Origin of the sequence: Agrobacterium sp. CMT1, assembly GCF_037203725.1 — a bacterium.
Taxonomy (GTDB): Bacteria; Pseudomonadota; Alphaproteobacteria; order Rhizobiales; family Rhizobiaceae; genus Agrobacterium; species Agrobacterium pusense.
The window spans coordinates 400,193-514,279 of the sequence record NZ_JBBCAR010000007.1 but is presented as its reverse complement, the minus strand read 5'-3'; the positions used below and the strand labels follow the sequence as shown (position 1 = coordinate 514,279).

Here is a 114,087-nt window from a genome sequence, read left to right as displayed (position 1 = left end):
GCGACGACAGAACGTTGAAAACCTCGGCAACCTTGTAAGGGCTGTAGTGCTGCAGCATGACACCGCCTGAGCCGACGCGGATGTGGGAGGTCTTCGCCAATATCCACGCAACCAGCGCTTCCGGCGCGGACCCGGCTAGTTCCGGCGAATTGTGATGCTCGGCCACCCAGAAACGGCGGTAGCCCAGCTCTTCGGCACGTCTGGCGAGATTGATCGTGTCGCGGAATGCACTCGCCGCGTCCTCACCCGTTGGAACAGGGCTCTTGTCCAGCAAACTGAGCGTATACATCATCACCTCGCGTGTCTTTGATGCATACTTTGTCTACGGATTTTATATACTAATAAAGGATGATCGTTCCACGTTGCGGCGCGATGAGAGAAAATATTGTTTTCAGTGGTGTCTCGGAAAGCCGGCGCAGGCGGGAGGCATCCGCAACGCGGAGGTCACCTCAAAATAACGTGGCAATTGGCCGCTTTCAGCACCAAACGAAGGCGAAACGGGCTTGCGCCGAAATTCGGTAAAAACTACTTAGTAACTCAGGAATAATATGGCGAGGCGCTGTAAAATGTGCCGTCTCTCTTTCGGATCATGTGATGTTGACCAAAAAAGGCAAATACGGACTAAAGGCACTTGTCGATCTGGCGCGGTTGCCCCAGGGCGAAACCGCCTTCGTGACAGAGATTGCGAGCCGTAACAACATCCCGAAAAAATTTCTCGACACCATTCTTCTGGAACTGCGCAATAGCGGAATCCTGCGCTCCAAGAAGGGGCCCAATGGCGGTTATTCACTGTCGAAAATGCCGTCGGAAATCATGATCGGCCAGGTTATCCGCACGCTGGACGGTCCTCTGGCGCCCATCCGCTGCGCAAGTCGCACAGCCTTTGAAGCCTGTGACGACTGCGATGATCCGGAGACCTGTCAGGTCAGACTTTCGATGACGGACGTGCGTGACGCCATCGCAACGATTCTGGACAATATGACGCTTGCGCAATTCGTGGAGAAGGACGGGCAGCACGCCCACGCCATTCCGGCCGGTCAATAGATTTCGAACGGTCGGTCATTCGCGATCTACTCATTGCCTGCGCAGATCGTCCTCCAGCGAAGCGATCAATCCGTCTTCGCTGACGCCTTCGACAAGACCGAGGCGCGCCATCAGGATTTCAAGCGTGATGGCATTGTTGCGAACCGAGCGAAAGGTGACGTTTTCTGCACCAACCTGTGCCGCATCGATATTGGCCGCAAGGCTTGCTATCTGCGCCCTCAGGAGTTCGATGGCGAGAAATACTTCCCCTATGACGGGTCGCGCCGCACTCTTATCCGCCAGCCTGTCGATCAGCAGGGACGAAAGCTCACCCTGCTTTTGTCCCAACGCCACTGCGGCCCTCAAAAGTGTTGAAACGGAAGTGGCCAGATTTCCGGCGCCCTGAGCCAGGAACACAACCTGATCGGCACGCAACAGACCCTCCCACGACGTATTGGGGCGATTGCGCAAGACGATAAGCAAGGGCTGCCCGGACGTATTGACCGCTGGCACGACGATCCAGTCCGCGTCGCCCCTCACCGACCCAACAACGTCGTCGGGAAGCCGCAGGGCATAGTCGTCTTCCGTCACCGTAACCGCTTGGTCCAGATTCGCGGCAGACGTTGCCAGTCCGAATGTCTCGCCAAGATCGAGACGGGCGAAAAGCGCCCTGCGCTGCTCTTCGCTGCCCGCATTCCTGATGAACTCAAGGGCAGTGAAATGTTCAACGAGGCCCTGCGCCGCCTCGGCATCGGCTGCTGATATAATGGCAAGCGCCTGTGACAGAATGTCATTGGTGATATCCGCTCCACCGAGCTCCGTTGGAACGGAAAGAGCGAGAAGGCCGGAACGGGCAATGCGAGCGTGGATGTGTCCTGGACTTTCAACCCCGCAGTTCGCGGCGATTGCCCGTGCGACGGTCAGCACATCGATATCCGCGCCAAGGCGTGGAGGAACGAAACGAAGTCTTTCGCCGAGAGGCGTGACGGATCCCATGCTCAACTCCCTCAAACAATGACAAAGTAACGCGCCGGCGGCCGACGCTTAACCCAGCGAATGATAACGCCCGTTCTGATAGACCAGCGAGTAGCCGGAGCCGACGCGGATCGCCTCCACCTTGCCGATCACGATGACATGGCTATGCCGTTCGATCGCTTCCTCAATGGTGCAGTCGATCGCCGCGACAGCATCCTCGAGGATGGGCGCGCCGCTCGCCAGCCGGGTCCATTCAGCACCGCGATAACGATCCGCACCCTTCAGGCCGCCGATGCCGGCGAACTGGTTGGCGATGAACTGATGGTTGGGGCCGATGATGTTCACGGCGAGATGACCGAAACGCTGCACGACCGGCCATGTGGACGAGGAGCGATTGAGCGCGACAAGAATTCTGGGGGGATCGACCGACAGCGCCGTGGCCGAGGTTACGGTCGCACCCGTTCGGGCCTCCCCTTCCCCCGCCGTGATCACGCTGACGCCGCCGCCCAGTGTTCTCAGCGCCGCCTTGAGGCTGTCGGCATCCGGAGCCTTGCCGGCAACGGGGTCACGGAGATTGATGAATTGTTGATCCTTGGCCGCATATTGCAATGTCATCGGTGGCTCCTGAAAAAGCTGATTTGTTCAATAGCTAACAGCGGCGATGGGGTGGGAAACAGGCACCTTTTTCCATAATGACAAAATTCTATAGAAATAATGTTTTATATGCTTCTGCGCCGTTGCAGCCTGCCGCAGGATACGAGGCGGAAGAAGAATGGCCTGCCTTTCGCAGGCCATTCAGGACCCGGATACAAGCTTGACGTTGCCGCCATGGCCACCGCCGCCAAAGACCTGCTTTGTTCCGAATGACGAGCGGATCTGATCGCGCGGTCCGCCGAGCCCGATTTCCGGGAACAACAGTTCGGAAACGCGATAGGCTTCCTCGAGATGAGGATAACCGGACGCAATGACGGTATCGATGCCGAGCGCCTGATATTCCCGCAGTCTCGCCGCAACCGTCTTCGGCGAACCGACCAGCGCCGTGCCGGCGCCCGAACGGACGAGCCCGATGCCCGCCCACAGGTTCGGGGAAACCTCGAGCCGGTCGCGTCGGCCGTTGTGCAACGCCTGCATCCGCGCTTGCCCGACGGAATCCGACGCTTTGGAGAATACTTCCTGAGCAGACGCAATGGTCTCGTCGGAGAGCTTCGAAATCAGCCTGTCGGCATCGGCCCAGGCCTCCTCGTCGGTTTCACGCACGATGAAATGCAGGCGAATGCCGAAGGTTACCTCGCGGCCCTTTTTGGCGGCGGCCGCACGTACCTTGGCGATTTTTTCAGCGACCTGTGCCGGCGGCTCGCCCCAGGTGAGATATTTGTCGGTGATACCAGCCGAAAACTCGATGCCGGCATCGGAAGAGCCGCCGAAATAAAGCGGCGGGCGCGGCTCCTGAACCGGCGGCAGGCCGAGCCTTGCGTCCACCGCCTTGATATATTTGCCGTCCAGGCTCCCCTTGCCGGTTTCGATCAGTGAATTGAAAACCTGGAAGAACTCGTCGGCATGGTCGTAACGTTCGTCATGCGGCAGGAAAATGCCGTCGCCGCCCAGTTCCTGCGCGCTGCCGCCAACCACAATGTTGAGAAGCAGCCGTCCATGGGAAACACGATCAAGCGTGGAGGCCAGCCGGGCATAATAGGCGGGTGACGCAACGCCCGGACGGATGGCAACGAGGAATTTCAGCTTCTCGGTATAAGCCGCAAGATTGGCCGCGAGAATAAAGGATTCCTCGCAGGCGACGCCGGTTGGAATGAGCACGCCGGAATAACCCAGCCGATCGGCAGCCTGCGCGATTTCGCGAAAATAGCCGGGATCGGCAGGACGCGCGAGATCGTCGGAGCCCAGATAACTACCGTCGCCCGACGAGGGAATGAACCAAAGAAAATCGAGGGGTTTGTCGGCTGTGCTCATCGGCTGGTCCTTTGCAATCCGCCCTTCGGGCAATGCGTTTGATCATAAAGGGTAGCCAATTCCCCGGCGCGTTTAAGAAATTTTGTTCCAATTTCCATTCGGCATGGAGAGTTTCTCTCCCGGATAACCCGCCTTGCGAAGCGAAACGAAGCCTTCGCCAATAGCCGTCAGAAGACCGGGTAAAGGCCAAGCATTGCAAAATTCATTTCGCAGATTTCTTCCCGCTCGAGTTCGAGATCGCTTTTTTCTCGCCTGATACGTCCGGAATGGTCCAAGGGATGAAGGCTGACCTGTTCCTCGTCACGCGGCTGACGCCGGGTCAAACCGAACAGATCGAAAGTAAACGCATGAAGTCCCTGTGGCATGTGCGCCTCCTTTGCTCTACTCACTCCATCCTCAGGCGATCATCCAAAATCGTCAATATTTTCGATAAAATTACTATTCTATAATTAGAGGATCATCGGCAAATGTCGACCAAGCTTGCAGCGTGACGGAAAAAATCCGTTTCCGACGGCCAATGGCAGGACATGAACCGCAAACGACCACTCTTCTCTTCAAAAATACGCATCACTGAGCGCAGTCAGTGTGTTCGACCTCGATCGGGTCCTCGCCTTTGCGGGTGCGTTACCCATCTTCAGCCGTTCGAGCAGAGCATAACCCTCGGGCCATCGTCCGTAGCCGCTGGCAATATTGATATGCCCGACGGCGCCGAGATTGATGAGATCGCTCCCCCACAGGCTGGCACTGCGCGAGAGCTCTTCGGCATCCATGTAGGGATCGTTCATACTGCCCACGACGAGGCTCGGAAAAGCAAGCGGCTGCTGCGGAAATGCGCCGAACCGCACAATACAGGGATGCATCGCCTCCACGCGGTCGAGATGAGCGGGTGCAACCAGAAGCGCGCCCCTGATCTTTGCGGCGGAGGGTCGAGACGCCATATTCGCCACCAACAGGCAACCGAGGCTGTGGGCGACGACATAAGCACTTTCGACGGTCGCCAGCGCTGCCTCCAGACGGTCAAGCCAGTCGTCGAGAACCGGGCATTGCCAATTGTCCTGATCAACCAGTTGGGCATCGGGATCATCCAGCAACCAATGTCGCTGCCAGTGCCCTTCATCCGAACCATTCAGGCCAGGAACAATCAAGGTGGTACACATGCCTGCTCCGTAGGTTGTGTGCGAGTGCACCAAGCATGGTGAATTTTATGATTCCAGTCGACTATCGCCTTGCTCACCTTTTGGATGCACGAGGAAAAACGATCCAGACAAATCCGATAGTTCAGAAAATACGTTCTCGGTCCCCAAGATAATGTCCGTAAGAGGAAATCATTTGCTCAGATTTTTTATATAGAAAATATGTGCAATTTAGGCTTTCCAGACGGAAAGCTTTTCCTCTGCCGGACAACAAAAGAAACGTCGCTGCTTCGCCGGGCCGTCGCCGCTTTGCCATTCTCGCACGTGGGTAGGCTTGCGCTTCCCGTAGCCCAAGTGGCAGAGGCCGGGCTTTGGCAGAGCCGCTCCGCCGCACCACGAACGAAAATTCAGGCGGATAATGTGAGCAGCACGAGCGAATTTCTCTGGTACATCCCCAATGACGTCAAACCCGGTCACCGTGGCGATGCCGTCAGCGATAATCACAACAGTCTCGACACGTTGACGGGCCATGCCAGGGCGCTTGAAACCCATGGCTGGAAAGGCGCGCTGGTCGGCACGGGTTGGGGAAGACCCGACACTTTCACGGTGGCGGCGGCGCTTACTGCGCGCACCACCACATTCGAACCGCTGATCGCCATCCGCCCCGGCTACTGGAAACCGGCCAACCTCGCATCGGCAGCCGCCACCCTCGACCAGCTTTCGGGTGGCAGGGTCAGGATCAATATCGTCTCCGGCAGGGATGAGCTTGCGGCCTATGGCGACGAAGAAGGCGATCAGGCGCAGCGTTATGCCCGCACGAAAGAATTCATGCGGCTGGTGCGGCGGCTCTGGACGGAGGAAAACGTCTCATTCGAAGGTGAGCATTTCCGGGTGAAGAACTCCACTGTCCTGCCGCGCATCGCGCCGCGCGAAGGCAGGCCGCATCCCAAACTCTATTTCGGCGGCGCTTCCGAAGCAGCCGAGCAGGTTGCCGCAACCGAGGCCGACGTGCAGCTTTTCTGGGGAGAGCCGCTCGCCGGTGTGCGTGAGCGGATAGAACGGCTCAGGTACCTCAGTGAAACGCTCGGCCGCGATCTGCCGCCGCTGCAATTCGGCCTGCGGATCACCACGCTGGTGCGCGAAACGACCGCCGAGGCGTGGCGCGATGCGGAAGCAAAGGTTGCCGAGATGGCCGCAAACAATGGCGTGCGCTGGAACGACCATCTTCAGGCAGTCGCAGTCGGCCAGCGCCGCCTTCTGGACTTGCACCGGCAGAGCGACGTGCTGGACGACAATCTTTACACCGCTCCGGGCAAATTTGGTGGCGGCGGCGCCGGTACGACGTGGCTTGTAGGATCAGCGGAAGATGTCGCAACGTCGCTCAAGAAGTATCGTGCGTTGGGGATCACCCATTTCGTGCTGTCCGATACGCCCTATCTGAAAGAAATTGAGCGGCAGGGCGACAGGCTGCTGCCGCTGCTGCGGGATTGATGCGGTGACGCTGCCGGGCGACCCTGCTGAAACAGGACCGCCCAATGCCTTCTCCGGTCAGCCACCGGCTGCCTTGATGCTCTGGCGGCCAAGGATCGTACGGATCATATGGCTCTGCGGCGCATGCGCCCGTGCCGTGATGGCATCGCGGTGATGGCGCTCAAGATGGTAGTCCCGGCGCAGGCCGCGATTGCCGCCCAGTTCCAGAGCCAGATCCGTCACCGCCACCGCATTGTCAATCACGACATGGCGAACGGCCAGTGCATCGGTTCCCACTCTCTCCCCCACATCGATATCCCGGGCGACGGAGGCAAGCAGGCGTCTGTTCGCCGCCAGCAATACTTCGATCTGACCGAGACCTTCCTGAATGCGGGGGATGGAGGACAGCGGTGCCCCGAGACTCGCCGGAACATGGCCATTAAGATGGCGCAGCAGATCGTCCCGCGCCGAGAGCGCGACGCCGTGATAGACGGAAGCCAGCAGCACGAAGAAATTGTAACCGTCCACTTCATCGCGCCGCAGCGGCTCATCCGCCGGTTGCTCGGCCACGATATCGGCAAGTGGCACCCTGACGTCCTCCAACACCAGATCATGACTGGCGGTGGCATACATGCCGGTCGCTTCCCATGCCTTTTCCTGGGTGATTCCAGTCGCGTCGAGAGGAACCAGAAGCTGGATGAGGCGCGGCGTCTCTTCCGTCGTCACGGCAAGCACGATCGCCCATTTCAGGCCCGGCAGGCCAGTCACGAAGCTCTTGCGGCCATTGACCACCCAGACATCGCCCTCAATTCGCGCCGTTGTTTCCGGCAGGCCGCCATGGGCCGGCGAACCGACACCCGGCTCTGCCTGCGCGTTGTTGAGGAGTGCCAATTCCCGGCCATTGGCGGCCAGCACCCTTGCGGCCAGTGCCGCCGGCCACTTGCCGCGCCGGATCGCGGCATGGACGCTATAATGCATGGCGAGGATGAGAGCGGTCGATGGATCGCCCTTGGCGATGGTTGTGATGACGGCATGGGTCGTTTCCATGCCCTCGCCCCAGCCGCCATCCTTCTCAGCCGTGACAAGACCGAGCAGGCCTGATTTGAAAAGCGCCTCGAAATTACCCGCAGCGAATTCACCGCTTTTGTCATGGTCCGCAGCCGTCAGGCTGAAATCTTCGGCAAGCGCGGTTGCCAGTGCCACGGGATCGCCTCGCTGCGCCGGCGCCTTCGGAACGGCGGAAAGTGCGGCGCTCATGCCACCGCCCTTTCATTCGCCGTAACGAAACGATCATCGATCCAGTCCTCAAGATTGAAGTCGTTTTCGAGAAAGCCCCACTGGTGCAGGAAGTCCTTGTAATGGCCCACGGCACCGACAAGCTCGGCATCGAGGCCAAGGCCAAGATGGCGGTGAACCTCCGCGCCGTTGGCGGCCAGAACCTGTTCTTCCGTCGCGCCAGCCTCACGCGCGATGAAACGACGCGTCTCCTCGGGGTGCTGCTCCGCCCAGAGCGAGGCTTTGCCGATGGCGGCAACCAGCCGCTCGACCAGATCGGGACGCTCATCGGCAAGCCGCCCATCCACCGTCAACACCCGGGGTGAACCGGAATTGATGCGTATCTTCGGATCGGAGTGAAAACCGAACTCCGCAACCTGCACCGCACCGATCAGGTTCGCGGCGGCGATGCCAGCCGTTCCCTTGACAAAAATCGCATCGACCTCGCCCCGCAGGAGCGCGATGATCTCTTCGCCGAAAGATTGCCGGCGCTTCAGGCCGAACAGCGACGGCCCCTCCTGCGAGGCGAGCACCGAATCCTTGATGACAATATCTGTGAGTTCGATATCCCCGACCTTCAGCCCTTCCAGCGAGAGCGCCGAAACGATGCCCTTCAGCGCCGTCGCCCGCATGAAATCGACGATGCCCTCCGGCCGGCGCGGCACGCCGAAACGGCGACCGACGAGATCGGCAAGCGAACGGATACCGGTTTCCGGCAGGGTAATGATCGCCTGAAACTCATCCGTCCACGTCACCCCGATGAGACGCGTATTGCGCCCTTCCGAGCGGGCACGGATGGGCGGCACATTGCCGCCATGGCGGAACGACCATTCCAGCGTGTGGTTGAAATGGCTCTGGCGAACGGAGCGGTCAGGTGAGTCGATGATGGATTTCAGCGCTATGCCGGCCTCTTTGAAGGTCTGCTCGAGATAACCCAGCTGCGCCGCGAGCCCCACTGGCGTGGGCACCGGGCAGCGTGTGTACCAGATTTCAGAAAGTGACGTGCTCATGGAATGGCCTCAATGAAACGATGGCACCGGAAAGCGAAGCTGCGGCGCCCGTCGGCTGAAGGGAGACATCCCGGCCCGCCGCAAGGGCGAGCCGGGTCTGGTGAGACGATCAGGATGCGGCGATATGCGCGAAGGCGAGGCTTCCCGCCACACCTTCGGCACCGATGGTGTGATCGGCGATACGTTTGTTGTAGATGGTGATTTCAGGTGCTGCGACGATGTCGATGGCCGGCACGTCCTCGACGAGGATCTGCTGGATCTCCTTCCATTGCGCAACGCGCTTGTCGGGATCGATCTCGATGGCGGCCGCTTCAAGAAGTGCATCCACCTTGGGATTGCTGTAAGCCGCGCCATTGGAGAAAGGCACGCCCTTCTTGAAGTTCTTCGACCAATAAAGCCGCTGCACACCCACGGTCGGATCAAAGAGATTGCTCATGCCCTCATAGGCAAAATCGAAGTCGCGATCCGTGTAGATACGCTTGGTGTAGGTGGCGAAGTCCTGCGTGCGCACCGTCACATCAACGCCGACTTTCGCCAGCGCTTGGCGAATATAATCTGCGCCGCGGGGATAGGCCTCGGTGCTCGGCACGTAATCCAGATTGAGCTTGAAACGGATGCCATCGGCACCGCGCTTGTATCCGGCCTCATCGAGCAGCGCTTCGGCGGCCTTCAGATCGATCGGATAGGTCTTCAGATCATCCACGAACCATTTCGTGAGCTTCGGATTGATTGGCCCGGTGATCGTCGCGCCGTAACCATAGTTGACGGTGTTGAAGATGACGTTGCGGTCGATGACATGCGCGAAGGCGCGGCGGACACGGACATCCTTAAAGACATCCTTTTCAAGGTTGAACTCCACGCGGCTGATCGAGTTGGTATATTGATAGCCATTGGTCTCGAAGCCGAGGCTCGGAAGCTCCTTCAAACGATCGAGATCGCTATAGGCAACCGGCGTGCTGGGCGCGAGATCGATTTCGCCGGTTTCAATGGCAATCGCGCGGGCGGAAGCATCAGGAATGAAGCGAACGATGAGCTTGTCGAGATAGGGGCGCGGCGCATCCCAATAATCGGCATTGCGCTCGAAAACGATATGGCTGCCGCGTACCCATTCCTTGAACTTGAACGGGCCGGTGCCAACGGGTGCGAGATTGACCGGGTTTTCGGTCACTTTCGTCCCTTCATAGAGGTGTTTCGGCACGATCGGCGTTTCAGCGGCGGCGAGCGCCGTAATGAGGTAGGGCGCGGGCTTGGAAAGCACCAGCACCGCCGTCAGCTCGTCCGGCGTCTCGACGGCAGTCAGATTGAGGAATGTGTTGCGGCCGCGCGGATGCACTTCCTTGATGGCGTTGATGGAGAACGCCACATCGGCGGATGTGAAGGGCTTGCCGTCATGCCATTTAACGCCGGGTCTCAGCTTGAAGGTGTAACGCAGGCCATCCGCGCTCACATCCCATGATTTTGCCAGCAGCGGCTTGGGATTGAGATCGAAATCATAGGTCAGCAGACCCTCGGTGACCTTCGGTGATATATAGACGGAATTATAGGCCGTGTGCGCAATCGTCGTCAGCACCGGCGGTTCCGACGAGATAAGCAACGTGGCTGTTCCGCCACTGGCAGGCTCTGCCGCGCGAAGCTTCAGCCCAGGCAAAGACACCACGCCAAGGGCGACCGACGCCAGCAGAAATCCCCGCCGCGTCGTCTGGTTGAAAACAGTCATGCGATACCCTCTCCTTGATTGAACCGGCAAAAAACCGGCGAAACTGAACTCTTGCGCTTGGGAAGAAGTTTGTTCCTCGGACGAGAACGAGATTGGGATAGTGAACCAACCATTCTCAATAATGGGAATTATCTTTTCTTTATGGCGCTATTTTCCGTAAATTTCAGAAAATAATTCTATTACTCTTTGACAAATTCCATAAAATTAGTCAACTAATGTCTGTGCCTTCACCGGCGGATTTATGTTTTAACGATTGCGGACTGGAGCCGATGTCAAATTCGAAAAGGATTTTATCGCAGGCGAAACGGGTGGCCATTCAGGCCGTCCCGACGGTTCTCGGTATCGTCATTCTGAACTTCTTCCTGCTGCAGTTAGCGCCGGGCGATGCCGCAGATGTGCTGGCTGCGGAAGCGGGTTCGGCGACCGTCGAAACCATGGCGGAAATCCGCAATCGTTTCGGGCTGGACCTGCCGGTCCTGCACCAGCTGATGAATTATCTCGGCAATCTCGCCCAGTTCAGCCTCGGATTTTCGCCGCGCTACGGCATGCCGGTGGCTGATCTCATCGGTCAGCGCCTGCCGGGCACGCTTGCCTTGATGGGCGCGGCGCTCGGCATTGCGATTTTCGTCGGCGTGTTTCTCGGCTCCATCATGGCGCTTTTTTCCGGCAAGCTGCCGGATCGGATCATTTCCATCGGCTCGCTGATCTTTTATTCCGTACCCGGTTTCTGGATCGGGTTGATGCTGATCCTTACCTTTTCGGTGAAGCTCGGCTGGCTTCCCTCGGGCGGCGACAGCACCATTGGCAGCAGCCTCACCGGGTTTTCCGCCCTGCTGGACCGGCTCCGCTATATTGTCCTCCCCGCCCTGTCGCTGGCACTTTATTTTCTGGCGATCTATGCCCGCCTCACCCGCGCGGCGATGCTCGAGGTGAAGTCGCAGGACTATGTGCGCACCGCTCGTGCCAAGGGCGTTTCACCGATCAGGCTGACCACACGCCACATTCTGCGCAATGCGCTGATCCCCATCACAACCATGGCCGGCATGCATATTGGCGGCCTGCTTGGTGGTGCTGTCGTGGTCGAAACCGTATTCAGCTGGCCCGGCCTTGGCCGCCTTGCTTTCGAAGCCGTCATGGCGCGGGATTTCAGCGTTCTGCTCGGCATTCTGCTTCTCTCCTCCCTCGTCGTTATCATCGTCAATGCAGCCGTGGACCTGTTGCAGGCATGGCTTGACCCCCGCATTGGAGAAAGCCGATGAATTCCTCCCATACATCAGCGGTTCTCGACACGGCCGAACTCGGCGCTGAAGAAACCAGCCCCAAACCGAAGAAGCCCGAAGAAAAGACCTGGCCCTATATCCATGCGCCGGATGCGCTCTCGGCCCGTTCCGTTTCCGTGCCCCGGCGCGGCCTGCGGCGGGAACTGAAAATCTTCCTCACCAATCCCAACGCCATCGTGGGGCTGCTGTTTCTCGCGACCGTCATCGTTACCGCGCTGATCGCCCCCTTGATCTATCCCGGCGATCCCCTGGAAATGGTGGCCCGCCCGTTCCTGTGGCCCGGCCAGAACGCGGCCTATCCGCTTGGCACAGATTCCATGGGCCGGGATGTTCTGGCGGGCATCGTGCATGGTGCGCGCATCTCACTCACCGTCGGTGTCGTGGCGACACTGATCGGGCTCACCATCGGCATCGCCGTTGGCGCTTTCGCCGGTTATTTCGGCGGCATCATTGACGATATCCTCGTCAAGCTGATCGAAATCTTCCAGACCTTGCCCAACTTTGTGCTGCTGGTCGTGCTCGTCGCCATCGCCCAGCCTTCAGTCACTACGGTCACCTCGGCGATCGGCATCATCACCTGGCCACTGGTGGCACGCCTCACCCGCGCCGAATTCCGCGCCATCCGCGAGAAGGACTACGTGCTTGCCGCGCGCAGCCTCGGTTACGGCCATGCGCGCATCGTGTTTCAGGAAATCCTGCCCAACGCGCTGCCGCCGATCATCGTCACCTCCTCGGTCATGGTGGCGGGCGCAATCCTCATGGAAGCAGCACTTTCCTTCATGGGCCTTGGCGACCCCAACCGCGTTTCCTGGGGTTCGATGATCGGATCCGGCCGCGATGTCATCCGCACCGCCTGGTATCTGACCGCCCTTCCCGGCCTCGCCATCGTCTTCACCGTCATTTCGCTGAACCTCATCAGCGATGGCCTCAACGATGCGCTCAACCCCCGTTTTTCGGAGGAACGCCGATGAGCAAACTGATTGAAGTCCATGACCTCTCCGTCAGCTTCGGCTCTGCCCAGCCCGTCAAAGGCGTCAGTTTCGATGTCAGCCCCGGTGAAATGCTCGCGATCGTCGGCGAGAGCGGCTCGGGCAAATCCCTGACGGCGCTCGGCCTGATCGGCCTCCTGCCCTCCCACGCCAAGACGGGCGGGCGGGTTCTGCTCGAAGGGCGCGATCTGCTGCCGCTTTCGGAAAAACAATGGCGCGGCATTCGCGGTCGCGATATCGGCATGATCTTTCAGGAGCCTATGACCTCGCTGAACCCGGTTCTGACCGTTGGCGAACAGATCATCGAGGTGCTGCGCATCCATGAGAAGATCGATCGACATCAGGCCCGCAAACGGGCCATTGAGCTCCTAGACCTCGTCAATATTCCCGATGCCAGCCGTAGAGTGGATGATTATCCGCACCAGCTGTCCGGCGGTATGCGTCAGCGCGTGATGATCGCCATCGGCGTTGCCTGTAATCCGAAACTGCTGATCGCCGACGAGGCAACGACGGCGCTCGACGTGACGATACAGGCGCAGATACTCCAGCTGCTCGACAATCTGCGCCGTGATCTCAACATGGCCGTCATCCTCATCACCCACGATCTCGGCATCGTGGCGCAATGGGCGGACCGGGTGATGGTGATGTATGCCGGACGCAAGGTGGAGGAAGGGCTGCCGGAACCGGTTTTCTCCACTCCCTACCACCCCTATACGCGCGGCCTGCTTGCCGCCTCGCCGCGCGCCGAAGACGGCCAGCATTATCGCGACGGACCGCTCATCGAGATTCCCGGCTCCATCGTTTCCGCCACGGGGGAACGCGGTTGCGCCTTCCGGCCGCGCTGTCCGAGCGCCCGCGGCTTCTGCGGGCAGTATGTACCACCGCTGAGGCAGATTTCAGACGGCCGTTACGCCGCCTGCCCCTTCGTTGCTCCAACATCTCAGGAGATACCCAATGGCGCTCTTGTCGGTGCATAGTCTTTCCACCCATTATACGGGCGGACGCGGCACGGTGCGCGCCGTCGATGACGTGTCGCTCGATATCGAGGCGGGTGAAACCGTTGCCCTGGTGGGCGAATCCGGTTGCGGCAAGTCTTCGCTCGGCAAGTCCCTGATGCGACTGGTCGAACCGTCTTCCGGCAGGATCACCTTCAAGGGTGCGGATGTGACCGCAATGACATCGTCCGAACTGCGCGGCATTCGCCGCCGCATCCAGATGATCTTTCAGGATCCTTTTGCCTCGCTCAATCCCCGCCAGACGGTGCGCACCATCCTTACCGGGCCGTTGAAGGTCCATGGCATAGGAGACCGGGCGCGCCAGCGGGAGATCGTTGAAGCCATCGTCGCGCAGGTGGGCCTGCCGGCGGATTCACTCGACCGTTATCCGCATGAATTCTCGGGCGGCCAGCGCCAGCGTATCGGCATTGCCCGCGCACTTGTTCTGGAACCGGAACTGGTCGTCTGCGACGAGCCGGTCTCGGCGCTCGATCTTTCGATACAGGCGCAGATTCTCAATCTCCTGGTGGAGATGAAGAGGCGACTTTCGCTGTCCTATCTCTTCGTCTCGCACGACCTTTCCGTGGTGCGTTATTTCTCCGATCGTGTGCTGGTCATGTATCTTGGCAAGATCGTTGAAAGCGCGCCCACATCGGAACTCTGGGCATCCCCGAAACACCCCTATACCCGCGCGCTTCTCGCCGCCGTTCCGGATCCCGCCCGCCGCAAGCAGGCGGCCCCCATTTCGGGCGATCTGCCGAGCCCGCACAATCCGCCATCCGGCTGCCGGTTCCATACACGCTGCCCGCTCGCCACAGATCTCTGTCGCGAAAAAGCACCTGACTATACCCTTTTCGGCAAGAACCACGCCGTGGCCTGCCACCATGCCCAATAAACTGAAGGAGCAACCATAATGGTCGACTATCGCTATCTCGGACGCAGCGCGCTGAAAGTTTCACCGCTGAGCCTCGGCACGATGATGTTCGGAGGCCCAACGCCGGATGACGTGGCCTTCCGCATCATCGACAAGGCTCGCGAACAGGGCATCAATTTCATCGACACCGCCGATGTCTATCACGACGGCAAGTCGGAAGAAGTCGTCGGTCGCGGTATCAAGTCCAGTCGCGATCACTGGGTGCTGGCGACGAAATTCGTCAACTCCCATACCAAGGGCCCGAACCTTGGCGGCCATTCGCGCAAATGGGTGATCGAAACGGTCGAAAATTCGCTGCGCCGCCTCAACACCGATTATATTGACATCCTCTATTTCCACCGCGCCGTTTTCGATGCGCCGCTGGAAGAGCCGGTGCGCGCCATTGCCGACCTCATCCGCGCCGGCAAGCTGCGTTATTTCGGCGTGTCGAATTTCCGCGGCTGGCGCATCGCCGAAATTTCGCATCTGGCCGACCAGCTCGGCATCGACCGACCGGTTGCTAGCCAGCCGCTCTACAACATCGTCAACCGTACGGCCGAAGCCGAGCAGTTGCCGGCGGCCAATCATTACGGCCTTGGCGTAGTCTCCTATTCGCCCCTCGCCCGCGGCGTGCTGACCGGCAAATACCAGCCTGGCGAACAGCCCGGCGCCGATACCCGCGTTGGCCGTGGCGACAAGCGCGTTTTGGAAACGGAATGGCGTCCGGAATCGGTCGAGATCGCCCAGAAGGTCGCAGCCCATGCCGCTTCGAAGGGTGTTTCGGCGGCGGATTTTGCACTCGCCTGGGTGCTGAACAATAAGTTCGTCACCGCCGCCATCACTGGCCCGCGCACCGAAGAGCATTGGGACGGATATATTCGCGCACTCGATGTGAAGATCGATGCGGAAGATGAAGCGTTGGTCGACAGCCTCGTCACGACAGGCCATCCCTCCACACCCGGTTTCAACGATCCGAGCCACCCCGTCGAAGGCCGTGTGCCGCGCAATCTTGAAGCCGCGCACCGCCCGGCGCTCAAGCCGCGCGCGGTCGCCTGATCGTCCAGAAGAACATGCCTGCGGCGCGCTGTGCCGCAGGCCCCGACATCCGCTCAGGGAAAACCGCAATGTCCACTCCGAAACTGCAGACAACCACCACCGACAATTCCGGCGTACCGAGCCGTGACGAGATTCTGGCCCGGGCAAAGGACATTGCGGCTATCGCAGCAAAGGATGCCGCCCGCCGCGAACGCCAGCGGGAACTTCCTTACGATATCTTCGCCCTCATCAAGGAGGCGAAGATCGGTACATTGCGTATTCCCGAAGCCAAGGGCGGACCGGGCGGCTCGATTGCGGACTATATCGAGGTGCTGATGATCCTCGGCGAAGCCGACAGTAATATTCCGCACGCGCTTCGCAGCCATTTCAATTTTACCGAAAACCTCGCTCTCGCACCCATCGAGCTGGAAGACCGGCGCCATCTCGAACATGTGCTCGCCGGCAAGCTTTTCGCCGGTGCCAGCACCGAACAGGGCACCAAGCGCCCCGGCGAAATCACCACACGGCTCAGCGCCGATGGCGACCGCTACCGGCTGAACGGTCGCAAATGGTATGCAACCGGCACCGCCTTTGCCGATTTTGGCACTTTCAGCGCTATCGGCGATGACGAGCAACCGATCGGCGTGCTCATTCCGCTTGATCGCCAGGGCATCACCATCCTCGATGACTGGGACAGCATGGGCCAGCGTATGACGGCGAGCGGCGGCGTGCTGCTGGAGAATGTCGAGGTGCTGCCGCATGAATTGACGACCCGTAAGCTCGGCAGCCAGATTGGCCGGCACAGTTCGGCCATGCGGCAGCTGCACCTCGCCGCCTCGGCCGCTGGCGCCGTTCAGGGCGCGCTGAATGACGGTGTCGAGTATGTTCTACGCCAGGCGCGCACCACGCTCCACAGCACCGCCGAAACCGCCAATCAAGACCCCTTCGTGCAGAAGATGCTGGGCGAAATCAGTGCAGGCGCCTTCGCGGTGAAAACCCTTATCCGCGAAGCAGCCCGAACACTCGACCGTACCGCGGCCGCCTTCGCCACCGGCGATGAAGAGGCGATCGAGGCAGCCCTGCTGGAAGGCTCGCTCGCCACCGCCCGCACCCAGATCATTGCCTCGCAGCTGTCGCTGACCGTTGCCACCAACCTTTATGAACTGGGGGGCGGCTCGGCGACATCCAGCGACCGGAATTTCGACCGCCACTGGCGCAATATCCGCACCGTCTACAATCACAATCCGCTTGCCCACAAGGCGCGGGTGATCGGTGATTATTATCTCAACGGCACGACGACACATCTCAGGGAAGGCCGGGTGTTCTGACTGTGCGGAAGATGCAGCCGACAAAGGAGAAGCAGCAATGAGAACGGAGTTTGTCGCTCCCGCCGGGGGCCGGACAGCTTTTCGCCTGCCCACGCTTTCCCGCCTGCCGCCGCTGACGGCCCTGCGCGCCTTTGTCGTGGCTGCGCGCCACGCCAGCTTCTCACGCGCGGCGGAGGAGCTGCATGTTTCGACCGCTGCCATCGGCCAGCAGGTCCGCATTCTCGAAACCCACCTCGGCCAGCCGCTTTTCAGCCGCCAGCGCGGTGAATTGGTGCTGACCGATGCCGGCAGCGCGCTTTATCCCGGTCTGGCGGATGCTTTCGAGACCATGATCGGCAGTCTTTCCGACCTGATGGTTTCGAATGCACGGCCGCAGTTGAAAGTTCTGGCGGAAGGTTGCTTTGCCGCCCGCTGGCTGGCGCCGCGGCTTGGAAGCATCGTTCCGGCTCTCGGAGACGTCGAACTTTCAATCGAATCCATCGAGGGCGATACCGTCGATCTCACCCATTTTGATGCCGATTGCGCCATCGTGGCCACCGCCGCCCAAATTCCCGGCTTCATTCATGAACCGCTATTTCCCGACACCGTCAGCGCCGTCTGCACCCCGGATTTTGCAACCCGCCATGGCCTTGCAGGCGAACCGGAGCGGTTGCGTGATATCGGCTTTGCGCTGCTGCGTGGTAATGGCCTTGACCCGGCGTTTGAGTGGGCGAACTGGCTTCGCGCCTGCCGCATTCCGCTGAGGCTTTCCGCAACTGGTCCGCGTTTTTCACGCCAGACCGCGCTGATAGAAGCGATCTCATCCGGGCACGGCATAGGCCTGGTGCGTCATTCGCTGATTTCGGAAGAACTGAAAAGCGGCCGCCTGATCGCTCCTTTTGGTTCGCCGCAGCCGACCGCCAGCCGCTATCACCTCCTGACCAGTCCTGACAGGCGGCGGCTGCCGGAGGTCGCATCTCTACTCGCTCTGTTGCGCGAGGATATGCGCGCTCTTGAGGCCGCCGCCTGAACACGCCCGTCCCACCTCAGGCGCGTTCCTTTTGCGGCTCTCTCGCCACGTAAATATTGTCAGGTCGTGGCAGGCCGTAGTGATCACGCAACGTGTCGCCCTCATAATCCTCACGGAAGAGGCCTCGTTGTTTGAGGATCGGCACCACCTCGTCCACGAAGAGGTCAAACCCGCCATTCAGCCATGGCGGCATGATATTGAATCCGTCGGCAGCACCCTCGCGAAACCAGGTCTCTATCCAGTCCGCCACCTGTTCCGGTGTGCCTGATATGACCTTGTGACCACGCCCGCCGGCAAGCCGGTGAAGCAATTGCCGGATCGTCGGGTTTTCCCGGTCGATGACGTCGAGAACCAGCTGATGGCGGCTGCTGTTCGCCTGCGCGCGCGTCGCTTCCACGGCCTCCTGCGGCAGCGGTCGGTCGAGATCGGCCGATGACAGGTCTATGCCGGTGATGCGCTGCAATTGCCCAAGCGAAAATGCTGGCTGGATGAGATCGTTGAAGGAGGCCTCAAGGTTTCGTGCCTCCTCTTCGGTTGATGCGATGAAGGGGCTGATGCCGGGTAAGATTTTCACATGGGCGGGATTGCGCCCCGTGGCTGCCGCACGCCGCTTGATGTCGGAATAAAAAGACCGCGCACTCTCCAGAGTCTGATGCGCGGTAAAGATTGCCTCAGCATAATGGGCGGCAAAACCGCGCCCTTCTTCCGAGGAGCCTGCTTGAACATAGACTGGCCGGCCCTGCGGTGAGCGCGGCACATTCAGTGCGCCCCGCACCCGATAAAATTCGCCATCGTGATTGGCGGGATGGATGCGATCTGTTTCGGCAAACAGTCCGCTTTCCTTGTCGGCGACGATGGCATCATCCTCCCAGCTGTCCCAGAGCTTCGTCACCACATCGACGAACTCGATGGCCTGACGGTAACGATCGGCATGCGGCGGATGCTTCTGAAGATTGAAGTTGCCGGCCGCTGCATCCGCCGAGGTCGTGACGATGTTCCAGCCCACACGGCCGCCGCTGATATGATCAACAGAGGCAAACAGCCGGGCGAGATTATAGGGCTCATAATAGGTGGTCGACGCCGTGGCGATGAAGCCGATCTTTTCGGTGACGGCGGCGAGCGCCGCCAGCATGGTGATCGGCTCCAGCCGGTGGCGGGCGGCATAGCGGATATTGGCATCCAGCACCGGCGCATCGGCAAAGAAGATCGCATCCAGCTTCGCCGCCTCGGCCTTGCGGGCGATATCCTGATAAAGCCTGATATCGGTGACGCGGTGCGGCTCCGAATCCGGATGCCGCCAGGCCGCTTCGTGATGTCCGCCCGGATAGATGAAGGCGTTGAGAACCAGCTTTTCGGATTTTCTGCTCATGAAATGACCTCACTGCTCTAAGGACCAACTGCGGCGGCTCACGCCTCCTTCGTCAGCCATGCCCTGGCCAGATTGCCGCCGAGACCTTCGGCCCCCGTCGCATAATCCTTGATGCGCACGCTGCCGACGACCGGCTGGATGGGTGCGACGAGATTGATGACGGGAAGATCTTTCGCGACAACGGCCTGAAATTCCTTGAAGAAGGCAGCGCGTTTCTCGATGTCAGGCTCCACCGCCGCCGCTTCCAGCAGCCGGTCCACTTCCGGATTGGCGTAGTGGCTGGCATTTGAGAATGGCAGGCCGATCTTGAAGTTCTTGCTCCAGTAGACGCGCTGGACGCCGGCCGTCGGATCGAAAGTGTTGGACAGGGATTCCACCGAAAGGTCCCAGGCGCGGTCAGTGTAGACCACCTTCACATAGGTGCCGAAATCGAATTTCTGGATATCGGCCTCAATCCCGATCTTCGACAGCGCCTGTGCGATGAAATCCGAATAGGTCTGCGGATTGAACGGGTTGGTGGTGACGCGGAGCTTGAAACGCTTGCCGCCATCCTTGCGCAAGAAACCGGCCTCATCCAGCAATTTTTCCGCCTGCGCGACGTCGAACTTGGCAAAACCGATATCGGGATTGTGGAACTTTGCAAGACCGGGGCTGATCGGCGTCGGCGATGGCACGGCGTAACCGTAAAGCACGGTATCGATGAGCGCCGGAACATCGATGGCGTGGGCAATGGCCTGCCTGACCTTCAGTTCCTTCAGATATTCGTTCTCAAGATTGATGACCAGCTGGTTCTGCTGGCCGGCATAGGCATAGATGCGGTCATCCACCTTCAACGTCTGGATTGCTTTCAGCCGCTCCAGATCGGCGAGCGCCACAGGGTTGGGGCCAATATCCCCTTCCCCGGTTTCCAGCGCCGCCGCGCGGGCGCCCGCATCGTTGATGAGGCGAATGATGACGCGCTCCAGATAGGGGCGCGGCGCATCCCAGTAGTCGGCATTTTTCTCCAGCAGGATATGGCTGCCGGGCACCCATTCCTTGAGCACGAAGGGGCCGCTGCCGATGATCTGGGCAGGCTTGGGATTGTCGGTCGGTTTGAAGGTTTCGAAGATGTGCTTCGGCACGATTGGCGATTCAGACGACGCGAGCGCGGTGATCAGGCCCGGCGCCGGCTTGGAGAGCTTCACCTTCGCGACCAGCGGATCGGAAGTATCGACGCGTTCGACATTCGCGAACGTCGCCCGACCGCGCGGATGGGCCTCTTTCAGCCGCAGGATGGAAAATTCCACATCCGCCGATGTTACCGGTTTGCCGTCATGGAATTTGGCCTTCGGCTGGAGGTGGAAAACATATTCCAGTCCGTCCGCCGATACGCTCCATTCCCTGGCGAGGCTCGGCTTCGGCGAAAGCTCATAGTCATAGGTCAGAAGCCCATCATAAATCTTCGAGCCGATGAACTGCGGTCCGCCCGCGCTTGTATTGATGGCCACCAGCTGGGTCGGCTCAGGAAAATAAACGATCTTGAGCGTGCCGCCCGAAACCGGCTCTTCGGCCGCGGCGAAAGAACCGCCCGGGAGCGCCACGAATGCGCCGGCAGCAAGTGCGATCTTATGAAACTGGCGTCTGGAAATGGTCATGTCTGTCTCCGAAAAAGCCGATATGCGGGGGCGGCAACTCAATGAAGCTGCGGGAACCCGTGGCGCTCGGCGAGGATTTGCAAAATGCGTTTGGTGTCCTGAATGAAATGCGTCTCGCCCTTGACCGTGACGTCGGCAGGCGCGTCGCCGGCGAAGATGAACAGCGGCAGCGACTGATTTTCCTCCCCCACTACGGCGATAACCGCCTCACGTGGGCGCTGGAACCCGACGCGGTGGACGTCGATCCCAGCGGCAAGGTCAGGAAACGCGGCGAGCAGACCCTCGATCTGGTTACAATGCGGGCAGACGAACCGGACACCGGGGTGCTTGGGGTCTTCAAAACCGGGAGCGATCAAAAAAAGCGTATCCTTGGCCATGGCATCCATCATGTGAGGGTGAGGTTTCCAGCTCACAGTGCAGGCGGCCATAGCGCGGGTCCAGAAAGCAATTCTTGCTTGGAAACGAAGAAAAGCTTTGCGCTAAATTATTGATGAAATTGATTTTTTCGAAATTTTCGTGGATGGTATCGCTGTTTCACCCGATCTGTCTCATGCGCAAAGTTTTTCCCTGAAACAGGCTTGCCGCGCGAAGGTGCAAACAGGATGGAAGGTGGGTTTCGGCAATAAAAAACCCGGCAGAATTGCCGGGTTCTGGTGAGATGCTGTTGGCGTAAAACCTCTCCTTCGTCATGCTCGGGCCTTTCCCAAGCATTTGCGATCTACAAGGCGTAGGATGCCTTGGCAGATGCTCGGTACAAGACCGAGGATGACGTTGAATGCGGAGAAAAGTTCGTCATAACTCTCACGCGCAGGGTTATTGGATTTCTGTCCTCACTCGCTTCTCCAGGCTGTCGCCAGATCGCCATAGGCAATGTCGATGGTCGTCACGAGCGATTTCAGGCTGGTGTTGCGTAGAATGACGGTCGGCAAAGCAACGATCGAGAAATTCGGCAGGTCATCGCCGACGACTTTCTGGATCTCATGGAACTGCCCGGCCCGCTTCGTTTCATCAACCTCGATGGCGGCCGCCCGGAAAAGATTGTCCACCGTAGGATTGTTATAGTGGGCGGCGTTGACATAAGGCGCGGGGTTCTTGATGCCATCGGACCAGTAAAGACGCTGCACGCCCGCCGTCGGATCGAACAACCGGCTGATGCCGTTCACCGTCAGGTCGAAACCGCGCTCGGTATAAACGCGCTTGATGAAGGTGGCGAGATCGCCTTCGACGATATCCACCTTCACGCCGAGTTTGCCGAAGGATGAGCGGAGATATTCGGACGTTTTACGGAAGACGTCGGACGGCAGAAAAGCGAGCCGCAGCGAAAAGCGGGTGCCATCCGCGCCCTTCGGGTAGCCGGCCTTGTCCAACAACTCATTCGCCTTGGCGAGATCGAAGGCATAGGTGAAGGGCTTTTCGTCGTTATAGGCGGTGAAGACTGCCGGGATGTTGGAGCCGGCAGGTTTCGCCGTCCCGAAGAAGATGGCGTCATTGATGAAATCGCGGTCGATGGCACGGGCCAGCGCGTGACGCACCTCCTTCTTCGCCAGAATTGGGTTCTCCAGATTGAACTCGAACACGGCCGCATTGTTGAGATAAGCGTCGGTATAGACCTCCACAGCCAGTTTCGGATTTTGCCGCAGGCGCTCAAGATCGCTGTAGGAGACATCGGCGGTGTAATCCGCCTCACCCGTCTCCACGGAAATGGTGGTGGAAGCCGCATCGGCGACGAACCGTGCCACGAAACCATCAAGGTAGGGCAGATCGGCCTGCCAGTAATCCGGGTTCTTCTTCAGCTTCACATAGCTGCCGCGTTTCCATTCCTCGAACACGAAGGGGCCTGTGCCAATTGGCGCATTGCCGTTCGGGCTTTCATTGTAGTTTTCCGAAGCATAGGCATGGGCCGGCAATATGGGCGTCTCGCCGCCCGTCAGCGCGCGCAGAAGATAAGGCGCGGGTTTGGAAAGCACCACCACGGCCGTCAGCGGATCAGGCGTTTCGATATCGGCAACATTGGCGAAGGTGATGCGCCCCCGCGGTCCGACCTTCTTGAAGGCAAGCAACGAAAATTTGACGTCCTGCGATGTGAAATCCTTGCCATCATGCCATTTGACACCCTTGCGCAATTTGAAAGTATAGCGCAGCCCGTCGGCCGATGTTTCCCAGCTTTCGGCCAGAACCGGATGCGGTTTGAACTCGCTGTCGAACCGCACCAGACCCTCAAGGATTTTCGTGGAAATGGCGCGGGTGCGCGTATTGGAATCGGAAAGCGGCACCAGCGTCGTTGGCTCACCAAGACCTGCAAAAGTGACGATCCCGCCCTTTTTCGGCGTTTCCGCCGCCAGCGTCGGCAGGGATGGCAGCAATGTGGCTCCGGCCAGGGCGGCACTCAGAAGCAATGTCTTACGTCTTGTAATATCCATGGATGTTTCCTCTTACAGACTTGTTTTTTAAATTTCAGGCAGGTTTCAGCCGAGTTTCCACCAGCCGCGCGAACAGGGTCGCCCCGACGGGCAGGATGTCGTCGTCAACGATGAAACCGGGATTGTGGGCAGGCACCGTGCCGGAATGGCCAAGGGTGAAAAACGCACCCGGTGCGTGTTTCAAAAGATCGGCGAAATCCTCGCTGCCCATGAAGCGGCCGGGCTCGGTGGAAACGCGCTCGTCTCCCAGAACCTCGCGCGCCACGCCGGCAACGATTTCCACTGACACGTCATCATTGGTTAGGACCGAGAATATGTCGCGAATATCCACCTCAGCAGTCAGGCCATAGGCAGCAGCGATGTGATCCGAGATGGTGCGGATGCGACCCCTTATGGTTTCGCGCACGCTGTCGGAGAAGGCTCGCACTGTTCCGGCAATCGCGGCCGTTTCGGGAATGACGTTATAGGCTGATCCAGCTTCGATGCGCGTGATCGACAGCACGGCGGGATCGGTGGGCGATACGTTGCGGCTGACGATGGTCTGCAGCGCCTGGATCAGCTCACCCGTTGCCGGCACCGGGTCGCGGGAGACATCGGGATGCGCGGCGTGAGCACCCCGGCCCTTGAGCCGGATGTCAAAGAAATCCGCACCAGCCAGAATGGTGCCCGGCGAAACCTTGAGGTGATTGGGCGCGGCATGGGTGGAATTGTGGAGCCCGTAAATCTCGTCGACCGGAAAATCCTTGAACAGCCCATCGGCAATCATGGCGCGCGCGCCGCCCAGCCCCTCTTCGGCAGGCTGGAAAATGAACACCACCGTGCCGGCGAAATCGCGGGTTTCCGCCAGATAACGGGCGGTGCCGAGCAGGATGGTGGTGTGCACATCATGCCCGCAGCCATGGAACTTTCCGGGGTAGACGGACGCATAAGGCAGACCGGTTTCCTCGGGCATCGGCAGGGCATCCATATCGGCCCGGAGCCCGATGGAGCGATTGCCCGCATGACGGCCGCGCAGCACGCCAACCACGCCGGTCTTGCCATAACCGCGATGAACCTCGATGCCCCAGGAAGCAAGCTTTTCAGCGACGATGCCTGACGTGCGCACCTCCTCGAAGCCGATTTCGGGATGCTGGTGCAGGTCGTGGCGGATGGAGACGAGCTCGGGAACAAAGGTCCCGATCCGGTCGATGATTTTAGGGGCGGGTGTTTTAACGGGATCGACGGCGATATTCACGGTATCTCCTCAGGACAAAAAATATCGTTTTCGCAATCGGACGATTGCGAAGGATTGGCTTCGGATAGGAAAATCAGGGCTGGAAAGGCGTCAGAGCCTCAGGCCCGCCTCCTTCATCAAGGGCAGAATACGCTCGGCGAAATAATCGAGGTCTTCGCGGAAATCGTAGAAATTCAGCTGAACGCCATCGATCCCCGCCTTCTTCAGGCCGACAAGCTGCTCGACCACCTGTTCCGGCGAACCGATGATTTCGATATTGCCACCGAGATTGCGGCCCTGCTTGTGGCGTGCATCACCGCGTCCGCGCCAGGCATGGGCGTCGCTGTCGTAATTGTTGGTGGCGAAAGCACGCGTGCCGGGCTGCGGCTTTCCGGCCTCGATGGCATCGGCATAGGCGATCGCCTCCTTCTCCGTATCGCGACTGACAATGATCGGATTGATGATCGTCTTCACCTGCCGGCCATAGGCTTTGGCGCGGTTCTTGATGGTGGCGACATGATCGGGAAGCGTTTCGAGCGCACTGTCTATATGCGCACCGCCCGGCGAAGTGACGAAAACCAGATCTGAATGACGGGCGGCGAAATCGATGCCGGCGGGCGAACCCGTCGCTGTCACCAGCGGCGGGCGGCCGAAGGCGGGCTTTGGCGTGATCCAGCCATTGTTGATCGCCCACGGGTTGAGCTTGCCTTCATAAGTGAAGTTTTCGGTTTCTCCCCAAAGGCGGTGGAGCACATCGAACAATTCCCCCGCCATGTCATAACGCTTGTCATGATCGATCCGCTGCCAGCCGAACATTTCATGTTCGATGGCACGGTGGCCGGTGACGATGTTGATGCCCCAGCGCCCTTTGGCGATATGATCCAGCGTCGCGCCATATTTGGCGAGATGCAGCGGATGCAGGGGCCCGTAAAGAACGTGGATGGTGGAGATCAGCAAAATGCTCTTCGTCACCGCCGCCATCGCGCCAAGCGCAATGAAACTGTCAAGCGAGGATTCACCGTCATAACCACCCTTCGGCAGCCATTGCGTGCGACTGAAGGCGATTTCGAAACCCAGCTCTTCGGCACGCTTCACCAGTTCGACATTGTAATCGAAGGTCCAGCTGTTGCTGGTCGGCAAACTGGAGAAATTGATATCCTGCAGATTGAGGACCAGACCGAGCATCAGGGGCTGCTTTATGGCGCGACTGAGCGGGCTGTCGTCGAAATCAGCCGGGCCTTTCAGCTCAAGACCTTTGAGCTCAGAATCTTCGGGTAATGGAACAGTCAGCGCCATGTCTTTTCTCCCTCGGAATGATCACCCTGTGGGGCAGTCGCCAGCCGCGCGCGCAGATAATCTTCGACACTGCGGGGCTGGCGGCCGGTGATATGGTAGATGGCGTCGGTGATGGATGCGGCGAAACCTTCGCGGATGAGTTCTCCGAATTCACCGATCGCCGTCTGTTCGAAAGCGCCGATATGCGGCGGAAAGACGGGGGCAGCATGGTGCGAAACGCCAACGGGCCGATGCAGGATACGGGCCGCAATGCGGGCAATTTCCAGCGCCGTCAGCGCTTCGCGTCCGGTCAGCACCAATGGGCCGACGAGCGGTGCGCTTGAAGCCAGAGCCTGTACAGCGACATCGGCAATATCGTCGGCATCGATGAAGGAGACCGCCGCATCGCCGAAACGGGCCGGCACGTCCTCGCCTTTGCGAAGCGCGGCGGCAACAGGCTCCAGCGCAACCTGCATCCAGGCGTTCGGCCGCAACACCGTATGCGCGATGCCGCTTGCCGCCAGATATTGTTCCACCTCGCCATGCGCCGCTCCCGAAATCGAGCGTGCAGCATTTCCAATAGTCCAGTCGGAACCGGATATTTTCACGATCCGCGATATACCGGCGGAGAGAGCGGCATCGATGACCGTCTTCTGGTCTGCCGCCAGCGTCTCCCCGATGGGCGAAAGCAGAAACACCCTGTCGGCCCCCCGCGCCGCCGCCTTCAGGCTGGCCCGATCGGAAAAATTACCCTCCGCAATCTCGACCCTGTCGCCCCACAGCTTCTGCGCGTCTTCGCGCCGGCGGGTCAGGACCCGAACCTCCGCCTGACGTTGCAAAAGACGGCTGACGACCCTTTGCCCGAGCTTGCCCGTTGCACCCGTTACAAGAATGATGGCTGCCATGATGTTATCATCTCCCAACAATATGGTGCGCGGTATCCTGCGGTGCAGAAAGGGCGCGTGGATCGGCCCAGTCCTGCACATCGAAATCTTCGGGAATGAATTTCCATTGCAGCAGGAAATCCTTGAAGTGACTGAGCGCATCCAGCTCAGCCGGATCGAGATCGAGTCTCAGATTGCGATATACGTCCGGGCCATTCGCAGCGAGAACCGCCTCCTCGCTGACGCCGATCTCGCGAGCGATGAAACGCACGGCCTCCCCCGGATTGTCATTTGCCCAATCCGCAACGCGCTGAACCGTGGCCACCAGTTCCGCTACCAGATCCGGACGCTCATCGGCAAAAGTGGCGTCCACGGTCAGGGGACGCGGCGTACCGTTATTGATGCGGATCTTCGGATCAGGGTGAAAACCCGTCGATACCACGACCTGCGCGGCGATGAGATTGGCGACAGTGACGCCTTCCGCGCCCTTGACGAAAAATGCATCGATTTGGCCCCGGTGTAATGCTGCGATTTCCTCGCCATAAGGAAGCCGCCGGCGCAGACCGTGGAACCGTTCCTCCGTCGGGCCGAGCAGCACGGGTTCTTTGGCGGCAAGCTCGATAAGCTCGACATCTGCGATGGAAAGCCCCGAGACCGTCAATGCCGACACGATGCCCTTGAGCGAGGTGGCGCGCTGGAAATCGATGATCTCGTCCGGGCGCTTCGGCAGACCGATGCGCCGCCCCTTCAGATCGCTTCCCTTGCTTATGCCACTTGCGGGCAAGGCAATGACGGCCTGGAACTCGTCGGTCCTTGTCAGCCCCACCAGCCGTGTTTTCCGGCCACCGGATTTCGCCCAGATCGGTGGGATGTTGCCGCCCTGACGGAACGACCAGTCCAGCCGATGATCAAAATGACTCTGGCGAATGGCTGGATCGGCCGCATCGCGAATGGACGAAACGGAGATGCCGTGGTTGGCAAAACTCTGCTCAATCCAGCCCAGTTGCGTTGCGATGGAAAGCGGCGTGGGCGCCGGGCAGCGTGTATACCACACCGTTACGGGTTGGGTTCCCTGGCGAAGAGCGGCGTTGGCCATGGCGTTCGTCCTCGAAATTGCGATCTGGACGGCACGCTACACGCCATAAAACATTTTCTATAGATAAAGTGTACTATTTCAAACGCGATTGAGGAAATTCGTTTCCATCTTACCAGCTCATGCGCCGCATGGCGGAATATCCTTTCGATAAAAGCAGGATTTCGCTGGGATTTTTGTCGGGCATCGATCAGATCGACCACGCGCGGGTGAAACTGGAGACGAAAGTTTTTCTTCTCCGCACAGCAAGGATTTTTAACTCGCGACCGGCCCCCCGGCTGTTACGCTTCCCGCAATTGCGCGGCCATACAGGCCGATAATCCAACAGACCCGAAAGAAAAAGTGGCAGCATGAGCAAGACCAAACGCCGGCTCAATCTCAACGTCGGCATCAACACGACAGGATATCTCGCCAGTGCCTGGAAATACCGGAGCGGAGACCGGCACGATATAAACGATATCGGATATTACCGACGACTGACGGAACTGGCGCATGAGGGCCGGTTCGACGCCGTTTTCCTTTCCGACCACCCGGCACTGCTGACCGACCCGGCAAGCCGGCCGTTCCACACCATTGATCCGCTCATCCTCTCGACATCGCTTGCCGCACAGGTGCCGGATATCGGCTTCGTGGCAACCGTGTCCTCCACCTACAATTCGCCCTATAATTTCGCCAGACGAACTCAATCCATCGATCTCGTCACCGGCGGCCGGCTGATCGTCAATATCGTTTCTTCCTTTAATCCCAATGTTGCCGCCAATTTTGGCAACGATCCGCTGCCGCCGCGCAGCGAACGTTATGCCAAGGCTACCGAATTCCTGGATGTCGCAAAAAAGCTCTGGTCTAGCTGGGACCCCCGCCGCGAGAGCGACGTGCCGGAGAACCGCTTCTGGGATGCGGCGACAGCCGAAACCATCGATCATGAGGGGCAATATTTCCATGTCAAAGGCCCCCTCAACGTTCCGCGCGGGCCGCAGGGGCATCCCGTTATCGCGCAGGCCGGCGCCTCCGAAGGCGGCATTGATCTCGCGGCACGCCATGGCGAGATCATCTATTGCAATATTCTGTCACGTCCCGCAGGGCAGGCCTTTGGCAAGAAGGTCCGCGACCGCGCTGTCTCCCTCGGGCGCGATCCCTCTGGCATCCGCATCGTTCCCGGCCTCGTCGTCATTCTCGGCGAAACCCGGCAGGAAGCCCTGCGTAAACATGAACTCTACAGCGGCGCCGGTTCGGAAGACGGTCTCCTGGCACGTTTCGCCAGAGAAAACGGCATAGAGCCTCGCGATTTCGACCCCGACGCGAAACTCGATGCCGAGCGTTTCATCCCCGACCAGAACCGGCAATGGGCGGTAGGCATGGGCCTTGGCCTTTCCGATCTTCTGACCCATGAAAAACTGACTGCCCGCGAGGCCGTACGCCGCTCGGAAGGACATCACCGGCTGCTGCTCGGCACGGCGGAAGAGGTAGCGGACGGCATTATCGAGCTCTGGCAGGATGGCACAGTGGACGGCTACACATTACAGCCGCCACGGGCGCCCGATGATATCGCTGAATTCGTCGAACAAGTTGTTCCGGTACTGCAGGATCGTGGGGTTTACCCGCGCGAATATGAAGCCGCGACGATCCGCGACCGCTATGGCCTGCCATACCCCGATTGAAGGACGGATGCGGCAATGTCGCTCAGTCGACCTCCCGCCGGCTTCCATTGAAAGTCGAATGGCGGGAGGTGGCGATGTTATTGCCCCGTCGCCACTTTCAAAACCGGCCTTTCGCCGGAAAGCTGCGGCAGGACAGAGGCGAAATCCGTCACGATCTGGCGATAATCGTCCGGCTGGAATTCATAGGGAAGTTCGAGGCGGAATTCCGAGACAAACGGCAGAACGGGGTCGCTCGACAATCTTTCCAGAATCTCATGCGTCGTCCCGACGATATCCGGCAGGAAAAGCGTGCGGCGCGCCCCATGCGGCGAGGTCGTGCGCTTGTCCCGCTCGGCAACGAATTCCTGGTAACGGCGGCGCGTGGCGGGGCTTGCGCTATCGGTTGGCAGGATGACGCGGCCAAGAGCGACACGCGGTTCGCGCTCATGCGCCCATTCCTGCCGGAAGCGAGCAACGAGAGCCGCCTGAGCGGTCAGAAAATCATCGGTATTCTCGCCGCTGACAATATTGCCCGTCAGAAGATTGAACCCTGCCCTGCCAGCCCAGCGCGCAGAGTTCTGCGATCCACCGCCATACCATAACCGGTCCGTCAGCCCCTTAGCGACTGGCCGAAGCCGCGGCACCTGCGCACCGGCCGCATTGCCCGCCTCCGTCTCGTTCGACAGCGGCTCCGATCGCAGCGCCCTCGCCAGCTTCTCAGCGCGCGCGTGGCTGTAGTCCGCTTCGATAACCGTATCAACATAGTCGGAAATAAGATGGGCGAAGGGCGGTGCGCCCACCGAAACCCCCACATTCAGCCGTCCGCGCGACAGGACATCCACGGTGGCCAGATCCTCCGCCAGCCTGAACGGGTTCTCGTAACCGAGTTGAATAACGGCGGTGCCTAATCCGATCCGTCTGGTTCGTTGCGAAGCCGCAGCGAGGAAAGTCGCCGCAGAGGAAACACCCCGCTCCAGATGGCGCTGGCGGACCCAGGCGCTATGATAACCCAGCGCCTCTCCTGCTTCGAAAAGCTGCAGGGTTTCTTCCAGCCCCTGTCCCGGATCATCGTCATGATAGTTGCCCGGGACAAGAAAGGCGAAATGGGAGATGTGGGAAAGGGGCATGGGCGCGCATCCGGAAACGAGTTGAAACTCAGCGACGCAAATGCAGCCCTCCTGGTTTGGAACGACCGCCCGATGCGACGCATGCTCACACAGCATGCATGATGACGGCGGCAACTGGCGCGGCATGTTCGTTTATAGTCCCGGCCATTGTTGAAAGATCATTGCGCGATTCAATAATACACTAAAATTGTCGACTATCCCTCCACACAGCCCGCCCTCACGCTTCCTCGGGTCTTTTTTTGGAATGAGGCAAATCCGCCAGAGGCTGTTCCTCACCGTCGACCTGCGCAGCGTCGAGCACAAATGACCTTGATTTCCCCCTCCAACATGTAATACAGATTATCATACATGTTGACAAATATTGCACACATGTATGACATTGCGGCGACCAACAACGCCGAGACACCTGCATGAGGGAGGAATTATGATCATTACCGACGTCGAGGTCCGTGTTTTCCGCACGACGACCCGTCGGCACTCGGACAGTGCCGGCCACGCGCATCCGGGTCCGGCGCATCAGGTGGAACAGGCCATGCTGACGATCCGGACAGAGGACGGCCACGAGGGCCATTCTTTTACCGCGCCAGAGATCGTTCGCCCGCATGTCATCGAAAAATTCGTCAAGAAAGTCCTGGTCGGTGAGGACCATCGAGACCGCGAACGGCTGTGGCAGGACCTTGCCCACTGGCAGCGCGGTTCGGCCGCCCAACTGACTGACCGCACGCTGGCGGTGGTTGACTGCGCGCTATGGGACCTTGCCGGCCGCTCCCTCAATCAACCTGTATACAAGTTGATCGGCGGTTATCGCGACAAGGTGCTCGCCTATGGCTCCATCATGTGCGGTGACGAACTGGAAGGCGGGCTGGCGACACCGGACGACTACGGCCGCTTTGCCGAGACACTGGTGAAGCGCGGCTACAAGGGCATCAAGCTGCACACGTGGATGCCGCCCGTCAGCTGGGCGCCGGATGTGAAGATGGACCTCAAGGCCTGCGCGGCCGTGCGCGAGGCGGTCGGCCCCGATATCCGCCTGATGATTGACGCCTTCCACTGGTACTCCCGCACCGATGCGCTGGCGCTGGGCCGCGGCCTCGAAAAACTCGGTTTCGACTGGATCGAGGAGCCGATGGATGAACAGTCGCTGTCCTCCTACAGGTGGCTTTCCGACAATCTCGATATTCCGGTCGTCGGCCCGGAAAGTGCGGCCGGCAAACACTGGCACCGTGCCGAATGGATCAAGGCCGGCGCCTGCGACATTCTGCGCACCGGCGTCAACGATGTCGGGGGCATCACACCGGCGCTGAAGACGATGCATCTGGCCGAAGCCTTCGGTATGGAGTGCGAAGTGCATGGAAATACCGCCATGAACCTGCATGTGGTTGCCGCCACCAAGAACTGCCGCTGGTATGAGCGTGGCCTGCTACATCCCTTCCTCGAATATGATGACGGCCACGACTATCTGAAGTCTCTGTCCGATCCGATGGACCGGGATGGCTTTGTCCACGTTCCCGACCGGCCGGGCCTTGGCGAGGACATCGATTTTACCTTCATCGACAACAACCGGGTGAGGTAACGGGCGATGAAAACGGTGCTCGCCTTTGGAGACAGCCTCACCTGGGGCGCGGACCCGGCAACGGGCCTCAGGCACCCCGCCGCATATCGCTGGCCGGAGGTTCTGGAAACCGAGCTTGCCGGCATGGCGAAAGTTTACCCCGAAGGTCTTGGCGGACGAACCACCTGCTACGACGACCACGCCGGTCCGGCCTGCCGCAACGGCGCGCGGGCGCTGGAAATAGCGCTCTCGTGCCATATGCCGCTTGACCTCGTCATAATCATGCTCGGCACCAACGACATCAAACCGGTGCATGGCGGACGCGCGGAAGCCGCCGTTTCCGGCATGCGCCGGTTAGCGCAGATCGTCGAGACCTTCATCTACAAGCCGCGAGAAGCGGTACCGAAACTGCTGATCGTTGCCCCACCGCCCTGCGTTGCAGGCCCCGGTGGAGAACCGGCGGGAGGGCGGGACGTCGGGCAATCGCTCAGGCTTGCACCGCTTTACCAAAAACTCGCTACCGAACTCGGACATCACTTCTTCGACGCCGGTTCGGTCGCCAGTGCTTCGCCGGTGGACGGCGTGCATCTGGACGCGCCGGCGACAGCGGCGATCGGCCGGGCCCTGGCCACGCCAGTCAAAGATATTCTTGGTTGATCACACGCCGCCCGAGGAGGAACCGGGCACGTGGATCGAAACGTGGAAGGCCGTATGAAGCGGCCGTATTGGGAGGAAAGATGAAACATTTTCTTGCAACAGCAGCACTTGGCGCCCTGCTGATCGGCGCCATGCCGCTCAGCACTTTTGCCGAGACGCCAAAGGACCAGCTTATTGTCGCCACGACCATGAGCAATATCCTCACACTCGACCCCGCCGCCATCACCGGCCGCGAGACCGTGCAGGTTCTGAACAATATCTATGACACCCTGATCGTGCTTTCGCCTGAGGACCGCAGCGTCCAGCCGCGCCTTGCCGAACGCTGGGAAATAGCCGAAGACCGGAAGTCGATCCGTTTCCATCTGCGTGCCGATGCCAAGTTCGCTTCCGGCAATGCCGTGACGGCAAAGGATGTGGCATGGAGCCTCAAACGGCTGCTCGCCCGCAATCTGGCGCAATCATCCTTTCTGAAAACCCGCGGTTTCAAGCTCGAAGAGGCCGACAAGCTTTTCGTTGCCGAAAGCGATCAGATCTTCGTGCTGAATATCCCCAAGCCCGACGATCCCAACCTTCTCCTGATGATCCTTGCCCAGAACGGTCCCGGCTCGATCATCGACAGCCAGACCGCGCTTGAGAATGAGAAGGATGGCGATCTCGGCGGCGCATGGCTGACGCTGAATTCCGCCGGCTCCGGCCCCTTCAAGCTGACCCAGTGGAAATCCAACGAATATATCATCCTCACCCGCAACGACGATTACTGGGGTGAAAAGGCCAAGATGAAGCGTATCCTGATGCGCCATCTGCCGGAATCGCAGTCGCAGCGGCTCATGCTGGAAAAGGGCGATATCGACGTTGCCTATTCCCTGCAGGCTCCGGATCTGAAATCACTTGAGGCCGACAAGGCCGTCACCATCGAATCCACGCCGGGCTCCGGTTTCTATTACCTCAGCGTTTCGATGAAGGACGAGAAATTCGCGAACAAGAAGGTGCGGGAGGCCCTGCGTTACCTGATTGATTACGATGGTCTCGACAAGGCGGTCATGCCCTATTACGGCAAGCTGCATCAGCGCTCCCTCAGCACCGGCGTCATGGGTGCGCTGCCGGACCAGGGCTACAAGCTCGATATTGAAAAAGCCAAGGCGCTTCTGGCCGAGGCCGGTTATCCTGATGGGTTCAAGACAACGCTGCGCGTGCTTTCGGAAGACCCGTTCATGAAAGCCGCAACGGCGATCCAGAACACGCTCGCCCAGGCAGGCATTCAGGCCGAGCTGATCAGCGGCTCCGGCGACCAGATCTATGGTGCGATGCGCGAGCGCAACTTCGAATTGCTGCTCGGCCGCGGTGGCGGCGGCCAGCAGCCGCACCCGGACAACAACCTGCGCTCGATTGCCTACAACCCCAATAATGCGGATGACGCCAAGCTCACCAATTACCAGAGCTGGCGCACCAGCTTCTTCGACGAAAAGCTGAACAAGATGATCGAGGAAGCGCTTGTCGAGCGCGATGCGGCAAAACAGACGAAGCTTTATGAAGACCTGCAGGGTTATATGGATGAAATCGTCATGTCCATTCAGCCCTTCTCCGAAGTGGTCGACACCGCAGCCTTCCGCAGCGACGTCAAGGGCATGATCGTCAGCCCCTGGCTCTCGAGGTTTGAAGTGGTGAGCAAGGAGCGATAACCGGCCGCCATATCTGCGAGTAAGAAAAGGCGCGGCTAACCCCGCGCTTTTTTTTGCTGCCGACGAGGCCTTACAAAGCCGAAATATTCCCCAAAAGTGAGGCATCCGCACTCCGTCACCCCGGACTAGATCTCGGGTCCAGCGCGATCAAGTCCTTGATCGCGTAAGACTCCTCTTGCGGCGCCGTGGCTGGATGCCGGATCCAGTCCGGCATGACGGCGGAGAGGCTCCGTTTGTCAGCAGCCCGAGGCCCGATTACCACCGGTCTTTTCTATCTTCGGCCTGCCTCCCCCAAAAAAATGCCCGGCGGGGAGGCCGGGCAAGGAAGGAGGCTGTTATCATCCGTGGCGCCCCGGAAGGAGGACGGTCACGTTCTTGGAGTCGTCACGCGCCTTCATATTCCAGTGAGGCGCCGATCAGTTCGCGCGCATAAGGATGCGTTGCATCGTTGCCAGCAATGGCCTCGCGCGGCAGGATTTCGGTTATTTCGCCACGCAGCATCACGGCGAAGCGATCGCACATGTGATCGACCACGGCGAGATCATGGGTCACCATGATATAGGTGAAACCGCGCTCTTCCCGCAGCCGCTGCAAGAGGTTGAGGATTTCCGCCTGGACCGAGACATCGAGCGCCGAGGTCGGCTCATCGAGAAGCAGCAGCGACGGTTCCAGGATCAGCGCCCTCGCAATCGCCACGCGCTGCCGTTGGCCGCCGGAGAGTTGGTGCGGGAAACGGTCGAGGAAAGACACCGGCAGGCCGACATCAGTGATGACCTTGCGCATGCGCTCCTCGCGGTCGCCGTGCTTGTGGATCGCAAGCGATTCACCAAGCACGGTGCGCACCGACTGGCGGGGATGCAGAGAGCCATAGGGGTCCTGAAACACCATCTGCAACATACGGCAGCGCTCGATCAGCGGCACGTCTCGCACCGATCTGCCGTCGATGAGGATATCGCCAGTCCAGAAATCGTTGAGCATTGAGACGCAGCGCAACACGGTGGACTTGCCCGAACCGCTTTCACCGACCAGCCCGAAACATTCGCCAGGCTCGACACGGAACGACACCGAAGGCAGCACTTTCAGTGAAGTGTTGCCGCTGCCGAAAGTGATGGAAAGATCGCGGGTTTCGACAGAAACGGCCATTATGCATTCTCCTCCAGCCATTCAGGGCGGCGGTCCAGCACCGCAAGCGGTGCGCGCGCACCGCCGATACGCGGCTGTGCCGCCAGAAGGCCGCGCGTATAGGGATGCTGCGCCTGATCGAGATCGCGGGCGGCCAGCGTTTCCACCACGCGGCCTGAATACATGATCAGCACCCGGTCGCAGAAATTGCGCACAAGGTTGAGATCGTGGCTGATCATGATGAGGCCGATGCCGCGATCGCGCACCAGACCGTCGAGAATGTTCAGCACCTGCAACCGCACCGTCACATCAAGCGCCGAAGTTGGTTCGTCAGCGATGACGAGATCGGGATCGGCAAGCAGCATCATGGCGATCATCACGCGCTGACCCATGCCACCGGAGATTTCGTGCGGGTATTGCTCGTAGACACGTGAGGCATCGCGGATCTTCACCGCATCCAGCATCGCCAGCGCCTTTTCCCGTGCCTCGGCTTTTGATGCCCTGAAGTGGCGCAGATAGGTCTCCGTCACCTGATCGCCGACGCGACGGATGGGGTTGAGGGAGAATTTCGGATCCTGAAGGATCATCGACATGCGCCGGCCGCGAACCTTCAGCATCTCCTTCTCATCGAGGGAGAGAAGATCGAGCCCGTCGAAAGCCAGCTTGTCAGCGGTGATCGTTGCCGAAGGCAGGAGGCGCAACAGAGCGCGTCCGACTGTGGATTTTCCCGAACCGCTTTCACCGACAATGCCGAGCCGCTCCCGACCGAGCGTGAAGGAGATGCCGCGCACCGCCTCGGTGGGTGAGCCACCATAACGGATACGGAGATTTTCAACATCAAGGATTGGTTTTTCCATGTTTCTATCTCCGGTTCATCTGCTTCGGATCGAGCGCATCCCGCAGCCCGTCACCGAGGAGGTTGAAAGCGAGACTGACAGACAGGATCGCAATGCCGGGAAAGGTCACCAGCCACCAGCTATCCAGCATGTAACGCCGGCCGGTGGCGATCATCGCTCCCCATTCCGGCAGCGGCGGCTGCGCGCCGAGGCCAAGAAAGCCCAGACCTGCGGCGGTCAGAATGACGGTTGCCATGTTCAGCGTCAGTCTGATGAGAACCGAGGGGAGACACATGGGCATGATCGACTTGACGATGATGCGCAGCGGCGACGCGCCCTGAAGCCTTGCAGCGGCAATGTAATCCGCCTTGCGAAAGGTCATGGCTTCAGCGCGGGCAAGACGCGCAATCGGCGGCCATGAGGTGAGCGCAATTGCAATGATCGCGTTATTAAGGCTCGGACCCAGTGCTGCGACGAAGGCGAGCGACAGGATGAGGCTAGGGAAAGACAGGAAGATATCCGTTATGCGCATCATCACCGTATCGAACTTGCCGCCGAGATAACCGGATGCCGTACCGACCAGAAGGCCGACGGGACCGACGATGATCGATACCAGCGTGATGATGGTGAGCGTGATGCGAGCGCCCCAGAGAAGACGGCTATAGATATCGCGCCCCAGCTCATCCGTCCCGAAGACATGGCCGTTGCCCGGGGGCTGCAGCGTGTTGGCGAGATTCTGTGCGTAAGGATCATGCGTCGCGAGCCAGGGCGCAAAAATCGCCGAGATGACGAGCAGCAGCAAGATCAGCAGGCCGAAAGCCGATGTCGGGCTTTTGAGGAGGAAGACGATAATGTTCTTCAGCGCGTTCAGCGGCACCGGAAGACGGAAGGAAGTTTCAGCACGGGCCGTCATCAGCGGGTCCTCGGATCGAAAAAGCGGTAGAGAATGTCGGACAGGAGATTGAGCCCGATAAAGATGACGCCGACGATCAGTACACAGGTCATCACGGCATTCATGTCGCCGATGATAAGATTGCTGGTGAGATATTGCCCGAAACCCGGCCAGGCGAAGACGGTCTCAATGAGGACCGCTCCTTCCAGCAGCGAACCGTAAGCCAGCGCGATGATGGTGACCAGCTGCACGCGAATATTGCCAAAAGCATGCAGCCACACCGTCTGCCGTTGCGACAGGCCTTTGACACGCGCGGTCGTCACATATTCCTGCCCCAGCTGATCCAGCATGAAGCTGCGCGTCATGCGGGTGATATAGGCAGAGGAGGAATAGCCCAGCAGGGCAGCTGGCAGGATGAGGTGGTTGATGGCCGACCGGAAGACCTCCATGTCACCCGCAAGCAGGCTGTCGATCAGCAGAAAGCCCGTCCGCTCCTCCACCAGACCGATATAGAACTGGTCCATGCGGCCACCGCCGCCAACGAGGCCGAGATGGGCGTAAAAAACGATCAGCGCGATCATGCCGGTCCAGAAGATCGGCATGGAATGGCCGAACAGGCTGAGAACGCGCACAAGATGATCCTGCCAGCGGTCTTTCTTCACGGCGGCGTAAACGCCCATGGGGATGCCGAGACCGGCACCGATCAGGATGGCGAAGGTCGCAAGCTCGATCGTCGCCGGCATCACGCTTATGATGTCCTCGATGACGGGGCGGCCCGTGCGGATCGACGTTCCGAAATTGCCGGTGAAGACATCTCCGAGATAATAGACGAACTGCTGCCACAGCGGGCGGTCAAAGCCGAGCGCGTGATAGACCTGTTCATAGGTTTCGCGGGTCGCATCCTCACCGACAATGGCCCGCACTGGGTCGGCGGGCATCAGGCGGCCAATGAAAAAGGTCAGCAGCAGCAATCCAAGCAGCGTGACCGCAATACTTCCGATCTGGCCGGACAAGCCATAAAGCGAAAGGCGTCTTTTTGACATGATTCCTCCCTTGCCAGTCATCGAACGTGCAAGGAGCACATCCTGTCTGACAACTATGGTAAAGTTGTCACAGGTGTTGCGGGCTGTCAAGCATCCGACGCCAAAATCGATATCGGCAAGCGCGGGGGTATACAGGGACAGCGTTGCCCAGGCGGCGGTTGCGGCGTTCTTCTTTCCCTAAAGAAGCCCACATTGCCACAACCGCAAAACGCTGTATTCTCCCTGCCCACAGAAGGCTGACATGGAAATTCGTGGCGATTTGACCGCTCGTGTCTGCTGCCTCGGGGGAGGAAAATATGATCGACGTGACGCTCCTGGCCTTTGCCATGGTCGCCTTTATCGGCATTGCAACACCCGGCCCCACCGTCTTGCTGGCGCTTGCCAATGGTTCGAAATTCGGCGTGCGTCGCGCGATGATCGGCATGGTTGGTGCCGTCCTTTCGGATTTCGTCCTGATCGGCGCGGTTGCACTGGGACTGGGGGCCCTTATGGCCGCCTCGGAGTTCTGGTTCGGTGTCGTCAAGTGGGCGGGGGTCTGCTACCTTGTTTACCTTGGCATCATGCTTCTGCGTTCAAGAGGGACGCTTGACGGCGCTCGCGGCTCTGCAGAGGCAAACAGGGCCGCATCGGCGCGCTCGATCTTCCTGAAGAGCTTTCTCGTCGCCGTGACCAATCCTAAGGGATACCTGTTTTTTTCGGCCTTCCTGCCGCAATTCATCGATGTCGCCGCGCCGCAGACTCAGCAATATACCGTACTTGCGCTGATCTTCGCCGGCATCGATTTCATCGTGATGTTCGCATACGCCCTGTTCGGCGCGCAGGCGGTCAGGATATTGCGCAAGTCCGGAGCATTATGGCTCGACCGCATCTGCGGCGGCGCGCTGTTGACGCTTGCTGCTTCCCTGGCGTTTTACCGACGGGCCAACGCATAATTCATTGCCATATCAGCTATTTCCGCCCTACTCAGCCACGGTGCGGGACCGCAGGAGCACCTTGTAACGCTCGAGACTGCCGCGCAGATGCGAGGCCATATATTGGCGCGCGGCATCGGCGTCTCCCTCGATAATGGCATCGACGATCTTGCCGTGCTCCTCTTGCAGGTGGAGGTTGTAATCCTTGGGGCGCGACCCCGGCGCGGCACCCTGCAATTCGCCGCGGGGAATGATACCGGACCGAATGAGTTGAAGAAACTCCGGAAACCGCCTGTTCTGCGTGGCCTGCGCGATGGCGAGATGGAATTCGAAATCGGCGTCCCGCGTTGGTAGCCCGGCGGCGAGACAGTCACCGACACGCCGATGCGCATCCACGATCGATTCCACCTGCACGGCGGAACGGCGCGAGGCCGCCAGCCCGGCGGATTCCACTTCGAACACAGTCCGCAGTTCCAGGAGTTCGATAACCGAGGAAATGCGACCCACGGCGAGATCGTTAAAAGGCAGTTCCTTTGCCGGCTTGGCTTCGACAGCAAAGACCCCTGCGCCCTTGCGTGCTTCAACAAGGCCATCGGCACGAAGAATGGCGATGGCCTCGCGCACAACCGTTCGGCTGACGGAATATTCCCGCGTCAATTCGCTTTCACTCGGAAGCCGGTCACCCGGGCGGAACACCCCCTCCGCCAGGTCCCGTCGCAAGGCCGAACTGATTTTCGCCGCAAGCGATACTTGCTTGGCGCTGCTCTCGACGTCCATTTCGGTCCACCTGTTTTAAACTTGTCTGGCATGTTAGCAAACCCCGGCCACATTGCAAGTGCCGGGTACCACCACCCCCATTGGATCAACCTCAGGCAGCAACCATGGCCGAACCGCTGGAAAAGCGGCTTCTATACTCTCCCGGTGAGAGGCCGAGAATGCGGTGAAACACCCGGCGAAAGGCGGCAGCATCCTCATAACCCACCGACCAAGCGATCTGATCGACCGAACGGCGGGTGAATTCCAGCAATTCACGCGCCTTGCCGACCCGCAGGTGCTGGACATATTCGATGGGCTTCATGCCGGTCGCCACCTTGAAGCGGCGCAGAAAGGTTCGCTCCTCCAGCCCGGCATGGCCGGCCATGTCGGTAACGCTTGTCGCCCGCCCGGCACGGGCCTGCAACCAGTGCTGCACCTTCAGGATCGGCTCATCGCCATGCGTCAGCCTTGGGGCGAAACTACTATAATGACGCTGTTCCCGTCCTGACGGGTCGATCAGCAGAAACTTGCCGGTCTCGATCATCACGGAAGGGCCGAGCAGCCGGTCGACGATGCGCAGACCAAGATCGGTCCACGCCATCAACCCGCCGGCTGTGATGATATCGCCGTCCTCGATGACGATCTTGTCTATCTCCAGCCGGACATCGGGAAATCGGTCCCGAAAACGCTCCGCAAACAACCAGTGGGTCGTCGCCGGGCGGCCAGCCAGAAGCCCGGTGGCCGCGAGCATGAACGACCCGCCGCAACTGGCAGCCAGCGTCGCGCCCTGGGCGTGCCGGTTCAGCAGCCAGCGGGCGTAAGGCTCGGCTTCCTCGATTTCAGCCGGCCCGGTCAACCGGCCGGGCACAACGAAGATATCGGGATGCCCCGGCCTGCCGGGTTCCGTGTCATAGGAGCGGGAAAACTCACCGCCTTCGCCCATGCTCCAATGGCTGACCCGCAATTTAGGCCCGCCGCGATCCTGTGAAAATACCGACGCGATGGCGAAAAGATCGGTGATGCCATGCACCATGGCGATCTGGCAGTCCCGATAGAGGACCAGCCCCACTTCCAGCGCGCTTCCCGTTACACCCGCCATGCCCAACCCCCGTTTTGTCAGTTTCGGCTCGCTTTCTGTCAGAAGCGCCAATCCAGCCCCGGCTGCGTCAAGAGTATCTCTATTCCCACGGGACGCAAGCAAGCTCCCTGCAACAGGAGAGAGAGCCATGACAACGATCACCACCAGAGACGGAACGCACATCTTCTACAAGGACTGGGGCCCGAAAGACGGCCAGCCCATCATCTTCTCCCACGGCTGGCCGCTCAGCGCCGACGCCTGGGACGCGCAGATGGTGTTCTTCGCCAATAACGGTTTGCGCACCATCGCCCATGACCGCCGCAGCCACGGCCGCTCCGATCAGGTTTGGCATGACAACACCATGGATCAATATGCCGACGATCTGGCCGAGTTGATCGAACAACTCGATCTTCACGACATCATTCTGGTTGGCCATTCCACCGGTGGCGGCGAGGTGACACGTTACATCGGCCGCCACGGCACCGCCCGCGTTGCCAAGATCGCTCTCATCGGCGCGGTGCCGCCGCTGATGCTGAAGACGGAAAGCAACGCCATCGGTCTGCCAATCGATGTTTTCGACGGCATCCGTAAGGGCACCTATGACAATCGCAGCCAGTTCTTCAAGGATCTGACCATTCCCTTCTACGGCTACAACCGCGAAGGCGCCGTCATATCCGAAGGTATCCGTGATGAGTTCTGGCGGCAGGGCATGATGGGCGGCCTGAAAGGTCAGCTCGACAGTATCCGCGCCTTTTCGGAAAGCGATTTCCATCAGGACCTGAAAGCTTTCGACAAGCCGACGCTGGTTCTGCACGGCGATGACGACCAGATCGTGCCGGTCGGCGCTTCCGCGCTTTCCACGGTCAAGATCGTCAAACATGCGGTGCTCAAAATCTATCAGGGAGCCGATCACGGCCTGACACAGACCCATCAGGACCGGTTCAACGCCGACCTGCTCGCCTTCATCAACGGCTGAAACCACCGGATACAGGAGACACGGACATGACACAGAATACATTTCTCATCACCGGCGCATCCGACGGCATCGGCGCGGTTTATGCCGAACGTCTGGCAAAACGCGGCCACGATCTCATTCTGGTGGCGCGACGCGACGAGAAGCTGAAGGCATTGGCCGCGCAGCTGGAAAAGGATCATCACATCGCCGTCGAGGTTCTCTCCGCCGATCTTTCCAGGGCGGAAGATCTCGAAAAGGTCGAGGCGCGGCTGCGTGAGGACCGGCGGATTACCGGCCTCGTCAACAATGCCGGTATCGCTGGCGAAGGCGCGATCACGGCGCTGGACCCGGCCTATGTGACGACGATGATCAACCTCAACGTTCTCGCCGTCACACGGCTTGCGGCGGCCATCGCGCCGCGCCTTGCCGCCGACGGAAATGGCACGATCATCAACATCACATCAGTTACAGCACTGATGCCGGCAGCATTCACCGCCGTCTACCCGGCCACCAAGGCTTTCGTGCTCGCTTTTACCGAGGCGCTGCAGGCACAGCTTTCACCCTCTGGCGTGCGGGTTCAGGCTGTCCTGCCAGGTATCACCCGCACGGCCATCTGGGAGGAAGAACGGCTCGATGCCATTCCGGCCGCGATGGTCATGGATGTCAATGACATGGTGGATGCTGCCCTTGCCGGTCTCGACCTTGGCGAAGCGCTGACCATTCCCTCCCTGCCGGACACTGCCGATCTTGAAAATTTCCTTGCCGCGCGTGCAGCCCTGCGGCCCAATCTCTCCCATGCACTTGCCGCCAGCCGGTATCGTGCAGCCAAACCCGAATAGAGGGGCACGTATCATGATCCTCGGACTGACCATTCCCCAATTCACAGCGCTGCATGTGGGCTTGAGCTTCATCGGCATTGCTACCGGACTGATCGCCCTGCCCGCTTATGCGGCAGGGCGATGGATGCCCCGCATGATGGCGCTATTCCTCGTCACCACGCTTGCCACCACGCTCACCGGCTTCCTGTTCCCAATCGGAAATTTCACACCGGCACTCGGTGTCGGCGTCATATCGACCCTCGTTCTGGCAATCGCACTTGTCGCGCTTTACGGATACGGTCTGAATGGCAGGGCGCGCATCATTTATACGATCACCGCCACGATGAGCCTCTATCTCAACATGTTCGTCCTGATTGTGCAGGCCTTTCTCAAGGTCGAAACGCTCAACAAGCTGGCGCCGAACGGCAACGAACCACCCTTCCTGATCGCCCAGACGGTCCTGCTTGTAGGAGCGATCTGTCTCGGCTGGAAGGCGACGCGCAGCAGGCTTGCCGTCTGAGGCCAGTGTGAATCCTAATCGATGCCGCAAACATGCCTTGCGCCCTGCCACCCGGGCGCAGGGGATGTTCCGCTAACACGCCACAAGCCGCAGATAGCTGAGAAGGTACCTCGCACTCTTGCCATCGATCAATATACATTATACAATAATATATATTGAGTTGTTGCCACAGGAGATGTCGATGAAAGTCGTTAAGATCAACGAGCGCTTGACCGTTGCGGGGCAGCCGATGACCGCCGATTTCCAATCGCTCTCCGCGCAGGGTTATAAAAGCGTCATCAATGCCCGGCCGGATGGCGAAGAGCCGAGCCAACCGGGCAATGAGCAGGAAAGAAGCGCCGCCGGGGCGGCAGGCATGGACTATGGCTTCATCCCGGTCACCGGCCCTGCCATCACTGAGGCCGATATCCGCGCCTTTCAACAGAAAATGGCGGAAGCGGCAGGCCCCGTTTTTGCCCATTGCAAGGGTGGCACCCGTGCGCTCACGCTTCATGTGCTCGGGGAAGCGCTCGACGGACGCATGGAACGTGGCGACATCGAGGCTTTTGGCAAGGCGCATGGCTTTTGATCTTTCCGGCGCCACCCGCTGGCTGGAGCGACGCGCGGCAGCGGTTCCGCACGTCAAGGCATTCTTTGATCCGCGCACCTGGAGCGTGCAATATGTCGTTTCCGATCCAGTGACCAAACGCTGCGCCATTATCGATCCGGTCTATGATTTCGATGAGAAATCCGGCGCAACCGGAACGATGAATGCCGACGCCATTCTGAACCATGTGGAAAGCGAAGGCCTGTCGGTGGAATGGATTCTCGATACTCATCCGCATGCCGACCATTTCTCCGCCGCCCATTACCTGAAGCAGAAGACCGGTGCGCAGACAGCCATCGGCGCGAAGATCACCGGCGTACAGCGGCTCTGGCAGGAAAAATACAATTGGCCGGACCTTGAAACCGATGGTTCGCAATGGGACAGGCTGTTCGAGGCGGGCGACAGGTTCAATATCGGTTCGCTTGAAGCGCGCGTGCTGTTTTCGCCCGGCCATACGCTCGCCTCCGTAACCTATGTGGTGGGAGATGCCGCCTTCGTGCACGATACGCTTTTTATGCCGGATTCAGGCACAGCGCGGGCTGATTTTCCCGGTGGCAGCGCCAGAGAACTCTGGGCGTCCATTCAGGACATTCTCGCCCTTCCGGACGAAACACGGCTGTTCACCGGCCATGATTATCAGCCCGGCGGCCGCGCGCCGAAATGGGAAAGTACTGTGGGCGAACAGAAACGCAGCAATCCACATCTGGTCGGCATGACGGAGGAAAGCTTCATCCACCTCAGGGAAACGCGGGATCGGACCTTGCCGATGCCAAAGCTCATCCTCCATGCCCTGCAGGTCAATATTCGCGGCGGACGACTGCCGGAGCCGGAGGCAAATGGCAGGCGTTACCTGAAATTCCCTCTTGATGTGCTGGAGGGCAGCACATGGTAAAAGGAAAGACGCTCGGAAAGCCCCTTCATACTCCTGACATTCCCCTTCCCGCCATGGAGGAACGGGCCGTGGAAGTCGCACTGCTTTTGAAGACCCTTGCCCACCCTGCGCGGCTGATGCTGGCCTGCACGCTGGCGCAGGGAGAGTTCTCCGTGGGAGAGCTGGAAGCCAGGCTGGATATTCGCCAGCCTACACTCTCCCAGCAGCTGGGCGTCCTGCGGGAAGCCGGTGTGGTTGAAACCCGGCGTGACGCCAAGCAAATTTTCTACCAGCTGAGCGAAGCGAAAGCGGCGCAGCTGATCGAGGCGCTTTACACCATATTCTGCGCGCCGGAGGAGGAGACCGCGTGAGCCCCTACTGGTCTTCTCTTTTCGGCGGCATGTTGCTCGGCCTCGCCTGCGTTCTCCTGTTTGTCTTTAACGGCCGCATTGCCGGTATCAGCGGGATCATCGGCAGAACTCTTGGCAGGGAGCGGCGTCTTGCCGATCTCGCTTTCATCGCCGGCTTGCTGGCGGGACCTTATATCCATGCCGCAGCATTCGGCCGGCTACCCGCAATCACCGTCGCTGCCCCTTGGCCCCTCATCCTGATTGCCGGTCTGCTGGTGGGTTTTGGCACACGCCTGGGCTCCGGCTGCACCTCCGGCCATGGCATCATGGGGCTGGCGCGGTTTTCCCGGCGCTCGATAGCCGCAACCGCCACCTTCCTGATCGCCGGCATCTTTACTGCGACGATAGCGGGAGCCCTGTCATGAAAAATCCGGCCGTAGCGCGTATTGCACTTGCATTGCTTGCAGGAGCGTTGTTCGGATTCGGCCTTTCGCTGTCGGGCATGGTCGATCCGGCGCGTGTTTCCGGCTTTCTCGACATCGCAAGCGGCCATTGGGACCCGAGCCTGATGTTCGTTCTTGGCGGTGCCATTATGGTCGCGGCGCCGGGCGTGCTGCTCAGCAGACGTCTCGCCAAGCCCGTTCTCGCCGACGATTTCCGCCTTCCAGCAAAGACCCGCATCGACGGGCCGCTGATAACCGGCTCGGCGATTTTCGGCATCGGTTGGGGGCTTGCCGGCTTCTGCCCCGGCCCGGCACTCTCCGCTGTCGGCCTTGGGCTGATGCCAGTCGTTCTTTTCGTCTGCGCCATGATTGCCGGCATGCTGGCTCACGACCGCCTCTACGCGAAGCAGTCATAGCTTAAAACGCTCGTTCGGAACCTGAAACAGACGGTCGCGCGGGGGTGAAATGCTGCCGCGCGACGACGTATGATTAAAGGTCGATCAGGCTCTTGCCCGTCATTTCCGGCGGCAAGGGCACATTCATCAGTTGCAGCAGGGTGGGCGCGACATCGGCGAGAATGCCGTCATGCAGCTTCGCACCTTCAGGGCCACCGAAAAGGATCACCGGAACCGGATTTGTGGTGTGCGCCGTATGCGGGCCGCCGGTCACCGGGTCGACCATGGTTTCGCAATTGCCGTGGTCGGCAATCACAAGCATTGCGCCTCCCACTTTTTCGAGTGCGGCAACCACCGCACCGAGGCCACGATCCACGGCTTCACAGGCCTTGATTGCGGCCTGCAGATCACCGGTATGGCCGACCATATCAGGGTTGGCGTAATTGGTGACGATGAGATCGTAACCCTTGCCGATCGCCTCGACAAATTTTTCCGTTACCTCGGGCGCGCTCATTTCCGGCTGCAGGTCGTAGGTCGCGACCTTCGGGGATTTCGGCATGAAGCGATCTTCACCGACTTCCGGCTCTTCCTTGCCGCCGTTCAGGAAGAACGTCACATGCGGATATTTTTCCGTTTCGGCGAGGCGGAACTGCGTAAGTCCCTGCTTCGCCACCCAGGCGCCAAGCGTGTTGACGATATCGCGCTTCGGGTAAGCCGTGGTCATGAAATCATTGTGCCGGGTAGAATATTCCACCATGCCAAGCAGCGCCGAGAGCACTGGCTTTTCGCGCGCAAAACCGTCGAAATCATCGGCACCGATGGCAAGCAGGATTTCACGCGCGCGGTCAGCACGGAAGTTCAGGCAGAACAGGCCATCGCCGGCCTTGAAGCCTTCATAACCGTCGATCACGGTCGGCAGGATGAACTCGTCCGTGACTTTATTCGCGTAGCTCTGTGCAACGGCGCTCACCGCATCCCGGGCGTGCTCGCCTTTGGCCAGGACCATCGCGTCATAGGCCTTTTCGACACGCTCCCAGCGGTTGTCGCGGTCCATCGCATAATAACGGCCGATCACGGTGCCGATGCTGGCGCCTTCCGGCAGGCTTGCCACAAGCGCAGCCACAAAATCTTCAGCGGATTGCGGCGCGACGTCACGACCATCGGTGATGGCATGCACCACGACCTTCAGGCCGTGGCTGACCATCAGCTTCACCGCCGCCTGGCCGTGGAGGATATGGCCGTGAACGCCGCCATCGGAAACGACGCACATCAGATGCGCCACACCGCCTGCGGCCTTCACCTTGGCGGCGAAATCAAGCATCGCCGCATTGCGGAAAAAGCTGCCATCCTCGATTGCAAGATCGATCTGGCCGAGATCCATGGCGACGATGCGGCCCGCACCGATATTGGTATGACCGACTTCGGAATTGCCCATTTGTCCGGTAGGCAGCCCCACCTTAGGACCAAACGTGGTGAGCCTCGCATTCGGGCAGGTGGCGAAAAGCCGGTCCATGGTGGGCGTGTTCGCCAGAACAGGCGCGTTGCTGGATGTATCCTCACTCAGCCCCCAGCCATCGAGAATAGTCAGGACAACGGGCTTGGGAGTTTGCATGGGAGGACCTTTTTCGTTCTGTTGCCGGCGGAGAGCGGACCGCCGGGCACCGGAGCGCCCTCGTCCGCGACTGTGATCGTGATGAGAAAACATGCTTCTCGTTCTTCTCTTCTATACCCGAAGATGACGAACGCAAGCCTATACCGATAGCGAAACAGTTCCGTGAAGGCTGAAAACGCGGGCTAAGAAATGCGGTCATGACACGCATACGCCCTCCTCCCTGTGCTCGTCACAGGAATCCAGCCGACGCGCGTCTGGGCGACGGGACGAGTTCCTTTCAGCCCAAAGACTTGGGCTGGCTGGGTCCCTTTGACGAGCACACGGAGGAGGGAGCACGGATCGCCTTCAATCGATGAAAATAAGCGCCGGCTTTTCCAGAAGCGCCTTGACGGCCTGTATGAAGACTGCCGCATCCCAGCCGTCCACGACACGATGATCGAAGCTCGAAGACAGGTTCATCATCCTGCGCGGCACAAAGCGAATTCCGTCCCAGACCGGCCGCGTCATGATCTTGTTGACGCCAATGATCGCCACTTCGGGGTAATTGATGATGGGCGTCGAAACGATACCACCCAACGCCCCAAGCGAGCTGATGGTGATGGTGGAGCCCATCAGTTCTTCCCGATGCGCCGTCCCGGTGCGAGCGGCTTCGGCAACGCGTGCGACCTCGTCTGCGCACTCCCAAAGGCCGAGCGCTTCCGCGTGGCGCACAACCGGGACGGTGAGGCCTGACGGTGTCTGCGTTGCAATGCCGATATGAACCGCCTCGTAGTGGCTGACGACACCTTTTTCATCATCGAAAAGCGCATTCATACCAGGATGATCGGCAACGGCTTTGACAAGCGCGCGCATCAAAAATGGCAGGACCGTCAGTTTCGGCTGCCCGGAACGGCGGTTGCCGTTCATCGTAGCGCGCAGATCTTCCAGATCGGTCACGTCGACTTCTTCGACATAGGTGATGTGGGGAATGCGGGAGGCGGAAAGCACCATCTTCTCGGCAATCTTGCGCCTGAGCCCGGTCACCTTCACCTCTTCGACAGCGCTATCGTGGGGTGCCATCGGTTCAGTGCGTTCCGGCCGCCCCCGCACGGTTAAGAACGCGTCGAGATCGGCATGGGTAATATGCCCGTCGGGACCCGTTCCCTTGACCTGTGCAAGATCGATATCGAGATCGTCAGCACGCTGGCGAACGGCCGGAGATGCCAGCGGCTTATGGTGCAGTTCGACCGCAGGCGCCGTGTTGGCTTCCCCGGCTTCGCGTGGCACCGGCTGGGTCTCAACGGGTGGCGGCGTGTCCGTCATGTCGGCGGGCGCTTCCTCTTCCGTCATGCGGGTCGGCGCCTCCCCTTCCGGCGCGCTACCATTGGCAGCGACGGCAGCGACATCGGTTTCGATGCGCAGGAGCGGTGCTTTCACCGGCACCGTATTTCCCACCGTTACCGCGAGCCAGGTGACGACGCCCGCCACCGGCGAAGGGATTTCCACCGTCGCCTTGTCGGTCATCACCGCGGCCAGCACCATGTCCTCGTGGACAAGATCGCCCGGTTTGACGTTCCATTCCACGAGTTCGGCTTCCGCCACACCTTCACCGACATCGGGCATGGTTAGAATAAATTCTGCCATGATCAGGCCTCCATGACTTCGACAAGAGCCCGCCCGACGCGGGCTGGCCCCGGAAAATAGTCCCACTCCTGCGCATGGGGATAAGGCGTATCCCAACCTGCGACGCGCACGACGGGAGCCTCAAGGTGATAAAAACAATGTTCCTGCACCAGGGAGACGACTTCTGCCCCGAAGCCGGAGGTCAACGTCGCCTCATGCACCATGACGCAGCGGCCGGTCTTGGAAACCGACTTCACGACGGTATCGAGGTCGAGCGGCAGCAGGCTGCGCAGATCAATGATCTCGGCGTCCACCCCCGTCTCTTCCGCCGCTGCCAGCGCCACATGCACCATGGTGCCATAAGCGATGACCGTGACATCGTTTCCGGGGCGGCGGATTTCGGCCTTGCCGATGGGAATGGTGTAGTGCCCTTCCGGCACCTCCCCCTTCTCGTGTTTGGACCATGGCGTTACGGGTCGGTCATGGTGACCGTCAAACGGGCCGTTATAAAGCCGCTTCGGCTCCAGAAACATTACGGGGTCGGGATCTTCGATGGACGCTATCAGTAGCCCCTTGGCGTCGTAAGGATTGGAAGGAACCACCACTTTCAGCCCGCAGACATGGGTGAAAAGCGCCTCCGGGCTCTGGCTATGCGTCTGGCCTCCGAAAATGCCGCCGCCGGTCGGCATGCGAAGAACGATCGGGCAGGTAAAGTCCCCGTTTGAGCGGTAACGGATACGCGCTGCCTCCTGGGTGATCTGGTCATAGGCGGGATACATGTAATCGGCGAACTGGATTTCGACACAGGGCCGCAATCCATAAGCGGCCATGCCGATGGCGGTGCCGACAATGCCGGATTCGCTGATCGGCGCATCGAAACAGCGGGTTTTACCGTATTTCTGCTGCAGCCCCTGCGTGGCGCGGAAAACGCCGCCGAAATAACCCACATCCTCACCAAAAACCACGACATCGTCGCTGCGTTCCATGGATACATCCATGGCGCTGCGGACGGCTTCAATCATCGTCATTCTTGCCATGTCTTACCATCCTGCCTTCTGGCGCTGGCGGACGAGATGCGCCGGCATCTCGGCGTAAACACCTTCGAAAATATCCTTCTTCGGCGGTTTTTTGCCCTCGTGCAGCGTGCCGTGGCTTTCCGCCTCGCGCTGGGCTTCCAGCACCTCATCGGCGATCTCCGCTTCCGCCTGCCGGTGCCGCTCTTCCGACCAGACGCCACGCAGGATGAGGTGTTTCTTCAACCTCAGGACAGGGTCGCCCAGAGGCCATGCTTCGGACTCGGTCTTCGGGCGGTAGGCGCTCGGATCGTCAGAGGTGGAATGCGCGCCGACACGATAGGTGACGTATTCGATGAGCGTCGGGCCGAGATTGCGGCGCGCCCGCTCCACGGCCCAACGGGCCACGGCATAAACGGCCAGATAATCATTACCGTCGACCCGCAGTGCGGGAATACCGAAACCCAGCCCGCGTGCCGCGAAGGTCCCGGAGCCCCCGCGTGCAATGCCCTGAAAGGTGGAAATGGCCCATTGGTTGTTGACGATGTTGAGAACGACCGGCGCCTTGTAGGTCGATGCAAAAACCATCGCCGAATGAAAGTCCGACTCCGCCGTCGAGCCATCGCCAATCCAGGCGGCCGCAATCTTTGTATCACCCTTGATGGCCGACGCCATCGCCCATCCCACCGCCTGCACATATTGCGTGGCGAGATTGCCGGATACGGTGAAGAAACCGTGTTCTTTGGAAGAGTAGAGGACCGGCAGTTGCCGCCCGTGCAGCGGGTCGAGTTCGTTGGAATAGATCTGGTTCATCATGGTGACGAGCGGATAGTCGTCGGCGATCAGCAGACCTGCCTGCCGATAGGTCGGGAAGTTCATGTCGCCCTTGGAAAGCGCCTTGCGGAAGGCGCAACTCACTGCCTCCTCCCCGAGATGCTGCATATAAAAAGAGGTCTTGCCCTGCCGCTGCGCCATCAGCATGCGCGCATCGAAAGCCCGAAGCCTCATCATGTTCTTCAGACCCGTCAGCAGGTCGTCATCCGAAAGCAGCCCGGCCCAAGGTCCGACGGCCTCACCCTGATGATTAAGGACGCGAATGATCGAATAAGCGAGATCACGCATGCTTTCCGGCGCTGCATCCACATCCGGGCGCGGCACGGAGCCGGCCTTGGGTATCTTTACATTGGAGAAATCCGGCTGATCGCCGGGCCGCACGGCGGGTTCCGGAACATGCAGGCTGAGATGTGGCGTTTCTGATATATCCATTCTACTCCTCCCGTCGCGGTCTCCTCCAGACCGCGAAACAATCCTCAAAGGTTCCTCGCGATCACCATCCGCTGGACATCGCTTGTCCCCTCGTAAATCTGGCAGATGCGCACATCGCGATAGATCCGCTCCACCGGATAATCCGCCATGTAGCCATAACCGCCGTGGATCTGGATGGCGTCCGAACAAACGCGTTCGGCCATTTCCGACGCGAAGAGCTTGGCCATCGAAGCCTCGGAAAGGCACGGCTCGCCCGCCTCCTTCAGCGCCGCCGCATGCAGCACCAGCTGCCGCGCCGCTTGAATACGCGTTGCCATATCCGCGAGACGAAACGCCACCGCCTGATGTTCGATGATCGCCTGCCCGAAGGCCTTGCGCTCACGGGCGTAATCCCGCGCCGCCTCAAACGCCGCCTGCGCCATGCCCACCGCCTGAGCCGCGATGCCGATGCGGCCGCCTTCCAGATTGGCGAGCGCAATGCGGTAACCCTGACCTTCCTCACCGAGCCGTAAATCGGCGGGAATGGCCATGTCATTGAAAGCGATCTGGCAGGTATCGGAAGAGTGAAGGCCGAGCTTTTCTTCGACCCGGATAACCTCATAGCCCGGCGTATCGGTGGGCACGATGATGGCGCTGATACCCTTCTTGCCTGCCGCTGCATCCGTAACGGCAAAAACAATGACGACATCGCCATTCTTACCCGAGGTGATGAACTGCTTCGCGCCATCAAGAATATAGTGATCGCCATCGCGACGCGCCCTGGTCTTGAGATTTGAGGCATCGGAGCCAGCCTGTGGTTCGGTCAGCGCAAAGCCACCGATCCATTCGCCGGAGGCAAGCTTCGGCAGAAAACGCTGCTTCTGGTCCTCGGTCCCGAATTTTAGGATCGGTACGCAGCCGACCGAATTATGGACGCTCATGATGGTGGAACAGGCACCGTCCCCCGCAGCGATTTCTTCCAGCGCCAGCGCATAAGCGACAGCACCGGTTTCCGCCCCGCCATACTCTTCGGACACCAGCATGCCGAGGAAGCCGAGCTCGCCCATCGCTTTCAATTCTTCCTTGGGGAAACGGCTTTCCCGGTCACGCGAAGCGGCGCCAGGGGCAAGCCTTTCCCGCGCAAAGTCGCGGGCCATATCTCTGATCTGCTGCTGGGATTCAGTGAGCATCATCGCCGCCTCCCGCCAAAAAGCAGAAGCGTATCAGGCGCGTCGCCAGCTGGAATTGGTCGCGAGGGCTGCCCTTGAAAGCACGGGCGGCCCCATCGATCACGACAGGGTCATGCACAGCCAAATTCACCTCCCTTGGCCAGCCCTGACGTGAGGAACCGGCCCGCCGCAAATCTCCTCCAGACCGCGACTGACGTGAACGCTATCACTATCTCGAATTCATTTCAAAGCTATTTTGATTGACAGTTTTTTGATTGGCGATATCTTTGATCCAACAAATAGTCATATCATAGAGCAAATGATCCATGATTGAGCTCGACAGTTTCGACCAGAAGATTCTGCATGTTCTCGGCGATGACGGGCGGGTCAGCTGGCGGGATCTTGCGGCTCGGATAGGCCTTTCCTTCACGCCAACGTTGCGCCGCGTGCGCAAGCTCGAAGAGGAAGGGATCATTCGCGGCTATACCGCCGTGTTTGACGAGAACCGGCTGCTCGGCAATATGGGTGTCTTCATCTCCGTCACGCTGGAGCGGCAGATTAAGGAAGCGCTGACGACATTCGAACATCATGTGGCCTCCATTCCCGAGGTGGTGGGTGGTTACCAGACGAGTGGCAGTTCCGATTATCTGATCCACGCCATGGTGCGGGATCTGCCGCATTACCAGCAGCTGCTGGATTTCCTGACCACCGTCCCCGGCGTGTCGCGCATCCAGTCCAACTTTGCCATCAAGACATTCGTGCGCCGTTCCGCCGCCTTCACCGGGGGGGTGACACGCCGTAAGTAAGGGCTGCCGGCGCGGAGGAGGTGCTGGCTGCTGACAAAGGGACGGCCTGCCGTCCGGAGGAGGAGACGCGATGAGTTTGAACCTCGCCGCCATTTTCGATGCCGATCTCGGCCCGGAAATCGCAGCATTGCGCGACAGCGCAAGTGCATTCGCAGATGATAAAATCGTCCCGCTGGCGGCGGAGATCGACAGGGACGACCGCTTCCCGCGTCAGCTCTGGCCACAAATGGGCGAGCTTGGCCTGCACGGCATTACTGTTTCGGAAGAATTCGGCGGTGCCGACATGGGCTATCTCGCCCATTGCGTGGCGATGGAGGAAATAAGCCGGGCTTCCGCCTCCATTGGCCTTTCCTACGGCGCTCATTCCAACCTCTGTATCAACCAGATTCACCGCTGGGGAACGCAAGAGCAGAAGCGCAGATATCTGCCGAAGTTGGTCTCGGGCGAGCATGTCGGTTCGCTTGCCATGAGCGAGACGGAGGCCGGTTCGGATGTCGTCTCGATGCGGCTGAAGGCGGAACGCAGGGGCGACCGCTATGTGCTCAACGGCGCGAAAATGTGGATCACCAACGGCCACGAGGCCGATACGCTGGTCGTTTACGCCAAGACCGACATGTCCGCCGGCCCCCGCGGCATCACCGCCTTCCTCATTGAAAAAGGCTTCAAAGGGTTTCGTCCGGCCCAGAAACTCGACAAGCTCGGCATGCGCGGCTCACCCACATCAGAATTGGTGTTCGAGGATTGCGAGGTGCCGGAAGAGAACATTCTCGGCCGCCTCAATGACGGCGTGACGGTGCTGATGAGCGGGCTGGATTACGAGCGCGCCGTGCTGGCCGCCGGCCCTGTTGGTATCATGCAGGCGGCCATCGATCTGGTGCTGCCTTATGCCCGCGAGCGCAAGCAATTCGGCAAACCGATCGGTGAATTCCAGCTCGTGCAGGGTAAGCTCGCGGATATCTATTCGGCGATGAACGCATCGCGCGCTTATGTCTATTCCGTGGCCCGGGCCTGCGACAATGGCCGCATCACGAGGCAGGATGCGGCGGGAGCTATCCTCTTCGCCGCCGAGCGTGCGACGCAGGTGGCGCTGGATGCAATCCAGCTTCTCGGCGGCTCCGGTTACGTGAATGAAAGTCCGGCCGGGCGGCTGCTACGCGATGCCAAGCTTTACGAAATCGGCGCAGGCACCAGCGAAATTCGCCGGATGCTGATCGGCCGCGAACTGGTCAAGGGCAACGGGTGAGGACGCGATGAAGCTTACGTCCAGTATGAACCGCGATCCCGTCTTCGCTGCCAATGTCGAGTTCATGTCGAATCTGGTGGCTGACCTGCGCCAACACGTCGAAAAAATCTCCAGAGGCGGCGGCGACAAGGCCCGTGAACGGCATCTTTCCCGTGGCAAATTGCTGGTACGTGACCGCATCGAGACACTTCTCGATCCCGGCAGTCCATTCCTCGAATTCTCGCAATTTGCAGCTTACGAGGTTTATGACGAACCCGTTCCGGCCGCCGGCATTGTCACCGGCATCGGCAGGGTCTCGGGCCGAGAATGTGTAATCGTCGCCAATGATGCGACGGTGAAGGGCGGCACCTATTATCCGCTGACGGTGAAGAAACATCTGCGCGCGCAGGAGATTGCCGCCGAGAACCGCCTGCCCTGTATTTACCTCGTGGATTCCGGCGGCGCGAACCTACCCAATCAGGACGAAGTGTTTCCCGACCGCGATCATTTCGGCCGTATCTTCTACAATCAGGCCAATATGTCGGCGAAAGGCATCGCCCAGATCGCCGTGGTGATGGGCAGCTGCACGGCGGGCGGGGCCTATGTGCCTGCGATGAGCGACCAGTCCGTGATCGTCAAAAACCAGGGCACGATCTTCCTTGGCGGCCCGCCGCTGGTGAAGGCGGCAACAGGTGAGGTGGTGAGTGCGGAAGAGCTGGGCGGTGCGGATGTGCACTCCCGGCAATCCGGCGTCACCGATCATTTTGCCCATGACGACCGCCACGCGCTGGCGCTGACCCGGCGGATTGTCTCAACCCTCAACCGCCGCAAGCAGGTGGAGCTGGATATCCGTGAACCGGCAGAACCGCTTTACCCGCCCGAAGAGCTTTACGGCATCGTTCCCGCCGATACGCGCAAACCCTTCGAGGTACGTGAGATCATCGCCCGTCTGGTGGATGGTTCTGAATTTGATGAGTTCAAGGCGCTTTATGGCACGACGCTGGTCTGTGGTTTCGCCCATATCCATGGCTATCCCGTTGGCATCATCGCCAATAACGGCATCCTGTTTTCGGAATCGGCGCTCAAAGGCGCGCATTTCATCGAGCTCTGCTGCCAGCGCGGTATTCCCCTGGTTTTCCTGCAGAACATCACCGGCTTCATGGTCGGCAAGGCCTATGAGGCTGGCGGCATTGCCAAGGATGGCGCCAAGCTCGTCACCGCCGTCGCCTCCGCCAAGGTGCCGAAATTCACCGTCATCATCGGTGGCTCCTTCGGGGCCGGTAATTACGGCATGTGTGGGCGGGCCTATTCGCCACGCTTCCTGTGGATGTGGCCGAATGCCCGCATTTCGGTGATGGGCGGCGAACAGGCGGCCTCCGTTTTGGCGCAAATCCGACGCGACGGCATCGAGGCCGATGGCCGCCACTGGTCGAAGGAAGGCGAAGAGGCGTTCAAGCAGCCGATCCGGGAAAAATACGAACGGGAAGGCCATCCCTATTATGCCAGCGCGCGGCTTTGGGACGACGGTATCATCGACCCAAAGGATACCCGCCTCGTCCTCGGCCTCGGTCTGTCCGCCGCGCTCAACGCACCCATTGAACCCACCCGTTTCGGCATATTCAGGATGTGAGGCGACGATGTTTTCGAAAATACTCATCGCCAACAGGGGCGAGATCGCCTGCCGCATCATCCATACCGCCCGCAAAATGGGCATTCGTACCGTCGCCGTTTATTCCGATGCCGATCGTGACGCCATGCATGTGGCGCTTGCCGACGAAGCGATCGCCATCGGCGCTGCACCCGCGCGTGCCTCCTATCTCGATGGCGAAAAGATCATCGCCGCAGCGAAGACAAGCGGCGCAGAAGCCATTCATCCGGGTTACGGTTTTCTTTCGGAAAATGCCGGTTTCGCCGAAGCCTGTGCCGCCGCCGGGCTGGTGTTCATCGGCCCACCGGCCGCGGCGATTCGCGCCATGGGCGGCAAAAGCGAAGCAAAGGCACTGATGGCCAAGGCTGGCGTGCCCGTGGTTCCTGGTTATCACGGTAAGGACCAGGCGGAGGAACGGCTGGGGAATGAGGCGGAAGCCATAGGCTATCCCGTCCTGCTCAAGGCTTCGGCCGGCGGCGGCGGCAAGGGCATGCGCATCGTCAGGCAAAAACGTGAATTTGCAGCGGAACTTGCCGGGGCAAAACGCGAGGCGTCGGCCGCCTTCGGTGATGACCGCATGCTGATCGAAAAATATCTCGAACGGCCGCGCCATGTGGAGGTGCAGATATTTGCCGATAGCCACGGCAATTGTTTTTCCCTTTTCGAACGTGACTGCTCGATCCAGCGCAGGCATCAGAAGGTTTTGGAAGAAGCCCCTGCACCCGGCCTGCCGGATGCGCTCAGGCAACGTATGTATGAAGCGGCAACAGCCGCCGCCCGCGCGATCGACTATCGCGGTGCGGGAACCGTGGAATTCCTGCTCGATCCTTCCGGCGCATTCTATTTCATGGAAATGAATACGAGGCTTCAGGTCGAACATCCCGTGACCGAGTATATTACCGGTCTCGATCTGGTCGAATGGCAGATCCGTGTTGCGGATGGTGAAACGTTACCGCAGGACTGGGCCGATCTCAGCATACATGGTCATGCCATCGAGGCCCGTATCTATGCCGAAGACCCGGCGCATGATTTCCTGCCCTCGGTCGGCACCATCAGCCATCTCGTTTTCCCCGATCAGGGCCTTCACGTCAGGATCGACAGCGGCATCCGCGCCGGCGACGCCATCACCGTGCATTACGATCCGATGATCGCCAAGCTTATCGTCTGGGATCGGGACCGAGCCTCAGCCGTGCGGCGTCTGACGCTGGCGCTGGAAAATCTGGCGATCTGCGGCGTCACCAGCAACGCCGCCTTTCTGACACGGCTTGCCCGTTTGGAAGCTTTCGCTTCAGCCGACCTCGATACGGGTTTCATCACCCGCAACGAGGCGTCGCTCTTTGCTCCAGCCCCGAATGATGGAGGTGTCATCGCCCTCGCCGCGCTTGGCCTGCTGCTCTCCCGCCGGACAAATGGAATGTCGCAATCAGAGGCGGATCCCCATAGCCCGTGGAACACGAAGGTCGCATTCCGCCTCAACGCACCGGCGCGGGAAACGCTGAATTTCATGTTTGATAACCAGCCGTTAAGCGTCGGCGTCACGCATGAGGGTGATGAATTCACGCTCGCAATCGAGGGGCGGACGATCCGGGCCTACGGCAGCCTTTCCGGTGACGGCCAGCTCCTTGCAACCTTGGACGGCCGGAAAAGTCAGGGCTATTTCTTCGCAGAGACCGGCACCTATGCGCTTTTCCTGCATGGCGAGCCTTACCGCATCAGCCAGCCAGATCCCATCGAAATCGCGGATTCTTCCGTTCACGCCGCTGGCCTGGAAGCTCCCATGCCGGGCGTGATCCGCGCGGTGCTCAGCCGGAACGGTGCTGTCGTGGAGGCCGGCGACGCGCTTGTGGTTATGGAAGCGATGAAGATGGAGCATACGATCCGTGCACCGGCGAAGGGCATCGTCAACGCCATCAATTGCAATGAAGGCGATATGGTCGCGGCCGGCGCGGTGCTGGTGAATTTCGAGCCGGAAGGAGCATGAGATGAGCTTGCCCCGAACCGTCAGGATCGTTGAGGTCGGCGCACGTGACGGCTTGCAGAATGAGACCACCGAGGTTCCGACCGCGACAAAAATCGAGCTGATCGAGCGGCTGGCTGCAGCAGGACTGAGAACGGTGGAAGCGGGCGCTTTCGTCTCACCCAAAAAAGTGCCGCAGATGGCGGGGTCGAAAGAGGTGTTTAGAGGCCTCGAAAGGCGAGCGGGAACGGCCTATCCGGCGCTTGTTCCCAACAAGAGAGGTTTCGAAGCTGCCCTTGAAGCCGGTGTCACGGAAATCGCGGTTTTCGTGTCCGCCTCCGAAGGTTTCAGCCAGCACAACATCGGCTGTTCGCGCGCCGAAAGCCTAGACCGTCTGCGCGATGTCGCGGATGCCGCTGCCGTGCGAAATATCCGCATGCGCGGTTACCTTTCCTGCATTGCCGGCTGCCCCTATGACGGAGCAGTTGCGCCCGATGAAGTGGCGGCGATGGCCGATGCCCTTATTGCGCTCGGCTGCCATGAAATCTCGCTGGGTGATACGATCGGCATCGGCACGGCGGGCCAGATCCGCAACATCATCGAGCGGGTCTCGGCACATATCGCGCTTGAAAAACTTGCCATGCATTTCCACGATACCTACGGACAGGGCGTCGCCAACGTGCTGGCTTCGCTTCAACAGGGCATAACGACGTTCGACAGTTCCGTCGCCGGGCTGGGCGGTTGCCCCTTCGCGCCGGGCGCGAGCGGCAACGTCGCCACCGAAGACGTCATTTATCTGCTTTCGGGACTTGGTATAGAAACCGGCGTCGACCTGATGGCCGTGGCGACAACCGGTGACTGGATAAGCAGGCATCTGGGCAGGTCCAATGCAGCGCGTGCCGGCAAGGCACTTCTCGCCGCGAAACGGAAGGGTGAAGCCCATGGCAAATGAGGTGTTGAGCGAGAAACGCAAGGATGTTCTGTGGCTGACGCTCAACCGACCGGAGGTGCATAATGCCCTGAATGCCGCGATGACCGATGCGCTCACCCATGCGATCCGCGCAGCCTCCGGCGACCATGGCCTGCGCGCCGTTGTGATAACGGCAGCGGGAGAACGCAGTTTCTGTTCGGGTGCAGATCTGAAGGAAAGTGCGGGCGGCATGTTCCTGTCCCGGGACGGCACGAACCCTATAGCCGACGTCATGCGCGCCATAGAAGGCTGCGACAGGCCCGTCATCGCCCGCATCAATGGCCGGGTTCTGGCGGGCGGGCTTGGCCTCGTTGCCGCCTGCGATCTCGTCTATGCAGCCGATCATGCCGAATTCGGCCTGCCGGAGGTGAAGGTCGGTGTTTTCCCCGCCATGGTCGCAGCGAAACTTCTGGCAAAAATTCCATTGGGCGGGCTTCAGGAAATGGCTTATCTCGGCCACACGGTCAGCGCCAGTGAGGCGACACGTCTCGGGCTCATAAACCGCGCCGTTCCCCTCGCCAGCCTCGACGGCCTGATCGAAGAGGTTCTTGCAACGCTGCGGCACAATGCACCGGGTGCCATCGCGGCCGGAAAGGCGGCGCTGCTCGCCATGCGCGACATGCCATCGGCGGAGCGGCTCGTCTTCGCCGAACGCATCATCGCCGTCGTCAGCGGCAGTGATGAGGCGCGGGAGGGACGTCTGGCCTTTGCGGAAAAACGTCCCCCGCGCTGGACCGGCAAGCCCTGAGGCCAGACAGGCAGGGTGTGTCGATCGCCAACTCCGTTAATCGATATAATGGGTTTGACCGCGTTGACCCCGTTTCACAAATCGCGTTCTATCCAGCACCTTTCGCCGGAGGGTGATCGGGAAGCCGGAGGAGACCTTATGCGCCTTGTAAAAACTGTCGCCGAATTGCGCGATGCGATCGCCGTCTTTCGCCGCGCCGGCAAAACCGTCGGCTTCGTACCGACGATGGGTTTCCTCCATATCGGTCATCTCACGCTGGTTTCCACGGCGAAGGCGGAAAACGACGTGACGGTGGTTTCCATCTTTGTCAATCCGCTGCAATTCGGCGCCAATGAGGATCTGGCCCGCTATCCGCGCGACCTCGCCCGCGACAGCGCGCTTCTGGAGGAAGCTGGCGTCGACATTCTTTTCGCGCCCGAAGTCTCGGAGATGTATCCGCGTCCAATGGCAACCGTCGTTGACGTGCCGGAACTCGGCAGCCAGCTGGAAGGCGCGGTTCGGCCGGGGCATTTCGCCGGTGTCGCAACCGTGGTGACGAAGCTTTTTAATCTTGTTCAGCCAGATTCGGCCTATTTCGGTGAGAAGGACTATCAGCAGGTAACGTTGATCCGCCGCATGGTCGAGGACCTCGCCCAGCCGGTCAGGGTCGTTCCCGTCACAACCGTGCGAGAGCCGGATGGGCTCGCCTGCTCCTCACGCAACGTCTATCTGAGCGACCAGGAACGTGCCGCCGCCGTGATCGTTCCGCGGGCGCTGAACGAGGCGGAACGGCTTTATGACCTGGGATTGGATGACCCCGCCGCGCTCGAAGCGGCTCTCGAAACATTTATCGCCGCCGAGCCTTTGGCATGTCCCGACGTCGTTGCGGTACGCGATCCCGATACGCTGGCACCCGTTGCTTCCGTGCAGGCAGGGCCAATATTGGTGGCGCTGTTCGTGCGCCTCGGCAGCACAAGGCTTCTCGACAACCGCGTCATCGGCCGCGAGAAAACAGAGAAAAGGGAGGCTGCCCAATGAGCGCCCATGGAAAACAAAAACGGCTGACGACGGCCTTCATCCGGCAGATGAAGGGCGAGGCGCGCATCGTTTGCCTGACCGCCTATACCACACCGATCGCCCGCCTGCTTGACCCGCATTGCGACCTGCTGCTGGTCGGCGATTCCCTCGGCATGGTGCTCTACGGCATGGATACCACAGTCGGCGTGACGCTGGACATGATGATCGCCCATGGCCGCGCCGTCATGCGCGGCGTCGAACATGCCTGCGTCATTGTTGATCTGCCCTTCGGAACCTATCAGGAATCCAAGGAACAGGCCTTCCGCAACGCGGCGCGGCTGATGCAGGAAACCGGCTGCGACGGCGTGAAGCTGGAGGGAGGCGAGGAAATGGCAGAAACCATCGCCTTCCTGGTAGCCCGCGGCATTCCCGTCTTCGGCCATGTCGGTCTGATGCCGCAGCTTGTTCACACGGCCGGCGGCTTCCGCTCGCTGGGGCATTCTGATGCGGAAACGCAAAAGATCTGGCGTGACGCGATTGCGGTGGATCAGGCGGGCGCCTTCGCCATCGTCGTAGAAGGCACAGTCGAGCCGCTGGCCCGCGAGTTGACGGAAAAACTTGCCGCGCCCACCGTCGGTATCGGCGCATCGCCAGCCTGTGACGGGCAGGTGCTGGTTTCCGACGACATGCTCGGCCTCTTCACCGACTTCAAACCGAAATTCGTCAAGCGTTTCGCCGATCTGGGCCCGACGATCTCCGAAGCGGCGGCGGCCTATGCCGATGAGGTTCGCGCAGGGGCGTTTCCCGGGCCCGAACATACGTTTCAGGTGCGCCGACAATCGCCTTCTGGGACGTCGTGAAGGCGCAGCGGGCGGGGGCGCTTCGTGACCAACACCTTCACCGTCGTCATGCTCGGGCCTCTCGCGAGCATCTATTACCGATCGATTTTATGCAAAGCAGGCAGATCCTCGGCACAATGCCGGGGATGACGTCGAGATAGAGGCAAGGTGTGTAGTCAGCCTCGGCTCCCCCCTGTTCCAACGACACCGAATTTACACAATCCCGCCGCTGCCGCCAACCGAAGCCGGGCGCTTCGCCGCAACCTGCTCGCGATAGCCGCTTGCCCGATAGGCCGCAATCGGATCAATCGCACCGCCTGCCAGTTGCCGCGCCTGAGCGAGAATCGGTTCGACATCGGTGCGGTAGGCCCGCTTCAGCACATCTGAAGCCATCAATGCATCATTGTCCTGCTGGTAGCCGTCAAGAGCCACACGATCCACCAGCAGCGCCTGCGCATAGGCGCGACGGATTTCGTTGGCGCTGGAGATCAGGCTTTCGATCGGGTCCGTCACATTATGCGACTGATCGATCATGTGGGCGGGATGGAAACCCTTCACCCCGCGGTGTTCGGCGTCGACAAGTTCGTTGAAAACGAGGAACAGGCGGTAAGGGTCGATCGAGCCGGCATCCAGATCGTCATCGCCATATTTGCTGTCGTTGAAGTGGAAACCACCGAGCTTGCCGAACTGTATCAGCCGGGCGACGATCATTTCGATATTGGTGTTGGGCGCATGGTGACCAAGATCAACGAGGCAGAAGGCCTTGTCGCCGAGCGCATTGGCGATAAGATAATTGGTGCCCCAATCCTGCACGACGGTGGAATAAAAGGCCGGCTCATACATCTTGTGTTCGGAAAAGATGCGCCAGTCATCGGGCAGCGCCTTGTAGATGTCGGCCATTGCGGCGAGATAACGCTCGAAACTTCTGGTGAAATTGCTCTGTCCGGGGAAGTTGGAGCCATCACCCACCCACACCGTCAGCGCCTTGGAGCCGATGGCCCTACCGATTTCGATACATTCGAGATTGTGTTCCACCGCCTGCCGGCGTGTGGCGGCGTCGGTGTGGCTGAGCGAGCCGTATTTGTAGGAATGGCTCTGGCCCGGAGCATCCGAAAACGTGTTGGAGTTCATGGCGTCGAAGCCGAGACCCAGCGCATCCGCATGGGCTTTCAGGCGTTTCGGGTCTTCCTTGTCCCACGGAATATGAAGTGAAACATTGGGCGTCGCCCGCGTCAGCTGGTTGATGACGGCGCAGTCATCGAGCTTGTCGAAAATGCCGCGCGGTTCGCCCGCGCCGGGAAAACGGGCAAAACGGGTTCCGCCGGTGCCGACGCCCCAGGAGGGCACGGCAACGAAAAATTCGGCGACCCTGGTTGTGACGGCCTCGATATCGATATTGCGGCGCGCGAGCTGGTTGCCAAGCGCCTGATAATCGTCCTTCAAAGCAGCAGCGCGCTTTTCGTTTTCAGCCGCGATCACATCGGCGGCGATTGTCGTCTCGGTCATCTCTTCCTCCCCGGAATCGGTCCAGTGCATGCTAGTTCATCGCCCCAGCTCCGTTATTCCGGCTCAAGGCCGGAGTGACGGAGGTAAGACGTGGAGAAATTTCTACCGCGTAAAACTCTGCGCATTACCCGCATCGACATTGATGATGTTGCCGGTGGACTTTGCGGAGGCGTCGGACGCCAGGAAGTAGATCGCCTCGGCGATATCTTCCGGAAAGACATTGAGTTTTAGCATGGAGCGCTTGCGGTAATGTTCCTCCAGGTCGGTCACTTCGATCTTGGAAGAGGCCGCGCGCTGCTCGCGCCATTCGCCGCTCCAGATCTTCGAACCGCGCAGCACGGCATCGGGATTGACGGTGTTGACGCGAATGCCGGCCTCCGCCCCCTCAAGCGCAAGGCAACGGGCGAGATGAATTTCTGCCGCCTTCGCGGTGCAATAGGCCGAGGCATTGGGCGAAGAGGCGAGGCCGTTCTTGGAAGCGACAAAAACGACGTTGCCGCCGAGATTCTGGCGCCGCAGCAGCCGGAATGCTTCTCGCGAAACGAGGAAATAGCCTGTCGCGAGAATGTCGATATTCTTGTTCCACATGGCAAGCGTCGTATCTTCCACGGGAGCGGAAGAAGCGATGCCGGCATTGGAAACGAGGATATCCACGCCTCCGAATTCCACACTCGCTTCCGCGAAGGCGGAAATCACTGCATTCTCCTGCGTCACGTCAAGCTTGACGGTACGCACCGCATCCGCGCTATACCGCTTGACGAAATCGCCCTTCGCAGCCTCCAGTGCCGCTTCATCGATATCGGCCAGCACCACACAGGCACCCTCGCCCGCCAGCCGCTCCGCCGTCGCCCGGCCGATACCGCCGGCGCCGCCCGTAACGAAGGCCACGCGGCCCGCAAGGCTCTTCGGCTTCGGCATGCGCTGCAGCTTCGCTTCTTCCAGCAGCCAATATTCGATATCGAAGGCTTCCTGCTCGGGAAGACCCTGATATTCCGACACGGTGGACGCGCCACGCATGACATTAATAGCGTTGACATAAAATTCGCCGGCGATGCGGGCCGTGGCCTTGTCTTTAGCGAAAGACAGCATGCCGACGCCGGGGATGAGGAATATCACCGGGTTCGGATCACGCATTTTTGGCGAATTATCGTGGCGGCAAGCTTCATAATAGCGCGTGTAATCCGCGCGATAGTCCTCCAGCGCCTTGTCTAGGCTGGCCGTCAGCGCATCCACATCTGGATTTGCGGTATCGAGATCAAGGATCAGCGGACGAATTTTCGTGCGCAGGAAATGGTCAGGGCAGGATGTGCCCAGCGCACCGAGCGGTTTCAAGTCCTTCGAATTGACGAATTCCAGAACGGCATCCTGATCATCAAAATGGCCGAGCTTGCGTTCTTCACGGCCGATGCGGCCACGGATTTCCGGCATCAACCGGGCGGCGATGGCCCGACGTTCGGCAACCGGCAGGCTTTTGGCCACCGCCCCGCCGAAGATCACCTTGCCTTCGGTCTTTCCCGCAAACCATTCGATCGCCTTGTTGATGATGGCGAGCGTCAGTTCGTAACATGCCTTGGCGTCGTTATCCCAGGTGAAGAGGCCGTGGCTTTCCAGCACGACGCCCTTGGCTTTCGGATTGGCCTTGACGAAAGCTTCCAGATCGAGGCCCAGCTGGAAACCGGGGCGACGCCAGGGCAGCCAACCGATGTCGTCGCCGAAAATCTGCTGCGTCAATTCCTTCGAGTTTTTCGAGGCGGCGATAGCGATAATCGCATCGGGATGCATATGGTCGACATGATCATAAGGCACGAAACCGTGCAGCGGCGTATCTATGGAGGCCGCGCGCGGATTGAGGTTGAAGGTGCAATGCGGCAGGAAGCCGACCATGCGGTCCTCGTCTTCAACGCCCTTATAAATGCCCTTCAGCGCTTCCAGCTTGTCGAGATAAAGCGTTGCAAAACCATCGAGCTTGATGGTGCCGACATCTCCGCCGGAGCCCTTCACCCACATGACGCGGACCTTCTCGCCCGTCAGGGGATCGGTTTCAAGCACCTTTGCTGATGTGTTCCCGCCGCCGTAATTGGTGATGCGCTTGTCGGCACCGAGCAGGTTGGAGCGGTAAAGAAGCTTTCCCGGCTCATCAAGCGTCCTGGCATAAGCGTCGTCCCAACGGCTTTCGAGAAGGCGGGATGTTCCCGTCATGTCTTCCTCCCACATGGTCTTCATTCGCGAACCGACACCGGTCCGCCTCCTTTGACGGCAGGTATCGCGCATCCAAAAGCCCAATGTCAATCAAAAACGATCACAAATTTTCATGTTGCAGCGCGATATTGACTAATTTGATCGTTGTTGATTGACAACGTAAAGAGATTGCGAATAATCACGATCAGGAGGACCAAATGCACGAACGCGAACGCCATCGCATCATCTTGAGCGCCGTACAGGAAAAACCTGTGGTGACGGTGCAGGATATTGCGGAATTGACGGATGCGTCGGAAGCGACCATTCGGCGGGATATTGCGTCCCTGCACGTGCAGGGCAAGTTGCGGCGCGTGCGCGGCGGTGCGGAAGCGGTGCATCCGCCACAGCTCGGCAATCTGGCCGCGCGGCCTTTCCGCGTGTCCGAATCAGTCAATATCGACAAGAAACGCGCAATTGCGCGCAAGGCGGTCGATCTCTGCAATGATGGCGATGCGATCATCCTGAATGGCGGCACCACGACATTCCAGATGGTGCATTACATGGCGGCGCGCCGCCTGCAGGTGATGACCAATTCTTTCGCCATCGCCGAGCATCTGGTCAAGCATTCCAAATGCAATGTCAGCGTGCCGGGTGGCGCGATCTATCGTGACCAGAGCCTGATCCTGTCACCCTTCGAGAATGACGCAATCCGCAACTTCTATGCACGGCGGATTTTTCTCGGGGCGCAGGGCGTGGGTGCGCTCGGCATCATGGAATCCGACGCGCTGGTCATACAGAGCGAGCAGAAGCTGATGCGGCAGGCGGAAGAGCTGATCGTGATGGTCGATTCCTCGAAATTCAGGAAACGGTCCAGCCTCATTCTCTGCCCGCTCGAGAACGTGTCGACCATCATCACCGATGACGGGATTTCTGACGAGGCGGCAAGGATGGTGGAAGATGCCGGGGTAGAGCTGCTGATCGCCGGCGCCGTGGCGGACGCGAAAACGGCCGGTCCGCCGGATGAGGAGAATTCTTCGTCGGTCGCTTGAGGAGCGCCGGCAGGGAAGTTGCAAGGTTCAAAAACGGGAGGAAAAGGGACATGAAACTTACACGCAGAACATTGACGAGCGTACTCGCGCTCGGCGCGGCACTCTCCGTAGCCGGCCTCGGCGGCGTTGCACAGGCCGCCGACGTGAAGATCGCGCTGGTGGTGAAATCGCTTGGCAACGGCTTTTTCGAAGCCGCCAACAAGGGCGCACAGGAAGCCGCAAAGGACCTCGGCGGAGTCGAGATCATCTATACCGGCCCGACCAGCACAACGGCGGAAGGCCAGATCGAAGTCATCAATTCGCTGATCGCGCAGGGCGTCGACGCCATCGCCATTTCCGCCAACGATCCCGACGCCGTGGTTCCGGCGCTGAAGAAGGCGGCGCAGCGCGGCATCAAGGTGATTTCCTGGGATTCCGGCGTTGCGCCCGAAGGACGCATTCTTCAGCTCAACCCCTCGTCCAACGCGCTGATCGGCAAAATGTGCCTGCAGCTCGCAGCGTCGCATCTGGAAGGCGGCAAGGGCGATTTCGCCATTCTTTCGGCCACCACCACCTCCACGAACCAGAACATCTGGATCGATGAGATGAAGAAGCAGCTGAAGGACTTCCCCGGCCTCAACCTCGTCACGACGGTCTATGGCGACGACCTCGCCGACAAGAGCTACCGCGAAGCTCAGGGCCTTCTCTCCTCGCAGCCGAATGTGAAGGTCATCGTCGCGCCAACCACGGTTGGCGTTCTCGCCGCTTCGCAGGCCGTGAAGGATGCTGGCAAGATCGGTCAGGTCTATGTCACCGGTCTTGGCCTGCCTTCCGAAATGGCCGGCGCCATCAAGTCGGGCGCCACCAAGGAATTCGCCATCTGGAACCCCATCGACCTCGGCTATTCCGCCACCCAGATCGCCTATCGCCTCGTGAAGGGCGAAACCGACGGCAAGCCGGGTTCGGAAATTGAAGCCGGCCGTATGGGCAAGATCAAGGTTGGTGAAAACAGCGAAGCGGCCATGGCTGATCCGTTTGTTTATGACGCGAAGAATATCGATCAGTTTTCGAAGATTTTTTGATCTGAGAAGTTGCTGACCGAGGGCGGAGGGTTACCCCTCTGCCCTGCCGGGCATCTCCCCCTCAAGGGGGGAGATCGACTCGCGGTTAGGTCTCGCCCATCTCGACATTTGCGAATGAAGTGGTGGTAGAGCCTCCTGCCCATCTCCCCCTCGAGGGGGAGATGCCCGGCAGTGCAGAGGGGGTAGCTCCTCGCCGCTTCACACAAACCGACCGGTAAGACGAATGATGCGTGCCGAACCCCAAATCCTAAACGCTGCAGAAGCTTCCAGCGCCACGCCCATTCTCGAAATGCGCGGCATCAGCCAGATATTCCCGGGCGTCAAGGCGCTGGATGGCGTCGATATTGCGCTTTACCCCGGCAAGGTCACCGCGTTGATCGGCGAAAACGGCGCGGGCAAATCCACGCTCGTCAAGATCCTCACCGGCATTTACCGCCCGAACGAGGGCGACATCCTTCTCGACGGCCAGCCCGTCAATTTTCACAGCGCACAGGATGCCATCGATGCCGGCGTGACGGCCATTCATCAGGAAACCGTGCTGTTCGATGAGCTTTCCGTCGGTGAAAACATCTTTCTCGGCCATGCCCCGAAGGGCCGTTTCGGCCTGATCGACTGGAAGACCATCAATACGCGTGCCAGAATTCTGCTTGAACAGCTCGAAAGCGCCATCGATCCGACGATCCGGCTGAAAGACCTGTCGATCGCACAGCGCCACCTCGTCGCCATTGCCCGCGCCCTGTCGGTCGAGGCGCGCATCGTCATCATGGACGAACCGACCGCCGCCCTTTCGCGCAAGGAAATCGATGATCTCTTCCGCATCGTCGAAAACCTGAAGCGGCAGGGCAAGGCTGTTCTCTTCATCAGCCACAAATTCGATGAGGTCTATGAGATTGCGGAAAACTATGCCGTCTTCCGGGACGGCAGGATGGTGGGCGCCGGCACGCTCACGACCACCCCGCAGGATGAAATCGTTCGGCTGATGGTTGGCCGTGATGTAACGAACGCCTTTCCAAAGCAGGCTGTTACGCTGGGTCCCACGGTTCTTTCAGTCCGCGATTACTCTCATCAGACCGAGTTTCGCGATATCTCTCTCGAGTTACGCAAGGGCGAAATTCTTGGCCTTTACGGGCTGATCGGCGCCGGGCGTTCGGAGCTTTGCCAGTCGCTGTTCGGCATCACCCGCCCGGCATCGGGTGAAGTGATGTTGAACGGCCAACCCATCACAATCCGCTCGCCGGAAGATGCCATCCGCGCCGGTATCGTCTACGTGCCGGAGGAACGCGGCCGCCACGGTCTGGCGCTCGACATGCCGATCTACCAGAACATGTCGCTGCCTTCACTCACACGCACCTCGCGCAAGGGCTTTCTGGCCGCTGCCAACGAATTCGCGCTTGCGCGCAAATATGCCTCGCGGCTCGATCTGCGCGCCGCCGCCCTTTCGGTGGCGGTCGGTACGCTTTCAGGCGGCAACCAGCAGAAGGTGGTGATCGGCAAATGGCTCGCCACCCAGCCAAAGGTCATCATCCTCGATGAGCCGACAAAGGGCATCGATATCGGCTCCAAGGCAGCGGTGCACGGCTTCATCAGCGAGCTCGCGGCCGAAGGCCTGTCGATCATCATGATCTCGTCCGAACTTCCCGAAATCCTCGGCATGTCCGACCGCGCCATCGTCATGCGCGAAGGCCTGATGGCGGGCCAGTTCGAACGCGCCGATTTTTCCCCGGAAAAGCTGGTGCGCGCCGCCACCGGCAATGCCTGAGAGGGGCTAACATGCAACGTCTACTCAAAAACCGCGAATGGCTGCTGGCGGGTATCATCATCGTCATGATCGCCGGTTTTGCGATGCGCGCCCCCGGCTTCGGCCGGCCCGGCAATCTCGTCAACATCTTCAACGATACCTCCATTCTCATCATTCTGGCGCTGGGCCAGATGGCGGTCATCCTTACAAAATCCATCGACCTCTCGGTCGCAGCCAATCTTGCCTTTACCGGCATGGCGGTGGCGATGACCAACGCTGCCTTTCCGGGCATTCCGCTGCCGCTTCTTATCGTCATGGCTGTCGGCATCGGCGCGTTTCTCGGCTCGCTCAACGGCGTTCTGGTCTGGTGGCTCGGCATTCCGCCCATCGTCGTCACGCTTGGTACACTCACCATCTATCGCGGCATGGCCTTCGTGCTTTCGGGCGGCGGCTGGGTGAATGCGCACCAGCTATCCCCCACTTTCCTCAACGTGCCGCGCACCATGCTTCTCGGCATGCCGGTCCTTTCCTGGGTGGCGATCCTCATCATCGCCGGCGCCTGGCTGGTGCTCGGCCGGACTTCCTTCGGCCGCTCCGCTTATGCCTCGGGCGGTAATCCGAGTGCAGCCGTTTATGCGGGCATCGATGTCGGCCGCACGCGCTTCTTCGCCTTCGTGCTCTCGGGCGCGCTCGCCGGTCTCGCCAGCTATCTCTGGGTGTCGCGTTACGCGGTTGCCTATGTCGACATCGCCGCCGGCTTCGAACTGGACAGCGTGGCGGCAAATGTGATCGGCGGCATTTCGATTGCGGGCGGCATCGGTTCGGTGGCGGGTGCCGTGCTCGGCGCGCTGTTCCTCGGCGTCATCAAGAACGCGCTCCCCGTCATTGGCATCTCGCCCTTCGCGCAGATGGCGATATCAGGCGTCGTCATCGTGCTCGCCGTCGTCTTCAACGCCCGCGCCGAAGCCAGGAAAGGCCGCATCATCCTGCGGGACCGCGCCGCAGGTGATCAGCCCAAGGAGGCCGCAGCATGAGCACGCCGTCCCATTCAACACAAAGCCCGCGCGTCATTCCAGACAAGCTGGGAACACCTCTACGGCGCATCATGGGCAGCTGGGAAGTGCTGCTGCTCGGCGTCGCGATCCTGATCTTCATCGCCAATTCGTTGGCCTCGCCCTATTTCCTCAATGCCTGGAACCTGTCTGATGCGACCTTCAATTTCACGGAAAAGGCCATCATCGCATTTGCCATGGCGCTGCTGATCATCGCCGGTGAGATCGATCTCTCGGTCGCCGCCATTATCGCGCTCGCGTCCACCGCCATGGGTGCTGCGGCGCAGATGGGCGCCGGCACACCGGGCCTTGTTGCGATCGGCATCGCCACCGGGCTTTTGTGCGGCGCCTTCAACGGGTTCCTGGTCGCCGGGCTGAAACTGCCGTCCATCGTCGTCACCATCGGCACCATGAGCCTGTTTCGCGGCATTTCCTACATGGTGCTGGGTGATCAGGCCTATGGCAAATACCCCGCCGATTTCGCCTATTTCGGTCAGGGTTACGTCTTCTGGGTGATTTCGTTCGAATTCGTCCTGTTTATCGCCATGGCCATTCTCTTCGCCGTTCTGCTGCATGCCACCAATTTTGGCCGGCAGGTCTATGTGATCGGCAACAACCCGTTCGCCGCCCGTTTCTCCGGCATCCCCGTCGAGCGGGTGAAGTTCATCCTCTTCCTGCTCACGGGCCTGATGAGCGGCATTGCCGCCGTCTGCCTCACCTCGCGGCTCGGTTCGACGCGGCCCTCGATTGCTCAGGGCTGGGAGCTGGAGGTCGTGACGATGGTTGTGCTGGGCGGTGTGTCGATCCTCGGCGGCTCCGGCACCATCGCAGGCGTCGTCATCGCAGCCTTCGTCATGGGCCTCGTTACCTTCGGGCTTGGTCTTTTGAATGTGCCCGGCATCGTCATGTCGATCTTCGTCGGCCTGCTGCTGATCATCACCATCGCCATCCCCATCGTTGTCCGCCGCCTTCGGTCCATGAGAAGCTGAGCCATGACGGAACTCGAAAAATACGCCTTCAAGATGAAACTCTTTCCGGGAAAAGAGGCCGAATATAAAAAGCGCCATGACGAGATATGGCCGGAACTGGTGACGCTGCTGCACGAGGCAGGGGTGAGTGACTATTCCATTCATCTCGACCCGGAAACCAACATCCTTTTCGGCGTGCTGACGCGCCCGAAGACCCATCGCATGGCTGCTCTGCCAGAGCATCCCGTGATGAAAAAGTGGTGGGCCCACATGGCCGATATCATGGAGAGCAATCCCGATAATTCGCCGGTCGCAAAAGACCTGGTGACGGTGTTCCATCTGCCATGAGCAAGAGCACCAGACCGGACCGCGTCGCGGTCATCGATATCGGCAAGACCAACGCCAAGGTCGTCGTCATCGACACCGGCAGCGGCGAGGAGATTGCCAGCAAAAAACAGGCGAACCCTGTCCTCCGCGATGGAATTTATCCGCATTACGATGTGGAGATGCTCTGGCGCTTCATTCTCTCCACGCTTCAGCGTTTCGGCCAGAAGCCCGGCTTCGATGCGATTTCCATCACGACCCATGGCGCTTCGGCAGCACTTCTCGATGGGAACGGCGACCTCGTCATGCCTGTGCTCGATTATGAACACAGCTATCCCGCAGCCATTGAGGAAGCCTATCACAACATCCGGCCCGATTTTGCCGAGACCGGTTCACCACAGCTTCCCGCCGGGCTGAACCTTGGCGCGCAAATCCATTTCCAGAAGACGGCCTTTCCGAACGATTTCGCCAGGGTGCGCAGCATCGTTACCTATCCACAATATTGGGCGGGACGTCTGACCGGCATTCGGGCCACGGAAACGACCTCGCTCGGCTGTCATACCGATCTCTGGAACCCGCCCCGGAAGAGCTTCTCCTCGCTCGTCGAGCGTCTCGGTATCGAGACGTTAATGGCGCCGGTCCGCTCCGCTTTCGATGTCCTGGGTACAATCCACCAATCACTGGCAATCGAAACCGGCCTTTCGCCGCATATGCCGGTCTATTGTGGAATCCACGATTCCAACGCCTCGCTCCTGCCGCATCTTCTGCGCCGCGACGGTGATTTTTCGGTCGTCTCCACGGGCACCTGGGTGGTGAATTTCGCCATTGGCGGTGCGGCGGGTGCGCTCGATCCCATCCGCGACACACTCCTGAATGTCGATGCTTTCGGCCGTCCCGTTCCCTCCTCCCGCTTCATGGGCGGCAGGGAATATGAAATGCTGGCACAGCAATTCGGAGAAGCAAAAGACGAAGCAATAGACGCAGCTCTCGGCGGCGTTGTGGCCGGGGGCATGATGCTGCTGCCGAGTGTTGTCAGCGGCTCCGGCCCGTTTCCGGACAAGACGGCACAGTGGCTCGGCGATAAAAACGCCACCGCTGCAGAGCGACACGCGGCGACATCGCTTTACCTGGCGTTGATGACGGAATTCAGCCTTTCGCTCATCGGGCGGAAAGGTCCCATCCTTGTCGAAGGCCCTTTCGCCAGCAACGCCCTTTATCTGAAGGCGCTGGCCGGCTTTGCAGAGGCGGACGTAACGGCGGTCGAAGGATCAACCGGCACCAGCGCGGGCGCGGCCCTGCTCACCGGTATCAAACCGCTTGCCGGTCGAGAGCGCCATTTCACGCCGCACGACATTCCCGGTCTCACCTCTTACCGCAATGTCTGGCGAGGCCGCCTCGCCTGATGCGAAACGCAAAATGCGGCCGAATGATCGGCCGCATTCTGATGTCGCAAAAGTATCAGCCCTTGATGAAGGCCAGCAGATCGGCGTTCAGCACATCGGCATTGACGGTGAGCATGCCATGCGAGAAACCGGGGTAGGTCTTCAGCGTGCCGTTTTTCAGCAGCTTCACCGACTTGTGAGCGGAGTCGGCGATCGGAACGATCTGGTCGTCTTCACCGTGCAGAACAAGCGTCGGAACGCTGATATTCTTCAGGTCCTCGGTCTGGTCGGTTTCCGAGAAGGCCTTGATGCCATCGTAATGGGCCTTTGCACCACCCATCATGCCCTGACGCCACCAGTTCTGGATCACGCCTTCATGCACGGTCGCGCCATCGCGGTTGAAACCGTAGAACGGGCCGGCCGGCACGTCGCGGAAGAACTGCGCACGATTTGCGGCAAGCGCGGAGCGGAAGCCGTCAAAAACCTCCATCGGCAGGCCTTCCGGATTGGCTTCGGTCTTGACCATGATCGGCGGTACGGCGGAAACGAGAACCGCCTTGGCGACACGGCCGGCGGGTTCGCCATGCTTGGCGACATAACGCGCAACTTCGCCGCCGCCGGTGGAATGGCCGATATGGACGGCATTCTTCAGATCCAGCGCTTCGACGACGGCGAAGGCGTCGGCGGCGTAGTGGTCCATGTCGTGACCATCGGCAACCTGGGCGGAACGGCCGTGACCACGGCGGTCATGGGCGACAACACGAAAACCCTTGGAGACGAAGAACAGCATCTGCGCATCCCAGTCATCGGACGAGAGCGGCCAGCCATGGTGGAAAACGATCGGCTGGGCATCCTTCGGGCCCCAGTCCTTATAGAAGATTTCGGTTCCGTCTGTCGTCTTAACAAAGCCCATGATCGTTTCTCCTTCGGTTGCGTTGGAATGGTGCATCCTGTTGTGCGCCGGTTTGATGGAGGGATAATGACGCAGGAAAATGACTTCAACAATTACAATAATAATTCGGAATGAATTGCATTTTTCGCAATAATAATAGAGCTGCCCGCTGCCAGATGAATTGCGGCACGGACACTAAACGGCATGAAGCGCCAAAGGTTGCGCCAGATGGCGCAAGCGGTCGGTAAATGATTGCGCGCAGAACGCTTAGCGCCTGCCCGCAGCTTGAAACAAACTCTCCAACGTCACCCTTGGCTTGAGATGCCCCGCTTTCAATCCACCTCGGGATCGTATTCCCTCGGGCTGTCATCCCGGGAAAACAGCACGCAAGGACCGCGAGAGCCGCGCGGATCATAGGCATAACCCTTGGCGGTGAGTGCCTGCATGATGTCGCGGACGCCGGCGAGACCGTAGAGGTGGTCGTGCAGCTCGACGAATATCCGCTCAACGCCGCTCAGGTCGGCCCTGCCTAGCAGATCGCGTTCCGCACCCTCGATATCCATGACGAGCGCTGTGATGCCGCGGCTCGTGATGAATTCATCGATGTTGGCGGAGGAGATTTCGATGCGTTTTTCATAGGGACCCTGATTTTCGTCCATGGACGACATCCAGAGATCCCTGCGAACGTAAAATGGATAGGAGCTGGGCTCGTCGGCGGTGAGAAGCCCCTGCGAAAACACGACGTTACCCCGGCAATTGGCCTTGATCACCCGCTCGGCCAGCGCCGCAGTCGCGGGGTTGGCCTCGAAAGCCCATACGGAAACATCCTTGATGCCTGCAATGATCGACGTGATGATCCCGATACCGGAACCCAGCTCCAGCACCCGATCACCGGGCTTGATGGCTTTCAGGACGCTGCGAGCCTCCTTCGCCTCGTAGCTGCCGTCGGTCAGCGCCTGCCAGATGACGGGCGACACCTCATCGGAAGAAAGAGGCAGTGCAACTCCATGCACGTCCAGTATTTCCATGTCTCAAACCTTTTCGCAAAATCCGGTCGTCTCGCCGCAACGGTCCCGTATCAACCGAAAATGCTCTACAGCATCGTTGCGGTAACCGGTATGGGTTTTCGCGAGCGACAGTATCACTTGGTAAAAATTCCAATGGCCGCCAGGACAGGCGCGTCTCAGGCAGAGCTCCAGGCGACGAGCTCCTTGGCCGGCAGCGGCCTGCTGATCAGATATCCCTGAACCTGGTCGCATCCCAGACGCCTGACGCATTCATATTGCTCTTCCGTCTCGATACCTTCCGCAATCGTCGTCATTCGCAAACTGCGGCCGACGCCGACCACGAATTCCACGATCGCCAGCGCATCCCGGTCGCTGGTGATATCGCGCAGAAAGGATCGGTCGATCTTGATCTTGTCGAAGGGGACGCCGCGCAGATTGGCGAGCGATGAATAGCCAGTGCCGAAATCATCCATGGCGATCTTGATGCCGACTGCCTTCAACCGCGACAGCGTGTTGATCGTCTGGTCGCTCTTGTTGAGCAGGATCGATTCGGTGATCTCAAGTTCGAGCCGGCTTGGTTCCAGTCCGCTTTTTTCAAGCGCGCCCATGACGTTTTGAATAAGGTTGGTACTGTGGAACTGAACGGGTGATAGATTGACGGCCACCTTCATGTCCTCGTCCCAGCCCATCGCCTCGCGGCAGGCGGTCTCCATCACCCACTTTCCGAGCGAATGGATGAGACCGGTTCTTTCCGCGACGGGAATGAACACACTGGGGGGCACATCGCCGCGCACCGGATGTTTCCAGCGAAGCAACGCCTCGAAGCCGCAGAGCTTGCGCGTCTGCGTCGCTACCTGCGGCTGGTAATAAACTTCCATCTCGTCGTTCTGCAGTGCTGTCTGCAGATCGGCTTCGAAGGATTTCTTCTCGGTCAACTGCTTCTGCATCCGAACCTTGAAAACGCTCGCACGGCCTGGACCGATGGCTTTCGCCTCGTAAAGCGCCAGATCCGCCCGCTTGAACAATTCATCCGCATCCACTGCACCGTGCGATATGGCGATGCCGATGCAGGTGCCGATTTTGACCTCCTGCTCACCCAGCTGATAGGTGCGGCTGATCTGATCGATGAGCTTGGTGGCAAGCCGGCGCGCGGCGTCCTCATTCAGATCGTCGGAGACAACCGCGAACTCATCGCCTCCAAGGCGGCAAACCATGTCATAATCGCCGCCGATGGCCGAGAGGCGCTGCGCCACGGCCTGAAGCAGCGCATCGCCTGCATCGTGGCCGAGCGTGTCGTTGACATCTTTGAACCCGTCGAGATCGAGCAACAATATGGCTGTCGTACCGGTGCCACCGAAGGACCGGCGCAGCCGCTCGATCAGTTCCTGCCGGAACAGCGCCCGGTTCGGCAGGCCCGTCAGCGCATCGTGATAGGCATCATGCTCCAGACGGACATTCTTTGCCTGCAACTCCAGCGTCGCGGCGCGCAGATCGTCCGTCAGCCCGCGCATGCTTTTCTGCGCGCGGTTCAGGAGATCGTTCTGGCGAAGCAGCAATATGACAAGCGCGATGCCGCAGAGGATGAGACCGCCCGCCAGCGCCGTATAGACGATGTGGAGCTTGCGGACATCCTCATGGGCGGTATCGATCAGATTCACATCATACGCGACGGAAGACGAGGCGAGCGTCGTCATCGGCGCATCCAGCGCGCTCATCGCGGCAAGAAGATCCGGCACATCGCTCGAATTCAAGCTGTTTATCTGCTGTTCGAGACGCGCCAGAACGGCGTCAAGGCGGGTTACCAGATCCCGCCATTGCTGCTTTTCATTGATGAAAGCGCCGAGGTTGCCCTGCTTCAACAGCTCCAGGCGACTGAGCATGATATCCAGACGCAGCTGTAATTCATCCCGGTCAACCCTGCCGGGATTAAGCGCGAACACGGCGAGTTTATTCTGGAGGCGCAGATATTCGGCTACGGTCTGGCTGACGGCCCATGAGTCATTATAGCGGGCGAACTTCTGCAGAGCGGTCTGCCGCTCGGCAATGACGAAAGCGATATAGCCCGTTGCCAGGACGAAGCAACAGATGATCACCGCCACAAGTTTTCGCAAACGGCACCTTTATTCCACTATCAGTTTGGCGACTTGCCATGCGGACCGCGAATAATAAGTCTGCTTCTGCAGTTCCGGATCGCTGTCATAGGGATAGATGACAAACAACGGGCCCTTTTCGCGTACTGTCATATAATTGCCATCCAGTTTGATGGCGAGGATAACATTGAATTTCTTAAAGTCTTCAACCGGTATCGTGCTCACATAATCGTTGAGAGCCACCGCCGTGACACTGGTGCCCTTTGCGCCGACGACATCCATCAGCTTGGCAAGCGACACACCGTCAAAGCGGACACGGCCGTCGTGCCACGGTGTCGTCGTCTCCACGGTGTCCATGCCGAGCGCTTCCAGCATGTCGCGGTCAAATTCCGCAGCTCCATCGGTATTAGTGTTGGTGATGTTGCCGGATATGGTTAATATCGGCTTGCCCTGCGGCTTGGCTATGTTTCCCGCCTCGGCACAGGAAAGCCACACGAGCGACATGAACGCACTGAGAAGTACCCGGGCGAAATTCATAATTTTTCTCCATCGATAACGTTCAGGTCGAGGGTTTTCGCCAACCCTGGAAGGTCAAGGGAACCGCCAACAGCATATATATCAGGAACCGATGTTATATCCTCACTGAGATTTTATCCGTATTTTCTCTAGGTATTGAGTAAACCCTTTGGATAATTTTTCCGTCTTATTGTACTTTTTGACGTTGCGCGCCCTGTTATGACGCAACCGGCAACGCCGCGCACCGCCCGCCCCTGATCCGTCCAGCGTGACCACGGCCGAATTGTGGCCGAATTTCCACCGTTTCCTTACGGAGCAACGTGATTCGCGCCCGCCGTTGCGGCCGAAAAACGGCATCGACTTCCATGGCGGCACAAACGGCGAATGATGGTTCCGCGTCACATAAAAATCATGGCATTACCTCGGGCAAGCGGTTGAAACATACCGCCCGGAACTTAATATAAGCACTGTCGTTTCCGTTTCCGGCAGTCCACGACCTCCGCCGGAAAAGCCCAGACACCTGTTCCACGCTGCGAAAGCTGCGACGCCGGATTTCGTCCGGCCAGGAAAATTCTGTTCACCTCTCCGGGCCGGGCGGCATGCGCCGTATCGGCCGCATCATGAAGGTAGCCCCTATGCACACCTATCCCGACATCAAACTTCTCATTGGTGGCGAATGGCGCGATGCCGTTTCCGGTAAGACAATCGCCGTCTCCGATCCGGCGACGGACGAAATCATCGGCGCGATTGCGCATGCCGAGAAGGAAGACCTCGATCTGGCGCTCGCCGCCGCCGAGCGGGGTTTCAAGGTGTGGCGCGACACCTCGCCCTTTGAGCGCTCCAAGATCATGCGCAGGGCGGCCGACATATTGCGCGAGCGCAAGGACAAGATCGCCTACATCATGACCCGCGAACAGGGCAAGCCGCTGGCGCAGTCCGCCACTGAAATCATGGGCGCGGCCGACACCATCGACTGGTTCGCAGAAGAGGCGCGCCGCACCTATGGGCAGGTCATCCCGGCGCGGGCAACCGGTGTCTCACAGCTTGCCATCAAGCTGCCGGTCGGACCCGTTGCAGCGTTTACGCCATGGAACTTCCCGATCAACCAGATCGTCCGCAAGCTTTCCGCCGCGCTTGCAACCGGCTGCTCCATCATCGTCAAGGCGCCGGAAGAGACGCCGGCGTCGCCTGCCGAACTCATCCGCGCCTTTGTTGATGCCGGCGTTCCGGCGGGCGTCGTCGGCCTCGTTTATGGCGTACCGTCAGAGATTTCGGAATATCTCATTCCGCATCCGGTCATTCGCAAGATATCCTTCACAGGCTCCACGCCCGTTGGCAAGCATCTGGCTGCACTGGCCGGCAGGCACATGAAGCGCGCAACGATGGAACTGGGCGGCCATGCGCCTGTCATGATCTTCGACGACGCCGATATCGACAAGGCCATCGAAGTCGCCTCGCTTGCCAAGTTCCGCAATGCCGGCCAGGTCTGTGTCGCCCCTACCCGCTTCCTTGTGCAGGACGGTGTGGCCGATCGGTTCCTTGAAGGTTTTGTGGAAGCAACCAAGGCGATCAAGGTGGGCAATGGCCTGGAAGATGGTGTCGTGATGGGCCCGCTCGCCAATGAGCGTCGCATCCCGGCGCTGGAAGGCCTCATCAACGACGCCGTTTCGCATGGCGGCGAATTGAAGACCGGCGGCCGCCGCATCGGTAACAAGGGCAATTTCTTCGAGCCGACGGTTCTCGCCAATGTGCCGACATCAGCCAAGATCATGAATGACGAGCCCTTCGGCCCGGTCGCCATTATCAACCGGTTCTCAAGCTTCGATGACGCCATCACCGAGGCGAACCGCCTGCCCTTCGGCCTTGCATCCTATGCCTTCACCGGTTCGGTCAAGACCGCGCACGCGCTTGGCCAACAGGTCGAGGCCGGCATGCTGACCATCAACCACAACGGCCTTGCTCTTCCCGAAGTCCCCTTTGGCGGCATCAAGGACTCCGGTTATGGCACGGAAGGTGGCTCCGAAGCAGTCCAGGCCTATCTGGAGACGAAGTTCGTCAGCCAGATGAGCTGATTTTCTCAGAAAATTCTTCTCCCGCCGCGGAGAAGGTGGCCCGAAGTGCCGGATGAGGGGGCAAGCTCGCGACTTTTCGCTGACCTTGCCTCCTCATCCCGCTACCGCGAACTTCTCCCCGGACGGGGAGAAGACGTTTGTGCCACGCGCTCGGTCCGTCAGCAGTATTCGAAAGCGACTCAGTATTCCCTTGCCTCGCCTCTCCTCCTGCCTTAAAGGAACAAAAAGTGAACTTTGGGGACATTATGGGCGACGCAGCGGCACCGGCACTGAAGGAAATCTTCAACCACGAGAAACTGCAGCATATCGCCAATCAGACCAAGGCCGTCCATCCGCCCTTTGACGTTTCCGCCTTCATGGCGCTCGCCACCGAAAACCTTGAAGCGCTGGGCATCATGCAGCGCATGCGGCAGGTGGCAACAAGCCTGCATGCGACGCTTCCGGGCGACTATGCCCGCAACATCGAAATCCTCACAGCCGCAGCGCCCGGCATCGGCAACGGTTTCGCTTCGATTTCGCTTCCGGAGTATGTCGCGCTTTACGGCCTTGATGATTTCGATCTTTCCATGGGCGCGCTGCAATATTTCACCCGCTTTGGCTCCTCGGAATTCGCCATTCGGCATTTTCTGCAAAAGGACCTGACCGCCACCCTTGCCGTGATGGAAACCTGGTCACGGCACGAAAATGAGCATGTGCGGCGGCTTGCAAGCGAAGGCTGCCGGCCTCGCCTGCCATGGTCATTCCAGCTCAAGCCCCTGATCGATGATCCCTCGCCGGTTACCGCGATCCTCGACACCATGAAAGCAGACCAGGCGCTTTATGTGCGCAAATCCGTCGCCAACCACCTGAACGACATCACCAAGGATAATCCCGCTTTTGTGCTGGCGCTCATCGATGGATGGCCGAAGGACAACCCGCATACACGCTGGATCATGCGGCAGGCCTTGCGCACGCTGATCAAGAAGGGCGACACCGCAGCGCTTGCCCATCTCGGGGCGCATGAGGAGGCGCAGATTACACTTGCGGCGTTCGAGGTGTTGCCGGCAAAAGTCGCTCTCGGCAATCCGGTGCGGATTTCCGCCTCTTTCACTTCGACGGGGAATAGCCGGCAAAAGCTGGTGATCGATTACGCCGTGCATTATGTGAAGAAGAGCGGCGATGCCTCCGCGAAGGTCTTCAAGTGGAAGGAAGTCGAGCTTCCGCCCGGCGAGACATGTACATTGTCAATCAGCCGCGCCATACGTGATTTTACGACCCGCAAACACTATCCCGGTGTCCACCGGGTCGACCTTGTGATCAACGGCAGGCTGATAGCCGAAAGCGCATTCGAACTTCTGTTTTAAGCGGACAAAGGCCCTGGCGCCTTACGGCGCCGGGAAAATCTTCGCCCGGCGAATGATGACGGAACCGCGATCTCCGGCGGCGACGTCGTTTTCGGGCGGCACGTCGAATTCCAGAATATCGCCGCCGTCGGTGCTGGCGATCACCCGGCGCTCACCGGCGCGGTCAAGGACGCGCTCCACGGAGGCCGGTATGCCTTCATGCAGGTCTTCCCACTCCAGATCGCCGGGACGCGCGTAAATATCAACCGCGCCATCGCCCTGAGCATAGGAGAAGGGCAGTTCATTCTCACCCACATACACCTTTCCGCCGCGCGCCACACCCGCAACCCGGTTGGCGTCGCCCAGAAAGCGCATGACGAAGGCACTGTTCGGCTGGCGGCAGACCTCCTTCGGCGTGCCCTGCTGCACGATTTCGCCCTGATTGAGAATGACGACCCGGTCGGCCAGATCGAGCGCCTCTTCCTGGTCATGCGTCACGAAAATCGTCGTGATGCCGAGCGAATCGTGGATCTCGCGCAGCCAGCGGCGCAGGTCGCGACGCACATTGGCGTCCAGCGCTCCGAAAGGCTCATCCAGCAATAGCACCTTGGGATCGACCGAAAGCGCCCGCGCCAGCGCCACGCGCTGCCGTTGGCCGCCGGAAATCTGCGCGGGAAAACGGTCGCCCAGGCCATCGAGCTTCACCAGTCGCAGCAATTCTTCGACGCGCGCGGCGATAGCCGCCCTGTCCCGGTTCACCTTAGAGACCTTCATGCCGAAGGCGATGTTTTCGTTGAGCGTCATATGCGGAAACAGCGCATAATGCTGGAACACAAATCCGACACCGCGGTCACGCACCGGAATATTGGTGGCATCCTCCTCCCCGAAGAAAATCTGGCCGCCATCGCTATATTCGAGGCCGGCGACCATGCGCAAAATCGTGGTCTTGCCGGAGCCCGACGGACCGAGCAGCGCCAGAAGCTCGCCGCTTTCGATATCAAGCGAAACATCGCGCACGGCACGGAACGTATCAAAGGTCTTCACCACATTTTCGAGGCGGATTTTCATGGGAATCAGGTCTCCGTGGCGATGGCGGCATCGGCGTTGGTCTTTTTACGCCCGCGCCCTGCGCCGCGCCGTTCCAGCGCCACCTTGGCGATGATGGTGACGACGGCGAGGGTCGCGAGGATCGACGCCGCGGCGAAAGCGCCAGCCGTCTGGTAATCGTGATAAAGCAGCTCGATATGCAGCGGCAGCGTATTGGTCTGACCGCGAATATTGCCTGACACGACCGATACGGCGCCAAATTCCCCCATTACGCGGGCGTTGCACAGCACGACACCATAAAGCAGCGCCCATTTGATGTTCGGCAAGGTCACCGAAAAGAAGGTTCGCCAGCCGGATGCGCCAAGCGAGGTCGCCGCCTCCTCGAGATCACGACCCTGCGCCTGCATGAGCGGAATGAGTTCACGCGCCACGAAAGGTGCCGTCACGAACATTGAGGCGATAACGATGCCAGGAAGCGCAAACAATATCTTGATATCATGCGCGTCGAGGAACGGCCCGAACAGGCCCTGCAAACCATATACGAAGAGATATGCGACACCGGCAACGATCGGTGAAATCGAGAAAGGTATCTCGATCAGCACCAGCAGGAAGCGCCGGCCCGGGAAATCGAACTTGGTGATGGACCATGCCGCTGCAACACCGAAGGCCGTATTGACCGGCACGGCGATCAGTGCGGTCAGCACCGTCAGCATAATGGCGTGACGAGTATCCGGATGGGTGATGGTGGCCGAATAGGCCTTCCAGCCCTGCGAGAACGCTTCGACACCGATGATGACGAGCGGTGCCACAACGAGAAGCGTGCCGATGATGAGCACGAAGGCGATCAGGCTGCGGCGCACAAGAGGTGCATCGCCGACACGGGGCGGTTTGCGATGTGAGGAAACGCCGCTCATCTTCTCAGCCCCTCGCCGTATATCGAAGCGCGCGCGCCTGCAGATAATTGGTCACCGCCAGCATCACGAAGGCGGTGATAAGCAACACGGAGGCGATGGCCGCTGCCGCCTGATAATCATATTCCTCGAGCCGGATGAAGATCAGCAGGGCGGTGATTTCCGTCGAGAACGGCTGATTGCCGGCGATGAAGATGATTGCCCCGAATTCACCCAGGCTGCGGGCGAAAGAGAGCGAGAGACCGGCGAGCAGAGCCGGAGTCAGGAGCGGCAGGATGATCTTGCGGAAAACCTCAAGATCGGAACCACCGAGCGACTGCGCCGCTTCTTCCAGCGCCGGATCGAGGTCTTCCAGCACCGGCTGCACGGTGCGCACGATGAAGGGCAGGCTGGTAAAAGCCATCGCCACCATGATGCCAAGCGGCGTATAGGCCACCTTGATGCCGAATTGCGCCAGCACCGAGCCGAACCAACCATTGCCGGCAAACAGCGTCGTCAGGGCGATGCCGGCGACGGCGGTGGGAAGCGCGAAGGGAAGATCGACGATCGCATCGACAAAACGCCAGCCGGGAAAGCGGTAGCGCGTCAACACCCAGGCGAGCGCAAGTCCGAAGATCACATTGAACAGGGTTGCGGCCAGTGCGCAGAGCACGGTGACACGGTAACTGGCGACGGCCCGCGGCGAGGAAATGATGGACCAATACTCGGCGGGCCCGAGGCTTGCCGCCTTGAACACAAGCGCCGAGAGCGGCAAAAGCACAATGATTGCGACGTAAGTGAGGGTAACGCCAAGGGACAATTTCAGCCCCGGCAGAACATTCCGCTTCAAACCCCGCCCCCATCAATCAAAAAGCGACCCGGCAGTTTCCCGCCGGGTCATTCAAATGTTGCTGTCGCTGTGATTAGCGGCTGCCGTAGAGCGTATCAAGCGTCGCGCCGGATGCAAAATGCTCTTTCTGGATTTTAGTCCAGCCACCGAAAACGTCATTGACGTTGACGAGGCGGATGGCCGGAAACTTGTCCTTGAACTCACCGACAACCTTTTCATTATGGACACGGTGGCCGAATTCAGCGGCGATGCGCTGCCCCTCTTCAGTATAGAGGAAGTCGAGATAGCTTTTCGCCAGATCGCGAGAGCCACGCTTGTCGACGACCTTGTCCACCACGGCAACCGGGAATTCGGCCAGCAGACTGACGGAGGGCACGACGCCTTCCACCTTCTGGGCGCCATATTGCTTGGCGATGCCGCGGGTCTCCGCTTCAAAGGTAATCAAGACGTCACCGATTTCACGCTCCACGAAAGTGGTGGTTGCAGCGCGGCCTCCCGTGTCGAAAACAGGCGTATTGTCGAAGATTTTCTTGACGAATTCCTGGACCTTCGCGTCGTCGCCCTTGAACTTTTCCTTGGCGTAGGCCGTGGCGGCGAGATAGGTGTAACGGGCGTTACCGGAGGTCTTCGGATTGGGGAAAACGACCTTCACGTCGTCGCGGACAAGATCGTCCCAGTCTTTGATTCCCTTGGGGTTGCCGGCGCGGACAAGAAAAGAGGGGAAGGAATAGAAGGGCGATGCGTCATTCGGGAAATCCTTCTGCCAGTCAGCGGAAACGAAACCCTGCTTCACCAGAAAATCGACATCGGTCACCTGGTTGAAAGTGACGACGTCGGCTTCGAGACCCTCAACGATGGCACGCGCCTGTTTGGAGGTGCCAGCATGCGACTGATCGACGGTTACGCCCGGATGCTGCTTGATGAACGCCTCGTTCTCGGCCGCGAAGACCTCGCGGGCGACATCATAGGATGCGTTGAGAATGGTAGTCGGAGACTGCGCCTGCGCCGCACCTGAAAAAAGAGCGGCGATGGCAGTTCCGATAATGAGAAGACGTTTCATGAATACCCCCGGCAATTCGAATGGTGCTCAACATAGCGGGCGGCAGCAACGCCCGCGAGAAACAACTATGCCTTGCCGGAGGATGGATTGGAAATTTTGCCCAAATAATATCCACTTGGAAGGCGAGGATTTCATATAGGCCCCGAACCCGGATTTCTTTTGCGCCTGACTAAAGGCGATGATCGGGAAACAGGTTGCCGGAATGCTTGGCGAGATAGGGCGCAAGGTCCTCCTCCCGCACCTCTTCCAGCCGCGCCGGCGACCAGCGGGGATTGCGATCCTTGTCGACGAGGGCGGCGCGCACGCCCTCATAAAAATCACGTTGGCGCAATATCTCCGTGCCGGCAGCAAATTCCCGCTCAAGGCATTCGATGAGGCTCGCGCTTTCCCGACCCAGGCGCAGCAGCTTCAGGGTCAGCTTCAGGCTGGTGGGGGATCGCTTTTGCAGAACCTCGAGGGTCTCGCGTGAAAATGCATCTTGGCGCGCCGAAAGCGCGGCAAAAATCTCCTCGACCGTGTCAAAACGGAATGTCGCGTCGATGATCTCCCGATTGAGGGATAAGATACCTTCGCCGGCCTCAATGGCGTGCGCCGTGATGGCCGTCTCAACACTGTCCGTATCCGCCGATCGCGATAGATCCTGAACCAGCCTGCCAAGGCGATCCGAAGGAACAAAATAATCGGCAAGGCCCGCATAGATGGCGTCGGCGGCCGTAACGGCATTGCCCGTCAGCCCCAGCCAGGTGCCGCATTCGCCCGGCGCCCGTGGCAAAAGCCAGGACCCGCCAACGTCAGGAAAATAGCCGATGCCCGTCTCCGGCATGGCGAGTTTTGTGCGCTCCGTGACGACACGATGGCTGCCATGGGCTGAAATGCCAACGCCGCCGCCCATGACAATGCCATCCATCAGCGCCACATAGGGCTTGCCGAAGTGAGCGATACGATAATTGAGCGGAAATTCTTCCCGCCAGAAATCAAGGACCTGTGGGTCGCCCGCCTTGCCGAGATCGTGAATGATGCGGACATCGCCCCCGGCGCAAAGCCCCCTGTCCCCTTCTCCCGTCACCACCACGCAGGCAACGCCGGGTTCCTCCTCGAAACGCTGAAGCGCATGGAACAGGTCGCGCACCATCGGCAAGGTCAGGCTGTTGATGGCCTTCGGCCGGTTGAGGCGAATGATGCCCGCCCCTCCCTGTTTTTCGACGATGACCTGCGCATCCGTTTCCATTCTCCGCTCCAAGACCGCCTCCTCCACTGCCCGTTCGTTCGGCCATCTTGGCGGCCTTGGCGCAATCACGCAACGTTGATCTTGCGTGGCAGGAACGTCTTTCGCTCAAACCGCTTTAACGGGCAGAAAATGCCAGAAATCGGTTTTCGCAATGCAGCATGTTTGCTTGACGCCCGGAAAATCATGGCATGTAATGGCCTCTGGAATGCCGGCATTGATTCCTGTCGAGCGTGTGCCGGACCAAAGCGGAATGTCGCCTTCTCATAGGCGCTGTAAACAGCAACGGGAGACGAGCATGCAGGTTTCGGAAAATGAATGGATCAGCAAGCGGGCATATACGCTCTGGGAAAAGGAAGGCCATCCCCATGGTCGCGACGCGCAACATTGGGAACAGGCAAAGCATGAATTTTCCCTGCTGAAGACATCGGAGGCGACCAAGCCTGCAGCGCGGAAGAAGGTTGCTCCAAAGATCGCAGCCGTGGAGACGGCACTGGGTGCAGAAGCCGCGGCGAAACCCAAAAGCCGTTCCCGCAAGGCGAGTGTCGCGAAATAGTCCCGCGGAGCGTTGCAATACGCTTCAGTGACAAAGCCCGGCGAATATTCGCCGGGCTTTGTCATTAACGGTATGAGCAGCCTGGGCTTCCAAGAATGCAACCCTGCTCGACCGTACCAGGAGGCGGTGCCGCGGGGGCTGGCTGACCTTCAACCTGACCGCGCTGGCCATCAAATTGAGGTCGCTGCCGATCGCGATCGCGATTGGCATCACGATTGCGGTCACGGTCGCGATTCTCGTCTTCCCAGCGGCGGCGGTCATCGTCGCGACGCGGTCTGTCCTGATTTCGGTCACCCTGGTTCCAGTCGCCGTAACGGCGTTCCCAGCGCCCGTCATTCGGACCGCCACCCTGGCGACCGTCGCGCCAGTCATCGCGGCGACCGTCACGCCACTCGTCACGCGGACGCGGGCGATCCCAGCCGGCACTCGGAGGCGGCGCATTCCAGTAACCGCCTGATGGCGGCGGGCGGCGCCAGCGATCACGCTCACGGTAAAAGTCGCGGTCGCGATAATAACGGTCCCAATAACGGCCGGCTTCGAAGGTGATCACGGGAACGCCGAGGTCGCGATAATAACGCGGCTCAACATAGACCCGGTTCTGCCGGAACGTCGTCTGGATATAACGACCGGCGACCCAGCCTCGACCGTTGACAAAAGAAACGTCGCACCACGGCGTATCGGACAGGCAGCCATGCACCGTCAATGGTGCGCCAACCGGGATCACGACGACGGCCGGATAAGCCGTGCTCGGGCCGGATCGCATGTTTACATTCGCGGTGGCGAAACCGCGCGTCGCAGCTTCGGCAAGTGCCGGCGCGGCGAGCATGGCCACCAGCGCAATTGCGCCAAACAGTTTTTTCTTCACTTCTTTCTCCTCAAGCAAAGGCCCGCTTTGCCTTTGTCGGCATCCACCACGTTCGATGGACGAGTATGCGTTCCGCATACTGCCACGATCGGAAAATACGCGTTGCTGCATGAACGCAGCATGAAACAAATGAGATGCCTTTTCAGTTCCACCTGCGGCAATCCGCTCCCGGCAAATTACCGAAGGAACGAACGGGCGGTCTTGACTTCGGGGGGCAATCATCCGACTTCAATGCAACAGCAATATGGAGCAGAACCATGAGCGAGACCGCACAGACGACCGTCGACCAGAGCGAAGTGGATCGCTTCTCCGCGATGGCCGCAGAGTGGTGGAGCCCGACCGGCAAGTTCCGCCCGCTGCACAAATTCAATCCGGTGCGTCTCGAATATATCCGCAACCGCATCTGCGACAATTTCGGCCGGGACCCGAAGGCGCACCGCCCATTGGAAGGGCTGCGCGTTCTCGACATCGGCTGCGGCGGCGGCCTTCTCTCCGAACCCGTCGCCCGCATGGGCGCCGATGTGGTAGGCGCGGATCCCTCGGAAAAGAACATCGGCATCGCCTCCACCCACGCCCGTGAAAGCGGGGTCAGCGTCGACTATCGCGCGGTGACGGCCGAACAGCTGCAGGAAGCCGGCGAAACCTTCGACGTCATCCTCAACATGGAGGTGGTCGAACACGTGGCCAATGTCGATCTCTTCGTCACCACCTGCGCGAAAATGGTACGCCCCGGCGGCCTGATGTTCGCGGCCACCATCAACCGCACGCTGAAAGCCCGGGCATTGGCGATCTTTGCCGCCGAAAATGTTTTGCGCTGGCTGCCGCGCGGCACGCATCAATATGAAAAGCTGGTCCGCCCGGAAGAGCTTGAGCGGCCGCTGGTTGCAAGCGGAATGGATATCATCCACCGGACAGGCGTCTTCTACAACGTGCTGCAGGATCGCTGGAACCTCTCGCCGGATATGGACGTCAACTACATGATGCTGGCAAAGCGCCCGGCGCAGGGGTAACGCCGGGCGCTGCGTAAGCGATGTCTCTGAAATTCAGTTGATGTCGTCGGGCAGCACCGGCAGCGGTGCGATCTCAATGCCCTCTTCCAGCAAGGCCCTGGCGTCCTGCACCGAGGCATTGCCGATGATGCCCCGCTCGTCCGCTTCGCCATAATGGATCTTGCGGGCTTCCTCAGGAAACCTGTCGCCGACATCCTCGGCATTGGCGCGAATATTGGCGACGGCCTCGCGTATTTTTGCAAGCGCCTCTTTTCTGGCGGCATCCATGGCGAGCGTCTGGCGTTCGTCCTTCTTGCGGGCGGTGGAAACCGACGGCGCCATCAAAAGCTTGGAGACCTGCACGGAATTGCAAACCGGACAGGACAGGAAACCGCGCTGCAACTGATCATCGAAATCGTCGCTGCCGGCAAACCAGCCTTCGAACTCATGGCCCTTTTCACAGGCTAGCGCATACCGGATCACGCTGCCTCACCTCCCACAGGTTTGAGGGGAATGACCGTATCCAGCCCGAACTCCCGGGAGTTGCGCAGATTGGGAATCTTTCCACGGGCAGTCGCCACCAGCGATGTATCGATCTCGGCGAAGATGATCTCCTCGCCAGCGCCGCCGGCGACTGCCAGAACCTTACCCCAGGGATCGATGATGATGGAATGGCCGAATGTTTCACGCCCGTCCTCATGTACGCCAGCCTGAGCGGCGGCGATGACGAACGCGCCGTTTTCAATGGCGCGGGCGCGCAGCAGAATTTCCCAATGGGCTTCCCCGGTCTGGCGCGTGAAGGCAGCGGGAACCGTCAGGATCTCAGCGCCGGCAAGAGCTTCCGCCCGGAAAAGCTGCGGAAAACGGACGTCGTAGCAGATTGCGAAGCCGAATTTACCCAGCGGCAGTTCAACGATGCGCGCCACCTCGCCGGGCTCGTAAGCGGCGCTTTCGCGCCAGCTCTCGCCATTGTCGAGATCGACATCGAACATGTGGATCTTGTCATAGCTGCAGATGCGCGAGCCGTCCGGCGCGAAGAGGAAGCCGCGATTGGCGATCTTGCCGTCCGGGCGGGCAATAGCCGTAGAGCCCACATGGACGTGAATACCGAGTTCGCGGGCAAGGCGTGCGGCGGTCGCTACGATGATATCGCCGTCATCGTCGCGCAGCTGGGCCCGCAGCGCCTGCCTGTCCTTCTGGATTGCGCCCGTCATTTCCGGGGTCTGAACATAAACAGCCCCTTCGGCCGCGGCGGCGCGCACAAGCCGATCCATATCGGCGGCATTCCTCGCCGTATCGACACCGGAGCGCATCTGAATGGCGGCAGCCTTGAAACTCATGATTTCCTCCGTCGGTCGGGCAGATCAGGCCGCCAGCATCGCGTCCAGCTTGCCGGCGCGGTCCAGCGCATGAAGATCATCGCAGCCGCCCACGTGCTGGCCATTGATGAAGATTTGCGGGAAGGTCGTTCCGCCCGATTTCTCGATCATCTCCTGCCGGTATTCGGGCGTCGTTGTGGCGTTATATTCGGCATAATCCACGCCCTTGCTATCCAGCAGCGCCTTGGCGCGCGCGCAATAACCACAAAAATCCCGCGTATAGATTGTCACCGGTGCCATGTTTTCAAAGCCTCGCAAACGTGCGGTCAAGCGCACGGTTTCCTCATGTCATTACGGCTTCATATAGGACCGGAAATGGCCATTGCAAAGGTCAAAACTGTCACTTCCGCAGCACCCGCTTTTCGGAGGGCCCGGCTTGCCGCACGCACCGTCGCGCCGGTGGTGTAAACGTCATCCACCAGCACCACGTGCTTGCCTGAAACATCCGCTTCCCGACCAAGCGCGAGAGCGAAAGCGCCCCGCATATTGTCACGCCTGGCGATCGCCGAGAGCCCAACCTGCCGCTCCGTCGATTTCACCCGCAGCAGGGTGCCGGCGAGCAAAGGCTTGTCAGCCGCCCTGGCCAGATGCCGCGCAAGCTCGGCGGACTGGTTGAAACGGCGGCGCAGGAAGCGGTAGCGATGCAGAGGAACGGGGACGATGCAATCGCAGGCGCTGACCGCTCCGTCGTCTGCGCGCAGCATCCACAACGCCATCAACCGCGCAAGCTCTGGCCGGTCCTGATATTTCAGACGGTGCACCAGCTTGCGGGCGACGCCCTGATGGCTGGCGGCGGCACGCAGACGGTCAAAAGGCGGCGGGTCGGCAATGGCCTCGGCGCTGACAATGTTTTCGCCATGGTCGTGGACAAAGGGAATGCCGAGAATTTCGCAATAAGGACGCTCGATAAAAACAATGTCCCGCCAGCACTCTGCGCACAACGCCCCTTCTGCGCCGATCATGCGGGTGCAGCCGGCACAGGTCGGCGGGTAAATCATGCGGAAGACCGAACGAAACACGTCTCCCGCGACCCGCGGTACGACCGCGGATTTCGACAGCATCCCCGAAAACAGACCTTCACCAGCACCCATGAGGTTGACTTTAGCGCCGAACGGGTGCCTTTGCGAGACAGATCATTCCGGCTGATGCCGGAAAAGCAATGCCTGAAACGGCATGACACAGAATGCGGCCCCGCCGTACCGATGGCGCCAGAGGCCGAGCAGGCAAGACGATGGACATTCTTTTTGACCAGGCCGTGATCGAACAAAACCGTCGCCGGGCGTGGAACCGGCGCGACGACAAGGCCCTTTTTCTTCTCGACATGGCGGCTGAAGAACTGGCAGACAGGCTTGCCATTGTCGAACGCCAGTTCGAGTCCGCCATCGAGCTGCATGGCGGCACCGGCGTTGCCGCCCGGCGGCTGGCCCAGACAGGAAAGGTGAATTCCATTCGCCGCATAGAGACGGAAAGCCGTTTCACCACGGATGAAAATATTCCGGAGGCGGCATCCATGGAGCATCTGCCGCTGGAAGAGGCCTCCGCCAATCTCATCGTTTCACCGCTTGCCCTGCATTTGACCAACGACACGCCCGGCGCGCTGATCCAGATCCGGCGGGCGTTAAAGCCGGACGGCCTGTTTCTCGGCGCGATTCCCGGCAGCGGGACGCTGCAGGAACTTCGCGACGTGTTGTTGACGGCAGAGGCGGAACTGACCGGCGGGGCAAGCCCGCGCGTCATTCCCTTCGCCGATGTGCGCGATGTCGGCGCGCTTCTGCAACGCGCCGGTTTTGCGCTTCCCGTCACCGACGCGGAAACCTACACGGTACGTTACGATTCGATTTTCCCGCTGATGCGCGACCTGCGTGCGATGGGCATGGCCAATCCGCTGGCAGGCCGTAGCAGACGACCGCTCAACCGTGCCTTTTTCATGCGGGCGGCAGAGCTCTATGCTGAACGTTATGCCGATCCGGATGGGCGCATAAGGGCGACATTCTCCGTCATCTATGTCTCGGGCTGGGCGCCGCATGAGAGCCAGCAGAAACCGCTGAAGCCCGGCTCCGCCAAAGTGCGCCTGGCGGACGCCCTGAAGACCAGGGAAGTCAAGCTATCCTGAACGCAAGAATGACCGTTTCAGAAACTGGCGAAAGTGTCGGCGATGAACTGAAACAGAGCATTGATGTCGCTGCTGATGGCGCTCGCGCCGCCGACAAGGGCGACGGAAATCACGGCCACTATCAGGCCATACTCAACGGCGCTGGCGCCGTCTTCATTCCTGCAGAAATCGATAAATGAACGCAGCACAGAATATGCCCAATCCGCCAGCCGGCAATATGACCTATTGAAGTCGGCTTATTCTAGACGGGCTATGTGAGAGATCGGTTACCGACAATGGTAAACGATCAGCAACCGCTCTCATTGCTGTAGCCCGTCACCACGCAGGGCATTTCCGGCATCGGCTGTGTTATGCTACGGCGGATGGAGTATGTCTTGCCCACATCTGTCTTCTTGATGGAGCCGGTGCTGATCATGTCGTAATTGTCGGGAAACTGCGCCACACGCGTGGAAGACTTTCCGGCGAGCATGGGTGTGATGATCAACGACAGGGCGATGACGGCCGTGCCGAAAAGCAATGCGACGTTCAGAACGCCGGTGCGACTGGATTTATCGGAATAAGAGTGACGACCTTCCACCGTCTTCCAGAAATCCTCGTTCATGACCAACCTCGTAACGCGCAGTTTACCGCTTCTTTAGCTTAACAATCTGCCAGAGGGTGCTGAACGATCTCTTAACACAGACCCGTTTTGGCACGGCAAAGCGCTGGCAATGGGGCATTTTCACAAAGCTGTGACGGGATCATAAGCGAGGGACGCCGGCGATTGCCTGTTCTAAAGCAGATCCTGCAGGAAGGGGATCAGCGGCTCATCGGCCGGCGGCATGGGATAATCGCGCAACGCCTGCGGTTTTACCCATTTCAGCGCCTGTCCTTCCCGGCCATGCGCAATGCCCTCGTAACGACGGCACACGTAAAGCGGCATCAGAAGGTGGAATGTTTCATAAGTGTGGCTGGCAAATGTCAAAGGCGCAAGGCAGGCGATCTTGGTTTTGATACCCAGCTCCTCGTCCAGTTCGCGCACGAGGGTTTCCTCGGGCGTCTCGCCCTGCTCCACCTTGCCGCCCGGAAACTCCCACAGGCCCGCGAGCGACTTGCCTTCCGGACGTTGCGCCAGAAGAATGCGGCCATCCTGATCGAGAAGGGCGCAGGCGGCGACCAGCAGGATTTTTTTGCCGGCCTCGCTCATTCTCCTGAACCCTTGCGCCAATAGCGATAGCGATAGGCCTCGGAGAAGCCGAATTTCTCATAAAGTGCGATTGCCGGCGCATTGGCGGCTTCAACTTGCAGCCACGCGCTTTTTGCGCCGCTGATCCTGGCCCAGCGCAGTGCGGATGACAGGATTTGCGTACCGAGGCCCTTCTTACGCTGCGACTTTTCGACATCGAGGGAAAGAATGCCGGCAAGATCGTTGTCCTGCACGCAGATGACGGTTGCGAGCGGATTGCCTTCCACTTCCTCATTGATGAAGAGACCGAGCGTCGGCTTGATGGAACTGACGATTTCAGCAATTGCCGGGCGCAACGCCGGATCGCCATCGCTCACCTTGATGCTCGCCTCTACAAAACGGCCGATATCGTGGCTCGGAAGGCTGACCAGCGTTTCCGGCAACTCCATGTCGGAAAGATCGGCCGTCATGACCACAACCTCTTCGAACATCGACCAGCCGTCATTGACCAGAAATTCCACAAGCTGCGGCGGCATCAGCGTCGTTTCGCGCACCACCAGCGGCCGGCCGAAATCATCGAAACGCTTGCGCGCCTTTTCCAGCCGCACCGCGCTGTTTCCGTAATCGGACGGATCGAGCGGCACTACGCAGTTGATACGCTTGGAGGGATGCGAACCCGTGAGACGGATTTGCCAGCTGCCGTCATAAATAACCGACGAGGCCGGCCACGCCCGGAAGCTGACGGCTTCCAGACGGCGAACCAGCGGCAGATTGACGGCCTTGTTGTCCTGCATTCTCTTCGGCTCCAACGGTCAGCTCCGGTAGTCGCCGTTGATCGCAACATATTCTTTCGTCAGGTCACAGGTCCAGACCGTGGCCGTTCCCTGACCGAGGCCGATATCGACCTTTACCGTGATGTCTTCCAGTTTCATGACGGCACTGGTTTCCGCTTCGGAATAGTTCGGGTCGCGTTCGCCGTTGACGGCTACGCGCACGCCGCCGAACCAGATGGCGAGACGGTCGCGGTCCGCCATTTCTCCTGATTTGCCTACGGCCATGACGACACGGCCCCAATTGGCGTCCTCACCGGCAACCGCGGTCTTCACCAGCGGTGAATTGGCGATGGAAAGGGCGATCTTCTTGGCGGCGGCGTCGTTTTCCGCTCCTGTCACGGTAACTTCCACCATCTTGCGCGCGCCTTCGCCATCACGAACGACCTGCAAGGCAAGGTCCTTCAGAAGATCGTTCAGCGCGGCGCGGAAGCCGGAAAGGCGCTCATCATCGGCATTCGTCACTTTCACCTGGCCGTCTTCGGCCGCAGCGCCCGTGGCGAACAGCATCAACGTGTCGGAGGTGGAGGTATCGCTGTCGACCGTTACGGAATTGAAGGTCGGGCCAACGCCGGCCGACAACAGGGCCTGCAACGCGGCAGGCTCAATATCCGCATCCGTCACAACGAAGGAAAGCATCGTCGCCATATCGGGCGCGATCATGCCGGCGCCCTTGGCGATACCGTTGATCGTCACGATCACGCCGCCGATCTCGGCGGTGCGGCTGGCGACCTTCGGATAGGTGTCGGTCGTCATGATCGCCTTGGCAGCTTCCTGCCAGAAATCGGCTTCTGCCCGAACATTCATGTCACCCAGGACACCGGCGAATTTCGAGGCATCCAGGGGTTCCCCAATCACGCCCGTCGATGCCAGAAAGACCTCTCCTTCGGAGCAGCCGACGGCAGCTGCGGCGGATTTCGCCGTCAGCTCGGTCGCGGCCTTGCCCTTGAGGCCGGTAAAGGCGTTGGCATTGCCGGAATTGACCACCACGGCGCGCGCCGCGCCGCCGCCGAGATTGGCGCGGCAGAAATCAACCGGGGCGGAAGGGCATTTCGACTTTGTGAAGACGCCCGCAACGCTTGCAGGCTTGTCGAACACCATCAAGAGAACGTCCGTGCGGTTCTTGTACTTGATGCCGGCAGCGGCCGTCGCCATGCGAACGCCGCGGAGCGCAGGCATGTCAGGATAGGATTTCGGAGCGAGCGGAGAAACGGCAACGGACATGGGAAGCGCCTGAAATTCTGGAATGGATGTCTGGAGATGGCCTGAGATGAAACGGGGCGGCCGTTAAGCCGCCCCGTAATCCGAAATTTTACTGCTGCGGCTGTGCCTGCTGTTCCTTCGTGGCTTCGTCGTAGCCCTTCTTCAGTGTCTCATCCATGATTTCGATCTTCTGGTCAGCCTTGGCCTTCTCGATGAGGGCAACGTACTTGTCGCGCATGACAAGCTGACGAACCTGCGGCTCGACCTGCTCGAAAGCCGGCGGCGGCGCGATGCGCTTGTCTTCCAGCTTGATGACGTGGAAGCCGAACTGGGTCTTCACAGGCGTTTTGGTGTAGGCGCCCTTTTCGAGGCCGAAAGCGGCTTCTTCGAATTCCGGCACCATGCGGCCCTTGCCGAACCAACCGAGATCGCCGCCATCATCCTTGTTGGAATCAGTCGACTTCTCCTTGGCAAGCGCTGCGAAATCCTTGCCCGAATCAAGCTGCTTGATGATGTCCTTGGCTTCATCTTCGCTGGCGACGAGGATGTGTGCGGCCTTGATTTCTTCTTCCTTCGGCAGGGCTGCGACTTCCTTGTCGTAGCGAGCCTTTACTTCGTCATTGGTCACAGCCTCGACCACATGCTTGCGGAAATAGGCGTTGTGCAGCTCACGGTCCTTGATGAAGTCCATGCGCTTCTTGAAATCTTCAGTCTTTTCCAGACCTTCGGCATCGGCGTTCTTCACCAGGAGCTTGACGTCGATTGCGCCGGAAAGGGCTGCGACCTTCTTCTGTTCATCGGGAAGCTGCGCGAGCTGGGGGTCGAGGTTGCTCATGGCGAGGTCGAGTTCGGACTGGTGGATTTCCAGATCGCCGACCTTGGCGACAACCTTGTCTTCCTGTGCAAAAGCCGGAAGCTGGAGGCCGAGCGTGGCCACAATCACCGCAGCCGCAATTTTATTATAGCGCAACATTTTGAACCTTTCGGGGACAATGCCGGCTCCAGACATGGTTTCCGGCTCTGAAAAAACTTCCAAACACCGGATTGTGGCCATTCTGTAACGGGCAGAACCGTTGACATCATTTGCCCCCCCTCTTATCTGTCACGCAACCTCGCGTCCAGATACGTTGAAGGGCGAAGTCCGTCATTTATGCTGAAATCGGCGTGACGGAGAAAAGCGCCCGGCAAAACGGAATTTCAGAAAGGGCCAGTAAGATGGTCAGTCTCGGCGGAATAGCCCGCAAGTTGTTCGGTTCGGCAAATGACCGCCGCGTCCGCTCCTATAAAAGCAAGATCGCAGCCATCAATGCGCTGGAAGAAGCCACCAAGGCGCTCTCCGACGAAGCGCTGGCGGCCAAGACCGCTGAGTTCCGCCAGCAGCTTGCCGACGGCAAGACGCTGGACGACCTGCTGATCCCGGCTTTCGCCGTCGCCCGTGAAGCGTCGCGCCGCGTTCTGCATATGCGCCCCTTCGACGTGCAGCTGACCGGCGGCATGATTCTGCATGGCGGCGCCATCGCCGAAATGAAGACCGGTGAAGGCAAGACGCTGGTGGCGACGCTTGCGGTGTACCTCAACGCGCTCGCCGGCAAGGGCGTGCACGTCGTCACCGTCAACGACTACCTCGCCCAGCGCGACGCCGCCACGATGAGCCGGCTCTATCGCTTCCTCGGCCTGACCACCGGCGTCATCGTTCATGGCCTTGACGACGACCAGCGCCGCGAGGCCTATGCCTGCGACATCACCTACGCAACGAATAACGAACTTGGCTTCGATTACCTGCGCGACAACATGAAATATGACCGCGCCCAGATGGTTCAGCGCGGCCACAACTACGCAATCGTCGACGAAGTCGACTCGATCCTGGTCGATGAGGCGCGCACGCCGCTCATCATTTCCGGGCCGCTGGACGACCGTTCCGATCTCTACAATACCATCGACGCCTTCATTCCGCTCTTGACGCCGGAAGATTACGAAATCGATGAGAAGCAGCGCTCGGCCAACTTCTCCGAAGAAGGCACCGAAAAGCTCGAAAACCTGCTGCGGCAGGCGGGGCTGCTCAAGGGCGAATCGCTTTACGATGTCGAGAACGTCGCGATCGTCCACCACATCAATAATGCGCTGAAGGCCCACAAGCTCTTCACCCGCGACAAGGACTACATCGTCCGCAACGACGAAATCGTCATCATTGACGAATTTACCGGTCGCATGATGCCGGGCCGTCGTTACTCCGAAGGTCAGCACCAGGCTCTCGAAGCCAAGGAAAAGGTACAGATCCAGCCGGAAAACCAGACGCTGTCCTCCGTCACCTTCCAGAATTATTTCCGCATGTATGAAAAGCTGGCCGGCATGACGGGTACGGCAGCGACGGAAGCGGAAGAATTCGGCAACATCTACGGCCTCGATGTCATCGAGGTGCCGACCAACCTGCCGATTCAGCGTATCGACGAAGACGACGAGGTTTATCGCACCGGCGAAGAGAAATTCCAGGCGATCATTACCGAGATCAAGGCAGCGCATGAGCGCGGCCAGCCGGTTCTGGTGGGCACGACGTCGATTGAAAAATCCGAGCTTCTGGCACATCTCCTGCGCCAGTCCGGTTTCTCCGACTTCCAGGTCCTGAACGCCCGTTACCACGAGCAGGAAGCTTATATCGTCTCGCAGGCCGGTGTGCCGGGCGCCGTCACCATCGCCACCAACATGGCGGGCCGCGGTACCGACATCCAGCTTGGCGGCAATGTCGAGATGCGTCTCGAGCGCGAGCTGGAAGGCATGGAGCCGGGTCCGGAGCGCGATGCGAAGGAACAGGCGATTCGCGCCGAAATCAAGGTGCTCAAGGAAAAGGCGCTGGCCGCCGGCGGCCTCTACGTCATCGCCACCGAACGCCATGAAAGCCGCCGTATCGACAACCAGCTGCGTGGCCGTTCCGGCCGTCAGGGAGACCCAGGCCGCTCGAAATTCTACCTGTCGCTTCAGGACGACCTGATGCGCATCTTCGGTTCCGAGCGCATGGACTCGATGCTGCAGAAGCTGGGCCTCAAGGAAGGCGAAGCCATCGTCCATCCGTGGATCAACAAGGCGCTGGAACGCGCCCAGAAGAAGGTCGAAGCCCGCAACTTCGAGACCCGCAAGAACCTTCTGAAATATGACGACGTGCTGAACGATCAGCGCAAGGTGATCTTCGATCAGCGCCTTGAGTTGATGGAAGCCGATAATATCGGCGAAACCGCAGCCGATATGCGTCACGAAGTCATCGAAATGCTCGTCACCAAGCATATTCCCGAAAATGCCTATGCCGAACAGTGGGATATTGCAGGCCTGAAGGCGGGCATCGCCCAGTTCCTCAACCTCGACCTGCCGGTGGAAGAGTGGGCCAAGGAAGAAGGCATCGCCGAGGACGATATTCTCCAGCGCGTCACCGAGGCGGCCGACAAATACGCCGCCGAGCGTGCGGAACGTTTCGGCCCCGAGATCATGACCTATGTGGAACGCTCGGTCATTCTCCAGACGATCGACCATCTGTGGCGCGAGCATATCGTCAACCTCGACCATCTCCGCTCCGTCGTCGGTTTCCGCGGTTATGCGCAACGCGACCCGCTGCAGGAGTACAAGGCGGAAGCCTTCGAACTCTTCCAGGCGCTGCTCGCCAATCTGCGCGAAGCCGTGACCGCCCAGCTGATGCGCGTGGAACTGGTTCAGCAGGAGCCGCAGCAGCCGGAACTGCCGGAAATGACTGCCCATCACCTTGACCCGAACACGGGCGAGGATGAAATGGGTCAAGGCTTGCAGGCGGCGCCTGCCGCCTTCGTGCCGGCAGAGGAGCGCGATCCGAACAACCCCGCCACCTGGGGCCGTATCGGCCGCAATGAAATGTGTCCCTGCGGATCCGGCAAGAAATACAAGCACTGCCACGGCGTTTACGAACAGGCCTGAACGCCGCGCATATCCGATGAAGACCATCGCCCGTAACCCAGGTTGCGGGCGATTTTCTTTGCGCAATTCATTGTTGTTGACGGGCATGATCGGTTTCCAATATGGGAGCTGGATCATCCTCCGGAAAATGCTGCCATGGCCCCTCGCGATCTTGCCGCCTATGTTTTTCTCGCACTCGCATGGGGCGCGTCCTTCCTCCTGCTTCTACAGGTTGTGGATGCATTCGGCTGGATCGGCGCAGTGACGTTGCGGTCACTGGTGACCGCCACCACTCTTTTCCTGATCGCGAGAACTGCGCGACGCAAACTGGCGTTTTCGGCAAGCTGGCAAGCCTTTGCCATTGTGGGCGCAACCACCGTTGCCGGCCAGTTAATCGGCCTTTCTTATGGCACGCCGCTTGTCGGGACCGCCATGGCCGCAATATTGGTCGCGACCATCCCGCTTTTTTCCATGCTCATCTCGCAGGTCTGGGGGTTGGAGCGACTGACGAGGCAAGGTGTCGTGGGGCTGGTTTTGGGCTTCGGCGGCATTGTGCTGCTCGTGGGTTTTCCCGCCGTACCCGTCACGACCGGCTTTGTCATCGGCTGCATCGCCTGTGTCGCCGCCTGCATCTGCGCGGCCTTCGGCAGCAATTATGCCAGCCGGTATCTCAAAGGCGTGGGTTCATGGGAAATTACCATCGGCTCATTCATGACCGGTGGCATCATGACACTGCCACTGCTGCTGGCAGTTCCGATTCCCCGCATTCCCGCGCCGATCGACTATCTATACCTGCTCATCCAGGCCATCGTCATGAGCGGCCTCACCTACATAACCTATTTCCGCCTCGTCTCGGTTATCGGCGCGACAAAGGCCATCAGTGTGGAGTTTGCAGTCACCGTTGTGGCGGTGCTTATCGGCGCCCTCGTGCTGGATGAGCCGCTGTCGCTGCCTCAGCTCGTCGGCGCGGGCACCATTATCCTCGGCTGCGCGCTGGTGCTCGATCTGCTACCCAAAAAGAAGGCTCCGCCCACACCGGCCGGCGCATGAAGGGTTTGTTAGCGTTTTCCACCAATAGTCGTGTCGGCTACCGCAGATCACGCGTGATCGCATGTGCGACGCGAGGAGAAAATGCAACCGAGCAGCTCAGATTATGAACATTACTGGGACCCGTTGCGAGCGCTTCTGATGCTGCTCGGCATTCCCTATCATGCCTCACTGCTCCATAGCTACGCCCTGCCCTGGGACATCAAGGATTTTGAGACCAGCACGCTCCTGACCGCGCTTGGTGCCGGGCTCGTCACCTTCCGAATGCCGGCGTTTTTTCTGGTCGCCGGGTATTTTTCCACCATGGTCATCGGCAAAAAAGGCAAAATGCCTTGGCTCAGACAACGTTTCCTCCGCCTCGGCGTGCCCTTCGTCGTGACGCTCGTTCTGCTCGGGCCGCTGCAGCTTTTACTGTTGCGACTGGCCGGTATCGCCAAAGGCGAGATTGCAGCCGAAGGACTGATTGAGAGCCTGCCGGGTCTGCTGCGCCCGAGTGAACAATGGATCATGCATCTGTGGTTCCTGCCCGCTCTCATCGCCTATTCCGTGGTGCTTGCCGCTCTCTTGTATCTTCTGGAACGTCCGCCTTTTGCGCGCGCAGTAGACAGGCTCGACAGGCTGCGGCGGCGACATGCCGGGGTGTTTTTCGCCGCACTCTGCATCCTGCCCATTTTATGGGAGCTGGCGATATATGGTTCCAGCCTGATTGCGGCAGAAACCGAAAGCAGCCTGCTTTCTCTCTATGAGCGCGCTTCCGACCCCTATGGGCGCTACCTGCCCTTCTTCCTTGTCGGAGCCCTGCTCCACCGCGACCGGACCCTCTTTCACCGCTTTCGCCAGACCGGTATTCTCACGGCAATCGTAGCGACGGCCGCCATTGCGGCGGCAGTGACACTCAGGCTGCAAAGCCCGTTTTCGAATTCAGCCCTGCTCGTGCTGGTGTCGGCAATTGCCGCAGTAACGGTGAGCCGCCTGCTGATCGACCTCGCCTGCCGGTATTTCGACCGGCCGAGCCGGTTTGCCAGACGGATGACGGATGCCTCCTTCACTATCTATCTGTTTCACCACCCGCTGATTTACGCTCTGGGTACGCTCTTTATTCTCATCTCGCTGCCGCCCCTCGTTGAATTCACCATCATCGTCGCAGCCACGACCATCACGGCTTACTCTCTGCATCAGGCGATACGCCGCAGCCCGTTGGCTCTGTTCCTCTTTAACGGCATCCGCAAGCCGCGGGAAGCGGGTGACATCAGGACAGGCGCAGCCGCCTCCCAAACGCTTCGTTAAGGATGAAGGGCTTACAATCGGCCTGCCCATTCAACTGGAAATAATGGCGTGTGGATCATGGCTATCCTCAGCACGGCGGAAAAAGCCTTACCCGCAGGCCTGCGCGCGAAGATTTCGCCGCTGGGCGATAAAATCGCCCTCATTGTCTCCGCGAGGGACGAGGTTGCCCGGGCACAGCGCATGGCGCTCGTCGCCTTCGCGGTGCGCATCGTCAGCGCCGGCATCGCCTTCATATCGCAGATCATCCTTGCCCGCCTGATGGGCGAGTTCGAATATGGCCTCTTCGCCTTCGTGTGGGTTTTGGTAATCCTGTTCGGCAATCTTTCCTGTCTCGGCTTCCACACCACCGTCATCCGCTTCCTGCCCGGCTACCGTCTGGAAGATGCCCATGACAAGATCATGGGGCTAACCTCGACGGCCCGCGTATTCGCCATGCTGTCTGCCAGCACGCTGGCGCTTTGCGGTTTCATCTTTCTGTATTTCTTTGGCGAGCGCATCGCCGCCTATTATCTCATTCCTGTCTCGCTGGCGCTTTTCACCCTGCCGATGGTGGCTCTGGGCGATGTGTTGAACGGCACGGCGCGGGCCAATGGCTGGGCCATCTCCGCCCTTAGCCCCACCTATATCGTACGTCCCGTGCTGATCCTCCTGTTCATGCTGGTGGCCATTGCCCTGGGAGCCGAAAAGACTGCGACGACGGCCATGCTGACAGCGCTTTTCGCAACTTATGTCACCACCATTTTTCACTTCGTCTTCCTGAACCGCCGGCTCAACCGACATTTCCGCAGCGTCACCAGAAGGGTTCATTTTCGTCACTGGATCAGGTTTGCCTTTCCGGTCTTTCTGATCGACGGCATCGGTTTTCTGATGACCAATTCCGATGTGGTGATCGTCGGCCTTTATCTGCCGCCGGATCAGGTCGGCATCTATTTCGCCGCGGCGAAAACCATCGTGTTGATGCAGTTCGTGTTTTTCTCCGTCCAGGCGGCGGCCGCACCACGTCTCGCGGCGCTGATTTCGGCCAATGACAGGCCGGGGCTTGCGAGCTTCGCCAGCCAGGCCGCACGTTGGGCCTTCTGGCCGTCTCTCGCCGTTGGCAGCGTGGTGCTTCTGGCCGGGCCATTCCTGCTGTCGCTGTTCGGTCCTGGCTTCGTGGAGGGTTACGAGCTGATGTTCTTCCTGTTTGCGGGGTTCCTGGCAAAAGCGCTCATCGGCCCCGGAGAGACGCTGCTGAATATGGCCGGCAAACAAAAATTGTGCGTGATGCTTTATATTATCATCTTCGGTTGCAACATTGCACTCAACATGGCGCTCATTCCGGTCTATGGTCTGACAGGCGCCGCGGCAGCGGTGGCGATAGCCATGTCCATAGAGGCTGTGCTATTGCATGTTGCCATACGCCGTACACTCGGGATCGTCCTTTTTGCCTTCAACGACCCCCGGGCGAGTCAAAACACTGGTAAGGCGGTGTAACGATAAGCATGTCCAGCGATCCAAAGAATCCGGATTTTCAGGACCCGCGCATCGCGGCGCTCATGGCGTCTGCGGAGCGTGATCGCCCGGTGGCGGACAGCAGCCGGCGTGTGGGCCGGGAAGGCCGTGAATTCTGCATCTATCCGGGGCAGCTCGGTTACGACATGCAGGAGGAACTCGACTTTCTCTCCAACCGCGTCATGGAGGCAAACGTCTTTTTCACCGGCCGGCTTCTTGCTCCGGCCATGCCGCGTATCGACGACAAGACCGTGCGCTTCGCCCTCATTCGCGATGAGAACGGCGCCCGAAGCCGCATGCGGTTTCTGATGCCTTTTACCGTTGAAAAGCCGGGTTTTTCCATCGGTCCTTCCATTATTCGCGTCTGGGCCAATCCTTTCGGGCCGCTCGGGACGCCGCTGGTGGATACCGAAGGGGCGGCCGAGACCCTCGATAACCTTTTCGACGCCCTTTCCGACCGGGATATGCGGCTGCCGAATGTTCTGGTTCTGCCGGATGTGCGGCTGGACGGGCCTTTTGCCCGCATGTTCAGAGCCATCGCGCTCAGCCGCAACCTGCCGGTGACGACGACGGGTCATTATCACCGGCCGATGCTGGAAAGCCTGCTTGATGGCCAGGCTTATCTGCAAAAAGCCCTTGCCCCGCATCATTTGCGGGAAATGCGCCGGCAGTGGCGACAGCTCGAGAGGTTGGGCGCGTTATCCTACACTGTCGCGCGCCAGCCGAAGGATATACGCTACCGCATGGAGGAGTTTCTGGCGCTGGAGGCAAGCGGCTGGAAAGGCCGCAAACGCACCGCGCTGGTCAACGACCGGTATCGCGCGGCCTTCGCCCGCGAGGCGATCACCAACCTGGCCGAAGCCGATGCCGTGCGTATCCACACTATCGATCTCAACGGAAGCGCCATTGCCTCCATGATCGTCTTCATCACCGCCGGCGAGGCCTATACGTGGAAGACCGCCTTCGACGAGAATTACGCGCAATTTTCGCCCGGCAAGCTCCTGGTACAGAAACTGACCGACTGGCATCTGGACGACGCCAATATTCTCCGCAGTGACAGCTGCGCCGTGCCCGATCATCCTGTCATGAGCCGCTTCTGGCAGGAACGGCAGGAAATGGGCACGCTTGTCGTGGGGCTCACCCAGAACAGTGACAGGGACGTTCGACAGGTTTCCACGCAGGTGGACATGTATCGCAACACCCGTAACCTCGCCCGCAGCCTGCGGCAGAAAATCCTGTCCTTTGGTCGCAAGGGCAACTGAGGCCGGAGGACGCCAACGGCATCCTCCGGATTGTTCGGGTCCAGCTTCAGCGCGAGGCCGTCCGGATCATTTTGCACAATTGCGTCAAAGCTGCATCGTATCCGCCACCCAGAATATCGATGCAACGCCGGGCGAGCCTGATCTGCTCGGTGCGCGACATGTCGTTATAAGCCTGAATGGCGTTACGCATGGCGCCAGGCGTTACCGGCCCCGATTTGCCGGGATTGCTCGGATTTCCCGGACTGCCCGGGTTTCCAGGATTGCCCGGATTACCGGGATTGCCCGTGGAACCTGAACCGCCAATGCCGAGACCGACATCAACGCCCAGGCCGCTCGATCCGCCGACATTTGCGCCGACATTGGCATTGACGCCGTTGGAGCCGCCAACGGAGGCGTTCACGCCCGCATTGACCCCGCTGGAACCGCCGACGGATGCGTTGACATCCGCATTGACCCCATTGCTGCCACCAACCGAAGCGTTGACGTCCGCGCCCAATCCGCCGCCGCTTCTGCCGCCGACATCGGCACTGGCGTTGACGCCGCCGCTGCCACCAACGGAAGCATCGACCCCGAGCCCACCGCTGCCATTACCACCCACGCTCGCATTAACCCCATTCTCTCCACCGATCCCTATATCCAGCGCGTGGGCGTTGACCGGCAGGATCAGGCAGGCAGACAATAATAAATTGCGAGAAAAAGCCCTCATAATTTCCTCCCTATGAGTTGGCTACTCCCGCCCCGCGTGGAAACTCCACCCGGCCATTATAAATTCAATTAGCAATTGCGTACATACTAATTTATTAGAACTATCTAAAATTATCATGAAAACGCAACCGAGGATGTATCATTTCGAGACAGCGTGGGCGGTAAAATCCGTCCACGCTGCCCTCTTCAGTTTCCGAACCGTTCGACAAGCGTTGCGAGATCAACATGGCCCCGGCAGCTTCCATTGCCTTTAGCCGGCTCTCCACGTTCCAGGCCACTCGCATAGACAATAGCGGGATCAGCCTCGAGACGCCTGCGCAACGCGGCTAGCTTTGGCCACCGGCCCGGGTCAGCCACATCGTGAATCTCCAGCCAGCGGGCGACACCGACCAGGATTCCATCCGCGAGGCTCGGCCTGTCGCCGATTGCAAAGGGGGTGACGCCAATCATCTCCTCCAGCAGGTCGTGCCGTCTGATCACGGCGTCCGTTCCATACTGCCGAAGAGCCGATTGCAGGGCCGGGTTCGGCGGCTCCATCTCAAGCGCAACCCACAGCGGGGTGAAAGCGCCGGTGAAGCCGGTGTTTATGAACGCCATAAACTGATGCATCAGCTCGGCCTCCCGTGAATGGAGATCGAAACTGATACGCCGCTCGGTGTCGCGTGTTTCCAGCCATGCAGCGATCGCCATCGTCTCGGTCAGTATCTCGCCCCTGTCCGTGATAAGGACGGGCGTTTCGACGCGTCGATTGATACGCTTATAGGGTGCCTGCCGCATTTCACCGAGCATATCCACCCGGCAAAGCCTGTACGGCTTGCCAAGCCACTCAAGCGCCGCGACAAGCCCCATCGAACTTCCCGCCGGGAAGCCATAAAGTAAAATCGGTTCCATTTTTCATACTCTCAGTTTCGAGGGCGCTGCGCAGCGGGTTGAACTTAGCGCCGGGCAGCGCCAAGTAAATTACGAACCTTTTTGTAACCACGAGGCACTGATGAAGGACCTTGTATCCCGTTGCCCCATCGAGGAGGCCATGCAGGTCCTGAGCGGGCGCTGGCCGACGCTCCTGATCTACTACCTGAAGGATGGCACAAAACGCTTCAGCGATCTGCGCAGGGACAACCCGACGATCTCGCATAAGATGCTCGCACTGGAATTGCGCAAACTGGAAGACGCCGGCATCGTTCAACGGACAGAGTTTCAGGGTTATCCGTTGCGCGTCGAATACGACCTGACCCCCGCGGGCAACACGCTTGTACCGCTGATCGACTCTCTCGGCCAATGGTGGGAAACGACGAGCGCCATACCGGAAGCCAGCGGCCTGTCCGTCCTCGCCCTACCTGGTGCTCAGGCACAGCGAAACGCTTAAAATTCCAAGGAATGGCAGCGATGAGCTGTCATTTGAAAGGCGCGAAGTTACACGCTCAAACGCGCAAATTTCCAGCTTTTGGGGTTGCACGCAGGGTCTTGCCCGTGATAGACGCCGTGACATTACCACCGTTGCCCCAATGGCGGAATTGGTAGACGCGCCGCACTCAAAATGCGGTTCCGAAAGGAGTGCTGGTTCGATCCCGGCTTGGGGTACCATTACCTACATATCTCAATTTTCCCTGCTCCAGATGCTTTTTTCATAGCGGCTTCGATGGGTGGCGTAGAGGCTGGTGTCCTCACGAAAGCTTGCTCATCCGCCTCCGTTTCTTACCAGGCTTTCATTTGCCAGTTGCAGAGGACTGGATTAGACGAATCCCGTAACATTCATCGAGATCGGCGACTTAATTTCGCCATCACGCCCGCCTTTTTGAAAGCCCGTTCGGGATATCTGCTTCTTCGCGAAGTTTGGGGAAATTTACATGGCCAATGCGACATCCGCCGATAATAGCCGCACACTCGCCGCTCTCGGCGTCACGGCGGGAATGATCTTTACCGTCGGCTCAGCCCTCGGTTTCCAGCATATTGGCGGTTACACGCCCTGCGCGCTGTGCCTGCTACAGCGCGATCCCTATTATTACGCCATTCCGCTTGGCATCTTGGCCATTGCATCCAGCATTTTCAAATTGCCGGTTCAAATAACACGGCTGCTTCTTGCCCTTATCGGCCTGGCCATGCTGATTGGGGCCGGCCTCGGCGTCTATCATGCGGGTGTGGAATGGGGTTTCTGGGCGGGGCCGATTACCTGCGCCACCGGGGCGCCTTCCATCACGACCAATGCTGGCGACCTGTTGGGTAACCTCAACGCCATCAAGGCGCCTTCCTGCAATGATGCGGCACTTCGTGTCCTCGGCCTGTCGTTCGCCGGATGGAATGTCATCGCAAGTCTGGCACTTGCGGCAGTCGCCTTTTTCGGCGCAAGCCGTAAATCCCGGTAAGCGGAAAACCGCCTTGCAGTCCTGAAAGCTCAGGGCTGCAGCTCGGTATCCCAGTAAAGATAGTCCATCCAGCTTTCATGCAGATAATTGGGCGGAAACAGACGCCCATTATTGTGCAGGTCCTGAACCGTCGGCTGGAAAGGCTTCTGCGCCGGGAACATGCCCGCCTGTTTGGGAAGCTTGCTGCCTTTTTTAAGGTTGCAGGGAGAGCACGCCGCCACGACATTGTGCCAGGTGGTTTCACCGCCATGCGCGCGGGGAATCACATGGTCGAAGGTCAATTCGTCGCGTGTCCCGCAATACTGGCATTCAAACTTGTCCCGTAGGAAGACGTTGAAGCGCGTGAAAGCTGGGTTGCGGGTGGGCTGCACATAGGTCTTGAGGCTGACGACACTCGGCAGCCGCATGGAAAAGCTGGGTGACGACACCGCATGATCATATTCTGCAATGATGTTCACACGGTCTAGAAAGACGGCCTTGATCGCGTCCTGCCAGGACCATAACGACAAGGGATAATAACTCAGCGGCCTATAGTCCGCGTTCAGAACGAGCGCCGGCAGGGCCTGTGGTGAAACTGCAATCGTCAAGGGCTTCTCCTGAGCGATTCGGCATCTGCACTTGTATATTAGGTCCGTTGTTACAGGATTGTGAAGCCTATAAATGCAGCGGAGAAGAGCTTAATTTTTCAGCGGGAAAAAGGCCCTTTTATGTTCCGGTTAGGCAGGCAGAAGCCGATTGATCAGCCGGTCGCACGACGAGACAGCGGCGGGTGATTCCATGCGCGGGAACCGTCAAATCCTTCTCACGACAGCTGCAGCATCAATGATATGATCAGCGATACGGCGAGATGAAAACGGCGCTGCCGGCGACGACCATTCGCGCGCCCCGGAGGAAACGGAATGACGGCGCATCGGCATCTAACAGCAGCAGTTCGGGCGGCCCTTGCGAGCGGCGCATGGATCGTTGCCGCTTGCCTGGCGGGTTCGGCACCTGCCCAGCAATATCAGAATTTCGAGATCGCGCCGGATGGCCGCGGTGGTGCGCAGGGAACGATAGGCGGGCGAAATTTCGAAGTGCCCCGCAGTTACGACAGGCCGCCCGCCGGCCGCGTCTCCCCGAACACGCGGCGCGACCGGAGAACCAGCGTGCCGCAGCAGACATGTATCGTCGACGCCGAAGGCCGAACACGCTGCAACTGATGGCATTCCCGCGAGAAAAATGGGATTTCACTAAAAAGCAATCTATCGACTTAAACGGCCTGCAAGAAAGCATCGCTATGTTCCCGGGGCATAAGGAAAACAACTGTGCAGGGGCAAGAACATGGCGAAGAAAACAACCCGTGTGGCGGCAAGTCTGGCCATTGCCATCGGCGTGGCGGCAGGCGTGGCGACGACGGCACCGGCCGTTCAGCTCGGCGGCCTCGCGAAAAACCCGTCGGCCTCGCGGCCCGGCCAATTCATGACGACAAGCCGTCCCACGATCGCGCCGATCGCCTTTGCCAAATTCTGCGACAATGCCGCCGACCAATGCGTGCGCATTGGTGATCGTGACACGATCGAACTGACCAAACAGAAACGCGTGGAGCTTCAGCGCATCAACTCCGAGATCAACACCGCAATAACCTATGTTGGCGAACTGGAGGGCGAAGACGAATGGAAGCTGAACCCGACAAGCGGTGATTGCGATGACTATGCGGTGAGCAAGCGGCAGCGCCTGCTGCGTGCCGGCTGGCCTTCCGGCGCCCTGCGCATCGCCACCGCGCGCACCCCCAGCGGTGTCGGCCACGCGGTTCTGGTGGTCAGCACCACCCAAGGGGATTTGGTGCTGGACAATCGCACCAATGTCGTCAAACCGTGGAAGTCCGTGGATCTGAAATGGATCAAGATCCAGTCGCACGAAGACCCGCGTGTCTGGCTGAAACTCTAGGTCTGAAGCAGACATAGTCTTTGCAGGCGAAAAAGAGTATCCTGCCGCTCGCCGATCGAGGCACCGCCGCGCAAAAACCGCTTCTGGCGAAGCCTTCCGGCAGGGGCCGGGAGCGAGATTCTGACCGGGCACGACCTGTCTCGGGCGGGTGACGTGGCATCAGCTTCCAACGCTCTTGACCTCGTGTAAGGGAGACAGTATCGGCAGCTATGCCCAAGGTGCTCAACTGGATTCGCGGTCGTAAACAACCAGCCCCCCGCGAGGCGCGGAGACGGCGCAGAGTTGAGCTTGGCGACAGGCTGACATCCTTTCCGATCTATGCCATCGGCGATGTGCACGGCAGTCTCGACCTGCTTTTGCAGGCAGAACAAAAAATCATTGCGGATCTGGCCGGCGACCGCTCTCCCGCCCTTGTCGTGCTGCTCGGCGATTATGTCGATCGCGGACGCGATTCCTGTGGGGTTCTCGAGCATCTGCTGCGGCCGCCGCCTGCGCCACTGCGCCGCATCGCGGTGTGTGGCAATCACGAGCAGCTGTTCAGCGACTTTCTCGAAAACCCGCGCGAAAACATGCATTGGCTGGATTTCGGCGGTCGCCAGACGCTTCTGTCCTATGGTGTGGATATTGATTATTTCATTGAAAAGGGCCGCCTGAGGGTTCAACCCTTCAAGGATGCCCTGCTGGGCGCCATTCCCCAGACTCACCGCCAGCTTTTGGCCAATTTGCCGATCTACGCCCGCATCGGGCCCTATATTTTTGTGCATGCCGGCCTGCGTCCGGGTCTGCCGCTCGAAGCGCAGACCGATGAGGACATGTTGTGGATCAGGGAACCTTTTCTGTCCCAGGGCGCGGGACTGGACCTCCTTGTCATCCACGGCCACACGCCGGTGACGGAACCGGAAACCGGGCCTCAACGGGTAGGCATCGATACCGGTGCTTTTACCACCGGCAGGCTGACGGTCCTGAAGATCGTGGAATCGGGTCTTTCGATTATCGTGTAACCCCGTCGCTGTCACCGCCATACAACATGTCGTTTGAATATCCGTTTATTGTTTTGACGAGAGAGATTTCACTTTATTCCTGAAGAAAATTGCCTTTAAAAAAGATGGATACTTAAAATGACTGCAGCATATTTCCGGGAAAAACCGGCCATAATTTAAACATTCAGGACGCCCCGCCAGTGCCGATACAAACAGGAACACTTTCCCTGATCCCCGATGAAGCTCCGTGGGCGTTTCCCACAGGCCTCGCACGCGAAACCGCAGCAGCAGGTAACCCGCTCGGTCGTCGCTTCAGGTCCAGGGCCAGCCAACTGCAAGAGGCTTCATGCGTTATTCCATTCTCGTTCCGGCCTTCAACTCCGAAAAAACCCTGGCACGCGCACTAGACAGCCTCACCCAACAGAGCTTCGGTGACTGGGAAGCCCTGATCATCGACGACGCTTCCACCGACGGTACGGCGGAGATGGCAGAAGTCCATGCTGCGCGCGACCCGCGCTTCCGGGTCTTGCGCCAGCCGAAAAATGCCGGCCCGGCCGCATCCCGCAACGCGGGCATCGAGCATGCACGGGGAGAATGGATCGCGCTTCTCGATGCCGATGACGCCTACCTGCCCGATCGATTGAAAAGGCTGGCGGAAATATCCGACCGTGTCGGCCTCGATATGATCGCTGACAATCTCCTGCTTTACGACCTCGGGGCCGATACCATCGTCGGCCCGGCCTTTGCGATGGAGAACGCGCTTTCGAAATGGACGATCCGGACCCTCTGCGAAAACGATGGCCCCGGCCGACACAGCCACGCGGGATGGCTGAAGCCTGTTTTTCGCAAGCAATTGCTTACGGAGAATAATCTTCGCTACCACGACACATTTCGAGTCGGTGAGGATTTTCTTCTTTATGCCGAATTGATTCTCACCGGCTGCAGGGCAGCCATTCTTGATGAGGCGCTCTATCTATACACCACGCCCACCGGCGCAGTATCGGGTCAGCGGTCGACATCGCAGACAGTCGTCAATAATGCGCACTTACTCGCCTCGAGTGACATGCTCATCGAGCGGCTCCAGCAGGGGGACGGCGGGCGCAACGCTCTTCTTGAGCGAAAGGCGCGTCTTAATCTGTCGCAACGCCGGGAACCGGTGAAAGCCGAGATGGTAAAGCTCTATAAAAACAGGCAATTGCTGGCTCTTGCCCTAAAAACCATCCGTCACCCGGCCGCATTCCGGGATATTCTGCGCCCGCGACCCGTCTTCCCCGGTCCTGAAAAATTGCGGGCGCTGCCCTTTTCCTGATGAGAGACGACGGCGAAATAGTCTGCAATGCCCCGCTTTAGCGGCGCGACAGAATTTTGCGCAACTCTACGACCGAGGTTTTCGCGACCGCGGGCATGGCCGCGAAAATCAGCGCCGCGTAGATGCAGGCGCCCACCACGACCAGACATGCGAGAGAGATGATCGGAGGCAATCTACCCTCGATGACCTGCTCCAATCCAAATACGGACGCTCCCATGACGATCGATGCACCGAGCGGGATGGCAATGACCCTCATGATTTTCTGGAATTCCACGCCGCCGTAACGCTGGGTATAAAAAACACCCACTGGCCAGACGCCGTACACTTTCGCGACATGCGCCCAGACGACAGGATAAAGACCGAAAGGAGCGGCAAGGAAACTCAGTCCGATACCGGCGAGCAATTGCAGGACCGATATTTTGAGATTGAGTCCTGGCCTTTTGATCGCCGCCAGAACACCCCAGGTGAAGGATTCCACCACGAAGGGTATGGCAATGAGGCAGAGAATTTGCAGCACCGGCACCGCGGGTTTCCAGTTTTCGCCAAACAATACTGGAATGAATATAGGCGCGACCGCTGCCATGCCGGCAAAACAGGGAAATGCGAGAAGGCCCGAAAAGCGGATGAAACCGAGACAGGCCTCTTCCACCGAGCCTTTCTGTGCATGGGCCTGCGAGTAGGTCGCCATGGCCACCGAACCGAAAGGAATAACGGCGAACTGGCTGACAAGATCGATACAGCGCCAGGAAAGCCTGATGTAACCCACGGCAGCCGGCGTCAGGAACATGGCCGCGATCAGTTCCTGAAGTCTGAGGTTCATGGCGAGCAGGAAGCTGGCCGAGAAAATTCTGGACCCGAAACTCCATTGGTCAGCCGCGTAATGCCTGACGAAACGGCGGCGCGGCACCCAGCCTGATGCGAGCCAGTTCATGATCGTCGTTGCGATACTGGCCAGCAGGCGCTGGGCCACCATGGCCCATATGCCCCATCCCTGGAGGGCAAGAACTATGGCAATGGCCCCGGCGAGCATGTTGGAAAAAATCGCCCGCATTGCCAGCTTTCGAAACGCGAACGCCCGCTGCAGCCGGGCCTCATGGATACTGCCGGCACCCATGATCAGGAGCACCGCAGAAAGCGCCATCAACACGGGGCCGAGTTCCGCGAGCCCGAACAGGCCGGCGAGGAACGGTGCCGCCACGGACAGCGCAACGCATAAGGCAGCGCCCCAGCCAAGGGAGAACCAAAAGGCTGTATCCGCATAGTCTTCTTCAAGTTGAGGCCGCTGCACCACCGCCTCCGGCAATCCGCCGCGCGCGATGACGAGAATGATATCGACAAAAACCGTGGCGATGGCGACGAGGCCAAACTCATCCGGCGTCAGCAGACGCGCGAGGATAAGAAAAACTGCAAATGAGAGGAAGACATTGCCGTAACCGCCGACGGCGCTCCACAGGGCGCTCGTGACCGACCGCCTCTCAAGGCCGGGGGTATCGTCCTTCGTTTTCAACATGGCCGGCTCCAGTGCGGCCTGTTCAAGCCTTCACCCACGGCATCGGGAGCAGGCTCGCGCCGTCGGCGGCCCGTCATGCCGCCGCGGCCCTGCTTTTTGCCAGGACGTCCTCATAGAGTTTCACATAATTCTCGCCTACCCGACGCGAAGTGGATTCCTCGACAATATTTCCGAAGTCGGCTTCCGTCGGCAATTGCTCGCGTGACAGTGTCAGCACCCGACGGATACGGGCAGCCAGATCGGCAGCATTGCCGGGTTCGAACAGCCAGTCATGATTGGTCTCGCCGATCAGTTCCGGAATGCCGCCGGAGGCGGCGCCGATGACCGGCACGCCCATCGCATAGGCCTCATAGATCGTGCGTGGTGAGGGTTCTGCCCAGAACGAGGGAACGATGAGAACATCGATCTGTTCGAAAAACTCCTTCGGTTTCGCCCAGCCGATGAATTCGATCGGCAGATCGCCGGCCTGCGCCTTGAAGCGCTCGATGGAATCGTCCATCGCGTGGCCCGCCACCAGACAGCGCCAGTTGCCATGACCGATTTCCCTGAAAGCATCGACCATGTTGCCGACGCCTTTCTCCGTATTGATGCGGCCTATGTAACCGAAGGTCATGGGCTGGCCGCTGCGGTCGATCTGCCGTCGCGCCACGGGGTCGCCTTCCGGGACCGTGCAGGAATAAAATATGACGCGCCGCAGGCTTTCCGGAATATGGTGGAAAAGCGCGTGATTGACATGCGTCCTGAGGATTTCCGTACCGACGCTCGCGACCGCGCCGATATAACGCTGTGTGAATTTCTTTGTGAAATTCACAACCTGACAGCCCAGATGAATATGGTCGCAGGGTTTGCCACCCTTGAACATGGCGGCGTTGCCGCATAGCAGGTCATATTCGCAAATCGTATGCA

Annotated in this window: 107 protein-coding genes, 1 tRNA gene and 1 pseudogene (2 of these 109 only partly in view); 53 read left to right on the top strand and 56 right to left on the bottom strand. The window is 59.7% G+C overall.

Annotated elements, in window-relative coordinates; all coding sequences use genetic code 11:
* On the bottom strand, positions 1-292 hold the 5' portion of the coding sequence (locus WA845_RS11010; RefSeq protein WP_035206909.1) for an LLM class flavin-dependent oxidoreductase. Its footprint begins 713 nt before the window's first position; the window shows 292 of its 1,005 coding nt (coding positions 1-292); its start codon is at positions 290-292; its stop codon lies beyond the left edge, outside the window.
* 302 nt (positions 293-594) lie between these two features.
* Here WA845_RS11010 and WA845_RS11005 point away from each other — a divergent pair, with 302 nt between their 5' ends.
* Positions 595-1,044 (top strand): RrF2 family transcriptional regulator, encoded by a 450-nt coding sequence (locus WA845_RS11005; RefSeq protein WP_337322325.1) that lies wholly within the window; start codon positions 595-597, stop codon positions 1,042-1,044.
* 30 nt (positions 1,045-1,074) lie between these two features.
* Here the strand turns inward: WA845_RS11005 and WA845_RS11000 are convergent, their stop codons facing one another.
* The 5 genes from WA845_RS11000 to WA845_RS10980 all read right to left on the bottom strand — a co-directional run bounded on the left by WA845_RS11000 (position 1,075) and on the right by WA845_RS10980 (position 5,120).
* Entirely contained in the window at positions 1,075-2,019 is a 945-nt protein-coding gene (locus WA845_RS11000) for an acyl-CoA dehydrogenase family protein (RefSeq protein ID WP_112553702.1), read from the bottom strand.
* A 48-nt stretch (positions 2,020-2,067) separates the two neighbouring features.
* Positions 2,068-2,613, bottom strand: coding sequence for a flavin reductase family protein (locus tag WA845_RS10995; protein WP_004445459.1), 546 nt, complete (start codon positions 2,611-2,613; stop codon positions 2,068-2,070).
* Between the two features lie 180 nt (positions 2,614-2,793).
* Entirely contained in the window at positions 2,794-3,963 is a 1,170-nt protein-coding gene (gene ssuD, locus WA845_RS10990) for an FMNH2-dependent alkanesulfonate monooxygenase (RefSeq protein ID WP_006698427.1), read from the bottom strand.
* Between the two features lie 167 nt (positions 3,964-4,130).
* Positions 4,131-4,328 carry a hypothetical protein gene (locus tag WA845_RS10985; RefSeq protein WP_004445462.1) on the bottom strand — a complete coding sequence of 66 codons (198 nt, stop codon included), beginning with the start codon at positions 4,326-4,328 and terminating at the stop codon, positions 4,131-4,133.
* Between the two features lie 189 nt (positions 4,329-4,517).
* Positions 4,518-5,120, bottom strand: a complete 603-nt coding sequence (locus tag WA845_RS10980) for an alpha/beta hydrolase (protein WP_006698429.1) — start codon at positions 5,118-5,120, stop codon at positions 4,518-4,520.
* Between the two features lie 396 nt (positions 5,121-5,516).
* Here WA845_RS10980 and WA845_RS10975 point away from each other — a divergent pair, with 396 nt between their 5' ends.
* On the top strand, positions 5,517-6,587 hold the full coding sequence (locus tag WA845_RS10975) for an LLM class flavin-dependent oxidoreductase (protein ID WP_006698430.1): 1,071 nt from the start codon (positions 5,517-5,519) through the stop codon (positions 6,585-6,587).
* 57 nt (positions 6,588-6,644) lie between these two features.
* On the opposite strand, the gene WA845_RS10970 is transcribed toward WA845_RS10975, so the two are convergent.
* The 3 genes from WA845_RS10970 to WA845_RS10960 all read right to left on the bottom strand — a co-directional run bounded on the left by WA845_RS10970 (position 6,645) and on the right by WA845_RS10960 (position 10,568).
* Positions 6,645-7,823, bottom strand: a complete 1,179-nt coding sequence (locus tag WA845_RS10970) for an acyl-CoA dehydrogenase family protein (protein ID WP_337322324.1) — start codon at positions 7,821-7,823, stop codon at positions 6,645-6,647.
* Entirely contained in the window at positions 7,820-8,851 is a 1,032-nt protein-coding gene (locus WA845_RS10965; protein ID WP_337322323.1) for an ABC transporter substrate-binding protein, read from the bottom strand. The genes WA845_RS10970 and WA845_RS10965 overlap by 4 nt, the downstream gene beginning before the upstream one ends.
* A gap of 109 nt (positions 8,852-8,960) precedes the next feature.
* Positions 8,961-10,568, bottom strand: coding sequence for an ABC transporter substrate-binding protein (locus WA845_RS10960; RefSeq protein WP_037091315.1), 1,608 nt, complete (start codon positions 10,566-10,568; stop codon positions 8,961-8,963).
* Positions 10,569-10,837: 269 nt separating this feature from the next.
* Here WA845_RS10960 and WA845_RS10955 point away from each other — a divergent pair, with 269 nt between their 5' ends.
* The 7 genes from WA845_RS10955 to WA845_RS10925 all read left to right on the top strand — a co-directional run bounded on the left by WA845_RS10955 (position 10,838) and on the right by WA845_RS10925 (position 18,117).
* Positions 10,838-11,827, top strand: a complete 990-nt coding sequence (locus tag WA845_RS10955; protein WP_004445474.1) for an ABC transporter permease — start codon at positions 10,838-10,840, stop codon at positions 11,825-11,827.
* On the top strand, positions 11,824-12,819 hold the full coding sequence (locus WA845_RS10950) for an ABC transporter permease (protein WP_004445477.1): 996 nt from the start codon (positions 11,824-11,826) through the stop codon (positions 12,817-12,819). The genes WA845_RS10955 and WA845_RS10950 overlap by 4 nt, the downstream gene beginning before the upstream one ends.
* Positions 12,816-13,814, top strand: a complete 999-nt coding sequence (locus tag WA845_RS10945) for an ABC transporter ATP-binding protein (RefSeq protein WP_004445479.1) — start codon at positions 12,816-12,818, stop codon at positions 13,812-13,814. Before WA845_RS10950 ends, WA845_RS10945 begins: the two co-directional genes overlap by 4 nt.
* Positions 13,792-14,727, top strand: a complete 936-nt coding sequence (locus tag WA845_RS10940; protein WP_064263469.1) for an ABC transporter ATP-binding protein — start codon at positions 13,792-13,794, stop codon at positions 14,725-14,727. Before WA845_RS10945 ends, WA845_RS10940 begins: the two co-directional genes overlap by 23 nt.
* A gap of 18 nt (positions 14,728-14,745) precedes the next feature.
* Positions 14,746-15,801 (top strand): aldo/keto reductase, encoded by a 1,056-nt coding sequence (locus WA845_RS10935; RefSeq protein ID WP_035206891.1) that lies wholly within the window; start codon positions 14,746-14,748, stop codon positions 15,799-15,801.
* A gap of 68 nt (positions 15,802-15,869) precedes the next feature.
* Complete coding sequence (locus WA845_RS10930; RefSeq protein ID WP_064263470.1) at positions 15,870-17,108, top strand: acyl-CoA dehydrogenase family protein; 1,239 nt, start codon at positions 15,870-15,872, stop codon at positions 17,106-17,108.
* 37 nt (positions 17,109-17,145) lie between these two features.
* Complete coding sequence (locus WA845_RS10925) at positions 17,146-18,117, top strand: LysR substrate-binding domain-containing protein (protein ID WP_142182622.1); 972 nt, start codon at positions 17,146-17,148, stop codon at positions 18,115-18,117.
* Positions 18,118-18,133: 16 nt separating this feature from the next.
* On the opposite strand, the gene WA845_RS10920 is transcribed toward WA845_RS10925, so the two are convergent.
* The 8 genes from WA845_RS10920 to WA845_RS10885 form a co-directional block, all read right to left on the bottom strand.
* Complete coding sequence (locus tag WA845_RS10920; RefSeq protein ID WP_337322322.1) at positions 18,134-19,486, bottom strand: LLM class flavin-dependent oxidoreductase; 1,353 nt, start codon at positions 19,484-19,486, stop codon at positions 18,134-18,136.
* Between the two features lie 38 nt (positions 19,487-19,524).
* Positions 19,525-21,120 (bottom strand): ABC transporter substrate-binding protein, encoded by a 1,596-nt coding sequence (locus WA845_RS10915; protein WP_112553689.1) that lies wholly within the window; start codon positions 21,118-21,120, stop codon positions 19,525-19,527.
* A 38-nt stretch (positions 21,121-21,158) separates the two neighbouring features.
* A complete protein-coding gene (locus tag WA845_RS10910) occupies positions 21,159-21,509 on the bottom strand; it encodes a DUF3088 domain-containing protein (RefSeq protein ID WP_006698441.1) in 351 nt (116 codons plus the stop codon).
* A 441-nt stretch (positions 21,510-21,950) separates the two neighbouring features.
* Positions 21,951-23,540 carry an ABC transporter substrate-binding protein gene (locus tag WA845_RS10905; RefSeq protein WP_337322321.1) on the bottom strand — a complete coding sequence of 530 codons (1,590 nt, stop codon included), beginning with the start codon at positions 23,538-23,540 and terminating at the stop codon, positions 21,951-21,953.
* Positions 23,541-23,574: 34 nt separating this feature from the next.
* Positions 23,575-24,774, bottom strand: a complete 1,200-nt coding sequence (locus WA845_RS10900; RefSeq protein ID WP_174151269.1) for a M20 aminoacylase family protein — start codon at positions 24,772-24,774, stop codon at positions 23,575-23,577.
* A gap of 90 nt (positions 24,775-24,864) precedes the next feature.
* On the bottom strand, positions 24,865-26,049 hold the full coding sequence (locus WA845_RS10895) for an LLM class flavin-dependent oxidoreductase (RefSeq protein WP_337322320.1): 1,185 nt from the start codon (positions 26,047-26,049) through the stop codon (positions 24,865-24,867).
* Positions 26,040-26,933 carry an NmrA family NAD(P)-binding protein gene (locus WA845_RS10890; RefSeq protein WP_112553681.1) on the bottom strand — a complete coding sequence of 298 codons (894 nt, stop codon included), beginning with the start codon at positions 26,931-26,933 and terminating at the stop codon, positions 26,040-26,042. The genes WA845_RS10895 and WA845_RS10890 overlap by 10 nt, the downstream gene beginning before the upstream one ends.
* 7 nt (positions 26,934-26,940) lie before the next feature.
* On the bottom strand, positions 26,941-28,008 hold the full coding sequence (locus tag WA845_RS10885; RefSeq protein WP_004445501.1) for an ABC transporter substrate-binding protein: 1,068 nt from the start codon (positions 28,006-28,008) through the stop codon (positions 26,941-26,943).
* A gap of 347 nt (positions 28,009-28,355) precedes the next feature.
* On the opposite strand from WA845_RS10885, the gene WA845_RS10880 reads away from it, so the two are divergent.
* Positions 28,356-29,663, top strand: a complete 1,308-nt coding sequence (locus tag WA845_RS10880; protein WP_004445502.1) for an NtaA/DmoA family FMN-dependent monooxygenase — start codon at positions 28,356-28,358, stop codon at positions 29,661-29,663.
* A gap of 77 nt (positions 29,664-29,740) precedes the next feature.
* Here the strand turns inward: WA845_RS10880 and WA845_RS10875 are convergent, their stop codons facing one another.
* Positions 29,741-30,769 (bottom strand): LLM class flavin-dependent oxidoreductase, encoded by a 1,029-nt coding sequence (locus WA845_RS10875; protein ID WP_004445503.1) that lies wholly within the window; start codon positions 30,767-30,769, stop codon positions 29,741-29,743.
* 424 nt (positions 30,770-31,193) lie between these two features.
* On the opposite strand from WA845_RS10875, the gene WA845_RS10870 reads away from it, so the two are divergent.
* The 3 genes from WA845_RS10870 (at position 31,194) to WA845_RS10860 (ending at position 34,657) form a co-directional block, all read left to right on the top strand.
* Positions 31,194-32,342, top strand: coding sequence for a mandelate racemase family protein (locus tag WA845_RS10870; protein WP_004445504.1), 1,149 nt, complete (start codon positions 31,194-31,196; stop codon positions 32,340-32,342).
* A 6-nt stretch (positions 32,343-32,348) separates the two neighbouring features.
* Positions 32,349-32,978 carry an SGNH/GDSL hydrolase family protein gene (locus WA845_RS10865; RefSeq protein WP_004445505.1) on the top strand — a complete coding sequence of 210 codons (630 nt, stop codon included), beginning with the start codon at positions 32,349-32,351 and terminating at the stop codon, positions 32,976-32,978.
* An 80-nt stretch (positions 32,979-33,058) separates the two neighbouring features.
* Positions 33,059-34,657 (top strand): ABC transporter substrate-binding protein, encoded by a 1,599-nt coding sequence (locus tag WA845_RS10860; RefSeq protein ID WP_004445506.1) that lies wholly within the window; start codon positions 33,059-33,061, stop codon positions 34,655-34,657.
* Positions 34,658-35,041: 384 nt separating this feature from the next.
* Here WA845_RS10860 and WA845_RS10855 read toward each other — a convergent pair whose 3' ends face one another.
* The 4 genes from WA845_RS10855 to WA845_RS10840 are packed head-to-tail and all read right to left on the bottom strand — an operon-like array spanning position 35,042 to position 38,550.
* Complete coding sequence (locus tag WA845_RS10855) at positions 35,042-35,800, bottom strand: ABC transporter ATP-binding protein (RefSeq protein WP_337322319.1); 759 nt, start codon at positions 35,798-35,800, stop codon at positions 35,042-35,044.
* Positions 35,800-36,636, bottom strand: a complete 837-nt coding sequence (locus tag WA845_RS10850) for an ABC transporter ATP-binding protein (RefSeq protein ID WP_004445510.1) — start codon at positions 36,634-36,636, stop codon at positions 35,800-35,802. Before WA845_RS10850 ends, WA845_RS10855 begins: the two co-directional genes overlap by 1 nt.
* Before the next feature lie 4 nt (positions 36,637-36,640).
* On the bottom strand, positions 36,641-37,528 hold the full coding sequence (locus tag WA845_RS10845; protein ID WP_004445513.1) for an ABC transporter permease: 888 nt from the start codon (positions 37,526-37,528) through the stop codon (positions 36,641-36,643).
* Positions 37,528-38,550 carry an ABC transporter permease gene (locus tag WA845_RS10840; protein WP_004445514.1) on the bottom strand — a complete coding sequence of 341 codons (1,023 nt, stop codon included), beginning with the start codon at positions 38,548-38,550 and terminating at the stop codon, positions 37,528-37,530. The genes WA845_RS10845 and WA845_RS10840 overlap by 1 nt, the downstream gene beginning before the upstream one ends.
* A gap of 296 nt (positions 38,551-38,846) precedes the next feature.
* Here WA845_RS10840 and WA845_RS10835 point away from each other — a divergent pair, with 296 nt between their 5' ends.
* A complete protein-coding gene (locus WA845_RS10835; protein ID WP_112553679.1) occupies positions 38,847-39,482 on the top strand; it encodes a LysE family transporter in 636 nt (211 codons plus the stop codon).
* Between the two features lie 27 nt (positions 39,483-39,509).
* On the opposite strand, the gene WA845_RS10830 is transcribed toward WA845_RS10835, so the two are convergent.
* Together WA845_RS10830 and WA845_RS10825 are read right to left on the bottom strand one after the other, a co-directional pair.
* The gene (locus WA845_RS10830; RefSeq protein ID WP_112553677.1) at positions 39,510-40,238 is read right to left on the bottom strand and encodes an FCD domain-containing protein; all 729 of its coding nucleotides are present in this window, start codon (positions 40,236-40,238) and stop codon (positions 39,510-39,512) included.
* A gap of 91 nt (positions 40,239-40,329) precedes the next feature.
* A complete protein-coding gene (locus WA845_RS10825; protein ID WP_112553844.1) occupies positions 40,330-41,316 on the bottom strand; it encodes a helix-turn-helix domain-containing protein in 987 nt (328 codons plus the stop codon).
* 127 nt (positions 41,317-41,443) lie between these two features.
* On the opposite strand from WA845_RS10825, the gene WA845_RS10820 reads away from it, so the two are divergent.
* The 7 genes and pseudogenes from WA845_RS10820 to WA845_RS10790 all read left to right on the top strand — a co-directional run bounded on the left by WA845_RS10820 (position 41,444) and on the right by WA845_RS10790 (position 46,254).
* A complete protein-coding gene (locus WA845_RS10820) occupies positions 41,444-42,271 on the top strand; it encodes an alpha/beta fold hydrolase (protein ID WP_112553675.1) in 828 nt (275 codons plus the stop codon).
* Between the two features lie 26 nt (positions 42,272-42,297).
* Positions 42,298-43,089, top strand: coding sequence for an SDR family NAD(P)-dependent oxidoreductase (locus WA845_RS10815; RefSeq protein WP_112553673.1), 792 nt, complete (start codon positions 42,298-42,300; stop codon positions 43,087-43,089).
* Positions 43,090-43,102: 13 nt separating this feature from the next.
* Positions 43,103-43,588, top strand: a complete 486-nt coding sequence (locus tag WA845_RS10810; protein WP_077985697.1) for a hypothetical protein — start codon at positions 43,103-43,105, stop codon at positions 43,586-43,588.
* A gap of 181 nt (positions 43,589-43,769) precedes the next feature.
* Positions 43,770-45,066: pseudogene (blh, locus tag WA845_RS10805) on the top strand (bifunctional sulfur transferase/dioxygenase Blh).
* Positions 45,060-45,416 carry a sulfite-sensing transcriptional repressor BigR gene (gene bigR / locus WA845_RS10800; RefSeq protein WP_107339452.1) on the top strand — a complete coding sequence of 119 codons (357 nt, stop codon included), beginning with the start codon at positions 45,060-45,062 and terminating at the stop codon, positions 45,414-45,416. The pseudogene blh and the gene bigR overlap by 7 nt, the downstream one beginning before the upstream one ends.
* Positions 45,413-45,820 (top strand): YeeE/YedE family protein, encoded by a 408-nt coding sequence (locus WA845_RS10795; protein ID WP_006698459.1) that lies wholly within the window; start codon positions 45,413-45,415, stop codon positions 45,818-45,820. Before bigR ends, WA845_RS10795 begins: the two co-directional genes overlap by 4 nt.
* Entirely contained in the window at positions 45,817-46,254 is a 438-nt protein-coding gene (locus WA845_RS10790) for a YeeE/YedE family protein (RefSeq protein WP_112553671.1), read from the top strand. Before WA845_RS10795 ends, WA845_RS10790 begins: the two co-directional genes overlap by 4 nt.
* Positions 46,255-46,327: 73 nt before the next feature.
* Here the strand turns inward: WA845_RS10790 and gpmI are convergent, their stop codons facing one another.
* The 5 genes from gpmI to WA845_RS10765 all read right to left on the bottom strand — a co-directional run bounded on the left by gpmI (position 46,328) and on the right by WA845_RS10765 (position 52,898).
* Positions 46,328-47,845, bottom strand: coding sequence for a 2,3-bisphosphoglycerate-independent phosphoglycerate mutase (gene gpmI, locus WA845_RS10785; RefSeq protein WP_004445529.1), 1,518 nt, complete (start codon positions 47,843-47,845; stop codon positions 46,328-46,330).
* A gap of 345 nt (positions 47,846-48,190) precedes the next feature.
* Positions 48,191-49,468, bottom strand: coding sequence for a 2-oxo acid dehydrogenase subunit E2 (locus WA845_RS10780; RefSeq protein WP_112553669.1), 1,278 nt, complete (start codon positions 49,466-49,468; stop codon positions 48,191-48,193).
* A gap of 2 nt (positions 49,469-49,470) precedes the next feature.
* Positions 49,471-50,484 (bottom strand): alpha-ketoacid dehydrogenase subunit beta, encoded by a 1,014-nt coding sequence (locus tag WA845_RS10775; protein WP_077985702.1) that lies wholly within the window; start codon positions 50,482-50,484, stop codon positions 49,471-49,473.
* A 3-nt stretch (positions 50,485-50,487) separates the two neighbouring features.
* Positions 50,488-51,726, bottom strand: coding sequence for a 3-methyl-2-oxobutanoate dehydrogenase (2-methylpropanoyl-transferring) subunit alpha (locus WA845_RS10770; protein WP_112553667.1), 1,239 nt, complete (start codon positions 51,724-51,726; stop codon positions 50,488-50,490).
* Positions 51,727-51,770: 44 nt separating this feature from the next.
* Positions 51,771-52,898: an acyl-CoA dehydrogenase family protein gene (locus WA845_RS10765; protein WP_112553665.1), complete on the bottom strand. Its 1,128-nt coding sequence runs from the start codon at positions 52,896-52,898 to the stop codon at positions 51,771-51,773.
* Between the two features lie 302 nt (positions 52,899-53,200).
* Here WA845_RS10765 and WA845_RS10760 point away from each other — a divergent pair, with 302 nt between their 5' ends.
* From WA845_RS10760 to panB, 8 genes are all read left to right on the top strand, one after another.
* Positions 53,201-53,680 (top strand): Lrp/AsnC ligand binding domain-containing protein, encoded by a 480-nt coding sequence (locus tag WA845_RS10760; protein ID WP_112553663.1) that lies wholly within the window; start codon positions 53,201-53,203, stop codon positions 53,678-53,680.
* A 70-nt stretch (positions 53,681-53,750) separates the two neighbouring features.
* Positions 53,751-54,923: an acyl-CoA dehydrogenase family protein gene (locus WA845_RS10755; protein WP_112553661.1), complete on the top strand. Its 1,173-nt coding sequence runs from the start codon at positions 53,751-53,753 to the stop codon at positions 54,921-54,923.
* Between the two features lie 7 nt (positions 54,924-54,930).
* Positions 54,931-56,532 (top strand): carboxyl transferase domain-containing protein, encoded by a 1,602-nt coding sequence (locus WA845_RS10750; protein ID WP_112553659.1) that lies wholly within the window; start codon positions 54,931-54,933, stop codon positions 56,530-56,532.
* Between the two features lie 7 nt (positions 56,533-56,539).
* Positions 56,540-58,531, top strand: a complete 1,992-nt coding sequence (locus tag WA845_RS10745) for an acetyl-CoA carboxylase biotin carboxylase subunit (RefSeq protein ID WP_112553657.1) — start codon at positions 56,540-56,542, stop codon at positions 58,529-58,531.
* Between the two features lies 1 nt (position 58,532).
* A complete protein-coding gene (locus WA845_RS10740) occupies positions 58,533-59,459 on the top strand; it encodes a hydroxymethylglutaryl-CoA lyase (protein ID WP_112553655.1) in 927 nt (308 codons plus the stop codon).
* The gene (locus tag WA845_RS10735) at positions 59,449-60,225 is read left to right on the top strand and encodes an enoyl-CoA hydratase-related protein (protein ID WP_022562927.1); all 777 of its coding nucleotides are present in this window, start codon (positions 59,449-59,451) and stop codon (positions 60,223-60,225) included. The genes WA845_RS10740 and WA845_RS10735 overlap by 11 nt, the downstream gene beginning before the upstream one ends.
* A gap of 138 nt (positions 60,226-60,363) precedes the next feature.
* Positions 60,364-61,242, top strand: a complete 879-nt coding sequence (gene panC / locus WA845_RS10730) for a pantoate--beta-alanine ligase (RefSeq protein WP_112553653.1) — start codon at positions 60,364-60,366, stop codon at positions 61,240-61,242.
* On the top strand, positions 61,239-62,081 hold the full coding sequence (gene panB / locus WA845_RS10725) for a 3-methyl-2-oxobutanoate hydroxymethyltransferase (protein WP_022562930.1): 843 nt from the start codon (positions 61,239-61,241) through the stop codon (positions 62,079-62,081). The genes panC and panB overlap by 4 nt, the downstream gene beginning before the upstream one ends.
* Positions 62,082-62,273: 192 nt before the next feature.
* On the opposite strand, the gene rhaI is transcribed toward panB, so the two are convergent.
* Both rhaI and WA845_RS10715 read right to left on the bottom strand, forming a co-directional pair.
* Entirely contained in the window at positions 62,274-63,566 is a 1,293-nt protein-coding gene (gene rhaI / locus WA845_RS10720; protein WP_048902889.1) for an L-rhamnose catabolism isomerase, read from the bottom strand.
* 102 nt (positions 63,567-63,668) lie between these two features.
* On the bottom strand, positions 63,669-65,765 hold the full coding sequence (locus tag WA845_RS10715) for a bifunctional rhamnulose-1-phosphate aldolase/short-chain dehydrogenase (protein ID WP_034497598.1): 2,097 nt from the start codon (positions 65,763-65,765) through the stop codon (positions 63,669-63,671).
* Between the two features lie 197 nt (positions 65,766-65,962).
* Here WA845_RS10715 and WA845_RS10710 point away from each other — a divergent pair, with 197 nt between their 5' ends.
* From WA845_RS10710 to WA845_RS10680, 7 genes are all read left to right on the top strand, one after another.
* Complete coding sequence (locus tag WA845_RS10710) at positions 65,963-66,793, top strand: DeoR/GlpR family DNA-binding transcription regulator (protein ID WP_112553651.1); 831 nt, start codon at positions 65,963-65,965, stop codon at positions 66,791-66,793.
* Between the two features lie 50 nt (positions 66,794-66,843).
* Positions 66,844-67,854 carry a rhamnose ABC transporter substrate-binding protein gene (gene rhaS / locus WA845_RS10705; RefSeq protein WP_004445550.1) on the top strand — a complete coding sequence of 337 codons (1,011 nt, stop codon included), beginning with the start codon at positions 66,844-66,846 and terminating at the stop codon, positions 67,852-67,854.
* Between the two features lie 223 nt (positions 67,855-68,077).
* Positions 68,078-69,613, top strand: coding sequence for a sugar ABC transporter ATP-binding protein (locus WA845_RS10700; protein WP_337322318.1), 1,536 nt, complete (start codon positions 68,078-68,080; stop codon positions 69,611-69,613).
* An 11-nt stretch (positions 69,614-69,624) separates the two neighbouring features.
* Positions 69,625-70,626, top strand: coding sequence for an ABC transporter permease (locus WA845_RS10695; RefSeq protein WP_112553647.1), 1,002 nt, complete (start codon positions 69,625-69,627; stop codon positions 70,624-70,626).
* A complete protein-coding gene (locus tag WA845_RS10690; protein ID WP_112553645.1) occupies positions 70,623-71,633 on the top strand; it encodes an ABC transporter permease subunit in 1,011 nt (336 codons plus the stop codon). The genes WA845_RS10695 and WA845_RS10690 overlap by 4 nt, the downstream gene beginning before the upstream one ends.
* A 3-nt stretch (positions 71,634-71,636) precedes the next feature.
* On the top strand, positions 71,637-71,960 hold the full coding sequence (gene rhaM / locus WA845_RS10685; RefSeq protein WP_004445557.1) for an L-rhamnose mutarotase: 324 nt from the start codon (positions 71,637-71,639) through the stop codon (positions 71,958-71,960).
* The gene (locus tag WA845_RS10680) at positions 71,957-73,339 is read left to right on the top strand and encodes an FGGY family carbohydrate kinase (RefSeq protein ID WP_112553643.1); all 1,383 of its coding nucleotides are present in this window, start codon (positions 71,957-71,959) and stop codon (positions 73,337-73,339) included. The genes rhaM and WA845_RS10680 overlap by 4 nt, the downstream gene beginning before the upstream one ends.
* A 55-nt stretch (positions 73,340-73,394) precedes the next feature.
* Here WA845_RS10680 and WA845_RS10675 read toward each other — a convergent pair whose 3' ends face one another.
* The 4 genes from WA845_RS10675 to WA845_RS10660 all read right to left on the bottom strand — a co-directional run bounded on the left by WA845_RS10675 (position 73,395) and on the right by WA845_RS10660 (position 77,844).
* The gene (locus WA845_RS10675) at positions 73,395-74,231 is read right to left on the bottom strand and encodes an alpha/beta fold hydrolase (protein ID WP_142182576.1); all 837 of its coding nucleotides are present in this window, start codon (positions 74,229-74,231) and stop codon (positions 73,395-73,397) included.
* Positions 74,232-74,542: 311 nt separating this feature from the next.
* The gene (locus WA845_RS10670; RefSeq protein ID WP_034497091.1) at positions 74,543-75,238 is read right to left on the bottom strand and encodes an FkbM family methyltransferase; all 696 of its coding nucleotides are present in this window, start codon (positions 75,236-75,238) and stop codon (positions 74,543-74,545) included.
* Between the two features lie 155 nt (positions 75,239-75,393).
* Positions 75,394-77,316: a putative bifunctional diguanylate cyclase/phosphodiesterase gene (locus WA845_RS10665; protein WP_006698481.1), complete on the bottom strand. Its 1,923-nt coding sequence runs from the start codon at positions 77,314-77,316 to the stop codon at positions 75,394-75,396.
* A gap of 21 nt (positions 77,317-77,337) precedes the next feature.
* The gene (locus WA845_RS10660; protein ID WP_022562939.1) at positions 77,338-77,844 is read right to left on the bottom strand and encodes a conserved exported protein of unknown function; all 507 of its coding nucleotides are present in this window, start codon (positions 77,842-77,844) and stop codon (positions 77,338-77,340) included.
* A 614-nt stretch (positions 77,845-78,458) separates the two neighbouring features.
* Between WA845_RS10660 and WA845_RS10655 the strand changes: the two genes are divergently transcribed.
* Positions 78,459-79,895: an NAD-dependent succinate-semialdehyde dehydrogenase gene (locus WA845_RS10655; protein WP_337322317.1), complete on the top strand. Its 1,437-nt coding sequence runs from the start codon at positions 78,459-78,461 to the stop codon at positions 79,893-79,895.
* 245 nt (positions 79,896-80,140) lie between these two features.
* Complete coding sequence (locus WA845_RS10650; RefSeq protein ID WP_112554808.1) at positions 80,141-81,238, top strand: DNA alkylation repair protein; 1,098 nt, start codon at positions 80,141-80,143, stop codon at positions 81,236-81,238.
* A 21-nt stretch (positions 81,239-81,259) separates the two neighbouring features.
* Here the strand turns inward: WA845_RS10650 and WA845_RS10645 are convergent, their stop codons facing one another.
* From WA845_RS10645 to WA845_RS10625, 5 genes are all read right to left on the bottom strand, one after another.
* Entirely contained in the window at positions 81,260-82,285 is a 1,026-nt protein-coding gene (locus tag WA845_RS10645; RefSeq protein WP_003585657.1) for a sulfate/molybdate ABC transporter ATP-binding protein, read from the bottom strand.
* 5 nt (positions 82,286-82,290) lie between these two features.
* On the bottom strand, positions 82,291-83,178 hold the full coding sequence (gene cysW, locus WA845_RS10640) for a sulfate ABC transporter permease subunit CysW (protein ID WP_022562944.1): 888 nt from the start codon (positions 83,176-83,178) through the stop codon (positions 82,291-82,293).
* A 4-nt stretch (positions 83,179-83,182) separates the two neighbouring features.
* The gene (cysT, locus tag WA845_RS10635; RefSeq protein ID WP_112554806.1) at positions 83,183-84,004 is read right to left on the bottom strand and encodes a sulfate ABC transporter permease subunit CysT; all 822 of its coding nucleotides are present in this window, start codon (positions 84,002-84,004) and stop codon (positions 83,183-83,185) included.
* Positions 84,005-84,077: 73 nt separating this feature from the next.
* Complete coding sequence (cysP, locus tag WA845_RS10630) at positions 84,078-85,064, bottom strand: thiosulfate ABC transporter substrate-binding protein CysP (protein WP_003585654.1); 987 nt, start codon at positions 85,062-85,064, stop codon at positions 84,078-84,080.
* A gap of 169 nt (positions 85,065-85,233) precedes the next feature.
* Entirely contained in the window at positions 85,234-86,292 is a 1,059-nt protein-coding gene (locus WA845_RS10625) for an enoyl-CoA hydratase/isomerase family protein (RefSeq protein WP_443111966.1), read from the bottom strand.
* 295 nt (positions 86,293-86,587) lie between these two features.
* On the opposite strand from WA845_RS10625, the gene WA845_RS10620 reads away from it, so the two are divergent.
* Positions 86,588-86,845 (top strand): DUF2934 domain-containing protein, encoded by a 258-nt coding sequence (locus tag WA845_RS10620; RefSeq protein WP_112554792.1) that lies wholly within the window; start codon positions 86,588-86,590, stop codon positions 86,843-86,845.
* A gap of 64 nt (positions 86,846-86,909) precedes the next feature.
* On the opposite strand, the gene WA845_RS10615 is transcribed toward WA845_RS10620, so the two are convergent.
* Positions 86,910-87,710, bottom strand: a complete 801-nt coding sequence (locus WA845_RS10615) for an SH3 domain-containing protein (protein WP_162719192.1) — start codon at positions 87,708-87,710, stop codon at positions 86,910-86,912.
* Positions 87,711-87,967: 257 nt separating this feature from the next.
* Here WA845_RS10615 and ubiG point away from each other — a divergent pair, with 257 nt between their 5' ends.
* Positions 87,968-88,720, top strand: coding sequence for a bifunctional 2-polyprenyl-6-hydroxyphenol methylase/3-demethylubiquinol 3-O-methyltransferase UbiG (gene ubiG, locus WA845_RS10610; protein ID WP_003585646.1), 753 nt, complete (start codon positions 87,968-87,970; stop codon positions 88,718-88,720).
* 33 nt (positions 88,721-88,753) lie between these two features.
* On the opposite strand, the gene WA845_RS10605 is transcribed toward ubiG, so the two are convergent.
* From WA845_RS10605 to WA845_RS10590, 4 genes are read right to left on the bottom strand one after another with little or no spacing between them, the layout of a single operon-like run.
* The gene (locus tag WA845_RS10605) at positions 88,754-89,182 is read right to left on the bottom strand and encodes a DUF1178 family protein (RefSeq protein WP_112554790.1); all 429 of its coding nucleotides are present in this window, start codon (positions 89,180-89,182) and stop codon (positions 88,754-88,756) included.
* Complete coding sequence (locus WA845_RS10600; RefSeq protein ID WP_034497116.1) at positions 89,179-90,039, bottom strand: carbon-nitrogen hydrolase family protein; 861 nt, start codon at positions 90,037-90,039, stop codon at positions 89,179-89,181. The genes WA845_RS10605 and WA845_RS10600 overlap by 4 nt, the downstream gene beginning before the upstream one ends.
* A 24-nt stretch (positions 90,040-90,063) precedes the next feature.
* A complete protein-coding gene (gene grxC / locus WA845_RS10595; RefSeq protein WP_003585640.1) occupies positions 90,064-90,318 on the bottom strand; it encodes a glutaredoxin 3 in 255 nt (84 codons plus the stop codon).
* Positions 90,319-90,377: 59 nt separating this feature from the next.
* Complete coding sequence (locus WA845_RS10590) at positions 90,378-91,169, bottom strand: double zinc ribbon domain-containing protein (protein ID WP_112554788.1); 792 nt, start codon at positions 91,167-91,169, stop codon at positions 90,378-90,380.
* Between the two features lie 140 nt (positions 91,170-91,309).
* On the opposite strand from WA845_RS10590, the gene WA845_RS10585 reads away from it, so the two are divergent.
* Positions 91,310-92,191, top strand: a complete 882-nt coding sequence (locus WA845_RS10585; RefSeq protein WP_112554824.1) for a methyltransferase domain-containing protein — start codon at positions 91,310-91,312, stop codon at positions 92,189-92,191.
* 17 nt (positions 92,192-92,208) lie between these two features.
* Here WA845_RS10585 and WA845_RS25270 read toward each other — a convergent pair whose 3' ends face one another.
* From WA845_RS25270 to WA845_RS10555, 6 genes are all read right to left on the bottom strand, one after another.
* Entirely contained in the window at positions 92,209-92,379 is a 171-nt protein-coding gene (locus WA845_RS25270; RefSeq protein WP_112554786.1) for a Flp family type IVb pilin, read from the bottom strand.
* A gap of 98 nt (positions 92,380-92,477) precedes the next feature.
* Positions 92,478-92,792, bottom strand: coding sequence for a hypothetical protein (locus WA845_RS10575; protein WP_003585635.1), 315 nt, complete (start codon positions 92,790-92,792; stop codon positions 92,478-92,480).
* A gap of 171 nt (positions 92,793-92,963) precedes the next feature.
* Complete coding sequence (mutT, locus tag WA845_RS10570; protein ID WP_003585633.1) at positions 92,964-93,377, bottom strand: 8-oxo-dGTP diphosphatase MutT; 414 nt, start codon at positions 93,375-93,377, stop codon at positions 92,964-92,966.
* Positions 93,374-94,150, bottom strand: a complete 777-nt coding sequence (locus WA845_RS10565; RefSeq protein WP_006698498.1) for a GNAT family N-acetyltransferase — start codon at positions 94,148-94,150, stop codon at positions 93,374-93,376. Before WA845_RS10565 ends, mutT begins: the two co-directional genes overlap by 4 nt.
* Before the next feature lie 18 nt (positions 94,151-94,168).
* Positions 94,169-95,410 (bottom strand): bifunctional glutamate N-acetyltransferase/amino-acid acetyltransferase ArgJ, encoded by a 1,242-nt coding sequence (gene argJ, locus WA845_RS10560; RefSeq protein WP_035211664.1) that lies wholly within the window; start codon positions 95,408-95,410, stop codon positions 94,169-94,171.
* 88 nt (positions 95,411-95,498) lie between these two features.
* On the bottom strand, positions 95,499-96,362 hold the full coding sequence (locus WA845_RS10555) for a peptidylprolyl isomerase (RefSeq protein ID WP_112554822.1): 864 nt from the start codon (positions 96,360-96,362) through the stop codon (positions 95,499-95,501).
* 242 nt (positions 96,363-96,604) lie between these two features.
* On the opposite strand from WA845_RS10555, the gene secA reads away from it, so the two are divergent.
* From secA to WA845_RS10530, 5 genes are all read left to right on the top strand, one after another.
* A complete protein-coding gene (secA, locus tag WA845_RS10550; protein WP_337322315.1) occupies positions 96,605-99,322 on the top strand; it encodes a preprotein translocase subunit SecA in 2,718 nt (905 codons plus the stop codon).
* Between the two features lie 135 nt (positions 99,323-99,457).
* Entirely contained in the window at positions 99,458-100,351 is an 894-nt protein-coding gene (locus WA845_RS10545; protein WP_112554820.1) for an EamA family transporter, read from the top strand.
* Between the two features lie 81 nt (positions 100,352-100,432).
* Positions 100,433-101,635 carry an acyltransferase family protein gene (locus WA845_RS10540; protein ID WP_337322314.1) on the top strand — a complete coding sequence of 401 codons (1,203 nt, stop codon included), beginning with the start codon at positions 100,433-100,435 and terminating at the stop codon, positions 101,633-101,635.
* Positions 101,636-101,692: 57 nt separating this feature from the next.
* On the top strand, positions 101,693-103,108 hold the full coding sequence (gene uppV / locus WA845_RS10535; protein ID WP_112554782.1) for a Wzx-type polysaccharide biosynthesis protein UppV: 1,416 nt from the start codon (positions 101,693-101,695) through the stop codon (positions 103,106-103,108).
* 8 nt (positions 103,109-103,116) lie between these two features.
* Positions 103,117-104,388, top strand: a complete 1,272-nt coding sequence (locus WA845_RS10530) for a GNAT family N-acetyltransferase (protein WP_337322313.1) — start codon at positions 103,117-103,119, stop codon at positions 104,386-104,388.
* A gap of 46 nt (positions 104,389-104,434) precedes the next feature.
* Here WA845_RS10530 and uppQ read toward each other — a convergent pair whose 3' ends face one another.
* Positions 104,435-105,094, bottom strand: a complete 660-nt coding sequence (gene uppQ, locus WA845_RS10525) for a polysaccharide biosynthesis GNAT family N-acetyltransferase UppQ (RefSeq protein WP_337322312.1) — start codon at positions 105,092-105,094, stop codon at positions 104,435-104,437.
* 185 nt (positions 105,095-105,279) lie between these two features.
* Positions 105,280-105,984, bottom strand: a complete 705-nt coding sequence (locus tag WA845_RS10520) for a glutathione S-transferase family protein (RefSeq protein WP_035211668.1) — start codon at positions 105,982-105,984, stop codon at positions 105,280-105,282.
* Positions 105,985-106,084: 100 nt separating this feature from the next.
* Here WA845_RS10520 and WA845_RS10515 point away from each other — a divergent pair, with 100 nt between their 5' ends.
* The 3 genes from WA845_RS10515 to WA845_RS10505 all read left to right on the top strand — a co-directional run bounded on the left by WA845_RS10515 (position 106,085) and on the right by WA845_RS10505 (position 107,456).
* Positions 106,085-106,459: a winged helix-turn-helix transcriptional regulator gene (locus WA845_RS10515; protein WP_337322311.1), complete on the top strand. Its 375-nt coding sequence runs from the start codon at positions 106,085-106,087 to the stop codon at positions 106,457-106,459.
* 133 nt (positions 106,460-106,592) lie between these two features.
* A tRNA-Leu gene (locus WA845_RS10510) sits at positions 106,593-106,677 on the top strand.
* 263 nt (positions 106,678-106,940) lie between these two features.
* A complete protein-coding gene (locus WA845_RS10505; RefSeq protein WP_112554777.1) occupies positions 106,941-107,456 on the top strand; it encodes a disulfide bond formation protein B in 516 nt (171 codons plus the stop codon).
* A gap of 29 nt (positions 107,457-107,485) precedes the next feature.
* Here the strand turns inward: WA845_RS10505 and WA845_RS10500 are convergent, their stop codons facing one another.
* Entirely contained in the window at positions 107,486-108,043 is a 558-nt protein-coding gene (locus tag WA845_RS10500; protein WP_003585610.1) for an HNH endonuclease, read from the bottom strand.
* A 312-nt stretch (positions 108,044-108,355) separates the two neighbouring features.
* Here WA845_RS10500 and WA845_RS10495 point away from each other — a divergent pair, with 312 nt between their 5' ends.
* From WA845_RS10495 to WA845_RS10480, 4 genes are all read left to right on the top strand, one after another.
* Positions 108,356-108,655, top strand: a complete 300-nt coding sequence (locus WA845_RS10495) for a hypothetical protein (RefSeq protein ID WP_112554775.1) — start codon at positions 108,356-108,358, stop codon at positions 108,653-108,655.
* A gap of 121 nt (positions 108,656-108,776) precedes the next feature.
* The gene (locus tag WA845_RS10490) at positions 108,777-109,382 is read left to right on the top strand and encodes a transglutaminase-like cysteine peptidase (protein WP_112554773.1); all 606 of its coding nucleotides are present in this window, start codon (positions 108,777-108,779) and stop codon (positions 109,380-109,382) included.
* A gap of 209 nt (positions 109,383-109,591) precedes the next feature.
* Positions 109,592-110,383, top strand: coding sequence for a metallophosphoesterase (locus WA845_RS10485; RefSeq protein WP_112554770.1), 792 nt, complete (start codon positions 109,592-109,594; stop codon positions 110,381-110,383).
* A 325-nt stretch (positions 110,384-110,708) separates the two neighbouring features.
* Positions 110,709-111,671 carry a glycosyltransferase family 2 protein gene (locus WA845_RS10480; protein WP_337322310.1) on the top strand — a complete coding sequence of 321 codons (963 nt, stop codon included), beginning with the start codon at positions 110,709-110,711 and terminating at the stop codon, positions 111,669-111,671.
* A 37-nt stretch (positions 111,672-111,708) separates the two neighbouring features.
* Here the strand turns inward: WA845_RS10480 and WA845_RS10475 are convergent, their stop codons facing one another.
* Positions 111,709-113,181 (bottom strand): oligosaccharide flippase family protein, encoded by a 1,473-nt coding sequence (locus WA845_RS10475; protein ID WP_112554766.1) that lies wholly within the window; start codon positions 113,179-113,181, stop codon positions 111,709-111,711.
* Between the two features lie 73 nt (positions 113,182-113,254).
* Positions 113,255-114,087: the 3' portion of a glycosyltransferase gene (locus tag WA845_RS10470; RefSeq protein WP_112554764.1), read on the bottom strand. 391 nt of this gene lie beyond the right edge of the window; the window shows 833 of its 1,224 coding nt (coding positions 392-1,224); its start codon lies beyond the right edge, outside the window; its stop codon occupies positions 113,255-113,257.

Excerpts from the sequence above, each read along its gene's own strand:
- WA845_RS10625 (WP_443111966.1), bottom strand. The coding sequence starts at position 86,292 with ATGGAAACGGATGCGCAGGTCATCGTCGAAAAACAGGGAGGGGCGGGC.
- WA845_RS10520 (WP_035211668.1), bottom strand. The coding sequence starts at position 105,984 with ATGGAACCGATTTTACTTTATGGCTTCCCGGCGGGAAGTTCGATGGGG.
- WA845_RS10600 (WP_034497116.1), bottom strand. The coding sequence starts at position 90,039 with ATGAGTTTCAAGGCTGCCGCCATTCAGATGCGCTCCGGTGTCGATACG.
- WA845_RS10490 (WP_112554773.1), top strand. The coding sequence starts at position 108,777 with ATGGCGAAGAAAACAACCCGTGTGGCGGCAAGTCTGGCCATTGCCATC.
- WA845_RS10660 (WP_022562939.1), bottom strand. The coding sequence starts at position 77,844 with ATGAATTTCGCCCGGGTACTTCTCAGTGCGTTCATGTCGCTCGTGTGG.
- WA845_RS10985 (WP_004445462.1), bottom strand. The coding sequence starts at position 4,328 with ATGCCACAGGGACTTCATGCGTTTACTTTCGATCTGTTCGGTTTGACC.
- WA845_RS10765 (WP_112553665.1), bottom strand. The coding sequence starts at position 52,898 with ATGATGCTCACTGAATCCCAGCAGCAGATCAGAGATATGGCCCGCGAC.
- WA845_RS10905 (WP_337322321.1), bottom strand. The coding sequence starts at position 23,540 with ATGGATATTACAAGACGTAAGACATTGCTTCTGAGTGCCGCCCTGGCC.
- WA845_RS10655 (WP_337322317.1), top strand. The coding sequence starts at position 78,459 with ATGCACACCTATCCCGACATCAAACTTCTCATTGGTGGCGAATGGCGC.
- WA845_RS10890 (WP_112553681.1), bottom strand. The coding sequence starts at position 26,933 with ATGGCAGCCATCATTCTTGTAACGGGTGCAACGGGCAAGCTCGGGCAA.
- WA845_RS10540 (WP_337322314.1), top strand. The coding sequence starts at position 100,433 with ATGCAACCGAGCAGCTCAGATTATGAACATTACTGGGACCCGTTGCGA.
- WA845_RS11000 (WP_112553702.1), bottom strand. The coding sequence starts at position 2,019 with ATGGGATCCGTCACGCCTCTCGGCGAAAGACTTCGTTTCGTTCCTCCA.
- WA845_RS10775 (WP_077985702.1), bottom strand. The coding sequence starts at position 50,484 with ATGGCAAGAATGACGATGATTGAAGCCGTCCGCAGCGCCATGGATGTA.
- WA845_RS10530 (WP_337322313.1), top strand. The coding sequence starts at position 103,117 with ATGTCCAGCGATCCAAAGAATCCGGATTTTCAGGACCCGCGCATCGCG.
- WA845_RS10695 (WP_112553647.1), top strand. The coding sequence starts at position 69,625 with ATGCAACGTCTACTCAAAAACCGCGAATGGCTGCTGGCGGGTATCATC.
- gpmI (WP_004445529.1), bottom strand. The coding sequence starts at position 47,845 with ATGCAAACTCCCAAGCCCGTTGTCCTGACTATTCTCGATGGCTGGGGG.
- cysP (WP_003585654.1), bottom strand. The coding sequence starts at position 85,064 with ATGAAACGTCTTCTCATTATCGGAACTGCCATCGCCGCTCTTTTTTCA.
- mutT (WP_003585633.1), bottom strand. The coding sequence starts at position 93,377 with ATGAGCGAGGCCGGCAAAAAAATCCTGCTGGTCGCCGCCTGCGCCCTT.
- WA845_RS10970 (WP_337322324.1), bottom strand. The coding sequence starts at position 7,823 with ATGAGCGCCGCACTTTCCGCCGTTCCGAAGGCGCCGGCGCAGCGAGGC.
- WA845_RS10680 (WP_112553643.1), top strand. The coding sequence starts at position 71,957 with ATGAGCAAGAGCACCAGACCGGACCGCGTCGCGGTCATCGATATCGGC.
- WA845_RS10930 (WP_064263470.1), top strand. The coding sequence starts at position 15,870 with ATGTCCACTCCGAAACTGCAGACAACCACCACCGACAATTCCGGCGTA.
- WA845_RS10750 (WP_112553659.1), top strand. The coding sequence starts at position 54,931 with ATGAAGCTTACGTCCAGTATGAACCGCGATCCCGTCTTCGCTGCCAAT.
- ubiG (WP_003585646.1), top strand. The coding sequence starts at position 87,968 with ATGAGCGAGACCGCACAGACGACCGTCGACCAGAGCGAAGTGGATCGC.
- WA845_RS10960 (WP_037091315.1), bottom strand. The coding sequence starts at position 10,568 with ATGACTGTTTTCAACCAGACGACGCGGCGGGGATTTCTGCTGGCGTCG.
- uppQ (WP_337322312.1), bottom strand. The coding sequence starts at position 105,094 with ATGAGGGCTTTTTCTCGCAATTTATTATTGTCTGCCTGCCTGATCCTG.
- WA845_RS10955 (WP_004445474.1), top strand. The coding sequence starts at position 10,838 with ATGTCAAATTCGAAAAGGATTTTATCGCAGGCGAAACGGGTGGCCATT.
- panB (WP_022562930.1), top strand. The coding sequence starts at position 61,239 with ATGAGCGCCCATGGAAAACAAAAACGGCTGACGACGGCCTTCATCCGG.
- rhaM (WP_004445557.1), top strand. The coding sequence starts at position 71,637 with ATGACGGAACTCGAAAAATACGCCTTCAAGATGAAACTCTTTCCGGGA.
- WA845_RS10880 (WP_004445502.1), top strand. The coding sequence starts at position 28,356 with ATGAGCAAGACCAAACGCCGGCTCAATCTCAACGTCGGCATCAACACG.
- ssuD (WP_006698427.1), bottom strand. The coding sequence starts at position 3,963 with ATGAGCACAGCCGACAAACCCCTCGATTTTCTTTGGTTCATTCCCTCG.
- WA845_RS10920 (WP_337322322.1), bottom strand. The coding sequence starts at position 19,486 with ATGAGCAGAAAATCCGAAAAGCTGGTTCTCAACGCCTTCATCTATCCG.
- WA845_RS10870 (WP_004445504.1), top strand. The coding sequence starts at position 31,194 with ATGATCATTACCGACGTCGAGGTCCGTGTTTTCCGCACGACGACCCGT.
- WA845_RS10515 (WP_337322311.1), top strand. The coding sequence starts at position 106,085 with ATGAAGGACCTTGTATCCCGTTGCCCCATCGAGGAGGCCATGCAGGTC.
- WA845_RS10735 (WP_022562927.1), top strand. The coding sequence starts at position 59,449 with ATGGCAAATGAGGTGTTGAGCGAGAAACGCAAGGATGTTCTGTGGCTG.
- cysW (WP_022562944.1), bottom strand. The coding sequence starts at position 83,178 with ATGAGCGGCGTTTCCTCACATCGCAAACCGCCCCGTGTCGGCGATGCA.
- WA845_RS10700 (WP_337322318.1), top strand. The coding sequence starts at position 68,078 with ATGATGCGTGCCGAACCCCAAATCCTAAACGCTGCAGAAGCTTCCAGC.
- WA845_RS10650 (WP_112554808.1), top strand. The coding sequence starts at position 80,141 with ATGGGCGACGCAGCGGCACCGGCACTGAAGGAAATCTTCAACCACGAG.
- WA845_RS10885 (WP_004445501.1), bottom strand. The coding sequence starts at position 28,008 with ATGGCCAACGCCGCTCTTCGCCAGGGAACCCAACCCGTAACGGTGTGG.
- WA845_RS10675 (WP_142182576.1), bottom strand. The coding sequence starts at position 74,231 with ATGGGCTTTGTTAAGACGACAGACGGAACCGAAATCTTCTATAAGGAC.
- WA845_RS10505 (WP_112554777.1), top strand. The coding sequence starts at position 106,941 with ATGGCCAATGCGACATCCGCCGATAATAGCCGCACACTCGCCGCTCTC.
- WA845_RS10760 (WP_112553663.1), top strand. The coding sequence starts at position 53,201 with ATGATTGAGCTCGACAGTTTCGACCAGAAGATTCTGCATGTTCTCGGC.
- WA845_RS10925 (WP_142182622.1), top strand. The coding sequence starts at position 17,146 with ATGAGAACGGAGTTTGTCGCTCCCGCCGGGGGCCGGACAGCTTTTCGC.
- WA845_RS10995 (WP_004445459.1), bottom strand. The coding sequence starts at position 2,613 with ATGACATTGCAATATGCGGCCAAGGATCAACAATTCATCAATCTCCGT.
- WA845_RS10475 (WP_112554766.1), bottom strand. The coding sequence starts at position 113,181 with ATGTTGAAAACGAAGGACGATACCCCCGGCCTTGAGAGGCGGTCGGTC.
- WA845_RS10645 (WP_003585657.1), bottom strand. The coding sequence starts at position 82,285 with ATGAAAATCCGCCTCGAAAATGTGGTGAAGACCTTTGATACGTTCCGT.
- WA845_RS10945 (WP_004445479.1), top strand. The coding sequence starts at position 12,816 with ATGAGCAAACTGATTGAAGTCCATGACCTCTCCGTCAGCTTCGGCTCT.
- WA845_RS10935 (WP_035206891.1), top strand. The coding sequence starts at position 14,746 with ATGGTCGACTATCGCTATCTCGGACGCAGCGCGCTGAAAGTTTCACCG.
- WA845_RS10755 (WP_112553661.1), top strand. The coding sequence starts at position 53,751 with ATGAGTTTGAACCTCGCCGCCATTTTCGATGCCGATCTCGGCCCGGAA.
- WA845_RS10565 (WP_006698498.1), bottom strand. The coding sequence starts at position 94,150 with ATGCAGGACAACAAGGCCGTCAATCTGCCGCTGGTTCGCCGTCTGGAA.
- WA845_RS10820 (WP_112553675.1), top strand. The coding sequence starts at position 41,444 with ATGACAACGATCACCACCAGAGACGGAACGCACATCTTCTACAAGGAC.
- WA845_RS10585 (WP_112554824.1), top strand. The coding sequence starts at position 91,310 with ATGGACATTCTTTTTGACCAGGCCGTGATCGAACAAAACCGTCGCCGG.
- WA845_RS10790 (WP_112553671.1), top strand. The coding sequence starts at position 45,817 with ATGAAAAATCCGGCCGTAGCGCGTATTGCACTTGCATTGCTTGCAGGA.
- WA845_RS10965 (WP_337322323.1), bottom strand. The coding sequence starts at position 8,851 with ATGAGCACGTCACTTTCTGAAATCTGGTACACACGCTGCCCGGTGCCC.
- WA845_RS10840 (WP_004445514.1), bottom strand. The coding sequence starts at position 38,550 with ATGTCAAAAAGACGCCTTTCGCTTTATGGCTTGTCCGGCCAGATCGGA.
- bigR (WP_107339452.1), top strand. The coding sequence starts at position 45,060 with ATGGTAAAAGGAAAGACGCTCGGAAAGCCCCTTCATACTCCTGACATT.
- WA845_RS10845 (WP_004445513.1), bottom strand. The coding sequence starts at position 37,528 with ATGACGGCCCGTGCTGAAACTTCCTTCCGTCTTCCGGTGCCGCTGAAC.
- WA845_RS10895 (WP_337322320.1), bottom strand. The coding sequence starts at position 26,049 with ATGGCGCTGACTGTTCCATTACCCGAAGATTCTGAGCTCAAAGGTCTT.
- WA845_RS10865 (WP_004445505.1), top strand. The coding sequence starts at position 32,349 with ATGAAAACGGTGCTCGCCTTTGGAGACAGCCTCACCTGGGGCGCGGAC.
- WA845_RS10875 (WP_004445503.1), bottom strand. The coding sequence starts at position 30,769 with ATGCCCCTTTCCCACATCTCCCATTTCGCCTTTCTTGTCCCGGGCAAC.
- WA845_RS10745 (WP_112553657.1), top strand. The coding sequence starts at position 56,540 with ATGTTTTCGAAAATACTCATCGCCAACAGGGGCGAGATCGCCTGCCGC.
- WA845_RS10855 (WP_337322319.1), bottom strand. The coding sequence starts at position 35,800 with ATGGCCGTTTCTGTCGAAACCCGCGATCTTTCCATCACTTTCGGCAGC.
- WA845_RS10835 (WP_112553679.1), top strand. The coding sequence starts at position 38,847 with ATGATCGACGTGACGCTCCTGGCCTTTGCCATGGTCGCCTTTATCGGC.
- WA845_RS10485 (WP_112554770.1), top strand. The coding sequence starts at position 109,592 with ATGCCCAAGGTGCTCAACTGGATTCGCGGTCGTAAACAACCAGCCCCC.
- WA845_RS10815 (WP_112553673.1), top strand. The coding sequence starts at position 42,298 with ATGACACAGAATACATTTCTCATCACCGGCGCATCCGACGGCATCGGC.
- grxC (WP_003585640.1), bottom strand. The coding sequence starts at position 90,318 with ATGGCACCGGTGACAATCTATACGCGGGATTTTTGTGGTTATTGCGCG.
- secA (WP_337322315.1), top strand. The coding sequence starts at position 96,605 with ATGGTCAGTCTCGGCGGAATAGCCCGCAAGTTGTTCGGTTCGGCAAAT.
- WA845_RS10950 (WP_004445477.1), top strand. The coding sequence starts at position 11,824 with ATGAATTCCTCCCATACATCAGCGGTTCTCGACACGGCCGAACTCGGC.
- WA845_RS10910 (WP_006698441.1), bottom strand. The coding sequence starts at position 21,509 with ATGATGGATGCCATGGCCAAGGATACGCTTTTTTTGATCGCTCCCGGT.
- uppV (WP_112554782.1), top strand. The coding sequence starts at position 101,693 with ATGGCTATCCTCAGCACGGCGGAAAAAGCCTTACCCGCAGGCCTGCGC.
- WA845_RS10575 (WP_003585635.1), bottom strand. The coding sequence starts at position 92,792 with ATGAACGAGGATTTCTGGAAGACGGTGGAAGGTCGTCACTCTTATTCC.
- WA845_RS10710 (WP_112553651.1), top strand. The coding sequence starts at position 65,963 with ATGCACGAACGCGAACGCCATCGCATCATCTTGAGCGCCGTACAGGAA.
- WA845_RS11005 (WP_337322325.1), top strand. The coding sequence starts at position 595 with ATGTTGACCAAAAAAGGCAAATACGGACTAAAGGCACTTGTCGATCTG.
- WA845_RS10980 (WP_006698429.1), bottom strand. The coding sequence starts at position 5,120 with ATGTGTACCACCTTGATTGTTCCTGGCCTGAATGGTTCGGATGAAGGG.
- WA845_RS10480 (WP_337322310.1), top strand. The coding sequence starts at position 110,709 with ATGCGTTATTCCATTCTCGTTCCGGCCTTCAACTCCGAAAAAACCCTG.
- WA845_RS10770 (WP_112553667.1), bottom strand. The coding sequence starts at position 51,726 with ATGGATATATCAGAAACGCCACATCTCAGCCTGCATGTTCCGGAACCC.
- WA845_RS10915 (WP_112553689.1), bottom strand. The coding sequence starts at position 21,120 with ATGACCATTTCCAGACGCCAGTTTCATAAGATCGCACTTGCTGCCGGC.
- WA845_RS10850 (WP_004445510.1), bottom strand. The coding sequence starts at position 36,636 with ATGGAAAAACCAATCCTTGATGTTGAAAATCTCCGTATCCGTTATGGT.
- WA845_RS10810 (WP_077985697.1), top strand. The coding sequence starts at position 43,103 with ATGATCCTCGGACTGACCATTCCCCAATTCACAGCGCTGCATGTGGGC.
- WA845_RS10555 (WP_112554822.1), bottom strand. The coding sequence starts at position 96,362 with ATGTTGCGCTATAATAAAATTGCGGCTGCGGTGATTGTGGCCACGCTC.
- WA845_RS10545 (WP_112554820.1), top strand. The coding sequence starts at position 99,458 with ATGGCCCCTCGCGATCTTGCCGCCTATGTTTTTCTCGCACTCGCATGG.
- WA845_RS10830 (WP_112553677.1), bottom strand. The coding sequence starts at position 40,238 with ATGGACGTCGAGAGCAGCGCCAAGCAAGTATCGCTTGCGGCGAAAATC.
- WA845_RS10780 (WP_112553669.1), bottom strand. The coding sequence starts at position 49,468 with ATGGCAGAATTTATTCTAACCATGCCCGATGTCGGTGAAGGTGTGGCG.
- WA845_RS10825 (WP_112553844.1), bottom strand. The coding sequence starts at position 41,316 with ATGGCGGGTGTAACGGGAAGCGCGCTGGAAGTGGGGCTGGTCCTCTAT.
- WA845_RS10740 (WP_112553655.1), top strand. The coding sequence starts at position 58,533 with ATGAGCTTGCCCCGAACCGTCAGGATCGTTGAGGTCGGCGCACGTGAC.
- WA845_RS10620 (WP_112554792.1), top strand. The coding sequence starts at position 86,588 with ATGCAGGTTTCGGAAAATGAATGGATCAGCAAGCGGGCATATACGCTC.
- WA845_RS10860 (WP_004445506.1), top strand. The coding sequence starts at position 33,059 with ATGAAACATTTTCTTGCAACAGCAGCACTTGGCGCCCTGCTGATCGGC.
- rhaS (WP_004445550.1), top strand. The coding sequence starts at position 66,844 with ATGAAACTTACACGCAGAACATTGACGAGCGTACTCGCGCTCGGCGCG.
- WA845_RS10940 (WP_064263469.1), top strand. The coding sequence starts at position 13,792 with ATGGCGCTCTTGTCGGTGCATAGTCTTTCCACCCATTATACGGGCGGA.
- WA845_RS10690 (WP_112553645.1), top strand. The coding sequence starts at position 70,623 with ATGAGCACGCCGTCCCATTCAACACAAAGCCCGCGCGTCATTCCAGAC.
- argJ (WP_035211664.1), bottom strand. The coding sequence starts at position 95,410 with ATGTCCGTTGCCGTTTCTCCGCTCGCTCCGAAATCCTATCCTGACATG.
- panC (WP_112553653.1), top strand. The coding sequence starts at position 60,364 with ATGCGCCTTGTAAAAACTGTCGCCGAATTGCGCGATGCGATCGCCGTC.
- WA845_RS10590 (WP_112554788.1), bottom strand. The coding sequence starts at position 91,169 with ATGGGTGCTGGTGAAGGTCTGTTTTCGGGGATGCTGTCGAAATCCGCG.
- WA845_RS10670 (WP_034497091.1), bottom strand. The coding sequence starts at position 75,238 with ATGGAAATACTGGACGTGCATGGAGTTGCACTGCCTCTTTCTTCCGAT.
- WA845_RS10715 (WP_034497598.1), bottom strand. The coding sequence starts at position 65,765 with ATGACGGGAACATCCCGCCTTCTCGAAAGCCGTTGGGACGACGCTTAT.
- rhaI (WP_048902889.1), bottom strand. The coding sequence starts at position 63,566 with ATGACCGAGACGACAATCGCCGCCGATGTGATCGCGGCTGAAAACGAA.
- WA845_RS10495 (WP_112554775.1), top strand. The coding sequence starts at position 108,356 with ATGACGGCGCATCGGCATCTAACAGCAGCAGTTCGGGCGGCCCTTGCG.